General features: G+C 73.2%; 100 protein-coding genes and 1 tRNA gene (2 of these 101 only partly in view). 68 read left to right on the top strand and 33 right to left on the bottom strand.

All coding sequences use genetic code 11. The features are described from left to right. Nucleotides 1–10, top strand: partial view of a 4-hydroxy-3-methylbut-2-enyl diphosphate reductase gene (locus ACY0MR_RS13680; RefSeq protein ID WP_404079180.1) — the 3' end only. It extends 1,052 nt beyond the left edge of the window; the window shows 10 of its 1,062 coding nt (coding positions 1,053–1,062); its start codon lies off the left edge, out of view; its stop codon occupies nt 8–10. 30 nt (nt 11–40) lie between these two features. Continuing rightward, entirely contained in the window at nt 41–781 is a 741-nt protein-coding gene (ppgK, locus tag ACY0MR_RS13675; protein ID WP_361854914.1) for a polyphosphate--glucose phosphotransferase, read from the top strand. A 155-nt stretch (nt 782–936) separates the two neighbouring features. Here the strand turns inward: ppgK and ACY0MR_RS13670 are convergent, their stop codons facing one another. Beyond that, nucleotides 937–1,476 carry a DUF6542 domain-containing protein gene (locus ACY0MR_RS13670; protein ID WP_388794087.1) on the bottom strand — a complete coding sequence of 180 codons (540 nt, stop codon included), beginning with the start codon at nt 1,474–1,476 and terminating at the stop codon, nt 937–939. A gap of 365 nt (nt 1,477–1,841) precedes the next feature. Here ACY0MR_RS13670 and ychF point away from each other — a divergent pair, with 365 nt between their 5' ends. After that, on the top strand, nt 1,842–2,930 hold the full coding sequence (gene ychF, locus ACY0MR_RS13665; protein ID WP_318209007.1) for a redox-regulated ATPase YchF: 1,089 nt from the start codon (nt 1,842–1,844) through the stop codon (nt 2,928–2,930). Between the two features lie 201 nt (nt 2,931–3,131). On the opposite strand, the gene ACY0MR_RS13660 is transcribed toward ychF, so the two are convergent. Then, complete coding sequence (locus ACY0MR_RS13660) at nt 3,132–3,761, bottom strand: DUF6000 family protein (RefSeq protein ID WP_404079176.1); 630 nt, start codon at nt 3,759–3,761, stop codon at nt 3,132–3,134. Between the two features lie 348 nt (nt 3,762–4,109). On the opposite strand from ACY0MR_RS13660, the gene ACY0MR_RS13655 reads away from it, so the two are divergent. Beyond that, complete coding sequence (locus ACY0MR_RS13655) at nt 4,110–6,758, top strand: AfsR/SARP family transcriptional regulator (RefSeq protein ID WP_473560910.1); 2,649 nt, start codon at nt 4,110–4,112, stop codon at nt 6,756–6,758. A gap of 135 nt (nt 6,759–6,893) precedes the next feature. After that, complete coding sequence (locus tag ACY0MR_RS13650) at nt 6,894–7,682, top strand: DUF4232 domain-containing protein (RefSeq protein ID WP_361854924.1); 789 nt, start codon at nt 6,894–6,896, stop codon at nt 7,680–7,682. A 13-nt stretch (nt 7,683–7,695) separates the two neighbouring features. Here the strand turns inward: ACY0MR_RS13650 and ACY0MR_RS13645 are convergent, their stop codons facing one another. Then, complete coding sequence (locus ACY0MR_RS13645) at nt 7,696–8,832, bottom strand: pyridoxal-phosphate dependent enzyme (RefSeq protein ID WP_403312218.1); 1,137 nt, start codon at nt 8,830–8,832, stop codon at nt 7,696–7,698. 175 nt (nt 8,833–9,007) lie between these two features. Between ACY0MR_RS13645 and ACY0MR_RS13640 the strand changes: the two genes are divergently transcribed. Continuing rightward, on the top strand, nt 9,008–10,579 hold the full coding sequence (locus ACY0MR_RS13640) for a S8 family peptidase (protein WP_388793158.1): 1,572 nt from the start codon (nt 9,008–9,010) through the stop codon (nt 10,577–10,579). A gap of 160 nt (nt 10,580–10,739) precedes the next feature. Here the strand turns inward: ACY0MR_RS13640 and ACY0MR_RS13635 are convergent, their stop codons facing one another. Beyond that, a complete protein-coding gene (locus ACY0MR_RS13635) occupies nt 10,740–11,069 on the bottom strand; it encodes a hypothetical protein (RefSeq protein ID WP_473560907.1) in 330 nt (109 codons plus the stop codon). Nucleotides 11,070–11,275: 206 nt separating this feature from the next. Here ACY0MR_RS13635 and ACY0MR_RS13630 point away from each other — a divergent pair, with 206 nt between their 5' ends. Further along, nucleotides 11,276–12,454, top strand: a complete 1,179-nt coding sequence (locus ACY0MR_RS13630) for a DUF4190 domain-containing protein (protein WP_473560905.1) — start codon at nt 11,276–11,278, stop codon at nt 12,452–12,454. Between the two features lie 184 nt (nt 12,455–12,638). On the opposite strand, the gene ACY0MR_RS13625 is transcribed toward ACY0MR_RS13630, so the two are convergent. After that, nucleotides 12,639–13,976: a glycoside hydrolase family 18 protein gene (locus ACY0MR_RS13625; protein ID WP_404079165.1), complete on the bottom strand. Its 1,338-nt coding sequence runs from the start codon at nt 13,974–13,976 to the stop codon at nt 12,639–12,641. A gap of 402 nt (nt 13,977–14,378) precedes the next feature. Here ACY0MR_RS13625 and ACY0MR_RS13620 point away from each other — a divergent pair, with 402 nt between their 5' ends. The 6 genes from ACY0MR_RS13620 to ACY0MR_RS13595 all read left to right on the top strand — a co-directional run bounded on the left by ACY0MR_RS13620 (nt 14,379) and on the right by ACY0MR_RS13595 (nt 21,378). Further along, nucleotides 14,379–15,131 (top strand): GntR family transcriptional regulator, encoded by a 753-nt coding sequence (locus ACY0MR_RS13620; protein ID WP_361855558.1) that lies wholly within the window; start codon nt 14,379–14,381, stop codon nt 15,129–15,131. A gap of 158 nt (nt 15,132–15,289) precedes the next feature. After that, nucleotides 15,290–17,272, top strand: a complete 1,983-nt coding sequence (locus ACY0MR_RS13615; protein WP_473560903.1) for a purine-cytosine permease family protein — start codon at nt 15,290–15,292, stop codon at nt 17,270–17,272. A 154-nt stretch (nt 17,273–17,426) separates the two neighbouring features. After that, nucleotides 17,427–17,606, top strand: coding sequence for an SPOR domain-containing protein (locus ACY0MR_RS13610; protein WP_361855564.1), 180 nt, complete (start codon nt 17,427–17,429; stop codon nt 17,604–17,606). A 40-nt stretch (nt 17,607–17,646) separates the two neighbouring features. Further along, a complete protein-coding gene (locus ACY0MR_RS13605) occupies nt 17,647–18,099 on the top strand; it encodes a (deoxy)nucleoside triphosphate pyrophosphohydrolase (protein WP_473560901.1) in 453 nt (150 codons plus the stop codon). Between the two features lie 144 nt (nt 18,100–18,243). After that, a complete protein-coding gene (locus ACY0MR_RS13600) occupies nt 18,244–18,666 on the top strand; it encodes an ATP-binding protein (RefSeq protein WP_361855570.1) in 423 nt (140 codons plus the stop codon). 144 nt (nt 18,667–18,810) lie between these two features. Beyond that, nucleotides 18,811–21,378 carry a SpoIIE family protein phosphatase gene (locus ACY0MR_RS13595; protein WP_388793170.1) on the top strand — a complete coding sequence of 856 codons (2,568 nt, stop codon included), beginning with the start codon at nt 18,811–18,813 and terminating at the stop codon, nt 21,376–21,378. A gap of 194 nt (nt 21,379–21,572) precedes the next feature. Here ACY0MR_RS13595 and ACY0MR_RS13590 read toward each other — a convergent pair whose 3' ends face one another. Both ACY0MR_RS13590 and ACY0MR_RS13585 read right to left on the bottom strand, forming a co-directional pair. Beyond that, the gene (locus ACY0MR_RS13590) at nt 21,573–22,280 is read right to left on the bottom strand and encodes a PspA/IM30 family protein (protein WP_473560898.1); all 708 of its coding nucleotides are present in this window, start codon (nt 22,278–22,280) and stop codon (nt 21,573–21,575) included. Between the two features lie 53 nt (nt 22,281–22,333). Then, entirely contained in the window at nt 22,334–24,436 is a 2,103-nt protein-coding gene (locus ACY0MR_RS13585) for a TPM domain-containing protein (protein WP_473560896.1), read from the bottom strand. Between the two features lie 122 nt (nt 24,437–24,558). Here ACY0MR_RS13585 and ACY0MR_RS13580 point away from each other — a divergent pair, with 122 nt between their 5' ends. The 14 genes from ACY0MR_RS13580 (at nt 24,559) to ACY0MR_RS13515 (ending at nt 44,356) form a co-directional block, all read left to right on the top strand. Further along, on the top strand, nt 24,559–25,617 hold the full coding sequence (locus tag ACY0MR_RS13580; protein WP_473560894.1) for a glycoside hydrolase family 18 protein: 1,059 nt from the start codon (nt 24,559–24,561) through the stop codon (nt 25,615–25,617). Between the two features lie 661 nt (nt 25,618–26,278). Continuing rightward, complete coding sequence (locus tag ACY0MR_RS13575) at nt 26,279–28,729, top strand: ABC transporter family substrate-binding protein (protein WP_473560892.1); 2,451 nt, start codon at nt 26,279–26,281, stop codon at nt 28,727–28,729. A gap of 280 nt (nt 28,730–29,009) precedes the next feature. Further along, nucleotides 29,010–30,911 (top strand): translational GTPase TypA, encoded by a 1,902-nt coding sequence (typA, locus tag ACY0MR_RS13570; protein WP_383295663.1) that lies wholly within the window; start codon nt 29,010–29,012, stop codon nt 30,909–30,911. A gap of 539 nt (nt 30,912–31,450) precedes the next feature. Further along, complete coding sequence (locus ACY0MR_RS13565) at nt 31,451–33,088, top strand: peptide ABC transporter substrate-binding protein (protein ID WP_361852476.1); 1,638 nt, start codon at nt 31,451–31,453, stop codon at nt 33,086–33,088. Between the two features lie 170 nt (nt 33,089–33,258). Further along, nucleotides 33,259–34,191, top strand: coding sequence for an ABC transporter permease (locus ACY0MR_RS13560; protein ID WP_361852510.1), 933 nt, complete (start codon nt 33,259–33,261; stop codon nt 34,189–34,191). Further along, the gene (locus tag ACY0MR_RS13555) at nt 34,184–35,131 is read left to right on the top strand and encodes an ABC transporter permease (protein WP_388793181.1); all 948 of its coding nucleotides are present in this window, start codon (nt 34,184–34,186) and stop codon (nt 35,129–35,131) included. The genes ACY0MR_RS13560 and ACY0MR_RS13555 overlap by 8 nt, the downstream gene beginning before the upstream one ends. Nucleotides 35,132–35,145: 14 nt before the next feature. Continuing rightward, nucleotides 35,146–36,204: an ABC transporter ATP-binding protein gene (locus ACY0MR_RS13550; RefSeq protein ID WP_361852482.1), complete on the top strand. Its 1,059-nt coding sequence runs from the start codon at nt 35,146–35,148 to the stop codon at nt 36,202–36,204. Then, nucleotides 36,197–37,285: an ABC transporter ATP-binding protein gene (locus tag ACY0MR_RS13545; protein ID WP_361852485.1), complete on the top strand. Its 1,089-nt coding sequence runs from the start codon at nt 36,197–36,199 to the stop codon at nt 37,283–37,285. Before ACY0MR_RS13550 ends, ACY0MR_RS13545 begins: the two co-directional genes overlap by 8 nt. A 176-nt stretch (nt 37,286–37,461) precedes the next feature. After that, the gene (locus ACY0MR_RS13540; protein ID WP_388793183.1) at nt 37,462–39,087 is read left to right on the top strand and encodes a peptide ABC transporter substrate-binding protein; all 1,626 of its coding nucleotides are present in this window, start codon (nt 37,462–37,464) and stop codon (nt 39,085–39,087) included. Between the two features lie 125 nt (nt 39,088–39,212). Continuing rightward, the gene (locus tag ACY0MR_RS13535) at nt 39,213–40,136 is read left to right on the top strand and encodes an ABC transporter permease (protein ID WP_473560888.1); all 924 of its coding nucleotides are present in this window, start codon (nt 39,213–39,215) and stop codon (nt 40,134–40,136) included. Next, nucleotides 40,129–41,124, top strand: a complete 996-nt coding sequence (locus tag ACY0MR_RS13530; protein WP_361861249.1) for an ABC transporter permease — start codon at nt 40,129–40,131, stop codon at nt 41,122–41,124. Before ACY0MR_RS13535 ends, ACY0MR_RS13530 begins: the two co-directional genes overlap by 8 nt. A gap of 6 nt (nt 41,125–41,130) precedes the next feature. Then, nucleotides 41,131–42,114: an ABC transporter ATP-binding protein gene (locus tag ACY0MR_RS13525; RefSeq protein WP_361861252.1), complete on the top strand. Its 984-nt coding sequence runs from the start codon at nt 41,131–41,133 to the stop codon at nt 42,112–42,114. Next, a complete protein-coding gene (locus ACY0MR_RS13520) occupies nt 42,107–43,225 on the top strand; it encodes an ABC transporter ATP-binding protein (protein WP_392862061.1) in 1,119 nt (372 codons plus the stop codon). Before ACY0MR_RS13525 ends, ACY0MR_RS13520 begins: the two co-directional genes overlap by 8 nt. Nucleotides 43,226–43,417: 192 nt before the next feature. Then, on the top strand, nt 43,418–44,356 hold the full coding sequence (locus ACY0MR_RS13515) for a hypothetical protein (protein WP_388793188.1): 939 nt from the start codon (nt 43,418–43,420) through the stop codon (nt 44,354–44,356). 1 nt (nt 44,357) lies between these two features. On the opposite strand, the gene ACY0MR_RS13510 is transcribed toward ACY0MR_RS13515, so the two are convergent. Beyond that, on the bottom strand, nt 44,358–46,520 hold the full coding sequence (locus ACY0MR_RS13510) for a prolyl oligopeptidase family serine peptidase (RefSeq protein WP_392862063.1): 2,163 nt from the start codon (nt 46,518–46,520) through the stop codon (nt 44,358–44,360). Between the two features lie 181 nt (nt 46,521–46,701). On the opposite strand from ACY0MR_RS13510, the gene ACY0MR_RS13505 reads away from it, so the two are divergent. From ACY0MR_RS13505 to ACY0MR_RS13490, 4 genes are all read left to right on the top strand, one after another. Beyond that, nucleotides 46,702–46,896: a hypothetical protein gene (locus ACY0MR_RS13505; RefSeq protein ID WP_030320669.1), complete on the top strand. Its 195-nt coding sequence runs from the start codon at nt 46,702–46,704 to the stop codon at nt 46,894–46,896. A gap of 53 nt (nt 46,897–46,949) precedes the next feature. After that, nucleotides 46,950–47,840 carry an N-acetyl-1-D-myo-inositol-2-amino-2-deoxy-alpha-D-glucopyranoside deacetylase gene (mshB, locus tag ACY0MR_RS13500; RefSeq protein WP_388793193.1) on the top strand — a complete coding sequence of 297 codons (891 nt, stop codon included), beginning with the start codon at nt 46,950–46,952 and terminating at the stop codon, nt 47,838–47,840. Continuing rightward, nucleotides 47,837–48,250: a DUF6113 family protein gene (locus tag ACY0MR_RS13495; RefSeq protein WP_473560884.1), complete on the top strand. Its 414-nt coding sequence runs from the start codon at nt 47,837–47,839 to the stop codon at nt 48,248–48,250. Before mshB ends, ACY0MR_RS13495 begins: the two co-directional genes overlap by 4 nt. Before the next feature lie 175 nt (nt 48,251–48,425). Then, nucleotides 48,426–50,672, top strand: a complete 2,247-nt coding sequence (locus ACY0MR_RS13490) for a hypothetical protein (RefSeq protein ID WP_473560882.1) — start codon at nt 48,426–48,428, stop codon at nt 50,670–50,672. Between the two features lie 117 nt (nt 50,673–50,789). On the opposite strand, the gene ACY0MR_RS13485 is transcribed toward ACY0MR_RS13490, so the two are convergent. Next, the gene (locus tag ACY0MR_RS13485; RefSeq protein WP_388793199.1) at nt 50,790–51,155 is read right to left on the bottom strand and encodes a DUF1304 domain-containing protein; all 366 of its coding nucleotides are present in this window, start codon (nt 51,153–51,155) and stop codon (nt 50,790–50,792) included. A gap of 221 nt (nt 51,156–51,376) precedes the next feature. On the opposite strand from ACY0MR_RS13485, the gene ACY0MR_RS13480 reads away from it, so the two are divergent. Together ACY0MR_RS13480 and ACY0MR_RS13475 are read left to right on the top strand one after the other, a co-directional pair. Next, nucleotides 51,377–51,907, top strand: coding sequence for a hypothetical protein (locus tag ACY0MR_RS13480; protein WP_388793201.1), 531 nt, complete (start codon nt 51,377–51,379; stop codon nt 51,905–51,907). Nucleotides 51,908–52,020: 113 nt separating this feature from the next. Beyond that, nucleotides 52,021–52,095: transfer RNA gene (locus ACY0MR_RS13475), tRNA-Val, on the top strand. Between the two features lie 95 nt (nt 52,096–52,190). Here the strand turns inward: ACY0MR_RS13475 and ACY0MR_RS13470 are convergent. Continuing rightward, a complete protein-coding gene (locus ACY0MR_RS13470) occupies nt 52,191–53,111 on the bottom strand; it encodes a transglutaminase family protein (protein ID WP_392862069.1) in 921 nt (306 codons plus the stop codon). After that, entirely contained in the window at nt 53,108–54,109 is a 1,002-nt protein-coding gene (locus tag ACY0MR_RS13465) for a GNAT family N-acetyltransferase (RefSeq protein WP_392862071.1), read from the bottom strand. The genes ACY0MR_RS13470 and ACY0MR_RS13465 overlap by 4 nt, the downstream gene beginning before the upstream one ends. Nucleotides 54,110–54,221: 112 nt before the next feature. Here ACY0MR_RS13465 and fdxA point away from each other — a divergent pair, with 112 nt between their 5' ends. After that, nucleotides 54,222–54,542 carry a ferredoxin gene (gene fdxA / locus ACY0MR_RS13460; RefSeq protein ID WP_030207635.1) on the top strand — a complete coding sequence of 107 codons (321 nt, stop codon included), beginning with the start codon at nt 54,222–54,224 and terminating at the stop codon, nt 54,540–54,542. 127 nt (nt 54,543–54,669) lie between these two features. Then, nucleotides 54,670–55,764 carry a bifunctional succinyldiaminopimelate transaminase/glutamate-prephenate aminotransferase gene (locus ACY0MR_RS13455; RefSeq protein ID WP_392206052.1) on the top strand — a complete coding sequence of 365 codons (1,095 nt, stop codon included), beginning with the start codon at nt 54,670–54,672 and terminating at the stop codon, nt 55,762–55,764. Nucleotides 55,765–55,949: 185 nt separating this feature from the next. Here ACY0MR_RS13455 and ACY0MR_RS13450 read toward each other — a convergent pair whose 3' ends face one another. Both ACY0MR_RS13450 and ACY0MR_RS13445 read right to left on the bottom strand, forming a co-directional pair. Further along, a complete protein-coding gene (locus tag ACY0MR_RS13450) occupies nt 55,950–56,411 on the bottom strand; it encodes an ATP-binding protein (RefSeq protein ID WP_388793209.1) in 462 nt (153 codons plus the stop codon). A gap of 565 nt (nt 56,412–56,976) precedes the next feature. Continuing rightward, nucleotides 56,977–57,936 carry a VldE C-terminal domain-containing protein gene (locus ACY0MR_RS13445; RefSeq protein WP_388793211.1) on the bottom strand — a complete coding sequence of 320 codons (960 nt, stop codon included), beginning with the start codon at nt 57,934–57,936 and terminating at the stop codon, nt 56,977–56,979. A 29-nt stretch (nt 57,937–57,965) separates the two neighbouring features. On the opposite strand from ACY0MR_RS13445, the gene dapE reads away from it, so the two are divergent. After that, complete coding sequence (dapE, locus tag ACY0MR_RS13440; protein WP_473560878.1) at nt 57,966–59,060, top strand: succinyl-diaminopimelate desuccinylase; 1,095 nt, start codon at nt 57,966–57,968, stop codon at nt 59,058–59,060. A gap of 108 nt (nt 59,061–59,168) precedes the next feature. Next, nucleotides 59,169–59,918, top strand: a complete 750-nt coding sequence (locus ACY0MR_RS13435) for an LOG family protein (RefSeq protein WP_473560875.1) — start codon at nt 59,169–59,171, stop codon at nt 59,916–59,918. A 63-nt stretch (nt 59,919–59,981) separates the two neighbouring features. On the opposite strand, the gene folP is transcribed toward ACY0MR_RS13435, so the two are convergent. After that, the gene (folP, locus tag ACY0MR_RS13430) at nt 59,982–60,842 is read right to left on the bottom strand and encodes a dihydropteroate synthase (RefSeq protein ID WP_388793217.1); all 861 of its coding nucleotides are present in this window, start codon (nt 60,840–60,842) and stop codon (nt 59,982–59,984) included. A 112-nt stretch (nt 60,843–60,954) separates the two neighbouring features. Here folP and ACY0MR_RS13425 point away from each other — a divergent pair, with 112 nt between their 5' ends. Both ACY0MR_RS13425 and ACY0MR_RS13420 read left to right on the top strand, forming a co-directional pair. Next, the gene (locus tag ACY0MR_RS13425) at nt 60,955–61,281 is read left to right on the top strand and encodes a hypothetical protein (protein WP_388793219.1); all 327 of its coding nucleotides are present in this window, start codon (nt 60,955–60,957) and stop codon (nt 61,279–61,281) included. Then, on the top strand, nt 61,278–61,865 hold the full coding sequence (locus tag ACY0MR_RS13420; protein ID WP_473560873.1) for a DNA-3-methyladenine glycosylase I: 588 nt from the start codon (nt 61,278–61,280) through the stop codon (nt 61,863–61,865). The genes ACY0MR_RS13425 and ACY0MR_RS13420 overlap by 4 nt, the downstream gene beginning before the upstream one ends. Before the next feature lie 66 nt (nt 61,866–61,931). Here the strand turns inward: ACY0MR_RS13420 and chcB are convergent, their stop codons facing one another. Continuing rightward, nucleotides 61,932–62,735, bottom strand: coding sequence for a 2-cyclohexenylcarbonyl CoA isomerase (gene chcB, locus ACY0MR_RS13415; RefSeq protein ID WP_361859802.1), 804 nt, complete (start codon nt 62,733–62,735; stop codon nt 61,932–61,934). A 312-nt stretch (nt 62,736–63,047) separates the two neighbouring features. Between chcB and ACY0MR_RS13410 the strand changes: the two genes are divergently transcribed. Continuing rightward, entirely contained in the window at nt 63,048–63,215 is a 168-nt protein-coding gene (locus tag ACY0MR_RS13410) for a DUF3117 domain-containing protein (RefSeq protein ID WP_009997451.1), read from the top strand. A gap of 114 nt (nt 63,216–63,329) precedes the next feature. On the opposite strand, the gene ACY0MR_RS13405 is transcribed toward ACY0MR_RS13410, so the two are convergent. Then, nucleotides 63,330–63,995 carry an O-methyltransferase gene (locus ACY0MR_RS13405; RefSeq protein ID WP_073912004.1) on the bottom strand — a complete coding sequence of 222 codons (666 nt, stop codon included), beginning with the start codon at nt 63,993–63,995 and terminating at the stop codon, nt 63,330–63,332. A 141-nt stretch (nt 63,996–64,136) separates the two neighbouring features. Between ACY0MR_RS13405 and sigE the strand changes: the two genes are divergently transcribed. From sigE to ACY0MR_RS13380, 5 genes are all read left to right on the top strand, one after another. Then, nucleotides 64,137–64,895, top strand: a complete 759-nt coding sequence (sigE, locus tag ACY0MR_RS13400) for an RNA polymerase sigma factor SigE (protein WP_073912007.1) — start codon at nt 64,137–64,139, stop codon at nt 64,893–64,895. Next, a complete protein-coding gene (locus ACY0MR_RS13395; protein WP_404079129.1) occupies nt 64,892–65,827 on the top strand; it encodes an anti-sigma factor family protein in 936 nt (311 codons plus the stop codon). Before sigE ends, ACY0MR_RS13395 begins: the two co-directional genes overlap by 4 nt. 78 nt (nt 65,828–65,905) lie before the next feature. Then, nucleotides 65,906–67,729, top strand: coding sequence for a S1C family serine protease (locus ACY0MR_RS13390; protein ID WP_473560868.1), 1,824 nt, complete (start codon nt 65,906–65,908; stop codon nt 67,727–67,729). 91 nt (nt 67,730–67,820) lie between these two features. Beyond that, the gene (locus ACY0MR_RS13385; protein WP_388793228.1) at nt 67,821–68,285 is read left to right on the top strand and encodes a sec-independent translocase; all 465 of its coding nucleotides are present in this window, start codon (nt 67,821–67,823) and stop codon (nt 68,283–68,285) included. Nucleotides 68,286–68,359: 74 nt separating this feature from the next. Then, a complete protein-coding gene (locus ACY0MR_RS13380) occupies nt 68,360–68,986 on the top strand; it encodes a hypothetical protein (protein WP_473560866.1) in 627 nt (208 codons plus the stop codon). 48 nt (nt 68,987–69,034) lie between these two features. On the opposite strand, the gene ACY0MR_RS13375 is transcribed toward ACY0MR_RS13380, so the two are convergent. The 3 genes from ACY0MR_RS13375 to ACY0MR_RS13365 are packed head-to-tail and all read right to left on the bottom strand — an operon-like array spanning nt 69,035 to nt 72,055. Further along, nucleotides 69,035–70,168, bottom strand: coding sequence for an Mrp/NBP35 family ATP-binding protein (locus tag ACY0MR_RS13375; RefSeq protein WP_361859276.1), 1,134 nt, complete (start codon nt 70,166–70,168; stop codon nt 69,035–69,037). Between the two features lie 44 nt (nt 70,169–70,212). Further along, nucleotides 70,213–70,782, bottom strand: coding sequence for a DUF1003 domain-containing protein (locus ACY0MR_RS13370; protein WP_388793230.1), 570 nt, complete (start codon nt 70,780–70,782; stop codon nt 70,213–70,215). After that, nucleotides 70,772–72,055: a magnesium transporter MgtE N-terminal domain-containing protein gene (locus ACY0MR_RS13365; protein ID WP_388793231.1), complete on the bottom strand. Its 1,284-nt coding sequence runs from the start codon at nt 72,053–72,055 to the stop codon at nt 70,772–70,774. The genes ACY0MR_RS13370 and ACY0MR_RS13365 overlap by 11 nt, the downstream gene beginning before the upstream one ends. Before the next feature lie 271 nt (nt 72,056–72,326). Between ACY0MR_RS13365 and ACY0MR_RS13360 the strand changes: the two genes are divergently transcribed. Beyond that, nucleotides 72,327–73,085 (top strand): hypothetical protein, encoded by a 759-nt coding sequence (locus tag ACY0MR_RS13360; protein ID WP_361859268.1) that lies wholly within the window; start codon nt 72,327–72,329, stop codon nt 73,083–73,085. 34 nt (nt 73,086–73,119) lie between these two features. Here ACY0MR_RS13360 and ACY0MR_RS13355 read toward each other — a convergent pair whose 3' ends face one another. Continuing rightward, nucleotides 73,120–73,629, bottom strand: a complete 510-nt coding sequence (locus ACY0MR_RS13355; RefSeq protein ID WP_473560862.1) for a hypothetical protein — start codon at nt 73,627–73,629, stop codon at nt 73,120–73,122. Nucleotides 73,630–73,708: 79 nt separating this feature from the next. Beyond that, the gene (locus ACY0MR_RS13350) at nt 73,709–74,836 is read right to left on the bottom strand and encodes a magnesium and cobalt transport protein CorA (RefSeq protein WP_361859262.1); all 1,128 of its coding nucleotides are present in this window, start codon (nt 74,834–74,836) and stop codon (nt 73,709–73,711) included. A gap of 429 nt (nt 74,837–75,265) precedes the next feature. Between ACY0MR_RS13350 and ACY0MR_RS13345 the strand changes: the two genes are divergently transcribed. Continuing rightward, entirely contained in the window at nt 75,266–75,850 is a 585-nt protein-coding gene (locus ACY0MR_RS13345; RefSeq protein ID WP_388793232.1) for a suppressor of fused domain protein, read from the top strand. Nucleotides 75,851–75,963: 113 nt separating this feature from the next. On the opposite strand, the gene ACY0MR_RS13340 is transcribed toward ACY0MR_RS13345, so the two are convergent. Continuing rightward, entirely contained in the window at nt 75,964–76,206 is a 243-nt protein-coding gene (locus ACY0MR_RS13340; RefSeq protein ID WP_388793234.1) for a hypothetical protein, read from the bottom strand. Nucleotides 76,207–76,316: 110 nt separating this feature from the next. Continuing rightward, entirely contained in the window at nt 76,317–77,546 is a 1,230-nt protein-coding gene (locus ACY0MR_RS13335; protein WP_403312166.1) for an MFS transporter, read from the bottom strand. 178 nt (nt 77,547–77,724) lie between these two features. Here ACY0MR_RS13335 and ACY0MR_RS13330 point away from each other — a divergent pair, with 178 nt between their 5' ends. The 3 genes from ACY0MR_RS13330 to ACY0MR_RS13320 all read left to right on the top strand — a co-directional run bounded on the left by ACY0MR_RS13330 (nt 77,725) and on the right by ACY0MR_RS13320 (nt 80,251). Then, on the top strand, nt 77,725–78,363 hold the full coding sequence (locus ACY0MR_RS13330; protein ID WP_361850597.1) for a DUF6758 family protein: 639 nt from the start codon (nt 77,725–77,727) through the stop codon (nt 78,361–78,363). 115 nt (nt 78,364–78,478) lie between these two features. After that, nucleotides 78,479–79,363 carry a PHP domain-containing protein gene (locus ACY0MR_RS13325; RefSeq protein WP_388793238.1) on the top strand — a complete coding sequence of 295 codons (885 nt, stop codon included), beginning with the start codon at nt 78,479–78,481 and terminating at the stop codon, nt 79,361–79,363. A gap of 282 nt (nt 79,364–79,645) precedes the next feature. Continuing rightward, complete coding sequence (locus tag ACY0MR_RS13320; protein WP_473560859.1) at nt 79,646–80,251, top strand: MarC family protein; 606 nt, start codon at nt 79,646–79,648, stop codon at nt 80,249–80,251. Between the two features lie 98 nt (nt 80,252–80,349). On the opposite strand, the gene ACY0MR_RS13315 is transcribed toward ACY0MR_RS13320, so the two are convergent. Beyond that, nucleotides 80,350–80,502: a hypothetical protein gene (locus tag ACY0MR_RS13315; protein ID WP_086024648.1), complete on the bottom strand. Its 153-nt coding sequence runs from the start codon at nt 80,500–80,502 to the stop codon at nt 80,350–80,352. Between the two features lie 175 nt (nt 80,503–80,677). Between ACY0MR_RS13315 and ACY0MR_RS13310 the strand changes: the two genes are divergently transcribed. Further along, nucleotides 80,678–81,607, top strand: a complete 930-nt coding sequence (locus ACY0MR_RS13310; RefSeq protein WP_361850591.1) for an NYN domain-containing protein — start codon at nt 80,678–80,680, stop codon at nt 81,605–81,607. Between the two features lie 30 nt (nt 81,608–81,637). On the opposite strand, the gene ACY0MR_RS13305 is transcribed toward ACY0MR_RS13310, so the two are convergent. Next, nucleotides 81,638–82,525 carry an alpha/beta fold hydrolase gene (locus tag ACY0MR_RS13305; protein ID WP_388793241.1) on the bottom strand — a complete coding sequence of 296 codons (888 nt, stop codon included), beginning with the start codon at nt 82,523–82,525 and terminating at the stop codon, nt 81,638–81,640. A gap of 487 nt (nt 82,526–83,012) precedes the next feature. Next, nucleotides 83,013–85,583 carry a DEAD/DEAH box helicase gene (locus ACY0MR_RS13300; RefSeq protein ID WP_473560856.1) on the bottom strand — a complete coding sequence of 857 codons (2,571 nt, stop codon included), beginning with the start codon at nt 85,581–85,583 and terminating at the stop codon, nt 83,013–83,015. A 483-nt stretch (nt 85,584–86,066) separates the two neighbouring features. Between ACY0MR_RS13300 and ACY0MR_RS13295 the strand changes: the two genes are divergently transcribed. After that, nucleotides 86,067–86,789 (top strand): ferritin-like fold-containing protein, encoded by a 723-nt coding sequence (locus tag ACY0MR_RS13295; RefSeq protein ID WP_361861638.1) that lies wholly within the window; start codon nt 86,067–86,069, stop codon nt 86,787–86,789. 73 nt (nt 86,790–86,862) lie between these two features. Here ACY0MR_RS13295 and ACY0MR_RS13290 read toward each other — a convergent pair whose 3' ends face one another. From ACY0MR_RS13290 to ACY0MR_RS13275, 4 genes are all read right to left on the bottom strand, one after another. Continuing rightward, nucleotides 86,863–87,132 (bottom strand): hypothetical protein, encoded by a 270-nt coding sequence (locus ACY0MR_RS13290; RefSeq protein WP_361861635.1) that lies wholly within the window; start codon nt 87,130–87,132, stop codon nt 86,863–86,865. A 203-nt stretch (nt 87,133–87,335) separates the two neighbouring features. Further along, entirely contained in the window at nt 87,336–87,563 is a 228-nt protein-coding gene (locus ACY0MR_RS13285) for a DUF3107 domain-containing protein (protein ID WP_187284102.1), read from the bottom strand. 127 nt (nt 87,564–87,690) lie between these two features. Further along, complete coding sequence (locus tag ACY0MR_RS13280) at nt 87,691–88,350, bottom strand: TetR/AcrR family transcriptional regulator (RefSeq protein WP_030320731.1); 660 nt, start codon at nt 88,348–88,350, stop codon at nt 87,691–87,693. 163 nt (nt 88,351–88,513) lie between these two features. Beyond that, nucleotides 88,514–88,729: a hypothetical protein gene (locus ACY0MR_RS13275; protein WP_388793246.1), complete on the bottom strand. Its 216-nt coding sequence runs from the start codon at nt 88,727–88,729 to the stop codon at nt 88,514–88,516. Between the two features lie 140 nt (nt 88,730–88,869). Between ACY0MR_RS13275 and ACY0MR_RS13270 the strand changes: the two genes are divergently transcribed. From ACY0MR_RS13270 to moeZ, 12 genes are all read left to right on the top strand, one after another. After that, nucleotides 88,870–89,838, top strand: a complete 969-nt coding sequence (locus tag ACY0MR_RS13270) for an alpha/beta fold hydrolase (protein WP_392862090.1) — start codon at nt 88,870–88,872, stop codon at nt 89,836–89,838. An 8-nt stretch (nt 89,839–89,846) separates the two neighbouring features. Next, the gene (locus tag ACY0MR_RS13265; protein ID WP_473560852.1) at nt 89,847–91,157 is read left to right on the top strand and encodes a DUF3152 domain-containing protein; all 1,311 of its coding nucleotides are present in this window, start codon (nt 89,847–89,849) and stop codon (nt 91,155–91,157) included. A gap of 100 nt (nt 91,158–91,257) precedes the next feature. Further along, nucleotides 91,258–91,353: an Ms4533A family Cys-rich leader peptide gene (locus ACY0MR_RS13260; protein ID WP_388793252.1), complete on the top strand. Its 96-nt coding sequence runs from the start codon at nt 91,258–91,260 to the stop codon at nt 91,351–91,353. A gap of 232 nt (nt 91,354–91,585) precedes the next feature. Further along, nucleotides 91,586–93,316, top strand: a complete 1,731-nt coding sequence (locus ACY0MR_RS13255; RefSeq protein WP_473560850.1) for an ABC transporter substrate-binding protein — start codon at nt 91,586–91,588, stop codon at nt 93,314–93,316. Further along, entirely contained in the window at nt 93,313–94,287 is a 975-nt protein-coding gene (locus tag ACY0MR_RS13250; protein WP_473560848.1) for an ABC transporter permease, read from the top strand. The genes ACY0MR_RS13255 and ACY0MR_RS13250 overlap by 4 nt, the downstream gene beginning before the upstream one ends. Continuing rightward, entirely contained in the window at nt 94,287–95,276 is a 990-nt protein-coding gene (locus ACY0MR_RS13245) for an ABC transporter permease (RefSeq protein ID WP_388793256.1), read from the top strand. Before ACY0MR_RS13250 ends, ACY0MR_RS13245 begins: the two co-directional genes overlap by 1 nt. Continuing rightward, entirely contained in the window at nt 95,273–96,922 is a 1,650-nt protein-coding gene (locus tag ACY0MR_RS13240) for a dipeptide ABC transporter ATP-binding protein (protein WP_473560846.1), read from the top strand. Before ACY0MR_RS13245 ends, ACY0MR_RS13240 begins: the two co-directional genes overlap by 4 nt. A gap of 190 nt (nt 96,923–97,112) precedes the next feature. Further along, the gene (locus tag ACY0MR_RS13235) at nt 97,113–98,816 is read left to right on the top strand and encodes a glycosyltransferase (protein ID WP_473560844.1); all 1,704 of its coding nucleotides are present in this window, start codon (nt 97,113–97,115) and stop codon (nt 98,814–98,816) included. A gap of 13 nt (nt 98,817–98,829) precedes the next feature. Further along, nucleotides 98,830–100,137: a hypothetical protein gene (locus ACY0MR_RS13230; protein WP_473560842.1), complete on the top strand. Its 1,308-nt coding sequence runs from the start codon at nt 98,830–98,832 to the stop codon at nt 100,135–100,137. A gap of 225 nt (nt 100,138–100,362) precedes the next feature. Next, nucleotides 100,363–101,334: an NAD-dependent epimerase/dehydratase family protein gene (locus ACY0MR_RS13225; protein WP_388793264.1), complete on the top strand. Its 972-nt coding sequence runs from the start codon at nt 100,363–100,365 to the stop codon at nt 101,332–101,334. Continuing rightward, the gene (locus tag ACY0MR_RS13220; RefSeq protein ID WP_361852494.1) at nt 101,322–102,065 is read left to right on the top strand and encodes a spherulation-specific family 4 protein; all 744 of its coding nucleotides are present in this window, start codon (nt 101,322–101,324) and stop codon (nt 102,063–102,065) included. The genes ACY0MR_RS13225 and ACY0MR_RS13220 overlap by 13 nt, the downstream gene beginning before the upstream one ends. 63 nt (nt 102,066–102,128) lie before the next feature. Then, the gene (moeZ, locus tag ACY0MR_RS13215; RefSeq protein ID WP_361852497.1) at nt 102,129–103,307 is read left to right on the top strand and encodes an adenylyltransferase/sulfurtransferase MoeZ; all 1,179 of its coding nucleotides are present in this window, start codon (nt 102,129–102,131) and stop codon (nt 103,305–103,307) included. Between the two features lie 58 nt (nt 103,308–103,365). Here moeZ and ACY0MR_RS13210 read toward each other — a convergent pair whose 3' ends face one another. The 3 genes from ACY0MR_RS13210 to ACY0MR_RS13200 all read right to left on the bottom strand — a co-directional run bounded on the left by ACY0MR_RS13210 (nt 103,366) and on the right by ACY0MR_RS13200 (nt 109,403). Further along, entirely contained in the window at nt 103,366–104,964 is a 1,599-nt protein-coding gene (locus tag ACY0MR_RS13210; protein ID WP_473560839.1) for an alpha/beta hydrolase, read from the bottom strand. Between the two features lie 80 nt (nt 104,965–105,044). Further along, a complete protein-coding gene (locus ACY0MR_RS13205; protein WP_473560837.1) occupies nt 105,045–106,616 on the bottom strand; it encodes an alpha/beta hydrolase in 1,572 nt (523 codons plus the stop codon). Nucleotides 106,617–106,751: 135 nt separating this feature from the next. Continuing rightward, nucleotides 106,752–109,403 carry a flippase-like domain-containing protein gene (locus ACY0MR_RS13200; protein WP_388793271.1) on the bottom strand — a complete coding sequence of 884 codons (2,652 nt, stop codon included), beginning with the start codon at nt 109,401–109,403 and terminating at the stop codon, nt 106,752–106,754. A 168-nt stretch (nt 109,404–109,571) separates the two neighbouring features. Between ACY0MR_RS13200 and ACY0MR_RS13195 the strand changes: the two genes are divergently transcribed. From ACY0MR_RS13195 to ACY0MR_RS13180, 4 genes are all read left to right on the top strand, one after another. Beyond that, entirely contained in the window at nt 109,572–109,937 is a 366-nt protein-coding gene (locus ACY0MR_RS13195) for an MGMT family protein (protein WP_209496700.1), read from the top strand. 224 nt (nt 109,938–110,161) lie between these two features. Further along, nucleotides 110,162–113,683 (top strand): ATP-dependent helicase, encoded by a 3,522-nt coding sequence (locus ACY0MR_RS13190; protein ID WP_473560836.1) that lies wholly within the window; start codon nt 110,162–110,164, stop codon nt 113,681–113,683. Nucleotides 113,684–113,768: 85 nt separating this feature from the next. Further along, entirely contained in the window at nt 113,769–114,596 is an 828-nt protein-coding gene (locus ACY0MR_RS13185) for a hypothetical protein (RefSeq protein WP_473560834.1), read from the top strand. Nucleotides 114,597–114,675: 79 nt separating this feature from the next. Continuing rightward, nucleotides 114,676–114,819, top strand: the beginning of a protein-coding gene (locus tag ACY0MR_RS13180) for a UvrD-helicase domain-containing protein (protein WP_473560832.1). Its footprint extends 3,321 nt past the window's final position; only the first 144 of its 3,465 coding nucleotides appear in the window; it begins with the start codon at nt 114,676–114,678; its stop codon lies beyond the right edge, outside the window.

Here is a 114,819-nt window from a genome sequence, read left to right as displayed (position 1 = left end):
CAAGGAGTAACCGGGCACCCCAGCCCGTACCGTGGATTCCATGAACGTCTTCGGAGTGGACATCGGCGGTTCGGGCATCAAGGGCGCCCCCGTGGACCTGGAACGGGGCGCGCTCACCGAGGAGCGCCACAAGGTACTGACCCCGCACCCCGCCACACCCGACGGTGTGGCGGGGTGCGTCGCGGAGGTCGTGGAGCACTTCGGCTGGACGGGACCGGTGGGAGTGACCTTCCCGGGCGTGGTCACCGGCTCGACGATCCGCACGGCGGCGAACGTCGACAAGTCGTGGATCGACGTGGACGCGGGCACCCTCCTGAGCGAGCGCCTCGGCGGCCTCCCGGTGACCGTCCTGAACGACGCCGACGCGGCGGGCGTCGCCGAGATGACCTTCGGCGCCGGCCGCGGACGCAAGGGCACCGTCATCATGCTGACCCTCGGCACGGGCATCGGCTCGGCCCTCTTCGTCGACGGCCGCCTCGTGCCGAACACCGAGCTGGGCCACCTGGAGCTCAAGGGCCACGACGCGGAGACGCGGGCGTCGACGAAGGCCAAGGAGGACGAGGACCTCAGCTGGGAGCACTGGGCGAAGCGCGTACGGAAGTACCTGGCGCACGTGGAGATGCTGTTCTCGCCGGAGCTCTTCATCATCGGCGGCGGGGTGAGCCGCAAGGCGGACAGGTTCCTGCCGCTGATCGAGGGCGTCAGGGCGGAGATCGTCCCGGCGGAACTCCAGAACAACGCGGGCATCGTGGGGGCGGGGATGGCGGCGGGCACGGCGTAGGGGACGGGCCCCGTCACCTGTGTACGGCCTGGTGAGGGAGTGCCGAAGAACTCGGCGTACGGGTCTCCCCGTCCTTGGCCCCGGCCCCCGGCTTCTGGCCCCCTGGTCCCTGGTCCCCGACTCCCCGGCCCGCGGGCCGGGCAGGTGGTGTCCCCCTAGGCGACGGGGCGGCGGCGCGGAGTCCGGCCCGAGCCGGGGGTGCGTCCGCCGGGGCCGGGCGCCTCACCGGCACCCGCCGGGGTCCCGGAGCCTCCGGCGGTCGGCCCGGCCGAGGAGCCCGAGGACCGGACCTGGTGCTGGCGGCGGCCCATCTCCCGCACCTTCCGCACGCTGGCGATGAGCCCCGCGACGAGGGTCCCGCCGTACAGCCAGCCGGCGTGGACGGCGAGGGCGGTCACGACGGCCATCGCCTGGCCGCCGAAACCGCCCGTGCCGCCCGCGATGGGGACGACGCCGACGGCGAAGGCGATGGGGACGCAGATGGGGGCGGTGACCAGGTCGGCGGTCCGGACCCAGAGCGCGGTCAGGGCGCTGACCGGCAGGAACAGCAGCCCGTAGACGACGGGGGAGCCGTCGAGGAGCAGGCGGTCGAGGAAGCCGAGCGTCAGCATGACGGCGGAGGCGAAGAGCCCGGCGCCGAGGCCGGTCAGCCGCGGCTGGGGCAGGCGCCGCAGCGCGAGGACGACGGGCGGCACGGGCCGGCCCGAGGGCTGCCCGGCAGCTGCGCCGGGCGCCCCGGCGCGCTGGACGCGGGGACCGTCGGGGCCCCGCCGGGTCCGGCCGGTCACCCGGTACACGGCCGCGCCCTCCACGAGCGCGGCGGGCGGGGCGACGGGCGGCGTGACGGGGGTTTGCGGCCGTCGGCGGCCTTGCGGCTGACTTGTCCTGTGCTGCTCCACTCCACCAACGTAGGTCGGGAAGGGGCGGGAACCGGGTCCGGGACACGCCCTTTGGGTGACCTTGCCCCCGAGAACGACCGAAGGTCGGCGTCACTGGCCGGTTCGGCCCGCCCGTAAACTGGGGGATCGGCCCACCATCCACACTTCAGGAAGTCGCCACCGTGTCGCTCACGATCGGAATCGTCGGTCTGCCGAATGTCGGCAAGTCGACCCTGTTCAACGCCCTGACCAAGAACGACGTGCTGGCGGCCAACTACCCGTTCGCCACGATCGAGCCCAACGTCGGCGTCGTCGGCGTCCCCGACGCCCGGCTCACCAAGCTCGCGGAGATCTTCTCCTCGCAGCGGATCCTCCCGGCCACGGTCGACTTCGTCGACATCGCGGGCATCGTCCGCGGCGCGAGCGAGGGCGAGGGCCTCGGCAACAAGTTCCTCGCGAACATCCGCGAGTCGGACGCGATCTGCCAGGTCATCCGCGCCTTCAAGGACGAGAACGTCGTGCACGTCGACGGCAAGGTCTCGCCGAAGGACGACATCGAGACGATCAACACGGAGCTGATCCTCGCGGACCTCCAGACGATCGAGAAGGTCCTGCCGCGCCTCCAGAAGGAGATGCGGATCAAGAAGGACACGGCGCCCAAGGTCGCCGCGGTCGAGGCCGCGCAGGCGATCCTGGAGAAGGGCGACACGCTCTTCTCGCAGGGCATCGTGCAGGGCTCGGAGAAGGCGGAGCTCCTCCACGACCTGCACCTGCTCACCACCAAGCCGTTCCTCTACGTCTTCAACGTGGACGAGGACGAGCTGACGGACGACGCGTTCAAGGCGGAGCAGAGCGCCCTGGTCGCCCCGGCCGAGGCGATCTTCCTGAACGCGAAGCTGGAGCAGGACCTGGCGGAGCTGGACGAGGAGGACGCCATGGAGCTCCTCCAGTCGGTCGGCGCCGAGGAGCCGGGCCTGGCGACCCTCGCCCGCGTGGGCTTCGCGACCCTGGGCCTCCAGACCTACCTGACGGCCGGCCCCAAGGAATCCCGCGCCTGGACGATCAAGCAGGGCGCGACGGCCCCCGAGGCGGCCGGTGTCATCCACACCGACTTCCAGAAGGGCTTCATCAAGGCCGAGGTCATCTCCTTCGCCGACCTGGTGGAGACCGGCTCGGTAGCCGACGCCCGCTCGGCCGGCAAGGCCCGCATGGAGGGCAAGGAGTACGTCATGCAGGACGGCGACGTGGTGGAGTTCCGCTTCAACGTCTGACCCGCCCGGCGACAGGCCGCCCGCCCCGCTGCGCAGCAGGGCGGGCGGCCTTTTCGCGTCCCTGCGGGGTCCGAAGCGCGCGGGAACCTCCGGTGTGACGCGTGTCCGGCCGCGACCAGGTGCGGTCACGTGTCGTAGACGGTGGACCGGTGTCCCACATGCACGACCCAGACCACCAGCTCTTCGCGGTTCCGGGGGCCGCTACCTCCGCCTCCAGCCGTTCGCGAAGTCGCACTGGAGGTCCGTCCAGCGGTGTGCTTCGGCGGGGGTGTGGCCGGGATGGCCGAGGCGCTGTGCGCCCTTGACCCACTCGTCCCAGAGGCCGTCGGGCTCCGTGAAGCGGTCGGCGTGGTGGGTGCCGAGGTGGGCGTCGAGGCGGAGGAGGGCGCCGAGGGCGGAAGGCTGGTCGTAGGGGAGGTCCGTGCGGGGGAGGTAGTGGTCGAGGTAGGCGGTGAGGATCTCGGCGTCGGCGTGGGTGCCGAAGCGGGCCAGGGCGAAGCAGTAGGCGCCGCCGGAGTAGCAGACCTCGCTCGCCAGGAGCAGGTCGCCGACACGGTCACGGAACCGTTCGCGGCGGTCGACGCCGATCAGCCAGGCCGCGGTGAGCCGCGAGCGCCACTCGTACGCGAGGAGGGCTGCCAGTTCCTCGTCGGTGATCGCGGCGGCGTCGGTCAGCAGGTGCCGGGTGAAGCGGGTGGCGTGCCACCACCGGGGGCTCAGGAACCGCGCGCTGTTCAGTACGAGATAGCGCGGGAGGCCGCCGTACGTCCTCGTCACATAGCCCTCGACCACATGGCCGTGGCCGGTCTCCTCGGGGTGCTGGGACGGCATCGGTATCACCTCTCCGGGGACGGTTCGGGACGGGCGGCCCGCGGTGGCGTCCCGTGACGGCATACTTCCAGCCGGAATCGCCGTGGGGACGATGCGGGGTCGCGAAGCCGGCCGAGACCCCGGTGCTGCGCGCGGACGCCGTTCGGCGGATCGAGCGGCTGCGGGCGCGGGTCGTCGGCGGCGCGGAGGAGCCCGCCGAGGACCCGGTGCGGGAGGAGCCCGCCGAGGACCCGGTGCGGATTCGGACGACGAGGGCGGGATCGGGGATCTCCACGTCACTTCGGGCACCTCCACCCCACGTATCCTCGACTGCTGGGAAATCGGGGGACGTGTCGCGGAGGTGTACTGGTGGAGTTCCGGCTGCTCGGCTCCGTTGCGCTGGTGACGGAGGACGGGGACGTGGCCCTGGGACCCGCCAAGCGGTCCAGCCTGCTCGCGATGCTGCTGCTGCGTCCCAACACCGCGGTGAACGTCGGCCGGCTGATCGACGCGCTCTGGGAGGAGGAGCCGCCCACCCACGCCAAGACCGTGCTCCAGGGGCACGTCTCGCGGCTGCGGGCGCTGCTCGCCGAGCACGGCGCGGAGGCGTACGGCGTCGAACTGGCCACGCAGGGCTCGGCGTACGTGCTGCGGATGCCGGAGTCGCTGGTGGACGCGCACCGCTTCGAGGAGCTCGTCGCGCTCGCCGGGGTGCAGCGGCGGCCCGCCGACACCGTGCGGATGCTGCGTGAGGCCCTGTCGTACTGGCAGGGGCCCGCGCTCACCGGCACCGTGCACAGCCGCCCGCTGGAGGCCGCCGCCGGGGAGCTCGAAGAGCTGCGACTGGCCTCCGTGGAGTCGCTGGCGGAGGCGTACGGGGAACTCGGCGAGCACGCCAGGGCCGCCGCCGTGCTGCGCACCGAGGCCGTCGCCCACCCGCTGCGGGAGTCCCTCGCCGCCGCGCTGATGCTGGCCCTGGGCCGCTCCGGACGGCAGTCGGACGCGATCGACTGGTACCACCGCACCCGGCGGCTGCTCGCCGAGGAACTGGGCGTCGACCCCGGCGAGACGCTGAGCGAGGCGTACGCCACCCTGCTCCGCTCGGCCGCGCCGCCCGTTACCGCGCCCCGGCCCGTCGTGCCCGCCGCCGCCCCGACGCCGGAGGGGCTGCCGCGGGCGCCGCGCGGGTTCACCGGGCGCGGTGCCGAACTCGCCGCGCTCGACCGCGCGGTGCGGGGCGGCGACGGGCCCGTCTGCCTGGTCACCGGGCCCGCCGGCGTCGGCAAGACGGCCTTCGCGGTGCACTGGGCGTACGAGCGCCGGGACGACTTCCCCGACGGGCGGATCTTCGCCGACCTCCGCGGCTTCAGCGACACCCCGGCTCCCGAGACCGCCGCCGTCCTCCGGGAGTTCCTGCTCGCGCTCGGCGTGCAGCCGCAGCGGATCCCGGAGGCCGTCGAGGCCCGCGGCGCCCTGTTCCGCTCGCTGACCGCCGGCCGCCGGCTCCTCGTCCTGCTCGACAACGCCCGCTCCTCGGAGCAGGTCAGACCCCTGCTGCCGGGCGGCGACCACTGCACCACCCTGGTCACCAGCCGCGACCGGCTCGGCGGCCTCATCGCCTCCGACGCGGCCCGGCCGGTACCGCTCGGCCACCTGCCCCCGGCCGACTCCGCCGCCCTGCTCACCACCGTCCTCGGCGAGACGCGGGTCGCCGCCGAACCCGCCGCCGCCGCACGGCTCGCCGGACTCTGCGACGGCCTCCCGCTCGCCCTGCGGGTGACCGCGGCGCGGCTCGCCGAGCGCCCCCGGTGGACGCTGGACGAGATGGTCGGCGAACTCGCCGACGAGCAGGGCCGGCTGATGCTCCTCGACGTCGAGGACCGGGGCGTCTCCGCGGCGCTGCGCCTGACCGTGCAGCAACTGCCCGAGTCCGCGGCCCGGCTGTTCCGGGCGACGGGCCTGCACACCGGCTCCGATCTGGACCGGTTCGCGGCCGGCGCGCTCGTCGGCACGTCCCCGGGCCAGGCCTCCGCGGACCTGGACCGGCTCGCCGCCGCCCATCTGCTGACCGAGTCCGTCCCCGGCCGCTGGACGCCGCACGACCTGGTCCGGCTCTACGCCCGCCACGTCTCCGCGGACGCCGACCCCGAGGGCCTGCGCCGCCTCCTCGACCACTACCTGTACACGGGGCTCGCGGCCGACGCCGCCGCCGAGCCCGGGTCCCAGCCCTGCTACTCGCTGCCCGCCGACGCCCGTCGGCCCGCCGCGACCCGCGAGTTCGAGGACCGTACGGCGGCCCTCGACTGGTACGTGGCCGAGCGCGCCGCCCTGGAGGGCGCCGTCGCCACCGCAGCCGCCCTCGGCCTGCACGACCGGGCCTGGCGGCTCGCCCTGGTGCAGTGGCCGCTGATGCTCCTGCGGATCGGGGACGGCTGGACGCCCCTCCTGGAGGCCGGCCTCGCGTCGGCGGAGCACGTGGGCGACTTCGACGCGCAGTCGCGGACCCGGGCGCTGCTCGGCTGGATCCTGCACGAGGAGGGACGGGACGCCGAGGCGCTCGTCCACCTGGAGAAGGCGCCCGGGCTCGCCGCACGGGCCGGTGACGCGATCAGCGAGGCCATCGCGCACGTCAACCACGCGGCCGTCCTGGACGCGACGGGGGAGCACGAGCGGGCCGGGCTGCTCATGGTGCACGCCGTCTCCCTGGCCGACCGCACCGGCCATCCGTCGACCCAGGTGCTCACGCTCCACCACCTGGCGGGCCACTGCATGAAGGCGGGCGACTACGAGGCGGCGCTCGCGCACACCCTTCGCGCCGCGGAACTCGTCGCCCCCGACGCGGTGGTCGTCCGGGCCCAGCTGCAGATCGTCAAGGGCGAGGCGCTGGCCGCCGTCGGCCGCCTCGACGAGGCCGCCGACCAGCTGGAACGCGCGATCGCGGCATCCGACGCGGCCGGTTTCACCGAGGGTTCGGCGCGCGCTGCGGCGGGTCTCTCGCGCCTGTCAGCGGATCGTTAGCGGCACGCAAGCGGGACGGCAGCGCGGGGCCGGAAGCTGGATGCAGCACCGAGTACACGGAGTACCCGGAGCCGCCGCCGGGGCCCTCGCCCCGGCGTACCGCACCGATCGACCGCTTCACGGGGGAGAACCTTCATGCGCACCCACCGCACGTCCACCATCCTGGCCGCCGCCGCCGTCACCGCCCTCTCGCTCGGCCTGACGGCCTGCGGCGGCGCCGCGGACACCGGCGCGAAGGACGCGGGCAGCGCGAGCTCCTCGCAGACGGCGGGCGCCGCCGACCAGGGGACGGCCGAGGCCGGCGGCACCGCCGACCAGACCGCCGCGCAGAGCGGCTCGGGTTCGGCCGGCACCTCGACGACGGCCGGCGGCACCTCCACGACGGCGGGCGGCACCTCCGGCGGCAGCGGTACGAAGGCGTCCACGGCCGGGTCCACGGGATCCACCGGGTCGTCGAAGGGCACCTCGGCCGGCGGTACGAGCTCCGCCAAGGCGCCCGCCTGCGCCTACGGCGACATCCGGATCACGGCGGCGAAGGCCGACGAGGTCCCGACCGAGCACATCGTCCTCACCGCCACCAACACCTCCGGCAGCGCCTGCACCCTGCTCCAGTACCCGCTGATCGCCTTCGGCCCGATCCAGACGGCCAAGGACGTCCCGGCCGTCGCGAAGAGCAGGCCGGCCGCCCCGGTCGTGCTGCAGCCCGGCGCGCCCGCGTACGCCAACGTGCGCGTCTCGCTCGGCGGCACCCACGAGGACAACAAGGTCGTGCGGAGCTTCAACGTGAACCTGTTCGCCGCCGAGGGCCCGGCCGAGGGCAGCATCGTCGTCAAGGCCCCCGCGGGCGGCCTGGCCGTCGCCGAGGCCGCCGCGAAGACGGGCTACTGGACGCCGCAGCTCCGCAACGGCGCCGACGAGTTCTGAGCCCGGCCGCCGGTCAGTGCGCCAGGCCGGTCTTGGCGCCCGCCCCGCACAGCGGCACCACGGTGAGTCCGGGCCTGCGCGCGGCGGCCCGGACCGCCGCCCAGCAGGCCACGCCGGTGGACTCGACGAAGAGGCCGCGCCCGGCCAGCTCCCGCTGCGCCGAGCGGATCTGGTCCTCCGTCACCGTCAGGAACGTGCCGCCGGTCGCCCGGACCGCCCGCAGGATCTGGTGGGCGCGGGGCGGCGCGGGGATCGCGATGCCCTCGGCGAGGGTGGGGCGCGCGGGGGCCGGCCCGAGGAGTTCGTCGGCGCCCGCGTGGAAGGCCGCGGCCAGCGGGGAGACGGCCTCGGCCTGGACGGCGACGAGGGCCGGGAGGCGGTCGACGAGGCCGTTGCGGTGGAGCTCGTCGAGCGCGAGGGCGGCGCCGAGCAGCAGGGTGCCGTTGCCGACGGGGACGACGACGGTGTCCGGGAGGCGGCCGCCGAGCTCCTCCCACAGCTCGTAGACGTAGGTCTTGGTGCCGTGCAGGAAGTACGGGTTGTGGACGTGCGAGGCGTAGAAGGTGCCGGGCTCGTCGGCGGCCGCCCGCGCGGCCCGGGCCGTGGCCTCGCGGTCGCCGGGCACCTCGACGACCCGGGCGCCGTGCGCCCGGATCTGCTCCAGCTTCTTGGGGGAGGTGCCCTCGGGGACGTACACGAGGGCGTCGAGGCCGGCCCGCGCCGCGTAGGCGGCGATCGCCGTACCGGCGTTCCCGCTGCTGTCGGCGACGATCCGGCGGAGGGTGCCGTTCCGGGCGAGGCGGAGGGCGTGGGCGGCGAGCATCACCGCGCCGCGGTCCTTGAACGACAGGGTCGGCATCAGGAAGTCGAGTTTGGCGGAAACCGATCCCTCCTCCCCTTCGAGGAGGGGGACGAGCGGGGTGCGGCCCTCCCCGAGCGTCACCTCCGGCGCGTACGGCATCGGCGGCAGCGCCTCCTCGTAACGCCACAACGAATTTCGTCGTGACGCGAGTGACGGGAGGGAAACCGGGCCGCCGGTGAACTCCAGGTCCCACGGGCCACGGCACTTCGGACAACACCAGGTGAGGGCGTCGGTGGGCGAGTCGACACGGCAGCGGGGGCAGAGGTAGGAGGTCATGACGATCAGCATGTCAGCCGTGTGGCGCGGGTGTTGCGGGGTGCCGACAGCTCTTGTGGGATTCCTATGGATCAGTCAACCTTTCGCTCGGCAGCCGGATGTACGAGGCGGTGTGGAGCCATATCGCTTTGTCATGTCCCTGCTAATCCCCCACAGCGACGCACCACCAATGAGGAGGACCCCTCACATGTCAGTGATGCGTGAATCACGGCGTCGAATCGCCACCGCCGCGGCCGTCGCCGTCACCGCCCTCACCCTCGGCACCCTCTCCGCCCTCCCGGCCGCCGCCGCGCCGGCCGCCCCCGAGGGCGTCATCGAGAACGCCGGGGCCGAAGGCACGATCGCGGGCAGCTACATCGTCACCCTCGACGAGTCTGCGCCGGCGGAGACGGCCAAGGGCCGTGCCGTGGCCGCCCGGTTCGGCGCGAAGATCGAGCGGACGTACACCTCGGCGATCAACGGCTACGCCGTCGAGCTCTCCGAGGCGCAGGCGCGGAAGCTGGCGGCCGACCCCGCCGTGGCCTCCGTCGTCCAGAACCGCGTCTTCACGGTCGACGGCACGCAGCCGTCCCCGCCGTCCTGGGGCCTGGACCGGATCGACCAGCGGGCCCTGCCGCTGAACCAGAGCTACACCTACCCGGACTCCGCGGGCCAGGGCGTCACCGCGTACATCATCGACACCGGCGTACGCATCACCCACAGCGACTTCGGCGGACGCGCCTCGAACGGCTACGACGCCATCGACAACGACAACACCGCGCAGGACGGCCACGGGCACGGCACCCACGTCGCCGGCACGGTCGCGGGCACCTCGTACGGCGTCGCGAAGAAGGCGAAGATCGTCGGCGTCCGGGTGCTCAACAACCAGGGCTCCGGCACGACCGCGCAGGTCGTCGCGGGCATCGACTGGGTCACCCGGAACGCCGTGAAGCCCGCCGTCGCCAACATGAGCCTCGGCGGCGGCGTCGACAGCGCCCTCGACACGGCCGTCCGCAACTCGATCGCCTCCGGCGTCACGTACGCGGTCGCCGCGGGCAACGACAACGCCAACGCCTCCAACTACTCGCCGGCCCGCGTCGCCGAGGCCATCACCGTCGGCTCGACCACCAACACCGACGCCCGCTCCAGCTTCTCCAACTACGGTTCGGCCCTGGACATCTTCGCCCCGGGCTCCTCCATCACCTCGTCCTGGAACTCCAGCGACTCCGCCACCAACACCATCTCCGGTACGTCGATGGCGACCCCGCACGTCGCGGGCGCCGCGGCCGTCTACCTGGCCGGCAACCCGACGGCCACCCCGGCCCAGGTCTCCACGGCCCTGACGACCGCCGCCACCCCGAACGTCGTCACCAACCCGGGCTCCGGCTCCCCGAACCGCCTGCTCTACGTCGGCGGCGGCACCACCACCCCGCCCGGCCCGAAGTTCGAGAACACCGCCGACTACGCCATCGCCGACAACGCGACCGTCGAGTCCCCGGTCACCGTCAGCGGCGTCAGCGGCAACGCCCCCGCCGCGCTCCAGGTGCCGGTGAACATCGTCCACACCTACATCGGCGACCTCCAGGTCCAGCTGATCGCCCCCGACGGCTCGGCGTACACGCTGAAGGCCTTCGGCACCGGCGGCAGCACGGACAACATCAACACCACCTACACCGTGAACGCCTCCTCGGAGGTCGCCAACGGCACGTGGAAGCTCCGGGTCACGGACAACGCGAACGCCGACACCGGCAAGATCGACGCCTGGGGCCTCCAGTTCTGACCCCGACCCCACCGGAACACCACGCGTGACACGAGGGGGCGGTCGCCCGAGGGCGACCGCCCCTTTCACCCTGCACCGGACGGCCGGCCGCCATGCGCCCGGTCCGCGGCCGGTCCGCACCCGGTCCGCGGCCGGACCCGGGGGCGTCCCCGTCCCGGACTCAGCGGCTCCCGTCGCTCACGTCGCCCACGTCGCCCACGTCGTCCTCGTCGTCCTCGTCGTCGTCCCAGCCCGTGACCTCGTCCTCCTCGAACGGCAGAGGGTCCGCGACCCAGCCCGCCGACAGGACGAGGCGCGAGGTGCGGTGGACGGCCAGGAAGCCGAAGGGACGGTCGAGGTCGACGTCGACCGAGCGGACCCGGTACGACCGTGACGGAGCTCCGCCGGCCACCCCCGAGGCCGCGACGGAGGCCGCCTCGAAGCCCCGCGCGCGGAACCGCGCCACGGCCGCCTGCCGGGCACCCTCGACCGCCAGCGGTCCGTCGCTCACCCCGGGAAGGGGCGCCGGATCGGCGCGGCCCGCCGCCGTGAGCCCGAACAGCCCTGCGCGGGTCGGTGAGGCGGTTGACCGCCCGTACCGTCGCCGCCGGGATCGCCGGAGTCGTCCCCCGCATGCCGTCCCCTCCGTCCGGCCGCGTACGATGCGCGACCGATCATTTGTTCGCGTCGTTCGCCCCGAACAGGAGCACCGTACCCGTGGAGCCGACCCCGCCGACCCCACCGTCGCCGCCCCCGCACGGCGGTCCGCAGCAGGGGAGTTGGCCCGCGCCGGGGCCGTACACCTCGCCGGGGATGCCGTACGGGGCGGGGCCCTACGCGGGGGCGCCCGGGGGAGTGCCGTACGGCATGCCGGCCCGGCGGACCACCAACGGGCTCGCGATCGCCTCCCTGGTCTCCGGCATCGTCTGCTGCCTGCCGCCCCTCGGGTTGGTCCTCGGGCTCGTCGCCCTGCCCCGGATCAGGAAGCGGGACCAGGCCGGCAAGGGGCTCGCGGTCGCGGGCATCGTCCTGTCCGCCCTCAGCTGCCTGCTGCTCGTGACCGGCATCGCCACCGGTGGCCTCGGCGCCTTCTGGGGCGGCTTCAAGGAGGGCGTGGAGGAGGCGTCCCGCTCGAAGTCGCCGTTCTCGCTGCGGACCGGCCAGTGCTTCACGCCGGACGGCGAGCTGGAGGCGTACGCGACGGACGTCACGGTCGTCGACTGCGCCCGCCCGCACATCGGCGAGGTCACCGGCGGCTTCGAGGTGACCGGCTTCGACACCTGGCCCGGCGAGGACGCGATCGACGAGATCGCGCAGAAGCGCTGCGAGACGGTCAACGGCGGCTACGCCCTGGACACCTGGGCCGTCCCCAAGGACGTCTGGCTGTACTACTACCTGCCGAGCGCCCAGAGCTGGCGGCTCGGCGACCGGACGGTGACCTGCGCGTTCGCCGCCGAGAAGAAGCCCTTCAGCGGCTCCGTCCGCTCCGACGCGAGCAGGCTGACCGACCACCAGGCCGCCTTCCTGAAGGCCGTCAACCCGATCGAGACGGTGACCTACCGGGAGCCCGAGGAGGACCCGGACGAGGACTTCACCGCCAACAGGGCATGGGCCTCGGAGCTGCTGGCGGCGATCGAGACGGCGCGCGCGGGGCTGGACCGGCGCACCTGGCCCGCCGCCGCGGCGCCCTCCGTCGCGGCGCTCCGGAAGGACCTGGGAGCGGCGTCGAAGCAGTGGCTGAAACTGGCGACGGCGGCCGACGCGGAGGCCTACTGGGAGGCGTACGACCCGGCGTGGGAGGCGCTGCCCGAGGACCTGGGGGCGGACGCGCGGACGGCGCTCGACCTGACCGGCACGCCCCCCGTGGACGCCGTGGGCGAGGGGCCCTCCGTCTGACGCCGCACACGGGAAACGGGGCCGGACCTCCTTCGGGAGGTCCGGCCCCGTCGTGTGCGGACCGGGCGGTGGTCCGGGGAGCGGCGGCCCGTGACCGACCGCCGCCCCCGGTCCACCGCGAGCGGCGGGGCCGGTCCGCGGCCAGGGGGCCCGGCCGTCGCCGTACGGCGGCCGGGCGGGCGGGTCAGCGCCGGGTCAGGCCACGGTCGATGGCGGTGATCAGCTCCCCGTCGGGGGTGTCCCCGTCGAGCGACCAGATCATGGCGCCGCCGAGCCCGTTCTGCCGTACGTAGGACGCCTTGGTGCGGAGCACCGTCGGGTCGTCGTACGTCCACAGGTTGGTGCCGTCGAAGAGCCAAGCGTGGCCGTTCCGGTAGTCGCGGTGGAGCTTGTACGTGCCCGACGCGGCCAGCTTCTTGAGGTGCTTGTAGTCCTCCGAGCCCGCCACCCAGGTCGCGGGGGCGGGGCCGGTCGCCGGCTGTCCGAGGCCGTCGCCGCCGCCGGTGACGCCCGTCCAGCCCTGGCCGTAGAACGGCATGCCGACGACCAGCTTGTGGGCGGGCGCGCCGCGGCGCAGCCACGCCTTGACCGTCTGGTCGACGCTGAAGTCGTTCTTGGCGAAGAGCGCGGACTGCTGGGCGGTGGTCTTCTCGCCGGAGACGTGGAAGTCGTAGCCCTGGAGGTTCACGAAGTCGAAGTCCCGCATGATCGTGGAGACCTCGAAGCCCGCGTCGATCTTGGCGGGTGCGGTGGGCACGTACGCGCTCAGCTCGTAGTGCTTGCGCTGGGCCTTCGGCAGCGAGCGGCCGTAGGCGTCGAGCTGGGTGCGGAACTCTCGCACGAGCTTGGTGAAGTTGGGCTTGTCCTCGGGGCGGATCACGTTCCCGGGGGCGCCCTCCGAGCCGGGCCACTCCCAGTCGAGGTCCACGCCGTCGAAGACCCCGGCCGCGGCTCCGGCGCCGCCGCGGGCGCCGTCCACGGGCAGGTTGCCCTTGATGTACGTGTCGATGCAGGAGGCGACCAGGGCCTTGCGGCCGGCGTCGGTGCGCACCGCGTCGGAGAAGTGCGCGGAGCCGGTCCAGCCGCCGAGCGAGATCATGACCTTGAGACCGGGGTTCGCGGCCTTGAGCTCGCGCAACTCGTTGAAGTTGCCGGCCAGCCGCTGGTCCGCGGTGTCGCCGACGCCGTCCACCGAGGAGGCCGCGTCGACCGGGCGCACGTAGTCGGCCCACGGGTCGGAGCCGGGGGCGTTGCCCATGAGGCACTTGCCGTCCGCGCCGATGACGCCGAAGGCGTAGTTGATGTGGGTGAGCTTGGCGGCGGTACCGCTCGTCTTCAGGTCCTTGACCTGGAAGTTCCGTCCGTAGATGCCCCATTGGGTGAAGTAGCCGATCCGCTTCAGCTCGGGCTTGTGCCCGGACGGCTGGTGCGCGTCGGCGGTGGGGGCCAGGGTGGCGAGGAGACCGAGGGTGGCCGCGGCGGCCGCACCGAAGGTCAGCTTGGTCATGGCTCTGGGACGCATGGGCTCGTTCCTGTGCGAGGCGGGATGGCGCGTGCGGTGGAGCGTGCGGGACGGCGCGGACGGCAGGGGGCGTGCGCGCCGTGGAGCGTGTGTGCGGGGGTGGAGCGTGTGTGCGGGGGTGGAGCGGGCGTGCGGGGGTGGAGTGGGCGTGCGTGCAGCGCGGAGTGCGCGCCGGATGGCGTGCGTGCGGTGCGGGTGCGTCGTGCGGGTGTGCTGGCAGGAACGTATTGGTCTGTACCAATGCGGGTCAAGAGGGTCGACGCCGTCTATCCGGGGTGACGCTGCGCAGCAAGAGGTGTGAGCTCGGAGTCATCACTTCGGGTGAAACTTTGGCCCATGCTTGCGGATCGCGACCGACGGTTGCCAGGCTGTAGCTGTCAGTCAACCTGAGGGGAGTGTCCAGTGACGTTCGGTGAGCAGCCCGCCTATCTGCGCGTGGCGAGCGATCTGCGGGAGAAGATCGCGAACGGCTCGCTTCCCCCGCATACCCGCCTCCCCTCGCAGGCACGCATCCGCGAGGAGTACGGGGTGTCGGACACCGTCGCGCTGGAGGCCCGCAAGGTGCTCATGGCCGAGGGGCTGGTGGAAGGGCGCTCCGGCTCGGGCACCTACGTCCGCGAGCGCCCGGTGCCGCGCCGGATCGCGCGCTCCGGCTACCGCCCCGCGTCGGGCGCCAGCCCCTTCCGGCAGGAGCAGGCGGCCGAGGGGGCCCGCGGCACCTGGGAGTCCAGCAGTGAACAGGAGCCGGCGAGCGCCGAGGTGGCCGAGCGGCTCGGCATCGAACCGGGGGAGCGCGTGATGCGCACGCGGTACGTGTACCGGGACGGCGGCGAGCCCATGATGGTCGCCACCTCCTGGGAGCCGCTCGCCGTCACGGGCCGGACGCCGGTCATGCTGCCCGAGGAGGGCCCGCTCGGCGGCTGCGGGGTCGTCGAGCGGATGGCCGCGATCGATGTCGTCGTGGACAACGTGGTGGAGGAGGTCGGCGCCCGGCCGGGCCTCGCCGAGGAACTGCTGGCGCTCGGGGGCGTGCCCGGCCATGTCGTGATGGTCGTGGAGCGCACGTACTACGCCTCGGGCCGGGCCGTCGAGACGGCCGACGTCGTCGTCCCCGCCGACCGCTACCGCCTCTCGTACCACCTGCCGGTGCGGTGACCGTTCAGCGGGCCACGCCGTCCGCGCGCCGTGACCCCGAGTTAACGGCCCGTCAAGTCGCGTAACCCCGACGCAACCGCGCGCCGCCGCCGTCCGTCACGCGCGGCTCCTACCTTCCTCGTCCGTACCCGCGAGCCGGTCGGACGACAGGAACCCTCATGACGGACACGGTCACCACGCCCACCCCGGAACCGGGCGGGGCCCTCACCCCCGCCCCCGGGCCCGGCGGAGTCCTTGCGCCCACCCCCGAGCCCGGCGGCGCCGGGCCCACGCCCGAACCGGACGACGGCACCGCCCCCGCGGCGGGCGGGAGCACCACGGCCGCGGCGGACGGGGGCACCGCAGCCGTGACGGACGACGGCACCGCCCCCGCGGCGGGCGGGAGCACCACGGCCGTGACGGGTGGGAGCACCACAGCCGTGGCCGGCGGGGGTGCCGCAGTCGCGGCGGGCGGGGGTGCCGCCCCGCCGGCCGCCGGCCCCCGGCGCAGCTACGCCAAGCTGGCCGCCGACGAGAGCCGCGAGGACTACTCGCTGCGCTACGCCCCGCACTCCTTCCGGCGCTGGTCGCCCGGGACCGTGGCGGGCACCGCGCTCGGCGGCATCGCCTACCTCGCCGACTTCGCGATCGGCGCCTCGATCGTCTTCACCTACGGCTTCGGCAGCGGACTCGCCTCGATCCTCACCGCCGCCACGCTCATCTTCCTCACCGGCATCCCCATCGCCCGGGCCTGCGCCACCTACGGCCTGGACATGGACCTGATCACCCGCGGGGCGGGCTTCGGCTACTTCGGGTCGACGCTCACCTCGCTGATCTACGCCTCCTTCACCTTCATCTTCTTCGCCCTCGAAGGCTCGATCATGGCGCAGGCCATGCACCAGGCCGTGGGCCTGCCGGTCGAGATCGGCTACCTCGTCACCACCCTCATCGTCATCCCGATCGTCTTCCGCGGCATGGGCGCCCTGGCCAAGGTGCAGGCCTGGACCCAGCCGGTCTGGATCGTCGGCATGGTGCTGCCCTTCGTCGTCCTGGCCTTCGAGGCCCCCGACGCCTGGGGCGCCTTCGCCTCCTTCGGGGGCACGGAGGGAGCCGGCGCGGGCTTCTCCTGGATCGGCTTCGGCCTCGGCACGGGCGTCGCGCTCTCCCTGATCGCCCAGATCGGCGAACAGGCCGACTACCTGCGCTTCATGCCGGCCAAGACGAGGGCCACCAGGCGCCGCTGGAACCTCGCCGTGCTCGCCGCGGGTCCCGGCTGGGTCGTCATCGGAGCGGCCAAGCAGCTCGGCGGCGCCTTCCTCGCGTTCGTCGCCCTGGAGGCCGTCGGCAAGACCCACGCCCTGGAGCCGATCGCCCCTCAGATCGAGGCGCTCAAGCCCTGGCTGGGAACCTTCGCCCTGCCCGCGGCCGCGCTCTTCGTGATCGTCTCCCAGGTGAAGATCAACGTCACCAACGCCTACAGCGGCTCGCTGTCCTGGTCGAACTTCTTCTCCCGCGTCACCCACCGGCACCCCGGCCGCGTCTGGTACATCTTCCTCAACCTCGCCATCGCCCTGACGCTGATGGAGATGAACATGTTCGCGGCCCTGAACAAGCTGCTCGGGTTCTACTCCAACGTCGGCATCGCCTGGATCACGGCCGTCGCCGCCGACCTCGTCATCAACAAGCGGGCCGGCTGGAGCCCCCCGTACATCGAGTTCAAGCGCGCCTACCTGTACGCCGTGAACCCGGCCGGCTTCGGTGCCATGGTCATCGCCTCCGCCGTCTCCATCCTCGCCTTCTTCGGTGTCTTCGGTACCTACGCGCAGGCCTTCTCCACCTTCATCGCCGCCGGTCTCGCCCTGGTCCTCTGCCCCCTGATCGCCTGGGCGACCAAGGGCCGCTACTACCTGGCCCGGCCCAACACCGTGAACGGACCGGCCGCCGGGACCGTCGACGAGCGCGCCACCCACACCTGCGCCGAGTGCGAGACCGCCTACGAACTCCCCGACATCGCCGACTGCCCGGTGCGCTCCGGCCCGGTCTGCTCTCTCTGCTGCTCGCTCGACGCCACGTGCGGCGACGCCTGCCGGAAGGAGCCCGAGGCCGCCGGCCCGGTCCTGATGCCCGTGCCGACCGTGCCCGGAGCCGCCCCCGCCGCGTGACTTCGGCCTCCCTCCGTCGGTTCCCGGCCGATCCGTATCTCTTTGTGCAATCCCGTATCCGCTGTGTGAAGGTCAGGCGTAAGCTCCGGCATATGCGGATTGCGGTTTCACGGAGATCCTCAACGGCGCCCGGACCGGCGGAGGGAGAAGCCTGATGACCGAGAGCGGCCCTGTCCTCGCCTGGCTCGTCATTCGGCAGGACGACAACGGCAACCGCTACCGGGTGGGGCGGTACGCGACCGAGGACGAAGCACGGAAGATCGCGGACAGCCTCGACGCCCGCGGCCACAAGCAGCTCTACTGGGTCGAGCGCATCGGCAGCCCCGCGCTCTGAGCCCGACGGACGACGGCGGGGCCGGGCTACGCTCGCGCCCATGACCGAACGCACCACCGACCCCGCCGCGCCCCGCGAACCCGACGTGGTCGTCGTCGCGGGCGCCCTGTTCCACCGGGGGCGGCTGCTCGCCGCGCGCCGCAGCGCCCCCGTCGAACTCGCCGGCCGCTGGGAGCTGCCCGGCGGCAAGCTCGAACCCGGCGAGAGCCACGAGGAGGCCCTCGTCCGCGAACTGCGCGAGGAGCTCGGAGTCGAGATCGAGCCCGGCGAGCGACTCCCCGGAGAGTGGCCCCTCAAGCCCGGATACGTCCTCCGGGTCTGGACCGCCCGACTGCTGGCCGGCGAACCCCGCCCGCTGGAGGACCACGACGCCCTGCGCTGGCTCACCCGCGCCGAGCTGGACACGGTCGACTGGCTCGACCAGGACCGCCCCGCCGTCGCCGAGGCCGCCCGGAGACTCCCGGCGACACCCGTCGCGGGAGCGCGGGACTGAACTTTCTACGCCGTTCGTGCCACCGTGCGCCCGCTGCTGCGCCCAGCGCGATATCACGCCCCATATTCCGGGTATGTCCTGAATGACCCGTTGAATGAGGACGTGGGCCTTCCTGCTGACGCACGGCTGGGGAAGTGATCGGGTGTGATCGACACCGACGGCGACCGCGCCGAGTGGAACTTCCCTGCGGAGGCGAACGCCGTGCGCACGGCACGCCACGCCGTACGCGAGACGCTGCGGTCCTGGGACCTCGACGCGGCCGTCGGGGACCTCACCGTCCTGCTGGTCAGCGAGCTGGTGACCAACTCCCTCCGGTACGCGTCCGGACCGATCGGCGTGCGGCTGGTCCGCCCCCGGCCCGACGGCGCCGACCCCGCCCACCGGCCCGGGCTGCTGGTGGAGGTGTCCGATCCGCTTCCGGATCCGCCCACCGCGCGCGCCCCGGGACCCGAGGACGAAGGGGGCCGCGGACTCGGTCTGGTGGCCTGTTCCGCCCGCCGCTGGGGCACTCGTAAAGGAAGGACCGGCAAAACCGTATGGTTCGAGCTGGCTCTCCCTGGTGAGTAAACAGGGTGGGACAACGATCACCGGCACTCGGCGCGAGGCGAACGAGACCACCCTGTGATCGTGAACGTCGTACCGCCGGAGCCCGCCGTATTGAATACTGCGGGAATGGCCGGTCCGGTGCGGTGAGCTGGAGGGGACGGTCGCGTGAGCGAGATACCTGAGAAGGCGAGTGGCGGCGTGGTGTGGCAGAGCAGCCCGCCCGGCTCCATCTATGACTACATCCGGGTGGCGTCCTTCTCCATCGGGCCCGACGGACTCGTCGAGCAGTGGAGCCGACGCGCCGTGGACCTCTTCGGGGTGACCGCGGAAGAGGCCATGGGCAAGGACCCCGTCGAGGCCTTCATGCCCGCCGACCAGCGCGAGCGCGGTCACCGGAGGGTCCGCGAGATCCTCGACGGCAAGGAGTGGACAGGCCTCGTCCCCTTCCGGATCCCCGGCGACGACCGGCCGCACGGCATCGCCGAGATGTACGTCATGCCCAGCGAGACCCACACCGGGGAACGGGCCGCGCTCTGCATCGTCGTCGACGTCCGCGCCCTCCGCCGCATCGAGACGGACCTCGCCGCCTCCCAGGCGATATTCGGCCAATCGCCCTTCGGCTTCCTCCTCTTCGGCACCGACCTCACCGTGAAGCGGGCCAACCGGCGCTTCGCCACCGTCTTCGGCGGCTCCGCCGACGACCACCGCGGCCGCACGGTCCACGACTACCTCAACCTGCCCGAGGCCGACCGGATGACCGCCGCCCTCCGCAGCGTCCTGGAGACCGGGGAGTCCGTCACCGACTTCGAGATCGTCGGCGCCGCCCCCGGCTCCCGCGACCGGCGCCACTGGTCCATCAACCTCTACCGCGTCCACAGCGGATCCGGCCGCCCGATCGGCGTCGCCGGCCTCGGCATCGACGTCACCCGCCGCCACAACGCCGCCAGGGAAGCCGCCAGCGCCCGCCGCAACCTCGCCCTCCTGAACGAGGCCGGCGCCCGCATCGGCAACTCCCTCGACCTGGAGGCCACCGCCCGCGAGCTCCTCGACGTCGCCGTCCCCGGCTTCTGCGACCTCGCCTCCGTCGACCTCTACCAGGGACTCCTCACCGGCGACGAGGCGCCACCCGGCCGCTGGGGCAGCTCCCACGACGTCGGCTACGGGGCCGGCAGCGCCGAACTCCGCAGGGTCGCCTTCGCCAGCGCCGTCTCCGACACCCCCCTGAGGACCGACGAGGGGCACGGCCCCGGCGGCTGTTGCGGCACGGAACCCATCCAGGTCGGCGCCGTCCACCGCTTCCCCTTCAACTCCCCGTGCGCCGGAGCCCTGCGCACCGGCCGCCTCCGGACCGTGCCCGGCGCCGACGGCGAGCTCGTCCAGAGCACCCTGGTGGTCCCGATGGTCGCCCACGACACCGTCGTCGGACTCGTCCAGTTCTCCCGGGCCAAGGGCAGCGAGTCCTTCGGAGAGCGCGACCGCGCCCTCGCCGTCGAACTCGCCGCCCGCGCCGCCGTCTGCATCGACAACGCCCGCCTCTACCGCCGCGAGCACGAGCGCGCCCTGATCCTCCAGCGCAGCCTCCTCCCGCCCGGCGACCCCGAGGCGGCCGGGCTCGACATCGCCTGCCGCTACCTCCCCGGCACCGCCGCCACCGAGGTCGGTGGCGACTGGTTCGACGTCATCGAACTCCCCGGCCACCGCACCGCCCTCGTCATCGGCGACGTCATGGGCCGGGGACTGCGCGCCGCCGTCGCCATGGGCGAACTGCGCACCGCCGTCCGCACCCTCGCCCAGCTCGACCTGGAACCCGCCGAGGTCCTCTCCCACCTCGACGAGATCGCCCGCGGCCTCGGGGCCCCGATCGGCGCCCAGCAGTCCCGCGGACACAAGTCCCGCGGCCCCGAGCTCTCCGAGGTGTACCTCGCGACCTGCGTCTACGCCGTCTACGACCCGGTCACCCGCCGCTGCACCTTCGCCAACGCCGGACACCTCCCGCCGGTGCTCGTCGAACCCGGCGAGGAGGCCCTGCTGCTCGACGTACCCCCCGGGATGCCGCTCGGAGTCGGCGGCGAACCCTTCGAGGAGGTCGAGGTCGAACTCCCGGAGGGCGCCCTCCTCGCCCTCTACACCGACGGCCTCGTCGAATCCCGCGACCACCCCCTCGACGAGGGCCTGAGCGCCTTCCGACGGGCCCTCACCGACCCCGCCCGCCCCCTGGAGGACGTCTGCGACCGCGTCCTGACCAGCCTGGAGACGGGACACGGCGAGGACGACATCGCCCTGCTCATGGCCAGGATCCAGGGCCTGCCCAGCGAGGCGGTCGGCGACTGGCGGCTGCCCAGGGAGCCCCGCTCCGTCGGCCGGGCCCGCGAACTCGCCCGCACCCAGCTGAAGGCCTGGGACCTCGAAGCGCTCGTCGACACCGTCGAACTCCTCGTCAGCGAGCTCGTCACCAACGCCCTGCGCTACGGCGAGGGGGAGATCCGGCTGCGGCTGCTCCTCGACCGCAGCCTCGTCTGCGAGGTCTGGGACGCCGGCCTGGTGCAGCCCCGGCGGCGCCGTGCCAAGGACACCGACGAGGGCGGCCGCGGCCTCCAGCTGGTCGGACTGCTCAGCTCCTCCTGGGGCTCGCGCCGCACCCCCCGAGGCAAGACCGTCTGGTTCGAACTCCCCCTGCCGGACGGCGAGGGCACGGCGGAACCCACCGTGGAGCAGCTCCTCAGCATGTTCTGACACGCGCCGCGCCCACCCGGCCGCCCGCCCGAGCCGTCGCCCGGCCGCCACCACGCGACCGAGCACGCCCGCGCGGGCGGCGGCGAGCGCGGCGACGACCGGGTGGGCGGCGCCCGGCGCGTGGAGGGAGCCGAGCGGGGCGGCCGCGTGGCCGGCGCCGACCGCGGCGGCCGATCCGGCACCCGGGTGCCGGGTCAGCCCTTGAGCGCCGCCAGCCGGGCCTCGATCTCGGCGCTGTCGCCCAGCGCGTCCAGCTGCTCGAACTGGGCGTCCAGCGAGGACGCCGCCAGCTCCTGCTTGCCCATGGCCCGCGCCTCCTCCCGGCGCACCTTGTCCTCGAACCGGCTCAGCTCGCTCGTCGGGTCGAGCACGTCGATGTTCTTCACGGCGTCCATCATCGTGTTCTGCGCCTGGGCCGACCGGGCGCGGGCCACCAGCTCGTCCCGCTTGGCCTGCAACTCGCCGAGCTTCGCCTTCATCTGGTCGAGGCCCGTCCTGAGCTTCGCGACCACCTCGGTCTGCGCGGCGATCGTCGGCTCCGCCGTCCGCGCCTCCTTCTCCGACTGGAGCTGGCGGCCGAGCGCCACCTTCGCCAGGTTGTCGAAGCGGTCCGCCTCCGCCGTCTGCCCGCCGCCGCGCAGCTCGTCCCCCTTGCGGCTGGCGGCCAGCGCCTTGCCGCCCCACTCCTTCGCCGCCGCCACGTCCTCCTGGTGGTCCTGCTCCATCAGCCGCAGATTGCCGATCGTCGCGGCCACCGCCTCCTCCGCCTCCGCGATGTTGTTCGAGTAGTCGCGGATCAGCTGGTCCAGCAGCTTCTGCGGATCCTCCGCCTGGTCCAGCAGCGCGTTGATGTTGGCCTTCGCCAGCTGGGTGACCCGGCCGAGGATGGTCTGCTTGCTCATGGCTCTTCTCCTTGAGAGGGACAGAAAGGGGGAGGGGGCGCGGCGCGCCGCCCTCAGAAACGGCCTCCGCCGCCCAGCCGGCCGCGCGTGCCGCCGCCGCCGAAGCTGCCGGGCCCGCCGCCGAGACCTCCGCCCCCGAACCCCCCGCCGGAACCTCCACCGAACCCCCCATGTCCGCCTCCCCTTCCCCCGCCGAACAGTCCGCCGAGGATGATGCCGCCGAGCACCGCACCGCCCAGCCCGCCGCCACCTCCCACCCCTGTTACACCGCCCGGGCCGTTCGGGTTCCCATATCTCCGGACGTCCTGCTCGGCGAGGTCCTGAGCGCGCCGGGCGAGGGCGTCCGCCTGCCGGGCCTCCACGAGGGCGTTCTGCGGGTCGTCCGCCTCGGCCAGCACCCGCGCCTTCTCCCAGCGGCGCTGCGCCTCGGCCAGCCGCGTACGGGCCTCGCTGCCCACCGCGCCCCGGTGCGTGGTGACGTAGTCCGCGGCCGCCCCGATCGCCGAGCGGGCCGTCAGCATCGCCTGGTCGAGGAGCGCACGGGCGCGCCGGCTGCCCGACTCGCGCTCCCGCGCGCCCTCCAGCGCCTCGTCGAGCACCGCGTCCGCCTCCTCCACCCGGCGCAGCGCGTCGAGCGGGTCGTACCGTCCGGAGTCCATGACCCGCCGCACCTCGGCGAGCACCGACTCCGCGCGGGCCACCCGGCCCTGCAGATCGGCCGTCGAGACCCCCTCGGCGGTCCCGCGCAGCAGCCCGCGGGCCTCCGCGAGGTCGGCGTCCGTCTCCGACAGGGCGCCGGGCAGCTTGCCGACGGCCTCAGCCAGCTCCTGTGCCCGCCGGTCCACCGCCTCGGCCAGCCGGGCCGCCTGGTCCACCGCTCCCTCGGCCGCCCGGATGTGGACGGCGGCCCCGCCGTTGTCGCCGGCGTCGATCCGGGCGCGGGCCTGCCCGACGTGGTCCGCCGCGAAGACCAGCCGGTCCCTGGCCTGGTCGACGTCGCCGGCGACGGGCGCGGCCGCCGTCTCCGCGTACCGCTCGCGCATCGCCGTCAGCGCCGCCTCGGCCGTGTCCGTCCGCCCGGTCTGCTCCCGGACCGCGGCCTCGACGGTCGCCAGGGCCTCGGGAGCGGTCCGCTCCAGGGCCCGCAGCCGGTCGAAGTCCTCGCTCTCGGCGTCCAGCCGGGCGTTCGCCTCCGCGCAGCGGCGCAGGATCTCCTCCAGCATGCTCCGCCGGGTCGCGTCGTCCTCGGGGAACGCGTCGTCGAGCTTCTGCCGCAGCCGGAACGAGGCCGTCAGCTGCTCCTCGGCGAAGGAGACCGCCTCGGTGAACCGCCGGACGGACTCCTCGCCGAACTGGGCGGTCGCGAAGCCGAGTTCCTCTTGGCTGGTGCGGACGGCGTCGTCCGTGGCCACCAGCGTCTGCCGGGCCTGCCCGTCGAGCTCGTCCAGGGAGGGCGGCGCGGGCGCCTTCGGCGGGCCCCAGCCCTGCCCGCCCTGGGGCGTGGTGCGGGTCTCGGACCGCCGGCGCCGCTTGGTGAACGCGTAGGCGGCCACGGCGCCGGCGCCGCCGACGAGGACCATCGGCAGGACCAGATCGGTCGCCGAGGTGCCGTCGTCGGCCGCGCCGCCCGGATCGGCGGGACCGGGGGTGATCGCCGGAGCGGGGACGGGCTGCCCGGCGAGGACGGCGGCGTAGCCGTCGGCCGCGCCGATCGCGGCGCCCGCCCAGTCGTTCTGCCGGAGGGCCGGTTCGATCGCCGTGCGCGCGACGTCGTCCAGCTGCCCCTGGGTGAGGGGGCCGTCCGGGGCGGCGGAGTAGCCGTACAGACGGTCGTGGGTCGCGACGGCGAGCAGCAGGTCGTCGGTCCCGAGGCCGTTGCGCTCGGCCGTGGCGTCGGCCCAGTCCTGGCCGCCGCGACCGGAGAAGTCCCGTACGTAGACGACGAAGAGCTGGACCCGCCGCTCGTCGTAGAGCCGGTCGAGGGCCTGTGCCACGGATGCGCGGCGGTCGCCCAGCGCGTCCACCCGGTCGGTGATCTGCCCGTCCCGGGACAGGACGACCGGGTCGTCGGCACGGGCACCGTGAACGGCGGGCACGAGGAGCCACCACGCCGCCACCAGTACCGCGAGAAGGGTTCGGGTGGCTGTTCGCGTCACAAAGGGGAGGTTATGTCCGCATATGACCGACCGCGACCGGACGAAGACGCCCTGAGGAGCCGCGGAAACCATTCTCCACAGCCCTGCGTCACTGTCGGTAGCCGCCGCTACGGTGAGAAGCGGTGGAACGACCGGCACGACGGCACGCGGGGGCTCGGGTGAGTGGACGGCTGAGGCGTATGTGGCGACGGGGGCGCTGGTTCGTGCTCGGGCTCGTCCTGGTCCTCGTGGTGCCCCCGTTGTTCGGCGCGCTCGCCCTGCGCGTCAACTACGCGGGGGACCTCAGGGACGACGCGAAGACCCGGGACAAGGACGCCGTGTGGCTCGGCCACGCCTGGGTCGACGGCCGGAAGAAGGACGCCGACCTCGCCGCGTTCGCCGCACGTGTCAAGGACACGGGCATACGCGACCTGTACGTCCACGCGGGGCCCCTGGAGCACGACGGCACGCTGCCCGCCGCCAGGTACCCCCGCGCGAAGTGGTTCGTCGACGCCGTGCACCGGACGATGCCCGGGATACGCGTCCAGGCCTGGCTGGGCGACGTCCTCGCCAACGACGGGCCGGGGCCCGGTCTCCACCTCGACAGGGCCGCGTCACGGGCCGCCGTCGTGAGCTCGGCCCGGCAGGTCCTCGACGTCGGCTTCGACGGGGTCCACTTCGACCTGGAGCCGCTGCTGTCCGACGACGCCGACTACCTCTCCCTGCTTGACGACCTCGGGGAGGTCACCCGGCCGCGGAAGGCGCAGCTCTCCATAGCCGCCCACCAGATCGATCCGCTCCCCGGCCTGCACTCGGCCAACAGCCTGCTCACGGGCAGGGAGAAGTGGTGGTCGCAGAAGTTCTTCGGCCAGGTCGCCCGGCGCGTCGACCAGATCGCCGTCATGTCGTACGACACGTGGATGCCGCTGGAGAGCCTGTACGGCGGATACGTCGCCCAGCAGACCAGCCTCGCCCTCGAAGTGACTCCGGAGTCGACCGACCTCCTGATGGGCCTCCCCTTCTTCCACGAGGACGACCTCGGCCACCACGAGAACGCGGAGACCGTCGAGGCCGCCGTCCGGGGCGTCAGACTCGGCCTCGGACGCACCGACCCCGACCGCGCGCGCTTCGGCGTCGCGCTCTACGTCGACTTCGCCGCGGAGGAGGGCGACTGGGCGGCCTACCGCGCCGGCTGGCACTGAGGTCCGCGCGGGCCGCCGGCCCGGGACCACGGCGGAGACGGGGCCCGACCCCTCCGGGGCAGGCCCTGATCGGGGCCTGCTGGGCCCCTGAGCTTGTGCGGCCCCTGGGTCCGCTGGCCTCTGGGTTCGCTGGGCTCTGGGTCCGCTGGGCTCTGGGTCCGCTGGCCCCTGGGTCTGCTGGGCTCTGGGCCTGTTCGGCCCCCGGGCCCGGTCGGCCCCCGGGCCCCCGCGCCGGGGGTGACCCCCGGGCCCCCGCGCCGGGGGTGGCCCCCGGGCCGGGGGTGACCCCCGCGCCGCTCGGGGCCGGTGGGTCGCAGGAGGATGGGGCCGTCGGCGCGCACCGTCGCCGCGCACCGGGGGAGTCCGCCGCGACCAGCCGTCTCCTGACACCCTTCCGGACCGTCGGCGCGGGCCTCGCGCCCGGCGCGATGACCGCCGACGCGCCCCGACGGCCTCGACGGGAGCGCCGTGTCCCCTTCCGCCGCCCCCGCCCGGCCGCACTCGCGGCTGCCCCGCCCCGCTCACTGTTGGGCCGCACGAGTGGGGTTTCCGGCCGCGCCGTCGTGTCGCCGTGGCCGGATCCTTTCCTTCCTTTTCAGTGGATGAGCAATAGGTGTGATCATCTCCAAATGGAATGAATCTGGACGAAGGGGTACAAGTCATGTCCCAGATCGGCGCCCCTCGCGGGAGGACATGCTCCAGGAGCCCCCGCTCCCGCACGCTCCGCTCCGTCGCCACGCTGACCAGTGCCGCCCTCGCCGTCACCGTCCTCGCCGGATGTTCGTCCGACGACGCGGACGAGTCCCGGGCCGCGGCCCAGGACAACGCGCCCGCCGCCCGTGAGCGGGTCGCCGACGGAGGAACCCTGCGCTGGGCCGTCGACGCGTTCCCCACCACCCTGAACTCCTTCCAGGCGGACGCCGACGGTGCCACCTCCCGGATCGCCGGGGCCGTGCTCCCCGCGCTGTACACGATCGACGAGCGCGGCCGGCCCCAGCGCAACCCCGACTTCCTGGAGTCCGCGCAGGTCGTCGAGACGGAGCCCAAGCAGGTCGTCCTCTACAAGCTCAACCAGCAGGCGGTGTGGAGCGACGGACGCGAGATCGGGGCGCCCGACTTCGTCGCCCAGTGGCGCGCGCTGAGCGGCCGCGACACCGCGTACTGGACCGCCCGGAACTCCGGGTACGAGCGGATCGAGAAGATCGAGCGGGGCAAGAACGACCTGGAGGTGCGGGTCACCTTCGCCAAGCCCTACGCCGACTGGCAGTCCCTGTTCACCCCCCTGTACCCGAAGCAGGTCATGGGCTCCCCGGCCTCCTTCAACGACGGGGCCCGCACCACCCTCAAGGCCACTGCAGGACCGTTCCTGCTGAAGGCGGTCGACCGCAAGAGCGGCGATGTCACCCTCGCCCGGAACCCCCGCTGGTGGGGCCAGCCGGCCAAGCTCGACAGCATCGTCCTCAAGGCGGTCGCCCGCGCGGACCGCGCGGACGCCCTCGCCGAGGGAACCCTCGATCTGGCCGAGATCGACCGGTCCACCGCCGAGCGCATCTCGCTCGCCCTCCGCGACGCCCGGGCCGGCCGCAACGGCGCCCAGGCGGCCCTCGCCCACGGCCCCGGCTCCTCGATCACCCCCTCCAAGGCCCTGAAGTCCTGGGCGCTCGCCCACGGCTCGGACGAGGAGAAGGCGGAGGAGGTCCGGGCCGCCCGCGAGCAGAACCGGAAGGCCGTCGCCGCGTACGCGAACGCCCAGGACGTCCTGGCGAAGTACGCGGTCCGCAAGTCCCTGGAGCCCGCCTACACCCAGCTCTCGCTGAACGGCGAGTCCGGGCCGCTCGCCGACGAGCGGGTGCGGCGGGCGGTGGCCCGTGCGATCAACCGCAGGGAACTGGCCGAATCCGTACTCAAGCCGCTCGGCCTCCCGGCCGATCCGCCCGGGAGCCACCTGGCCCTCGCGGGCCAGTCCGCGTACGCGGACGGCAGCGACGCCCTCGGCAGCCAGGACACCGACGAGGCGCGGGCCCTCCTCGCCGACGCGGGCTGGGTGCCCGGCGGCGCGGCGCGGAAGCCCGCGGACGGCACCAAGGCGGGCAGCGAGGCGGAGAAGGGCGAGAAGAAGGGCGCCGGGGAGAAGACGGGGGAGGAGGGCGCCAAGGAGAAGGGGAAGACGGCGGAGAAGGCCGAGTCGGCGGAGAAGAAGGACACCGCCGGTTCCACCGACGCCAAGAAGCCGAGCTCCGAGGGCGCCTCCGACGCCGCCTCCGACACGGCCTCCGACGAGGGCCTCTACATCGTCGGCGACGACAAGCCGGGCGAGCGCCGGGCCGTCGCCGCCGGCGGTCCCGAGAGCGGCACCCGCATCCTCGCCCCGGCCCCCGCGGCGGCCGTCCAGAGCGCGGCGCTCCTCGCCCGCGCCGAGGCGCTCGACACGGGGACCGGCGCCCAGGCCGCCCAGACGATCCCCCGGTCGGACAAGGGGGTGGCCGGGGCGTACGCCCCGCGCGGCACCGCCGCCCCCGTGAGCGCCGCCGACGCGGCCAAGACCCTCGGCAAGGACGGCAAGGCCCTCAGCCTCCGCTTCGTCCTGCCGTCCGGCCCCGGCTCCGAGGCCCTGCGGGCGGTCGGCGACCGGATCGTCCGGATGCTCGACGCGGTCGGCATCCGCACCGAGGTCACCAAGGTCTCCGACGACAGCTTCTTCAAGGATCACGTGGCCTCGGGCGACTACGACCTGGCCCTCTACTCCTGGCCCGCCACCGCCTTCCCGGCGACCGACGCCCGGCCGATCTTCGCCAAGCCCGAGCCCGCCTCGGACGGCTCCCTCCTGGTCGAGCAGAACTACTCGCGGGTCGGCACCGACCGCATCGACCAGCTCTTCGACCAGGCCGCGGCCACCCTCGACGAGGAGGAGGCCCGGGAGCTGGTGCGCCAGGCCGACGCCCGGATCTGGGCGGCCGCCGGCTCCATCCCCCTCTACCAGCGCCCCCAGCTCGTCGCCGCCAAGGCGGATCTGGTGAACGCCGGAGCCTGGGGCCTGGCCGGCCCGCGCTACCAGGACATCGGCTTCAAGAAGCCCGAAACCTCCAAGGGAGCCGAGCGAAACACCCCCTGAAAACCCCGAAAGCCCTGAAACCGCAGGTCACAACCTCAGAACCAGCTCAATTTCCTTGCCCGCCGGTGATCCCGGCGGGCAGGATCGCGTCGGCCCCTTGACCCGGTCGCACGACCTCCCCCACACCCTTGCCCCTGCACGGCACCACCTCTCGGATCTTGGCCGGGGAAGCCCCTTGCGCGGCAGCCCCGTACCATGGACATAGCCGTGGCGCGTCCGCCCGGCGGGCGTACGAGGAACTGACGCCGCATCCCACGATCCGAGAGAAGCGCAAGCACCCATGCCCACGCGCCACGACATCCGTAACGTCGCCATCGTCGCCCACGTCGACCACGGCAAGACGACCATCGTCGACGCCATGCTCAAGCAGGCCGGTGCCTTCGCCGCCCACCAGCAGCTCGACGACCGCATGATGGACTCGAACGACCTGGAGCGTGAGAAGGGCATCACGATCCTCGCCAAGAACACGGCGGTGAAGTATCACCCCAAGGACGGCGGGGCCCCGATCACGATCAACATCATCGACACCCCCGGCCACGCCGACTTCGGTGGCGAGGTCGAGCGCGGTCTCTCGATGGTGGACGCGGTCGTCCTCCTCGTGGACGCCTCCGAGGGTCCGCTCCCGCAGACCCGCTTCGTGCTGCGCAAGGCTCTCCAGCAGCGCAAGCCCGTCATCCTCTGCATCAACAAGACGGACCGCCCGGACTCCCGGATCGACGAGGTCGTCAACGAGACCTACGACCTCTTCCTCGACCTGGACGCGGACGAGGACCAGATCGAGTTCCCGATCGTCTACGCCTGCGGCCGTGACGGCATCGCCTCGCTGACCAAGCCGGAGAACGGCACCGTCCCCGCGGACAGCGACAACCTGGAGCCGTTCTTCAACGCCATCCTGGAGCACGTCCCCGCCCCGGTGTACGACGAGACGGCGCCGCTCCAGGCCCACGTCACCAACCTGGACGCCGACAACTTCCTCGGCCGCATCGCGCTCCTCCGCGTCGAGCAGGGCGAGCTGCGCAAGGGCCAGACGGTCGCGTGGATCAAGCGGGACGGCACGATCTCGAACGTCCGCATCACCGAGCTGATGATGACCGAGGCGCTCACCCGCAAGCCCGCCGAGGTCGCCGGCCCCGGTGACATCTGCGCCGTCGCCGGTATCCCGGACATCATGATCGGCGAGACCCTGGCCGACCCGGAGAACCCGATCGCGCTGCCGCTGATCACGGTCGACCAGCCGGCCATCTCCATGACCATCGGCACCAACACCTCGCCGCTCGTCGGCCGCGGTGGCACGGGCAAGGGCGCGGACGCCAAGGCCGCGGTCAAGAACCGCAAGGTCACCGCCCGCCAGGTCAAGGACCGCCTCGACCGCGAGCTGATCGGCAACGTCTCGCTCCGCGTGCTCGACACCGAGCGCCCGGACGCCTGGGAGGTCCAGGGCCGCGGTGAGCTCGCGCTCGCCATCCTGGTCGAGCAGATGCGCCGCGAGGGCTTCGAGCTGACCATCGGCAAGCCGCAGGTCGTCACCAAGGAGGTCGACGGCAAGACGCACGAGCCGGTCGAGCGCCTCACGGTCGACGTCCCCGAGGAGCACATGGGCGCGGTCACGCAGCTCATGGGTGTCCGCAAGGGCCGCATGGACAACATGTCGAACCACGGCTCCGGCTGGGTCCGCATGGAGTTCGTCGTTCCGTCCCGCGGCCTCATCGGCTTCCGTACGGAGTTCCTCACCAACACCCGCGGTACGGGCATCGCCCACTCGATCCACGAGGGCCACGAGCCGTGGTTCGGCACGCTGACGACCCGTAACAACGGTTCGCTGGTCGCCGACCGCGCCGGTGCCGTCACCGCCTTCGCGATGACGAACCTCCAGGAGCGCGGTGTCCTGTTCACCGACCCCGGCACCGAGGTGTACGAGGGCATGATCGTCGGCGAGAACTCGCGCTCCGACGACATGGACGTGAACATCACCAAGGAGAAGAAGCTCACCAACATGCGCTCCTCCTCGGCCGACTCCTTCGAGGCGATCGTCCCGCCGCGGAAGCTCTCCCTGGAGCAGTCCCTGGAGTTCTGCCGCGACGACGAGTGCGTCGAGGTCACCCCGGAGGCCGTGCGCATCCGCAAGGTCATCCTCGACCAGAACGCGCGTGGCCGCGCCTCCTCGCGCGCCAAGAACGGCTGAACCACGGCCGTAGCGACCGGAGAAGACCGTAGGTCGAGCAGTCGGCGAGATCGGTCGGCATCGGCCGCATGCGACCGATGACAGTGGGGTAGATCACGTCTCTGTGATCTACCCCGCTTTCGGTTCGACACGACGTCAGCACCGGAGCCCGGACCCCCACAGGCAGTGTGGGAGTCCGGGCTTTTCGTCAACTTCCGTCAACTCCATTTCACCGGCCCGGTGTCCGCATATCGGCCATCGCTCTCCGGTACGTGTGTTAACGGTCCGTTTCGGGGGTGTCTGTCTGTGCTCAGTTTGTCCGGATTTCGGTATCTGGGCATGTGGTGATGTTGTCAAAACGAGACCACTTAAGTGTGGTTTACAGCCCGGACGTACTTAATAGTTGGCTCCATTGAGCTCGGGTCAATGGGTCACGCACTGTGGGGAGTGCCGACTCACGAGCACACTCGGGGCACTTGAGTGCAATGCCGTCAGGGGTGTCGGCAGAACTCGGAGTGCCCCTCTTGTAGTGACAAAAGTGGACTCATGAGGAGGAACCCATGCGCGGTGCCAAGAGCGCCAAGTGGGTAACGGGCGCGATCATCGTCGCCCTTGCTGCGACCGCCTGTGGCGGGGGTAAGAGCGACAGCGGCGACGCCAAGGGCGCTGTTGACCCGAACGGAATCTTCTCCGTCGAGCTGGGCGAGCCTGAGAAGCCCCTGCTCACCGGTGACACGATGGAGTCCAACGGCTCCGCGGTCATGGCCGGCCTGTTCTCGACCCTGGTCGACTACAAGGCCGACGGCTCCCTGGAGATGATCAACGCCGAGTCCGTCACCACGACCGACTCGAAGACGTGGACCGTCAAGCTCAAGCCGGGCTGGACCTTCCACGACGGCACCCCGGTGACCTCCAAGTCCTACGTCGACGCGTGGAACTGGAACGCCAGCCTGAAGAACGCCCAGGGCCTCTCGTCCTGGTTCGCGGACATCAAGGGCTACGACAAGGTCCACCCGGACGCCGAGGGCGCCAAGCAGACCGCGGACAAGCTCGACGGCCTGTCGGTCGTCGACGAGACCACCTTCAAGATCGAGCTCTCGAAGGCCGTCCCGTACTTCGGTCACAAGCTGGCCTACATCGTCTTCGCCCCGCTGCCCGAGTCCTTCTACAAGGACCCGGCCGCCGGCGGCCAGAAGCCGGTCGGCAACGGTCCCTACAAGTTCAAGAGCTGGGACCACAAGAAGAAGATCGAGATCACTCGGTACGACGACTACAAGGGCCCGAACAAGGCGAAGAACGGCGGTGTGGTCTTCAAGAACTACACCACCCTCGAGGCCGCGTACGAGGACCTGAAGTCGGGCAACGTCGACGTCCTGCGTCAGATCGCGCCGAAGGACCTCCCGGTCTACCGCCAGGACCTCGGCGACCGCGCCGTGGACCAGCCGTACTCCGCGATCCAGACCATCGCCGTCGCCTTCTACGCCGACCAGTGGAAGAAGCCGAAGGCGATCGACCCGCGCGTCGTCCAGGGTCTCTCCATGGCGATCGACCGTGCCACCATCACCAAGACGGTGCTGCAGGGTACCCGTGAGCCCGCGACCGGCTGGGTCGCCAAGGGCGTCCTGGGCTTCCAGGAGGACGGTGGCGCCGGCGTCACCAAGTTCGACCCGGCGAAGGCCAAGGAGCTCATCAAGGCCGGCGGCGGCGTCCCCGGCAACAAGATCTCCATCCAGTTCAACGCCGACGGCGGCCACAAGGAGTGGGTGGACGCTGTCTGCAACTCCATCCAGCAGGCCACCGACGTGCAGTGCGTCGGCGACAGCAAGCCGGACTTCCAGGCCGACCTGACCGCTCGCAAGACCAAGCAGGTCAAGTCCCTGTACCGCTCCGGCTGGGTGCTCGACTACCCGGTGAACGCCAACTTCATCTCGGACCTGTTCCGCACGGGTGCGGCGGGCAACCAGGGCGACTTCTCCAACAAGGAGCTGGACGCCGAGATCGCCAAGGCTGACTCCGCGGCGACGCTGGACGAGTCGGTGAAGCAGTTCCAGGCCATCGAGAAGGAACTGAAGAACTACATGCCGTCCATCCCGCTCTGGTACTACAAGGTCAACGCGGGCTACTCCGAGAAGGTTTCGGGCGTGGCTTACGGTCAGGACGGCGACCCGATCCTGACCGGCGTCGAGGTCACGAAGTAATCACCCAAGCGTAGTCCGCACGCCGTCGCGGGGCTGACGGATCGTCAGTCCCGCTCGGTGCCTTATGCAGTGGCTGGGGGGCCCTTCCGCGACACTGTTCTGCCCGTCATCGGGGCAGGGCGTCGCGGGAGGGCCCCCGGCTGCCGCCGTCACATCTCAACGGAGGCATGATGGGGCGCTATGTCGCACGACGACTGCTCCAGATGATCCCGGTCTTTTTCGGGACAACCCTGCTGATCTTCCTCATGGTCTACAGCCTGCCCGGCGACCCCGTGGCCGGTCTGTTCGGTGACAAGGGCGCGTCCCCCGCCACCATCGCCGAGATCAGACACAAGCTCGGTCTCGATCAGCACATCCTGAAGCAGTACTGGGACTACATCAGCGGGATCATCTTCCACCTGGACTTCGGGACGCAGATCCGCAACGACCGTCCCGTCACCGAGGTGCTGGGTGACGCGTTCCCCGTCACGCTGCAGCTCGCAGCGCTCGCCTTCGCCGTCGAGCTGGTCTTCGGCATCGGCCTCGGCGTCATCGCCGGCCTCCGCGCCGGCCGCATGGCCGACAACGCCATCCTGATCTTCACCCTGCTGATCATCTCGATCCCGGTCTTCGTGCTCGGCTTCATCATCAAGATGGTGTTCGCCTTCGAGCTCGGCTGGATCGAACCCAACGTCAGCAACGACCAGTTGCTCTCCGAGATGATCGCCCCGGCCATCGTCCTCGGCGGTCTCTCCCTCGCCTACGTCGCGCGGCTCACCCGTACGTCCATGGCGGAGAACCTCCGCGCGGACTACATGCGCACCGCGGTCGCCAAGGGTCTGCCGCGCAGCCGCGTCATCGGCGTCCACCTCATGCGCAACTCGATGATCCCGGTCGTCACCTTCCTCGGCACCGACATCGGCGCCCTCATGGGCGGTGCGGTCGTCACCGAAGGCATCTTCAACATCAAGGGTGTCGGTGGTCTGATCTACGAGTCGATCAGCCGCCGCGAGGGAACCACCCTCGTCGGCCTCGTCACGATCCTGGTGGTCATCTACCTCATCACCAGCCTGCTCATCGACCTGCTGTACGCGGTCCTGGACCCGAGGATCCGGTATGCCTGACGTGACCAAGACCGCGACCGCTCCCGCGGACGCCGTCGACACCCCCTCGGTGAGCGTCTCCGAGGTCAAGGCGGAGAAGGCGCGCAGCCTCTGGGGCGACGCCTGGCGCGACCTGCGCCGCAACCCGTACTTCCTCGTGTCGTCGGTGCTGATCTTCTTCCTGCTGCTGATCTCGGCCTTCCCGGGCATGTTCACCAGCGCCTCGCCGACCACCGGTGACCTCGTCAAGCACTACGTCGGCAAGCCGGAGCTCGGCAACATCGGCTCCGCCGGCTGGCTCGGCTACGACATCCAGGGCCGCTCCGTCTACGCCCGACTGATCTACGGCACGCGCGCCTCGATCATCGTCGGCGTCGCCGTGACCGCGATCGTCACCGTCCTCGGCGGCATCGTGGGCATGATCGCCGGCTACTTCGGCGGCTGGGTCGACGCGATCCTGTCCCGACTGACCGACATCTTCTTCGGCATCCCGTTCCTGCTCGGCGCCATGGTCGTCCTCCAGGCGTTCGTCGAGCGGACCGTCTGGGTCGTCGTCTTCGCCCTCGCCTTCCTCGGCTGGACGCAGATGGCCCGCGTCATGCGCGGCGCCGTGATCACGGTCAAGCACGCCGACTACGTCCACGCGGCGAAGGCCCTCGGCGCCGGCACGACCCGGATCCTCTTCCGGCACATCCTGCCGAACTCCATGGCTCCCGTGATCGTCGTCGCGACCATCGCGCTCGGCGGCTACATCTCGGCCGAGGCCACCCTGTCCTACCTGGGCCTGGGTCTCGCCTCCCCGACCGTCTCGTGGGGTGTCGACATCTCCGCGGGCGTTCAGGCGATCCGTACGTCGCAGCACATCCTGCTGTACCCGTCGATCATGCTGAGCCTCACCGTTCTGGCGTTCATCATGCTCGGCGAAGCCGTCCGCAACGCCCTCGACCCCAAGCTGCGCTGAGGAGGGCGTAACAGATGAGCATCATCGACAAGACCGCGTCCGTCCCGGCGCCCCGCGACGGCGCCGACCACAACGGTCCGCTGCTCGAAGTCCGCGACCTGCACGTCGAGTTCCACACCCGTGACGGTGTGGCCAAGGCGGTCAACGGAGTCAACTACTCGGTGAACGCCGGCGAGACCCTCGCCGTCCTCGGCGAGTCCGGCTCCGGCAAGTCCGTCACCGCGCAGGCCATCATGGGCATCCTCGACATGCCGCCCGGCAAGATCCCGCAGGGCGAGATCCTCTTCCGCGGCCAGGACATGCTGAAGATGGCCGAGGAGGAGCGCCGGAAGATCCGCGGCCGGAAGATCGCGATGATCTTCCAGGACGCGCTGTCCTCCCTCAACCCGGTCCTCACCGTCGGCTACCAGCTCGGCGAGATGTTCCGGGTGCACCAGGGCCTCTCCAAGAAGGCCGCCACGGTCAAGGCCGTCGAGCTGATGGACAAGGTCAAGATCCCCGCCGCCAAGGCGCGGGTCACCGACTACCCCCACCAGTTCTCCGGCGGTATGCGCCAGCGCATCATGATCGCCATGGCGCTCGCCCTGGAGCCGGACCTGATCATCGCCGACGAGCCCACCACGGCTCTCGACGTGACCGTCCAGGCCCAGGTCATGGACCTCCTCGCGGAGCTCCAGCAGGAATACAACATGGGTCTGATCCTGATCACCCACGACCTCGGCGTCGTCGCCGACGTCGCGGACAAGATCGCCGTGATGTACGCCGGCCGGATCGTCGAGCAGGCGCCGGTGCACGAGCTCTACAAGCGCCCGGCCCACCCCTACACCAAGGGTCTCCTGGAGTCGATCCCGCGCCTGGACCAGAAGGGCCAGGAGCTCTACGCGATCAAGGGCCTCCCGCCCAACCTGCTCAAGGTGCCCTCCGGCTGCGCCTTCAACCCGCGCTGCCCCATGGCCGACGACATCTGCCGCACGGAGGTCCCGGCGCTGGTGCCCGTCACCGAGCAGAACGGTGCGGACCTGCCGGGCCGTACGAGCGCCTGCCACTTCTGGAAGGAGACGATCCATGGCTGACCTCAGCAAGAACGACGAGGCCGTGGAGGCCGCCATCGAGGCCCCCGTGGGCCGCGGCGAGCCGATTCTCCAGGTGCGCAACCTGAAGAAGCACTTCCCGCTGACCCAGGGCATCCTCTTCAAGAAGCAGGTCGGCGCGGTCAAGGCCGTGGACGGGGTCTCCTTCGACCTGTACCAGGGCGAGACCCTCGGCATCGTGGGCGAGTCCGGCTGCGGCAAGTCCACGGTCGCCAAGCTCCTGATGAACCTGGAGCAGGCCACCGCCGGCGAGGTCTTCTACAAGGGCCAGGACATCACCAAGTTGGGCGGCCGCGCGCTGAAGGCCGTGCGCCGCAACATCCAGATGGTGTTCCAGGACCCGTACACCTCGCTGAACCCGCGCATGACGGTCGGCGACATCATCGGCGAGCCCTTCGACATCCACCCCGAGGTGGCCCCGAAGGGCGACCGGCGCCGCAAGGTGCAGGAGCTGCTCGACGTCGTCGGTCTGAACCCGGAGTACATCAACCGGTACCCGCACCAGTTCTCCGGCGGTCAGCGCCAGCGCATCGGCATCGCCCGCGGCCTCGCGCTCAACCCGGAGATCATCATCTGCGACGAGCCGGTCTCGGCCCTGGACGTCTCCGTCCAGGCGCAGGTCATCAACCTGATGGGGAAGCTCCAGGACGAGTTCAACCTGTCCTACCTCTTCATCGCGCACGACCTGTCGATCGTCCGGCACATCTCGGACCGCGTCGGCGTCATGTACCTCGGCAAGATGGCCGAGATCGGTACGGACGAGCAGATCTACGAGCACCCGACGCACCCGTACACCCAGGCGCTGCTCTCCGCGGTGCCGGTGCCGGACCCGGAGGCCCGCGCGCACCGCGAGCGGATCATCCTGACCGGTGACGTCCCCTCGCCGGCCAACCCGCCGTCGGGCTGCAGCTTCCGCACCCGCTGCTGGAAGGCGCAGGAGAAGTGCGCGCAGGAGACGCCGCTCCTGGCGATCCCGCAGCGCTTCGCCGGCCAGGACACCCCGGCCGCCCACTTCTCGGCGTGCCACTTCGCCGAGGAGAAGCAGGTCGTGCCGGTGCACTGACGCACCGAGCGGCAGACACGACGGAGGGCGCTCCGGTCCGTACCCACGGACCGGGGCGCCCTTCGCGCGTCCCGCCGGATCGCCGGGCCACGTCCGGCCGCGGTAAAAGTGCACCCCCGTCAATATCGGGTGATATTGGGGCCTAAGTCATACTTAGGAGATTCGGGAGGCACTCCATGCGCGGAGCCACGCACGCCAAGTGGGCCGCTCTGGCCACCGCCGTCGCCCTCGCGGCGACCGCCTGCGGCGGCGGCGACAGCGGCGGCGGCGGAGGGGCCGACGGCATCGTGAGCTCCTCGTGGGGCGACCCGCAGAACCCGCTGGAGCCCGCCAACACCAACGAGGTCCAGGGCGGCAAGGTCCTCTCCATGATCTTCCGCGGGCTCAAGCAGTACGACCCGAAGACCGGCGAGGCCAAGGACATGCTCGCCGAGAAGATCGAGACGACCGACTCGACCAACTTCACGATCACGGTGAAGGACGGCTGGACCTTCTCCAACGGCGAGAAGGTCACCGCGAAGTCCTTCGTCGACGCCTGGAACTACGGCGCGAACCTGAAGAACAACCAGAAGAACGCCTACTTCTTCGGCCAGATCGAGGGCTACGACCAGGTCCACCCCGAGAAGGGCGAACCGACCGCCGAGACGATGTCCGGCCTCAAGGTCACCGGCCCCCAGACCTTCACGGTCAAGCTCACCCAGAAGTTCTCCACCTGGCCCATCACCCTGGGCTACGCGGCCTTCTCCCCGCTCCCGCAGACCTTCTACACGGACCACGCGGCCTGGCTGTCGAAGCCGGTGGGCAACGGCCCGTACACCGTCGACTCGTACTCCAAGGGCTCCCAGATGGCCCTCAAGCGCTGGGACGCCTACCCGGGCACCGACAAGGCCCAGAACGGCGGCATCACCCTCAAGGTCTACACCGACAACAACACCGCCTACACCGACCTGACGGCCGGAAACCTCGACCTCGTCGACGACGTCCCCGCCTCCCAGCTCAAGAACGTCGAAGCCGACCTCGGCGACCGGTACATCAACGTCCCGGCCGGCATCATCCAGACCCTGTCGTTCCCGTTCTACGACCCGGCCTGGAACAAGCCCGGACAGGAGAAGCTCCGGCAGGGCCTCTCCATGGCGATCGACCGCGACCAGATCACCCAGACGATCTTCCAGAAGACCCGGACCCCCGCCGTCGACTGGACCTCCCCGGTCCTCGGCGAGGACGGCGGCTTCAAGGACGTCTGCGGCGACTTCTGCAAGTACGACGCCGCGGAGGCGAAGAAGCTCGTCGCCGAGGGCGGCGGCATCCCCGGCGGCACCATGAAGATCTCGTACAACGCCGACACCGGCTCCCACAAGGAATGGGTCGACGCGGTCTGCAACTCCATCAACCGCGCCCTCGGCAACAACAAGGCCTGCGTCGGCAACCCGGTCGGCACCTTCGCCGACTTCCGCAACCAGGTCACCCAGTCGAAGATGGACGGTCCCTTCCGGGCCGGCTGGCAGATGGACTACCCGCTCATCCAGAACTTCCTGCAGCCGCTGTACTACACCAACGCCTCGTCCAACGACGGCAAGTACACCGACCCGCAGTTCGACAAGCTGGTGAACGAGGCGAACGCCGAGGCCGACACCGCGAAGGCCATCGGCCTCTTCCAGCAGGCGGAGGAGGTCCTCCGCGACGACATGGGGGCCATTCCGCTCTGGTACCAGAACGGCAGCGCCGGCTACTCGGAGCGGGTCAGCAACGTCTCCCTGAACCCGTTCAGCGTCCCGGTCTACGACCAGATCAAGGTCAACTGACGTCGTAGCAGGTCGGAGGCGTACGGCCCGGCCCGCGGACCCCCGCGCCGCCGGGCCGTACGACTTCCCCGCACCCCGCCACGCCGAGCCACCCCCCTTCCCGGAGCCAACCCCCGGAGCCCCCCATGGGTCGATATGTGATCCGGCGGCTGCTGCAGATGATCCCGGTCTTCTTCGGCGCCACGCTGTTGATCTTCCTGATGGTGAACGTGATGGGCGATCCCATCGCCGGACTGTGCGGCGACCGCCAGTGCGACCCGGCGACCGCCGCCCAGCTGGAGAAGGAGTTCGGCCTCGACAAGCCCGTCTGGCAGCAATACCTCACCTACATGGGCAACGTCTTCACCGGCGACTTCGGCACCGCCTTCAACGGCCAGCCCGTCACCGAACTGATGGCCAGCGCCTTCCCCGTCACCATCCGGCTCACCATCGTCGCGATCTTCTTCGAGATCGTCATCGGCATCAGCCTCGGCGTCGTCACCGGCCTCAAGCGGGGCCGCCCCGTCGACACCACCGTCCTGCTGCTGACCCTGGTCGTCCTCTCGGTCCCGACCTTCGTCACCGGCCTCCTCGTCCAGCTGCTCCTCGGCGTCAAGTGGGGCTGGATCAAACCGGCCGTCTCGCCCGAGGCCACCTTCTCCGAACTCATCGTCCCGGGCCTGGTCCTCGCCTCGGTCTCGCTGGCCTACGTCACCCGGCTCACCCGGACCTCGATCGCCGAGAACAGGCGCGCCGACTACGTCCGCACCGCCGTCGCCAAGGGCCTGCCCCGCCGCCGCGTCATCAGCCGGCACCTGCTGCGCAACAGCCTCATCCCCGTCGTGACGTTCATCGGCGCCGACGTCGGAGCCCTCATGGGCGGAGCCATCGTCACCGAACGGATCTTCAACATCCACGGCGTCGGCTACCAGCTCTACCAGGGCATCGTCCGCCAGAACACCCAGACCGTGGTGGGCTTCGTGACCATCCTCGTGCTGGTGTTCCTGCTGGCCAACCTCCTGGTCGACCTCCTGTACGCCGTCCTTGACCCGAGGATTCGCTATGCCTGAGCAGCCCGAGCCGCTGGAGTCGTACGAAGAGGGCCGCGCCATCGCACCCACCGGCGCCGGAGGCGCGTCCGACCTCGCGACGGCCGAGGGGGAGACCCTGGAGCGGACGCCCGGCGGCCCCCTCGGCACCGGCGCCGACAAGAAGCCCCGCTCCCTGTGGTCCGACGCCTGGCGCGACCTGCGCCGCAACCCCATCTTCATCGTCTCCTCGCTGGTGATCCTCTTCCTCGTCGTCATCTCCATCTGGCCCCAGCTGATCGCCTCCGGAGACCCCCTCGACTGCGACCTCGCCAAGGCGCAGGAGGGCTCCCAGCCCGGCCATCCCTTCGGCTTCAACGGCCAGGGCTGCGACGTGTACACCCGCACCGTCTACGGCGCCCGCACCTCCGTCACCGTCGGCGTCCTCGCCACCCTCGGCGTCGCCGTCCTCGGCAGCATCCTCGGCGGCCTCGCCGGCTTCTTCGGCGGCGCCTGGGACGGCGTCCTCTCCCGGATCACCGACGTCTTCTTCGCCATCCCCGTCGTCCTCGGCGGCCTGGTGCTGCTCTCCGTGGTGACCAGCTCCACCGTCTGGCCCGTCATCGGCTTCATGGTCCTGCTCGGCTGGCCGCAGCTCTCCCGCATCGCGCGCGGCTCCGTCATCACCGCCAAACAGAACGACTACGTGCAGGCCGCCCGGGCCCTCGGAGCCTCCAACTCCCGCATGATGCTCCGGCACATCACGCCCAACGCCATCGCCCCGGTGATCGTCGTCGCGACCATCGCCCTCGGCACGTACATCGCACTGGAGGCGACCCTGTCCTACCTCGGCGTCGGGCTGAAGCCGCCGACCGTGTCCTGGGGCATCGACATCTCCTCGGCCTCCCAGTACATCCGCAACGCGCCCCACATGCTGCTCTGGCCGGCCGGCGCGCTCGCCATCACCGTGCTCGCCTTCATCATGCTCGGCGACGCCGTCCGCGACGCCCTCGACCCGAAGCTGAGGTAGCCACCCATGCTGCTCGAAGTGCGCGACCTCCACGTCGAGTTCCACACCCGCGACGGGGTGGCCAAGGCCGTCAACGGCGTCGACTACTCCGTCGACGCGGGGGAGACCCTCGCCGTCCTCGGCGAGTCCGGCTCCGGCAAGTCCGTCACCGCCCAGGCCGTCATGGGCATCCTCGACGTCCCCCCGGGCCGGATCAGCCAGGGCGAGATCCTCTTCCAGGGCCAGGACCTGCTGAAGCTCAAGGAGGACGAGCGGCGCAAGATCCGCGGCGCCAAGATGGCGATGGTCTTCCAGGACGCGCTGTCCTCCCTCAACCCCGTCCTCAGCGTCGGCGACCAGCTCGGCGAGATGTTCCAGGTCCACCAGGGCATGTCCCGGAAGGACTCCCGGGCCAAGGCCGTCGAACTGATGGACCGGGTCCGCATCCCCGCCGCCAAGGAACGCGTCGGCCAGTACCCGCACCAGTTCTCCGGCGGCATGCGCCAGCGCATCATGATCGCGATGGCGCTCGCCCTCGAACCCGAGCTGATCATCGCCGACGAGCCCACCACGGCCCTCGACGTCACCGTCCAGGCCCAGGTCATGGACCTCCTCGCCGAACTGCAGCGCGAACTCAACATGGGGCTGATCCTCATCACCCACGACCTCGGCGTCGTCGCCGACGTCGCCGACAAGATCGCCGTCATGTACGCCGGCCGGATCGTCGAACAGGCCCCCGTCCACGAGATCTACAAGGCGCCCGCCCATCCGTACACCCGCGGCCTGCTCGACTCCATCCCGCGGCTGGACCAGAAGGGCCAGGAGCTCTACGCGATCAAGGGCCTCCCGCCCAACCTCCTCGCCATCCCGCCCGGCTGCGCCTTCAACCCCCGCTGCCCCATGGCACAGGACGTCTGCCGCACCGACGTGCCCCCGCTCTACGACGTGACCGAGTCCCCGGTACCGCGCTCCAGCGCCTGCCACTTCTGGAAGGAGTGCCTCCATGGCTGAGGCGATTCTCGAAGTCCGGGACCTCCACAAGCACTACCCGCTCACCCAGGGCATCGTCTTCAAGAAGCAGGTCGGCTCGGTCAAGGCCGTCGACGGGGTCGACTTCGACCTGCACGCCGGCGAGACCCTCGGCATCGTCGGCGAGTCCGGCTGCGGAAAGTCGACGGTCGCGAAGATGCTCGTCAACCTGGAGCGGCCGACCTCCGGCTCGATCCGCTACAAGGGCGAGGACATCAGCAGACTGTCCCCGCGCGCGCTCAAGGCGGTCCGCCGGAACATCCAGATGGTGTTCCAGGACCCGTACACCTCGCTCAACCCCCGCATGACCGTCGGCGACATCATCGGCGAGCCGTACGAGATCCACCCCGAGGTCGCCCCCAAGGGCGACCGGCGCCGCAAGGTCCAGGACCTCCTGGACGTGGTCGGACTCAACCCCGAGTACATCAACCGGTACCCGCACCAGTTCTCCGGCGGCCAGCGCCAGCGCATCGGCATCGCCCGAGGCCTCGCCCTCCAGCCCGAGATCATCGTCGCCGACGAACCGGTCTCCGCCCTCGACGTCTCCGTCCAGGCCCAGGTCATCAACCTGATGGGGAACCTCCAGTCCGAGTTCTCCCTGTCCTACGTCTTCATCGCCCACGACCTCTCGATCGTGCGCCACATCTCCGACCGGGTCGGCGTCATGTACCTCGGCAGGATCGTCGAGATCGGCACCGACGCCCAGATCTACGACCACCCCACCCACCCCTACACCCAGGCGCTGCTCTCCGCCGTCCCCGTCCCCGACCCCGAGGCCCGCGCCCACCGCGAACGCATCATCCTCACCGGCGACGTGCCCTCCCCGGCGAACATCCCCTCCGGCTGCCGCTTCCGCACCCGCTGCTGGAAGGCCCAGGAGCGCTGCGCCCTGGAGGTGCCGGAGCTGGCCGTCCCGGCCGTCTTCCGCCTCACGGACAGCCCGGCCAGGCACGACTCGGCCTGCCACTTCGCGGAGGAGAAGCAGGTCGTCCCCCCGGAGTCCGGCGGCACGGGCCCCGACGTACCGCCCGGGTCCACCGACGCGCCGCCGGACGCGGGCACGGATCCGTTCAGGAAGCCCGACGCGCCGTAACCCCACGGCAACTCGACGGAATCGGATCCGATATACGAACACGCCAGGCTGTCCAGCGTACGGCCGTGCGGGTGCCGTGAGCCGGGCCGGGGCGAGCCTTGTCGCCCCGGCCCGGACCCGTGCGTTCCCCCCGTCCCACGGGTTTCGCGGAACCGCTTGTTTCGCTCCGTGGCGACCGTGAGTATCGGGTCCGTGACTGTGACACGACCGGCACGTCTCACGGGCGCCGCGCTCTGCGCCGTGCTCGCCCTCACCTGCGCCGGATGGATCCTCAAGGACCTCGCCGCGCTCGGCTCGCCCGTCGACCTCGCCTGGCACTGGGCCGGCGACTCGCACCTGCCCGTCCGGGGGCGGCCCGCCACCTCCCTGGTCGACGCCGTGCTGCTCGTCGCCTCCGCGGCCGCCGCGGTCGCCGCCCTCCGGTCCCGGCACGCGGCCTCCGCGCTCGCCGCCACCGGCACCGTCACGCTCGCCCTGCGGCTCCCCGGACTCTGGGAGCCCGACAGCGGCGCCCTGCTCACCGCCCTGGTCGAACTCGCCCTGGCCGCCGCCCTGGTCGTCACCGCCGCCGTCGGCCGCGGCCCGGCGGCCGCCACGCGCGAGCCGCTCCCCGGCCGCCCGCGCACCGGCCCCGCCGTCGCCGCGGGCGCCCTCCTCGCGACCGGCGCGCTCGTCCTGACCCTGTGGGAGCTGTACTGGGCCGCCGAACTCCCCTTGGAGGCCACCGTCGACCGCTTCACCGGCGGCCGCTCGATCATGAAGGCGGCCCTCGCGCCGCCGCCCGCCTGGCTGTCGCTGACCCTCGTCGCCCTGTACGGGACCGGCGCCGTCTCCGCCTTCTTACGGGCCCGCCACAGCCGGGCCGTCGGACTGCTCGCCGGGGCCTTCCTGGCGGCCGGCGGACTCGCCGCGGTGGCCAGGACCACTCGCTACGAACTGGTCGGCCACTTCGCCGACCTGCCGGCCTACGGCCGGCTGACCGTCCTCACCGCCTTCTTCGGACTCCTCGGCGGTCTCGCCGTCCTCGTCCTCCTCGCCGGGCGCGGCGCCCCCGCCGGCGCCCCCGGCCCCCGCCCACCGGCCGGGATGCCGGCCCCGGCCCCGCCCTACCCGCCGCCGCCCGGCTGGTGACTCAGTCCCGCGGCGAGCCCAGGGACCGCTTCAGGAAGTCGACCTGGAGCAGCAGCAGGTTCTCCGCCACCTGCTCCTGCGGTGTCATGTGGGTGACCCCGGACAGCGGCAGCACCTCGTGCGGCCGGCCCGCCGCGAGCAGGGCCGAGGAGAGCCGCAGCGCGTGCGCGACGACCACGTTGTCGTCCGCGAGACCGTGCACGATCATCATCGGGCGGGCGGGCTCCTCCGGTGCGGACAGCCCGTCGTCGGTGAGCAGCGACTGCGCCGCGTACACCCCGGGATCGTCCTGCGGAGTGCCGAGGTACCGCTCGGTGTAGTGCGTGTCGTACAGCCGCCAGTCCGTCACCGGTGCCCCCACCACCGCCGCGTGGAACACGTCCGGCCGCCGCAGCACCGCCCGCGCGGCCAGGTATCCGCCGTACGACCAGCCCCGGACCGCCACCCGCCCCAGGTCCAGCGGGAAGCGCCCCGCCAGGCCGTGGAGGGCGTCCACCTGGTCGTCGAGGGTCGGCCCGAAGTCCCGGGCGACCGCCTTCTCCCAGGCGGGGGAGCGGCCCGGGGTGCCCCGGCCGTCCGCCACGACCACCGCGAAGCCCTGGTCGGCGAACCACTGGGACGTCAGGTGCGCGTTGTGCGCGGCGAGCACCCGCGGCCCGTGCGGCCCCCCGTACGGATCCATCAGGACCGGCAGCGGCCCGTCCCCCTCCGCGTATCCCGAGGGCAGCAGCACCGCGCAGGGGATCCGCCGCCCGCCGGCCTCCGTGAGCCGCACGCGCGCGCGGAGCACCGGATCCTGGGCGTACGAGGCCACCACCGCGACCTGCTCGCCGTCCCGCAGCACCCGCGCCACCGCACCCGGCTCGTCCGGCCGTGCCGACACCAGGACGGTCACCGCCCCCGACCGCACCGCGCCGTGCACCCCGGGGCCCTCGGACAGCCGCTCCGCGCCCCGGCCGGTCACCCGGTACACATGGACCTCGCCGGTCTCCGGGAGCGCCGCGTCCTCGCCCGCGGACGCCGACACCAGCACGTCCTCCTCGCCGACGTCGAGCACCGCCCGGACGTGCAGCGCGGCGTCGGTCAGCACCCGGTCGCCCACGGCCAGGGCCCGCGCCCCGGTCTCGTCCGTGAGCCGCACCAGCGCACCGTCCGGGGACCAGGCCGGCACCCCGGGCAGCACTTCCAGCCACACCGGGTCCCGCTCCTCCCGCACGGCCGCGGTCTCCCCGGACTCCGTGTCCACCGCCAGGAACACCTGCTCCCGCTGGTCCCGGGCCTGGACGAGCAGCAGCGGCGCCCCGCCGCCCGACCAGTGCACGCGCGCGAGGTAGGGGTACCGCTCGCGGTCCCACCGCACCTCCGTGCGGGACCCGTCGAGGCCCAGGACGAACAGCCGCACGTCGGCGTTGGCCGTACCCGCCGCCGGGTACGCCACCGGCTGCGGCTCCCGGTCCGGACGCGCCGGGTCCGCGATCCACCAGCGCCGCACCGCCCGGTCGTCGACGCGCGCCACGAGCAGCCGGTCCGAGGCCGGGGACCACCAGAAGCCCCGGTCGCGGCTCATCTCCTCGGAGGCGATGAATTCGGCCAATCCGTAGGTCACCTCCGGCTCCTCCGGAACGGCCACCCCGCGGTCGTCCGAACCGTCCGCCCCCACCACCCGCAGCGCGCCCTCCGCCACGTACGCGACGAGGCGGCCGTCCGGCGAGGGCCGGGGGTCGATCACCGGCCCCGGCACCGGCAGCTCCCGCGCCGTGCCCGCCCGCAGCTCCGCCGCGAACAGCCGCCCCGACAGGGCGAAGGCCGCCAACTCCACGGCCCCGTCCACCGCGTACGCCACCACGCCGGCCGAGCCCTCCCGGCTCCGCTCCCGGCGCGCCCGCTCCTGTGCCGACAACTCCTCCTCGCCGCCCGCCAGGAGCACCTCCGGGTCGGCCGCGATCCGCTCGGCGGGCGCGCCGCCGCGGGGAAGGTCGAGGACCCAGAGCCGGTGCGTGCGGTCCGCGCCGGACGCGGCCCGGACGAAGACGACGCGCTCCCCGTCCGGGGAGACCGAGAAGGCGCGCGGGACCCCCAGGGTGAACCGCTGGGTCCGGGCGTGGCGGCGGGGGAAGGAGAGCGCGGCGGTGGGTGGGGCCGGCTGCTGTCGAGACGAGGTCATGCGGCTGAAACTAGCGCTGTGCGCCCCCCTCGTGCCTCCGTCCGCCGATCGATGCGGCCGCACGGATAGTTATGATCCGTAGCGCTAGGTGGGTATGCATCCGACGGGCCTGTCCCCTGGCACATGCTGATCGACCGAACCACTCGAATATCCGACCGAAGAAGTGTGGAGGTGAACCGCCGTGGCACTCTCGATCTCCGTGGTGGTGCTGCTGGCGATCGTCGTCTTCCTTCTGATCCGGAAATCCGGGTTGAAGGCGGGACACGCGGCGATCAGCGCGCTCCTGGGCTTCTACCTGGCCAGCTCGTCCATCGCCCCGTCCATCAGCACCCTCACCACGAACGTGGCGAACATGGTCGGCGGCCTCAAGTTCTGACGGTGCACCCCGCGCGCCGACCCCGCGGGGTGCCGACCTCGTAGGGTGGGGACATGTCCGATCTCCCCGCCCGCCGTCTGCTGCTCGTGCACGCGCACCCGGACGACGAGTCGATCAACAACGGCGCCACCATGGCCAGGTACGCGGCCGAGGGCGCCCTCGTCACCCTGGTCACCTGCACGCTCGGGGAGGAGGGCGAGGTCATCCCGCCCGAGCTCGCCCACCTGGCCCCCGACCGGGAGGACCGGCTCGGCCCGCACCGGGTCGGCGAACTCGCCGCCGCGATGGCCGAGCTCGGCGTCACCGACCACCGGTTCCTCGGCGGCCCCGGGCGCTTCCGCGACTCCGGAATGATGGGCGTCGAGCAGAACGAGCGCGCCAACGCCTTCTGGAACACCGACGTCGACACGGCGGCCCCCGCTCTCGTCGAGGTGATCCGGGAGACCCGCCCGCAGGTCCTCGTCACCTACGACCCCGACGGCGGCTACGGCCACCCGGACCACATCCAGGCCCACCGGGTCGCCATGCGCGCCGCGGACCTCGCCGCCGACCCCGCCTACCGCCCCGACCTCGGAGCGGCCCACACGATCGCCAAGATCTACTGGAACCGGGTCCCGCGGCCGGTCGTGGAGGCCGGCTTCGCCCGGCTCCGCGCCGAGGGCTCCGTCTTCCCGGCCGTCGCCGCCGTGGACGACGTCCCCGGCGTCGTCGGCGAGGACCGGATCACCGCCGAGATCGACGCCGGACCGGAGCACGTCGCGGCCAAGAGCGCGGCGATGGCCGCGCACGCCACCCAAGTCGCGGTCGACGGCCCGTTCTTCGCCCTCTCGAACGACCTCGGCCAGCCGATCCTCACCACCGAGTACTACGAGTTGGTCCGAGGCGTCCCCGGCGCCCCCGCGGGCACCCGCGAGACGGACCTCTTCGCCGGAGTGACCCCATGAGCCCCACGCCGTCCGCGAAGCCCGCCCCCGGCAGGCCCGCCGTGCCCCGTACGTCCGCCGTCTCCCGCAACGTCCGATTCGCCTGGTACGCGGGCCTCGGCGTCCTCGGACTCCTCGTCGGGACCGCGGGCTCCCTCGTCCAAGCCGCCTGGCTCCCCCTGGGCTTGATCCTCGCCCTCCTCGCCACGGCCGCCCTCTTCTACGGGGGACTCCGGGCCACCGAGACCCAGGTCGGCGTCGTCGCGGGCGGTGTCGGCTGGCTCCTCGCCGTCATCCTCCTCAGCCTCGGACGCCCGGAGGGCGACGGGGCGTTCGCCGGCGGCGTCGGCGAGCTGCTCTACCTCTTCGGGGGCATGGCGATCGCTGTGATGTGCACCACGCTGGCCCGGCTGCCCCGACCGATCCCGTGAACAGGACGAGTTGAGTCCGCGGACGCCCTGACTTCGGCCGGATTGACCGTCGTCAGCCACCCACGGGTCAGCTATGCGAGGGCGGCGCCCAGTATGGTGGTGCGCGCCGCCGAACCGCCCGGGTCATACGAGCATCAGCAAGAGCGGGCGGTGGAGCCAACCGGGAGATCCTGCTTTGAGTCGTGAAACTGGTCGAGAGACTGACAGTTCGTCCTCCGGCGCCCAGGGGCGCGGTGGAGCCGCGTACCCCTCGGGTACACCGCCGTACGGATCCCGCCAGTATCCGTCGCTCCACCCCACGCAGGACGCGCCGGAGGAGAGTGCCGCCGCGTCCGCGCCCGAGGAGCCCAAGACCGAGACGACGCTGACGACCCGGATCCGGATCAACATCCCGGGTTCGCGTCCGATCCCGCCCGTCGTGGTCCGCACCACGGTCAACGAGTCGTCCACGGCCTCCCCGGCCGCCGCGCCGGAGCCCGCGCCGGAGCCGGAGCCGGAGCCGACGGCGGCCCCCGAGCCGCCGCAGGCCGAGGAGGCCCCGAAGGCGAAGGAGACGAGCGACTGGTTCGCGCCGCGCAAGTCGGCGCCCCCGAGCCCGGCCCCCGAGCCCGCGCTGCCCCCGGCCCCCGCGCCGGCCCCCCGGCCCCACCCGGCCGCCGGCGGACCGGACGACCGCGGCACCGGCTTCGCCGGCTCCGCCACCTCGGGCGTCCCGACGGTCGGCACCGCCCCGTCGAGCCGTCCGGTCGCCCAGGGCAGGCCCACCGGCGGCAACCCGCTCTACGACGGCGGCACGCCCGCCGCCGGCACCCCGACGTACCAGGGCACGCCCGCCGCCGGCACCCCGGTGCACCCGGGCACGCCGCCGGGCGCCCCGGTCCACGACGGGACCCCGGCCGGCGGCACCCCGATGTACGACGGGACCCCGGCCGGCGGCTCCCCGCTGTACGACGGCCCCGCGGGCGGCGCCCACCCGGGCGCCGGGAACCCGCTCTACGACGGCACGCCGGCCGCCGGCACCCCGATGTACACGGGCACCCCGGCCGGCGGCACGCCCGCGTACCGCGGCCCCGACGCCCCGACCGGCCCCACGACCGGCCCGGTCACCGGCACCGCGGCGCTGGGCGGCCGCCCGGCCGCCCGGCCCGGCCCGGCGGGCCCCGGCCAGGGCGCGGCCTCGCCGTTCCCCGGCGGCGGCGTCCCCGGCGGCGCTCCCCGCATGTCCGATGACACGGCGATCCTCACCCCGCAGGCACCCGCGCCGACCGGCCCCGGCCGGGGCGGACCCGGCGGACCGGGACGGCCCGCCGAGGGCGGAGGCGGCCACGTCTCCGGCGACACCCTCACCAGCGGCATCCCGGTCGTCCCGCCGAAGGCGGCCCGCCCGAACCTCACGCCCCGCATCGAGGAGCCGGCGGCCCCGGCCCCCGCGCCGCGACCGGCTCCCGCGCCCGACCGCGGCGCCCCGGCGAAGAAGGGCCGCTCCAAGCTGGTCCTCGCCGCCGTCGGCGTCGTCGGCCTGGCCGGCGTCGCCTACGGCGCCGGGCTGCTCCTCAACCACTCCGACGTCCCGAAGGGGACCACGGTCCTCGGCGTGGACATCGGCGGCGGTACGCGGGAGGAGGCCGTCAACAAGCTGGACGCGGCCCTCGGCAAGCGCGCCGGGGCCCCCATCCGGCTCGGCATCGACGGCAAGCAGGTGCAGCTCGCCCCGGACCGGGCGGGCCTGGCCCTCGACAGCGTGGAGACCGTCCGCGCCGCCGCGGGCAGCGACTACAACCCCGTCTCGGTCATCGGCTCCCTCTTCGGCGGCGAGCGCGTGGCCAAGCCGGTCTTCCCGGTCGACGAGGAGAAGCTCGCCGTCACCCTCACCGACCTCGCGGGAGCGTCCGGTTCGGCGACCGAGGGCACCATCCTGTTCGCGCCGAACAAGGTGACGCCCGTCGAGGGCAAGCCCGGCAAGGGCCTCGACGTCCAGCGCTCGATGATCTCCGTCCGGGACGCCTTCCGCGCCCAGGTGGAGACCGGCCTGGGCAAGCTGGTCGAGCTGCCGGTCACCACCCGGCAGCCGAGCGTCGGCAAGGCGGAACTGGACCGGGCGATGAAGGAGTTCGCGACGCCCGCCATGTCCGACCGCATCACCGTCCGGGCGGGCGGCAAGGAGATCCAGTTCGGTCCCGCGCGCTCGCTGCCGCAGATCATCTCCATGAAGGCCAGTGAGGGCCGCCTGGTCGCGGTCTACGACACCAAGGCCATCGACCGCCTCCTCGACGGCGCCTTCAAGGGCATCATGATCACCGCCGCCGACGGCACCAAGCGGGAGGTCTCGGCCGACGACGTGGCGTCCGTGATGGACGAGGCGCTCCTCGGCAGGACCAAGGCCGAACGCACCAGGACGATCGAGCTGAACCCGAAGGGCTGACGGCCCCGACCGCGCACCCCGAGCCCCCGGCCCGAAGACCTCGGCCGGGGGCTCGGCGCGTGGCGCGGCGGGGGAGGGCCGCCGCGCCCGCGGCGCGGCCTCGCGGCCCCGTCCGCCTCAGTAGTGGGCGACGAGGACGGCGGAGAGCGTGAGCGCGCCGGGCAGGGCCTGGGCGAAGAGGATGCGCCGGTTGGCGGTGGCGGCGCCGTACAGGCCGGCGACGACCACGCAGACGAGGAAGAAGACCCGGACGGGGAAGGCGATCGGGTCGTCCGCGACGAGACCCCAGACGAGGCCGGCCGCGAGGAAGCCGTTGTAGAGCCCCTGGTTCGCGGCCATGGCGGCGGTGGTGCGTGCCGTCTTCGCGTCGAACCCGGAGAAGCGGCGGCCGATGTCCTTCTCCCACAGGAACATCTCCATCACCAGGATGTAGGCGTGCAGCAGGGCGACGAGGGCGACGAGGATGTCTGCGGTCAGCGGCATGGCCGCATTCTGCCGCCGGACCTCCGGCGGCCGGTGGGAGGCGCGCACCGGCGCGCCCGGGACGCTTCGCGGGAATGAACGGCAAATTCCGGATCTGAAACGGAAAACCAGAAAATAGTCTCAAAAGCTCGACGGAGCGACCCCCGGGCCGGGAAACTGTCGTCAACAGGCCTGCACACAGGCCTCGTTGGACACAGTCCACATCACATCCGGGGGAGAACATGGCAGGAAACACACGCCGTCGGGCTGCGCGCGCAGCGGGCCTGGGGGCCGCGACGGCGCTGGTCTTCGGACTGACGACGGGCACCTCGTTCGCTATCGAGAACCCGCCCACGGTCACCATCAGCGTGAACTTCGGGGTGGTCGCGACCACGCACCCGGACACCGTCGGCTGCAACGGCTACCAGGTGACCGGTGCGGGGACCGCGGGCGGGGCGCCGGTCAACGGAGCCGTCTGGGCCCAGGACGAGACGGCCTGTACCGCCACCGTCCCCGGGAAGTACGACATCAAGGGGACGGCGACGCTCACCGAGAGCGACGGCGACAAGCTCTACATCAGCTACGAGCTGTCCGCGCCGCTGACGTCGGACACGATGGTGTACCCGTCGGGCACGTTCAAGATCCTCAAGGGTGAGGGCAACTTCGAGGACTCGACCGGCGGCGGTCAGATGAGCGCGAAGGTCAACCTGCTCGACCACGACCACGCGAGCGCCACGCTGACGGGTTACATCCGCAAGTACTGGCAGGTCTGATCCACCCCGCCGCACCGCCCGCACCGGGGACGCCCGGCGGGCGGCGCGGCACCCCGGGCGGGCGGAAACCCCGTCGCCGCACGGCGGCTTCAGCCGTTACGATCACCGCAAGGGCGGGGTCGTAGCACAGAGGTAATGCGCCGCGATGACATCTCGGAGGACGCCGGTTCGAATCCGGTCGCCCCGCCCCCTCCACACCTCTCGGGCCCCGGTGCACCGCACCGGGGCCCGACCCTCGTGACGCCCGCCGCAGGCCCCTTCGGCGCGGACGGACGGCGCATGCCTAGTTCAGCCGCGCCCGGGCCGCCTGGGCCCGGCGGCGGACCGTCGTCGCCGACTCCGGGTCCACCGCGTCCATGACCTGCGCGTACGCCTCCATCTCCGCCGCCCCGGTCAGGAAGTCCCCGCGCTGGACCAGCAGCTCGGCGCGCGCGTAGCGGAGCCTCGCCGGGTGCGAGGGGAGCAGCAGCGAGAGTTCCACCGCCCACAGGGCCACGTCGGAGCGCTCCGGGCGGGAGGCCGCCCACGCGCGGATGTTGTTGAGCACCCGCAGCACGATCGCCCCGGGCTCCGCCGGACGGAGCATGGAGCGGTCGAGGGCCTCGCCGGTCGTGCTCGTCACCAGCAGCTCGGCGTCCGGGCCCGTCATGGCACGGCCGCCGGCGAAGGGGTCGGCGAGGTTCAGGTCGGCGGGGTCACCGAAGCCCACGACGAAGTGGCCCGGCAGCCCGAGCCCGTACACCGGGGCGCCGGCGCGGCGGGCGACCTCCATCCAGACGACGGAGAGCAGGATCGGCAGGCCCCGGCGGCGCCTGAGCACCTCGTGGAGGAGGGAGGACTCCAGGCGCTGGTAGTCGGCGGGCACGCCCTCGAAGCCCTCACGGCCGCCGAGGAGGGCGGCGAGGGCGGTGGCCCAGTCGCCGACGACCCGGGTGGCGTACGGGACGAGCCCGGCGAGGCGGTCCAGCTCGATCTCGGCCTCGTTCAGGACGTGCCGGGTGACGGCGGGGTCGGCCACCGCGCCGATCAGCAGGCAGAGCCGGGCGAGGTCGGGCCGCTCCGACCGCGCCTCCTCCGCGAACTCGCGCCGCCAGTCGGGCGGGTCCGGGCTCTCGCCGGCGTCCCCGCCCTGCCGGGGCGGTCCGTCCTCCGGGCCCTCCGGTCCGTCCGCCGGTCCGTCCGGTGGTGGTACGTCCTCCGTCACGCCTCCGCCCATCGGTAGTGGTGGTAGTGGTGGTGCGGCGCGAAGCCCATCCCGTCGTACAGCGCCCGCGCGCCGTCGTTGTCCGCCTCCACCTGGAGCCAGGCCGCCGACGCACCCTCGTCGAGGGCCTGCCGGGCGAGCGCCGTCATGACGGAGGTCGCCAGGCCCCGGCGCCGCTGCTCCGGGTCCACCTCGACGGCCATGAAGCCGGCCCAGCGGCCGTCGGCCACGCACCGCCCGATCGCCGCCGGTACCCCTCCCGTGCCCGCCACGGACGCGAACCACACACTCGGCCCGGACCGGAGCACCGGCCGCACCGCCGGGCCCGGCTCGCCGAAGCGCTGGTACCGGTGGAGCCACGACTCGTCGACGGTGCGGGAGAGGCGTACGGCGGAGACGTCGGCGTCCAGGTCGCCGAGGGGGGCCAGGGCCGCGATCCGCACCTCGGCGGAGACCTCGCGGCGCCAGCCGTGCCGTTCGAGCTCCGCGCAGAGCAGCTCCTGGGTGCCCTCGGCGCCGGTGGCGGCCTGGACGTACGCCGGGAGCCCCCGGGACGCGTACCACGCGCGCACGTGCGCGAGGGCGTCGGCGGTCGGCAGCCCCGGATCACCGAGCGGGAGCACCGAGTTGGCCCGCCGGGTGAATCCGTCGGCGGCCCGCAGGGTCCAGTCGCCGAGCGCCTCGGTCTCGACCGGCTGCCACGCGCGCGCGGTGGCCCGGGCCAGTTCCGGGAAGGTGGCGGAGGGCCCGCGGCGCCGCGCCGGGGCGGGCGGCACGACCTTGCCGGCGGCCAGCGCGGATCCCGCGATCCGGACGCTCCGGCCGTCCTTTCGTGTGATCAGCAGCACATCGTTGTCCCATGATGTGAGAACTCCGACCGCGTCGGTGAACTTCCCACCCGCCGTCGCCGAGTCCGTCACGTACCGAACGGAGACACGTTTTCCCACGTCAGCGCTGGTAATTCGGACCTCAAGGCGTGCTCCGCCGGTGAATTCCACAGCTTCTCCGCCCCTCCTGTTCGGATCGCCCCCAAGAACGGAGATACTAGGTGCGGGCATCGACGACGCCGCGCTCCCGCGCAGACCAGCCCTATCGAGGAGGAACGACAGCGTGACCTACGTCATCGCGCAGCCTTGTGTCGACGTGAAGGACAAGGCGTGCATCGAGGAGTGCCCCGTCGACTGCATCTACGAGGGCAAGCGGTCCTTGTACATCCACCCGGACGAATGCGTCGACTGCGGGGCCTGTGAGCCGGTCTGCCCGGTCGAGGCGATCTTCTACGAGGACGACACCCCGGAGGAGTGGAAGGACTACTACAAGGCGAACGTCGAGTTCTTCGACGACCTCGGTTCGCCCGGTGGTGCCTCCAAGCTCGGCGAGATCGAGCGCGACCACCCCTTCATCGCCGCCCTGCCCCCGCAGAACGGCTGATCGACCGCACCACGATCGCGGCCGGCCCCGTCCGGCGGCATCCGGTCCCGTACGGCGTCGGCCGCCGTACGGGACCGCGGCGTTCCCCGACGCCGACCCGCGCACGCACAGGAAGTGAGAGCCAACCGTGAGCGCAGTCTCCTCGCGCCTGCCCGTCTTTCCCTGGGACAAGCTGGAGCCGTACAAGAAGACGGCCGTGGCGCACCCCGACGGAATCGTGGACCTCTCGGTCGGCACGCCCGTCGACCCGGTCCCCGCGCTGATCCAGGAGGCCCTGGTCGCGGCGGCGGACTCGCCGGGCTATCCCACGGTGTGGGGGACGACGGAGCTGCGCGACGCGCTGACCGGCTGGTGCGAGCGGCGGCTGGGCGCGGTGGGCTTCGCCCACGAGAACGTGCTGCCGGTGGTCGGCTCCAAGGAACTGGTGGCCTGGCTGCCGACCCAGCTGGGTCTCGGGGCGGGCGACACGGTGGCGTACCCCCGGCTCGCCTACCCGACGTACGAGGTCGGCGCGCGGCTCTGCGGCGCGACGCCCGTCGTCTACGACGACCCGACGGAGCTCGACCCGGCCGGGCTCAGGCTCCTCTGGCTCAACTCCCCGTCCAACCCGACCGGGAAGGTCCTCGCCAAGGAGGAGCTGACCCGGATCGTCGCCTGGGCGCGCGAGCACGGTGTCCTCGTCTTCTCCGACGAGTGCTACCTGGAGCTGGGCTGGGAGGCCGACCCGGTCTCCGTGCTGCACCCCGACGTCTGCGGCGGCTCCTACGAGGGCATCGTCGCCGTGCACTCGCTGTCCAAGCGCTCCAACCTGGCCGGCTACCGCGCCGCGTTCGTCGCGGGCGACGCGGCCGTGCTCGGCGAGCTGCTCCAGATCCGCAAGCACGGCGGCATGATGACCGCGGCGCCGGTGCAGGCGGCGACGGTCGCGGCGCTCGGCGACGACGCGCACGTGGCCGAGCAGCGGGAGCGGTACGCGGCCCGCCGCGAGGCCCTGCGGGCCGCCCTGGAGGCGCACGGCTTCCGGATCGAGCACAGCGAGGCGAGCCTGTACCTGTGGGCGACCCGGGACGAGCCCTGCTGGGACACCGTGGCCTACCTGGCGGAGAAGGGCGTCCTCGTGGCGCCGGGCGACTTCTACGGCGAGGCGGGGGAGCGGTTCGTGCGGGTCGCGTTCACGGCGACGGACGAGCGGGTCGCGGCGGCGGTCAAGCGGCTCGGCTGACGGCCGGGGGCGGGAGCCCCGCGACGAGAGCCCCGTGGCGGCGCCCGTGACGGGCGCCCGGGGGTGTGGACCGTACGGGAGAAGGGCCCGGGGAGCAGATGCTCCCCGGGCCCTTCGCCGTGTGTGCCGCGCGGCCTTCGCGGGCGCCTGCCGGGCGGCGGCGGTGGTGCGTGCGGTTCCTCCGGTCAGCCGCCGATGGGCAGGCCGCCGAGCGTCTGACCGGTGGGCAGGCCGCCGAGGCCGCCGCCCAGGGCGCCGCCGGTCGGGCCCTCGGCGCTCTCGGTGGCGGCGCCGGCGGTCTTGCCGACGACCTCGCCCGCGCTGCCGGCGGTGTCGCCGGCGACCTGCTGGGCGGCCGGGGTGGCGGTACGGCCCGCCGCGCCGACGGTCTTGCCGGCCGCGGGGACGGCCGTGCCGACGGCCTCGCTGCCGGCGGCGCCGACGACGCCGGTGGCGGTCTGCGAGGCGCTGTCGACGGCGGTGCCCGCACCGGCGGCGTCCAGGGCGGTGACGCCGCCGAGGGCGCCGGTCGGCGCGAGGTTGTGGTCCATGGCGCTCGCGGAGCCGGCCGCACCGACCACGGGGGCTGCTCCGGCCGCGATGAGGAGGGCGGCGCGGGCGATCCGACGGGTCAGGGGGAGGGACATGGTGCTCCTTCGACGAGGTGCGAGGTGTTGTTCGGACGCAGTGACAACCGGCCCTGGGGCGGGGGAGGTTGCGGAGGCCAGAGGTAAAGAATTGGCAATGCGTCGTATTGTCAGAGGGGGAGGAAAACGGACGAACGTGTCATTGCGGGGGTTGCTGGCGAACCGTCACTTCCCTTGTCCTGCAAGGGAATTGAGGGGTCGGGACGCGGGGCGGGGAACCGGGCGCGGAAAGGTCGTGAATTCCTCGGGGCGCGCACCGGCGGCATGCCACGGGCGAGTGAATCGCCGCACGGGTGATCGCCCACCGATCGGCGGCCGATTCGTCGGTCGACCGGCTGCCGACCGGTCCGGATCATCGGCTGACCGGTTCCGTGGCGCCGGCTGATCCCTTCCGGATCGATCGGCCGGCCGAACCCCGATCGTCGGACTGTCTGCCCCGGACCATCCGCAGACCGGTCCCGGACCGTCGCCCGACCGGACCCCGGATCATCGGCCGATCCGTTCCGGAGCACCGGCAGATCGGTTCCGGGTCGTCGCCCGGCCGGGCGTGGAGGGGTACCGGCCGCTACGGGGCGAGCCGCATGCGGACGGACTCCGCGCCCGAGGCCGGCGCGCCCGAGGTCTCGGCCGGCTTCGCGCCGCCCGGGAGCTCCGCCCAGCCCCCGCGGGCCTCACCCGCGCGCCACACCCGGTCCCCGTACACGACCTCCGTGATGCGCAGCGTCTCCGCCCGCGCCACCGCCCACTGCGCCAGCTCCCAGCCGCGCCGGCCGTCCGGCGCCGCGCCCCCGGCCGCCGACGCGACCGGCACCACCAGCACCGGCGGCTCGGCCGCCGAACGGCCCGCGCTCGGGCCGCCCGTCACGGACGTGGGGGCCGCCTTCTCGCCGAAGGAGCGGACCAGCTCCGCGCGCACCTTCGCGGGATCCCCCGGACGGCCCTCGACATCGCTCGCCGTGCAGACGAGCGCGGCGGGGGAACGGCCCGTCAGCGCGGCCGAGAGCAGGGTCGCGTCCGGCTCGTGCTTCGCGTACGCCTGCGGGAAACCGCTCTTCTGCACCTTCTGCGCCGCCACCGTCAGCGGCAGCCGCGAGTACCCCGGGACCTTCTCCAGGCCGTCGTAGAACTTCCCCGACGCGTACACCGGGTCCATGATCTGCGCCGGCGTGCCCCAGCCCATCGAGGGCCGCTGCTGGAAGAGGCCGAGCGAGTCCCGGTCGCCGTGCTCGATGTTCCGCAGGGCGGACTCCTGGAGCGCCGTCGCGAGCGCGATGGTCACCGCCCGCTCCGGCAGGCCCCGGCTGGTGCCCACGGCCGAGATCATGGCGGCGTTCGACGCCTGCTCCGGAGTGAACTCGTACCGGTTGTCCCCGCTGCCCACACTGCACCGGGGCGTGCCGGTACTCCCCGTCATCTGGTGGAAGGCCACGTACGAGGCGAGGCCGAGGAGCGCGGCGAGGGCGGCCGCGGAACGGGCGAGGCGACCGCGACGGCGGGGGCGGGTGGGCTCGGACACGGGGCCCACCGTACTGGAGGCCGCGTTAGGGTCGGCACATGGCTGACATCACCCCGCTCGACACGCCCCTCGACCTGTCCCAGGACGGGGCCGCGCTCACCGCCGCCCTCGTCGACTTCCCGTCCGTCAGCGGGACCGAGCAGCCGCTCGCGGACGCCATCGAGCAGGCCCTGCGCGGCCTGCCGCACCTCACCGTCGACCGGTACGGGAACAACGTCGTCGCCCGCACCCGCCTCGGCCGCGGCGAGCGGGTCGTCCTCGCCGGTCACATCGACACCGTGCCGATCGCCGACAACGTGCCCTCGCGGCTCGACGAGAACGGCGTCCTGTGGGGCTGCGGCACCTCCGACATGAAGTCCGGCGTCGCCGTCCAGCTGCGGATCGCCGCCACCGTCCCCGAGCCCAACCGCGACCTCACGTTCGTCTTCTACGACAACGAGGAGGTCGCCGCCGACCTCAACGGCCTCGGCAAGATCGCCGCCGCGCACCCCGACTGGCTGGAGGGCGACTTCGCCGTCCTCCTGGAGCCCTCCGACGCCCAGGTCGAGGGCGGCTGCCAGGGCACCCTGCGCGTGATCCTGCACACCGCGGGCGAGCGGGCCCACTCCGCGCGCTCCTGGATGGGCTCCAACGCCATCCACTCCGCGGCCCCGATCCTCGCCCGCCTCGCCGCGTACGAGCCGCGCAAGCCGGTCATCGACGGCCTGCAGTACCACGAGGGCCTCAACGCGGTCGCGATCCAGGGCGGCGTCGCCACCAACGTCATCCCCGACGCCTGCACGGTCACGGTCAACTTCCGCTACGCCCCCGACCGCTCCCCGGCCGAGGCCCTGGCGTACGTCCGCGAGTTCTTCGCCGACTGCGACATCACCGAGCTCGTGGTCGACGACGAGAGCCCCGGCGCCCTGCCCGGCCTCTCCCACCCGGCGGCGGAGGCCTTCATGAAGGCCGTCGGCGGCAGCGCCCAGCCCAAGTTCGGCTGGACCGACGTGGCCCGTTTCAGCGCCCTCGGGGTGCCCGCGGTCAACTACGGCCCGGGCGATCCGATCTACGCGCACAAGCGGGACGAGCACGTGCCCGTGGACCGGATCCACCACTGCGAGGCACGGCTCCGCGACTGGCTGACCGCCTGAACCTCCGGACTTCCCACGTCCCGACTTCCGTAATTTCGCGTTTCGTCACCTCTGTGGTCCTACTCTGACCGGACCAGAAGATCGTTGGATCGACGGAGGGAGCAGGCCATGGGGATCCCCGACGGGGAGACGAAGCCGGAGGAGCAGCGGCTCGGGCCGGTGCTCAGGCGGAGGGACCAGGTCCAGCCGGGCACCACGGACCAGCGGCTGCTCGACACCGAGGGCGACTCGGAATGGGTGCACACCGACCCCTGGCGCGTCATGCGCATCCAGTCCGAGTTCGTCGAGGGCTTCGGCGCCCTCGCCGAACTGCCGAGCGCGATCAGCGTCTTCGGCTCGGCCCGCACGAAGCCGGACTCGCCGGAGTACGAGGCGGGCGTCCGTCTCGGCAGGGCGCTCGTGGAGGCCGGGTTCGCGGTCATCACGGGCGGCGGCCCCGGCGCCATGGAGGCGGCCAACAAGGGGGCCCGGGAGGCCAAGGGCGTCTCGGTGGGCCTGGGCATCGAGCTCCCCTTCGAGCAGGGACTCAACCCGCACGTCGACATCGGCGTGAACTTCCGCTACTTCTTCGTGCGGAAGACGATGTTCGTGAAGTACGCCCAGGGGTTCGTCGTCCTGCCCGGCGGACTCGGCACCCTCGACGAGCTCTTCGAGGCGCTGACCCTGGTCCAGACCCGCAAGGTCACCCGCTTCCCGATCGTCCTGTTCGGCACGGAGTACTGGAAGGGCCTCGTGGACTGGCTCCGCGACTCGGTCGTCGCGGGCGGCAAGGCCTCGGAGCGGGACCTGCTCCTCGTCCACGTCACGGACGACGTGGACGAGGCGGTGGCGCTGGTCACGAAGGAGACGGGCAAGTAGCGGTCCGCGGGGCGGGGGGCGACGGCCGCCTCCGTCACCACCCCGCCCCGCGCGGACCGAGCCCTACGCCAGCCCCCGGCGGGCCACCGCCGGTGCCCGGTGCCCGGCGATGGACGCCACCATGTCGAGCACCTGCCGCGTCTCGGCGACCTCGTGCACGCGGTACACCTGCGCCCCCAGCCAGGCGGACACGGCGGTGGTCGCCAGGGTCCCGAGGACCCGCTCCTTCACCGGCCGGTCGAGCGTCTCGCCCACGAAGTCCTTGTTGGACAGGGAGACGAGGACCGGCCACCCGGTCTCCGCCATCTCGCCGAGGCGCCGGGTCGCCTCCAGGCTGTGCCGGGTGTTCTTCCCGAAGTCGTGCCCCGGGTCGATCATGATCCCGTCCCGCCGGACCCCGAGCGCGACCGCCCGCTCCGCCAGGCCCACGGTCACGCGCAGGATGTCGGCCATGACGTCCTCGTACACGACGCGGTGCGGCCGCGTCCGCGGCTCCGCGCCGCCCGCGTGCGTGCAGACGAGGCCCGCGCCGTACTTCGCGGCGACCGCGGCGAGTTCCGGGTCGACCCCGCCCCACGCGTCGTTCAGGACGTCCGCGCCGGCCTCGCAGACCGCGGCGCCGACGTCCGCCCGCCAGGTGTCCACGCTGATGACGACCTCGGGATGGCGCCTGCGGACCTCCGCGACGAAGCCGACCGTGCGGCGCGCCTCCTCCTCGGCCGTGACCTCCTCACCGGGGCCCGCCTTCACCCCGCCGATGTCGATGATCGCGGCCCCGTCGGCCACGGCCTGCTCGACGCGGGCGAGCGCCGGCTCGTCCCGGAAGGTGGCGCCCTGGTCGTAGAACGAGTCCGGGGTCCGGTTCACGATCGCCATGATCACCGGCTCGTGCGGCCCGAATTCACGCCGTCCCAAGCGCAGCATCCCTTTTGTCCTCCCTCGCGGCCCGTCGCCCGCCTCGTCTGCGACCCTAGCCGCCGGTGGCGCATGGCACGATCGGCACGGGACGTTTTCCACTCCGGGGAGAGGCACGCAGGTGTTCTGGTTTCTGCTCATCACGATGGTCGTGGTCGTGGCCGCGGTGACCCTGGCCGTGGTCGGCGGCGGCGACAGCGAGGTGCTGCCCGACGTGGCGCCCGAGGAGCTCGTCGATCCCCTCCCGGCGGCCCGCCCGGTCGACCGCGCGGACGTCGAGGCGCTCCGCCTCCCCGTCGCGGTCCGCGGCTACCGGATGGCCGACGTGGACGACGTGCTGGTCCGCCTCGGCGCCGAGCTGGCCGAGCGGGACGCCCGGATCTCGGAGCTGGAGGAGGCGCTCGCGGGAGCGGCCGCCGCCGGCGACGGCGAGGATGGTCGGGCGTGACGGCCGGCGGGCCGGTGGCGGGACCGGACGGACGGCTGCGCTGTCCCTGGGGCCTGTCGACCGAGGACTACGTGGCGTACCACGACGAGGAGTGGGGCCGCCCGGTCCACGGCGACGACGCGCTGTTCGAGCGGCTCTGCCTGGAGGCCTTCCAGTCGGGCCTGTCGTGGATCACGATCCTGCGCCGCCGCGAGGGCTTCCGGGCGGCGTTCGCCGGATTCCGGATCGCCTCGGTGGCCGGCTTCGGCGAGGCCGACCGCGAACGGCTCCTGCTGGACGAGGGCATCATCCGGAACCGGGCCAAGATCGACGCGACCCTCGCCAACGCGAGGCTGCTGGCCGACTGGCCGCCCGGCGCACTCGACGAGCTGATCTGGTCCCACGCCCCCGACCCGGCGACCCGCCCCGCGCCGCGGGTGTTCGCGGACGTCCCGGCGGTGACCGACGAGTCCACGGCCCTCTCGAAGGCCCTCAAGAAGCGCGGCCTCCGCTTCATCGGCCCGACCACGGCCTACGCGCTGATGCAGGCGTGCGGCCTGGTCGACGACCACCTGGAGGGCTGCCTGGCCCGGGGCGGCCGCTAGGGCGCGAGCGGTGGGCGGGTCCCGCGGACACGCCCACCCGCCCGTACGAACGGGATTCCGGTCCCGTCACCGGCCCAGGTAGGTCGGCTTCTCCTTGGCGATGAAGGCGCGGACCGCGATCGTGTGGTCCTCGGAGGCGCCCGCGAGGCTCTGGAGCTCCTCCTCCTTGTCCAGTGCCTCGGACAGGGAGTGGTCGGCGCCGTAGGCGAGGGACTCCTTCAGGGCCGCGTACGCCACCGTCGGACCCTCGGCCAGCCGACGGGCCACCTTCTCCGCCTCGGCGGCGAGGTCGGCCGCCGGCACCAGCCGGTTCACGATGCCGAGGTCGTACGCCTCCTGCGCGGTGATCGACCGCGGGAAGAGCAGCAGGTCGGCGGCGCGGCTCGGGCCGATCAGGCGGGGGAGCGTCCAGGACATGCCCGAGTCGGCGGTCAGGGCGACCCCCGCGAAGGACGTGTTGAAGGAGGCGGTGTCGGCCACCACCCGGTAGTCCGCCGCCAGCGCGAAGCCGAAGCCGGCCCCGGCCGCCACGCCGTTCACGGCCGCCACGACCGGCTTCCGCATGCCCGCGAGGGCCCGGGTGATGGGGTTGTAGTGGTCGCGGACCGTGGTCATGGTCTCGCGGGTGCCGTTCTCGTGGTCCGCCATCAGCAGGCCCACGTGCTCCTTGAGGTCCTGGCCGACGCAGAACGCCCGCTCGCCCGCCGCGGTGAGCAGCACCGCCCGGACGGCGGGGTCCGACGCGGCCGTCTCGGCGGCGTCCCGGAGGGCCACTTTCGCCGCCACGTTCATCGCGTTCATGGCCTCGGGCCGGTTGAGCGTGATGGTGGCGAGCCCGTCGCTCACCTCGTAGAGCACCGTGTCGGCCATGGGGTTCCCTTCGCCTCTTCGCGTGGTTGACCTGCACAGCATGGCGGACATCACCCGCCCCGCCCATGTGAGCTGCGTCAAAGAATCAACGGGCCGGGCCGGACTCCGAGCGGCGCAGTATCGCAGGCCGATCGCCGAAATGTGGGGTTTTGAGAGAGCGCGTTGCGCAAGCGATGCCATTCGATGTTGGTCATCGGGTCCTGCCATGCGGGATAATGACCTGGAAGCAATGTGTTCGAAGCCGGTGACGCGTGCTCCAGGTCATGGAGCTGCCCGGCTGACAAAGAGCTGGTTTCAGGAAGGGGAACAAGCATGGCGGCCATGAAGCCGCGGACGGGTGACGGCCCGCTCGAGGTGACCAAGGAGGGGCGGGGCATCGTCATGCGCGTTCCGCTCGAAGGCGGCGGTCGGCTGGTCGTCGAACTGACCCCCGACGAGGCCGAGGCGCTGGGCGACGCACTGAAGAAGGTCGTCGGCTGACTCTCCCTCGCATCCTGACCACCGCCCCGGTACGGCTCCGCCCGTACCGGGGCGGTGGTGTGTACGGGGCGGTCCGCGGCCGGCCCGGGACCGCGTCCCCGCCGGGCGGGCGGCTCAGCCGCGGCGGACCGCACAGAGCAGGCCGTCGCCCACCGGCAGCAGCGAGGGGATGAGCTCCTGGCTCTCCCGGACCGTGCGCAGCAGCTCGCGGACCCGCTGGACCTCGGCCGGCTGGGCCCCGGAATCGACCGTGCGGCCGTCCGCGAAGACGCCCTCGAAGCAGACGAGCCCGCCAGGTCGCAGCAGGCGCAACGATTCAGCGAGGTAGTCCAGGTACTCGAGCCGGTCGCCGTCGCAGAACACCAGGTCGTACCCGCCGTCCGCCAGGCGCGGCAGGACGTCCAGGGCCCGGCCGGGGATGAAGCGGGCCCGGTTCCCCGCGAAGCCCGCCGCGCGGAACGCCGTCTTGGCGAGCTGCTGCCGCTCCGGCTGGAGGTCCACCGTGGTCAGGACGCCGTCCGGCCGCATCCCCAGCAGCAGGTAGATGCCCGACACACCGGTCCCCGTGCCGATCTCCGCCACCGCCTTCGCGTCCGCCGTGGCGGCGAGCAGGCGGAGCGCCCCGCCGGTGCCCGGGGACACCGACGGCAGCCCTGCCTCCCGGGCCCGCTCGCGGGCCCAGCGCAGAGCTTCGTCCTCGGCGACGAAGGCGTCGGCGAACGACCAGCTCGTCTGCCGGTTGGCGGTAATGGCCCTCTCCTGTCCCCGTAGTTGACGCAACGGTGACTGTATCCGCTGTCAGCGGGAACCCGCAGATGGGACCGGGCGTTCACCAGGGGAAGGACGCGCAGGAGGAAGCCGGGGGACCCGGCTCCAAATTCGCGTAAAGATTCTTATCCGGAGCTAACGGGCGAGGTGGCTATGGTAGGGGCTCCACTGGACACCACCAGAGCCGACAGGGGAGGTGCGGCTGCGCCTGTGGATCGGGGAGGAGTGCTTCGGCGTCTTCTCAGGTCGGCGGGTGAGCCGAAATCCGTGACCGACACCGCTGACCGAATCCGCACCGCCGACTCCGCTCCCACCACCGCGACCTTCGCATCGGATGCGGAATCGCAGGCGTGGACTCCGCCCACCTGGGAGGAGATCGTCAGCACGCACAGCGGCCGCGTGTACCGCCTCGCCTACCGGCTGACCGGCAACCAGCACGACGCCGAGGACCTGACGCAGGAGGTCTTCGTCCGCGTCTTCCGCTCGCTGTCGACGTACACGCCGGGCACCTTCGAGGGCTGGCTCCACCGCATCACCACCAACCTCTTCCTCGACATGGTGCGCCGCAAGCAGCGCATCCGCTTCGACGCGCTCGCCGACGACGCCGCCGAGCGGCTGCCCAGCCGCGAGCCCTCCCCGCAGCAGGTGTTCAACGACACCCACTTCGACGCCGACGTGCAGCAGGCCCTCGACACCCTCGCGCCCGAGTTCCGCGCCGCGGTCGTCCTCTGCGACATCGAAGGACTGTCGTACGAGGAGATCGCCGCGACCCTCGGCGTCAAGCTCGGCACCGTCCGCAGCCGCATCCACCGCGGCCGCTCCCACCTGCGCAAGGCCCTCAAGCACCGCTCGCCCGAAGCACGGGCGGAGCGTGCCCTGGCCTCCGTCGGATGGGAGGCGGGCACAGCGTGAGCGGCACAGCTCCCTCCTCTCCCACCCCCGCGGAACACCACCTCGGGGACCGGCTGGCCGCGCTCGTCGACGGCGAACTCGGCCACGACGCCCGCGAGCGGGTCCTCGCCCACCTCGCGACCTGCGCCCGCTGCAAGTCGGAGGCCGACGCGCAGCGCACCCTCAAGAGCGTCTTCGCCTCGGCGGCCCCGCCGCCGCCCTCGGAAGGGTTCCTCGCCCGGCTCCAGGGACTGCCCGGGGGCCCCGGTGAGCCCGGCGGACCGCGCGGCCCCCTCGAAGAGCTCCTCGGCGCGGGCGGCGTGCGCTCCGACGGCTTCGCCACGGCCGCCGTCGTCACCCCGCACCCCGCACACCCCGGCCCGCAGACCGGCTTCCGCATCCACGAGGTCGGCGACCGCGCCGGATCCTCCTGGCGCGGCCGGCGCTTCGCCTTCGCGGCGGCCAGCGCCGTCTCCTTCGCGGCCATCGCCCTCGGCGGCACCCTGCCGCTGGAGGCCTCGGTGAACGCGAGCGCGCGCGGCGGCCAGGGCACCGGCACGGCGGTCACCCCGCTGCGCACCACCGCCACCGGCCCCGGCGGCGGCACCGCCCTCGGACGGGGCAACCGCTCCGGCGAGCGCGGCGCCCAGTCCGTCGACGGGCACGTGCTTCCCGGCGCTCCGCTGACCCCCGGCATCCCGGCCGCCCTCCCGCACGGACCGGTGTCGCCGCTCGGTCCCGGCACGGTGCCGGCCGGCGCCGTCCCGCCGGACGCGGTGCGCTCCCCGGCGATGCCCCTGGTGGCGGTACGGTTCCGGGAGCCGGGCACGCCGTCGCTGCTGGCCCTCTCGCCGTTCGTACGACCGACGGCTCCGGCACTCCGGCTGGCCCTCGGCCCCGCGCCCGCTCCGGCGCCCGGTCCGACGACCGCGCCGCTCGGCTCCCACCGCTGACCCGCGACCTGGTTGAATCCAGGGACAGGGACGCCCGCCCAAGGGGGCGCGGACGGGTCAGCGGGTTGCGGGGAGAGCATGGAGAACGGGAAGCCGAACTGGTGGAGCCGGCCGTCGAGCGCACCGGAGGCGGCACGGATACCCACGCCGCCTCCGACGGGCGACCGCGCGGAGGACGCCACCGGCACGCAGGACACCGACGGCGACTTTCCGCTGCCCGCGCCGCAGCCGCCGACCGAGGCGCCCGCGGCCACCGGCACCGCGGCGGCCGACGTGACGGATCCGGCGGCCCGCACCGGGGCCCCGGACCTGCCGGAGACCGCCGACGCGCCGGCCGGGGCGGCGCCGGGGGAGAGCGCCGCCGACGCGCCGGCCGTCCGGATGACCAAGGGCGAGACCCCCGCGGACGCGGCCCCGACCGAGACCCTTCCGGTCGCCGGGACCCCCGCGGACGCGGCCCCCACCGAGACGCTCCCGGTCGCCGCGGCCCCCGCGGACGACGCACCGCGGTCCGCCCGGCCCGCGCCGGCGCCCCTCCACGCGCCCGACGAGTACCGGACGCCGCCCTACGGCGAGCCCGGACCCTGGGCGCCCGCGCCGCCCGTACAGCGCCACCCGGCGCCCGTACCGCCGTCGCAGGGCCACGTACCCCCCGCGCCGCCGCACCACGGACCCCCGCACCCCGCGCCGGGCGCCGCCGTGCCGCCGCCGGCCGGTGCGCCCTGGGGGCAGTACGACCCCTGGACGGCCGGCGGCGCCGGGCTCCCGCCGCTGCCCCCGAGGAAGTCCCGCAAGGGGCTCGCCCTGGCCGGCGCCCTCGTCCTCGCGCTCGTCACCGGAGTCATCGGCGGCGGCATCGGCGCGTACGTCGAGCGGAACGGCGGGATCACCACCGTCGAGCTGCCGCAGGCGGCGGGAGGCGACACCGACCGCGCCCCGGACAGCGTGGCCGGGATCGCGGCCGGCGCCCTGCCCGGCGTCGTCACCCTGCACGTGAAGGGCGGCGGTTCGTCCGGCACCGGCACCGGCTTCGTGCTCGACACCAAGGGCCACATCCTCACCAACAACCACGTCGTGGACGGCGCCGAGTCCTCCCGGGACATCTCGGTGACCTTCTCCAGCGGCGAGACCGCCCGTGCCAGGGTCGTCGGCAAGGACACCGGCTACGACCTCGCGGTCGTCCAGGTCACCGGGGTCTCCGGCCTCAAGCCGCTGCCCCTGGGGAACTCCGAGGACGTCCGCGTCGGCGACCCCGTCGTCGCCATCGGCGCCCCGTTCGACCTCTCCAACACGGTCACCTCCGGCATCATCAGCGCCAAGGAGCGCCCGATCACCGCCGGCGGCGAGAAGGGCGACGGCAGCGACATCAGCTACGTCGACGCCCTGCAGACCGATGCCCCCATCAACCCCGGCAACTCCGGCGGCCCCCTCCTGGACTCCAAGGGTCGGGTCATCGGCATCAACAGCGCCATCCGCGCCGCCGGCGGCTCGGGCGACGGGGAGGGCGACGGCGCCTCCCAGCCGGGCTCCATCGGCCTCGGGTTCGCCATCCCGATCAACCAGGGCAAGCGGGTCGCCGAGGAACTCATCAACACCGGCAAGGCCACCCACCCCGTCATCGGTGTGAGCCTCGACATGCAGTTCAACGGCGACGGCGCCCGGGTCGGCGAGAAGGGCAAGGACGGCTCCGCCTCCGTCACGCCCGGCGGGCCCGCCGCGACCGCCGGGCTCCGCCCAGGCGACGTCATCACCAAGGTCGACGGCCAGCGCGTGCACAACGGCGAGGAGCTGATCGTGAAGATCCGCGCCCACCGCCCCGGCGACCGGCTGGAGCTCACCCTGACCCGCGGTGGCAAAGAGCTGACAAAGACGTTGACCCTCGGCTCGTCCCAGGGCACGTGAGCGCCATGTGGCGGACACCGGGAGGTACCCGTCCGGCAGTTTGGGCGGGTACCGTGGACCGGGCCCTTGACCGGCATGAAGGAGCTACCAGGTGTTCAGCGACATAGGCGCACTCGAGCTGGTGACGCTCGTCGTCCTCGCCGTGCTCGTCTTCGGGCCGGACAAGCTCCCGAAGGTCATCCAGGACGTCTCGCGCTTCATCAAGAAGGTCCGGGACTTCTCGGACAGCGCGAAGGAGGACATCCGGAGCGAGCTGGGGCCGGACTTCAAGGACTTCGAGTTCGAGGACCTCAACCCGAAGACGTTCCTCCGCAAGCAGATGGACCAGAACGAGGACCTCCGGGAGCTCAAGGAGCTGCGCGGCAGCTTCGACCTCAAGAAGGAGATGAACGACGTCGCCGACGCGGTCCACGGCCGCGAGCCGCAGACCTCGGCCGTCAACGGCTCGGCCGCGGCCGGCGCCGTGACCTCCGCCAACGGCACCCCGGACCTGCTGAAGAAGCAGGACAAGCCGGGCACCGACGAGCGTCCTCCGTACGACTCCGACGCGACCTGACGACGGGCTGTCACCGACCCGACGCGTCCTGGTGGCTATCCTCCCTCTGTTGACGGAACGAGGAGGCGGCCGAAATGGAGACCACGAGTCGGGTGGAGGGCGTGCCCCTGGCCCGGCGGACCGCCGAGGGGTATCTGCGGGCACCCTTCCCCTGGTACGGCCTCGACGAGGCGTTCACCGGGCCGCGCTGGCTGATGCAGGTGGGGACGGCGGCGGACGGCAGCGTGCAGCACGGCTCGACCGGGCACGGGGAGACGCCGTCGATAAAGACCGACGCGAGCGCAGCGGAGAAGGAGCGGTTCGCCGTCGTCGTGACGGTGGCCGCGAGCCCGGTCCGGCGGACCGGTGACGGCACGGGCGTCCTCGACGCCACCACCGTGTCCTCGGCGGCCTGGCTGGCCGGCTCGGGCCTGCTGGTGCACACCTGGCCCCCCTCGCTGGACCACGCGACGCGGGACAACTGGCTGGACCAGCAGACCGAGACGGCCTTCGAGCTGGCCGACGACCTCGGCGGGGCGGAGTGGACGACGCTCTCGCTCCCGGTGGACGGGGTGCCGGTGCCGTTCCACTACCGCGAGTCGGAGTTCGGCTGGGTCCTCGCGGGCTCCGCGGGCGAGGTGCACATCGGCGCCTACGGGCGCGGGATGAGCGCGTACGGGCTGGGCTTCGCCCAGATCAAGGACCTCGACGCGTACGCCTGACGGCACGACGAAGGGCGCCCTCCCCGGGAGGGCGCCCTTCGTCGCGTCTCAGAACTTGTTGCGCGGCGTGATGCCGAGGCTCATGCCGGAGAGGCCGCGCTGGCGGCCGCCGAGCTTGCCGGCGATCGCGCGGAGCGCCGCGCCGGCCGGCGAGTCCGGGTCGGACAGGACCACGGGCCTGCCCTCGTCGCCGCCCTCGCGGAGCCGTACGTCGATCGGGATCGAGCCGAGCACCGGGACCGTCGCCCCCGTGGTCTGCGTCAGACCGTCGGCGACCCGCTGGCCGCCGCCCGTGCCGAACACGTCGACCATCTCGTCGCAGTGCGGACACGGCAGGCCCGCCATGTTCTCGACCACGCCGACGATCTTCTGGTGGGTCTGGACGGCGATGGAGCCGGCCCGCTCGGCGACCTCGGCCGCCGCCTGCTGCGGGGTCGTGACGACCAGGATCTCCGCGTTCGGGACCAGCTGCGCGACCGAGATCGCGATGTCGCCGGTGCCCGGGGGCAGGTCGAGCAGGAGGACGTCCAGGTCGCCCCAGTACACGTCCGCGAGGAACTGCTGGAGCGCGCGGTGCAGCATCGGGCCGCGCCACACCACCGGCGCGTTGCCCGGGGTGAACATGCCGATGGAGATGACCTTCACGCCGTTCGCCGACGGCGGCATGATCATGTTCTCGACCTGGGTCGGACGGCCGTCCGCGCCCAGCATGCGCGGCACGCTGTGGCCGTAGATGTCGGCGTCGACGACGCCGACCTTCAGCCCGTCGGCGGCCATCGCCGCGGCCAGGTTCACGGTGACGGAGGACTTGCCGACGCCGCCCTTGCCGGAGGCGACCGCGTACACCCGGGTCAGCGAGCCGGGCTTCGCGAACGGCACCTCGCGCTCGGCGCCCGTGCCGCGCAGCGCCGCGGCCAGCTCCTTGCGCTGCTCGTCGCTCATCACGTCCAGCGCGACGTCGACCGCGGTGACGCCCTCGACGCCGGCGACGGCGTCGGTCACCCGCTGGGTGATGGTCTCGCGCATCGGGCAGCCGGAGACGGTCAGGTAGACCGTGACGGCGACCTTGCCGTCCGGTTCGATCTCCACCGACTTGACCATGCCGAGCTCAGTGATCGGTTTGTTGATCTCGGGGTCGTTCACCGTCGCCAGTGCTTCGAGCACCGCGTCTTCCATAGCCATACCGACGATGGTACGGCGCCGACCACCGGCCCATGAAAGGCCTGTCAACGGTCGGGTACGTCACTTCCCCGGGGATCCGCCGGCGGGAATAGATCCCGGCGCTCCTCCAGCTCCCTGATCAGGTCCTGGAGTTCCGAGCGGATCCAGTCGCGGGTGGCCACCTCGCCGAGGCCCATCCGCAGCGCCGCGATCTCCCGGGTGAGGTACTCGGTGTCCGCGATCGACCGCTCGTTCTGCTTCCGGTCCTGTTCGAGGTTGACCCGGTCGCGGTCGTCCTGCCGGTTCTGGGCGAGCAGGATCAGCGGCGCCGCGTACGAGGCCTGGAGCGACAGCGCCAGCGTCAGGAAGATGAAGGGGTACTCGTCGAACTTGAGCGCCCCCGGCGCGAAGATGTTCCAGACGACCCAGACGATGATCGTCAGGGTCATCCAGACGAGGAACCGCCCGGTCCCCAGGAAGCGGGCGATCCGCTCCGAGAGCCGCCCGAACGCCTCGGGGTCGTACTCCGGCAGCAGCTTGGCCCGCCGCTCGCGCGGCAGGTCGAGCCGGATGCGGGGACCCGGCCGCTCGCGCTCCCGGTCCCGCTCGCGGTCCTGCGTGCGCTCAGCCGCCATGCCCGGCCCCCTCCTGGTGGAACTCGGTCTCGCGCCAGTCGTCCGGCAGCAGGTGGTCGAGCACGTCGTCGACGGTGACCGCCCCGAGCAGCGACCCGCTCTCGTCGACCACGGGCGCCGCGACCATGTTGTACGCGGCGAGGTAGCTGGTGACGGCCGGCAGCGGGGTGTCCGGGCCGAGCGGCGGCAGGTCGCTGTCCACGATCGAGCTGACCAGGGTGAACGGCGGATCGCGCAGCAGCCGCTGGAAGTGCACCGTGCCCAGGTACTTCCCCGTCGGCGTCTCGTCCGGCGGCCGGCACACGTACACCTGCGCGGCGAGCGCCGGCGACAGGTCCTGCTGCCGCACCCGGGCCAGCGCGTCCGCGACCGTGGCGTCCGGCCGCAGCACGATCGGCTCGGTCGTCATCAGACCGCCGGCCGTGCGCTCCTCGTACGCCAAGAGGCGGCGCACGTCGGCCGCGTCGTCGGGCCGCATCAGGGTGAGCAGCCGCTCCTTGTCCTCCTCGGGCAGCTCGGACAGCAGGTCGGCCGCGTCGTCCGGGTCCATCGCCTCCAGGACGTCGGCCGCCCGCTCCTCCTTCAGCTTGCCGAGGATCTCGATCTGGTCGTCCTCCGGCAGCTCCTCCAGGACGTCGGCCAGCCGGTCGTCGTCGAGGGCGGCGGCGACCTCCGCGCGCCGCTTGGGCGGGAGGTGGTGCAGGGCGTTGGCGAGGTCGGCGGGCCGCAGTTTCTCGAAGGTGGCGACCAGGTTCTCGGCGCCCTGCCCGTGCTCCTCCAGGGAGAAGCCGGTGACGCCCGACCACTCGACGGTCAGTGTCTCGCCCCGGCGGCTCAGCACCCCGCCCTTGCCCTTGCGGACGAAGACCTTGTCGATCTCCCAGTCGCGGCGGGCGGGCAGCTGCTGGATGGCGACGTCGAGGACGGTGACCTCCTCGCCCTCCTGCCCGCCGGGCCCCACGAGCCGGACGCGCCGGTCGAGGAGCTCGCCGAGGACGAGGCGCTCGGTGGGGCGCGGTTCGAAGCGTCGCATGTTGACCACACCGGTCGTGATGACCTGGCCGGACTCCACGCCCGTGATCCGGGTCATCGGCACGAACACCCGGCGCCGGCTGAGGACCTCCACGACCATGCCGAGCAGTCGCGGCGGCCTGCGGCCGACGCGCAGCATCGCCACCAGGTCGCTGACCCGGCCGACCTGGTCGCCGACGGGGTCGAAGACCGGGACCCCGGCGAGATGGGAGACGAAGATCCGGGGGGCGCCTGCCGCCATGCCACGCGCCTCCTCGGTGTCGCACGATTCGAGTCATTGCAGAGCTTTGCCGGGTTCAGGCTAGCCCGTGCCGTTCCGCACCGCCCCGGCAGCGCCTCCGTACGGCTGCTGCGGGGCGCGTCGCCCGGCCCGGGTACGCTGCGGTCTGCCGTCCCCACCGGCACGCCGGCCGTCCGCCCGGCGACAACTGGCAGCACAGAGGGCCGCCGCCCCGGGTCTCCCCGCAGGGGGCCGCGGCCCGTGTCCCCCCACGACATGAGAGGCAGCGCCGATGGCTGTTCGTGCCGCGTCGTCGCGTATCCACCGGGCCGTCGTGCCGCTCGCGCTCTGCGCCGGCCTGACCGTGGGGCTCACGGCCTGCGCCGCGGATCCGGACGAGGGGACCAACGGGGTCGGGAAGCTGTCGGCGGCCGAGATCGAGGGGAAGGCGCGGTCCGCCGCGGACGGCGCCGACGCGGTGCGGCTCTCCGGCACCCTGGTCAGCAAGGGCGACACCTTCAAGCTGAACATGCGCCTGCGGCAGGACGGCGCCACCGGCTCGGTGACGACGAAGAACAGCACCTTCGAGCTGCTGCGGGTCGGCGAGGCGCTCTACCTGAAGGCGGACGCGGACTTCTGGTCGCACGGCGCGGAGGGCGGCGAGGAGCCGACGGAGGCGGACGCCGAGGCCGCCGACAAGCTCGACGACAAGTACGTGAAGGTGCCGCAGGGCGACCCCGCGTACAAGCAGCTGCGCGGGTTCACCGACATGGACCTGCTGCTCGACGGTCTCACCGGGCTGCACGGCGAGAAGGTCAAGGGCGACCGGGACCAGATCGGCGGGGTCCGCACGATCAAGGTCAAGGGCGGCGCGGACGGGGAGGGCGGCACGCTCGACGTGGCCCTGCAGGGCGACCCGTACCCGCTGCAGTTCGCGCGGGGCGGGGGAGCGGGCCTCGTCGTGCTCTCCGAGTGGAACAAGGACTTCCTGCTGTCCGAGCCGTCGAAGGAGGAGATCCTCGACTACGGCAAGCAGCTGCCCAGGACCTGATCCGGGGGGCTGCCGCCGGAGGTCCGCGGCCGGGTCAGCGGCGCCGGCGGCGCTTGACCAGCAGCCGGGGGAGCCCGGCGGGCACCGGGTCGCGGGTCGTGGCCGGCGAGGGCAGCGGCACGGCCGCCAGGGAGCCGTCCGGCAGCTCCGTGGTCGAGGAGCGGGGGTCGAGCCGCAGGACGCGGCATTCGCGGCCCCAGCGGTCCGTCATGGCCTCGCCGTCGGGTGCGTTGAGCCGCTTGCCCTTCAGCTCGGCGACCGCCGCGTCCCACTCCTCGGTGCCGTGCGCGATCTCCCGTACGGCCGCCGTCCAGGCGACCAGCCGGCCGCCCTTGTCCTTGCTGCGGACCGTGACCTCGGCCGTGCCGCCGTCCACCAGTCCGGACAGCGGCTGCTCGCCGGGGCCGTCGCCGACGACGAACGCGGCGCCGTCCGACCAGACGTGCCAGAGCGCGCGGGCCGGGCCGGTGCCGCGGACCCACACCAGGCCGGACTTCTTCGTGGCCTCCTCGACGAGGGCGGACCCGAGCAGCTCTTCAGTCATGGCCCGAAGCCTAGGGGATGTCCCCCGTCCGGGCGGGGCCGGCGGTGTTCCCCGGCCCCGCCCGGACGTGCCCCGGCGGTCAGAGCCAGCCGTTGCGCTTCAGCGTGCGGTGGATGGTGAAGCAGATCGCGACGATGCCGGTCAGCACCATCGGGTAGCCGTACTTCCAGTGCAGCTCGGGCATGTGGTCGAAGTTCATGCCGTACACGCCGCAGACCGCCGTGGGGACGGCGACGATCGCCGCCCACGAGGTGATCTTGCGCATGTCCTCGTTCTGCGCGACGGTCGCCTGCGCCAGGTTGGCCTGGAGGATCGAGTTCAGCAGTTCGTCGAAGCCGACGACCTGCTCCTGGACGCGTGCGAGGTGGTCGGCGACGTCCCGGAAGTACTTCTGGATGTCGGGGTCGACCAGCCGCATCGGCCGCTCCGAGAGCAGCTGCATCGGCCGGAGCAGCGGGGTCACGGCCCGCTTGAACTCCAGTACCTCGCGCTTCAGCTGGTAGATCCGGCCGGTGTCCGTGCCGCGCGTCGAGCCCTTCGCGGCCGGCGAGAAGACGTCGATCTCCAGCTGGTCGATGTCGAGTTCGACGGCGTCGGCGACCGCGATGTAGCCGTCGACGACGTGGTCGGAGAGGGCGTGCAGCACCGCCGAGGGCCCTTTGGCGAGGAGTTCGGGCTCGCCCTGGAGGCGGTGCCGGAGGTTGCGCAGGGAGCCCTGGCCGCCGTGCCGGACGGTGATGACGAAGTCGGGGCCGGTGAAGCACATCACCTCACCGGTCTCGACGACCTCGCTGGTCGCGGTGAGTTCGGTGTGCTCGACGTAGTGGATCGTCTTGAAGACGGTGAAGAGGGTGTCGTCGTACCGCTCCAGCTTGGGCCGCTGGTGGGCGTGGACGGCGTCCTCGACGGCGAGCGGGTGCAGCCCGAACTCGGCCGCGATGCCCGCGAATTCGGCCTCGGTCGGCTCGTGCAGGCCGATCCAGGCGAAGCCGCCGTTCTCCCGCACCCGGCTCATGGCGCCGCGCGGGGTGAGGCACTCGCGGTCGTCGACGCGGCGCCCGTCGCGGTAGACGGCGCAGTCGACCACGGCGCTGGAGGCCGTGTGGTCGCGGGTGGGGTCGTACGAGGTGTACGTGGTGGGGGTCTTGCGCAGGGGGTGCCGCAGGCTCGGACGGACGGCGGCGCGCAGGTCACGGATCATCGACATGGGCATGCTCCTTCACGGAGAAGCCGTCGGCGAGCGTGGAACTGCCCGGAATGGGGACGTGGAGCTACGTCGTCCACAAAGCGGGCGGCACCGAGGGATCGCGGTGACGGCGTTCGCTACAGACAGGCAAAGGCGAGATGCTCTTCCGTCGTGCGAGATGCCGGAGAGGGCGGACCCCGTGGGAGACACGGGCCGGGATCACCGGAAGTGCGTACGCACCGGGCTCGGGTGCGGGGCGGAAGAGCGGCTGGTACTGCCCGATCGACTTCGGTCCATCGCAGCCCCACCTCCTCCGGCCGGTCCCTCGTGAGGGATGACATGTGACGAGTAGTCGGGAGTTCGGGACTCCCGACCAGCGGCCAAGACTATCAGCCGACTGAGGGTCAATCCCTTCCTTTGCCCGTTCCATACGCGCTTTATGCTCAAGACATGGGAGAAGTTCTTGCTCTGGTCGAAGCCCGGTTGCGCACGGCGCTCGGGGAACCGGACGCGCGGGCCGCGGTGACGTTCCTCGGGACGGACCGGATCGAGGTGCTCCGCTTCGTCGAGGGCGACCTCGTGCGGTACGCGACCCTCGGCATGTCCGCGCAGCCGATGGCCGATCCGACCGCCGCGCTCGCCGACCCCGTCAAGGGCCCGCGCGCCGAGCTCGTCCTGACCGTACGGGCCGGGCTCGCCGACACCGACAAGGTGCTGCGCCCGCTCGCTGTCCTCGCCGCGACCCCGCAGGTCGAGGGCGTCGTCGTGGCCGCGGGCGCCTCGCTCGACGTCGGCGACCCGCTCTGGCCGGGCGCCGCGTTCAGCTCGGTCCTGGTCGCCGGGTCGGGCGGCCTGGTCGAGGACCTGGAGCTCGACGAGCCGATGGACCCGGTCCGCTTCCTGCCGCTGCTGCCGATGACCCCCAACGAGGCGGCGTGGAAGCGGGTCCACGGGGCCCAGGCGCTGGAGGAGCGCTGGCTGGCGCAGGGCACGGACCTGCGCGATCCGCTGCGCGGATCCGTGCGGCTCGACTGAGGAGCCGGCGGACGGACGGGTCTCCCCGCGGTCCGGCCGCGGGGCCGGACGCGACGGATCGCCCGGGGCGGCTGCGCGCGGCCCGTCCGGGTGCTCCGTCCGCCGGGGCGCGGTCACGCCCGGGCGACGGCCCTGCTGGCGACGAGATTGGCGATCACCACGTAGACCACCGCGGGGATGCCGTAGTCGAGCAGCACCTGGAAGGTGTGGTTGGCGACGTCGAACAGTCCGATCGACCAGCCCGCGAGCCAGTCCGCGGCGCTGTGGAACCAGCCCACGACGGTGTTCGCCCGGTTGGCGTCGAGCAGGTCCAGGGCGATCCAGACGACCAGGATGCCCGCGAGGACGTGGGCCACGGTTCTTATGACGGAGTCGATGCCTCTCATGGATTCCGTGTTGCCCGGGCCGTGCGCCCCAAACCGGCCGCCGCGGGTCCGTCCCCTGCGGCGGCCGGTGTCCGGCGGGCTCAGCCCGCGAGGACCTCGGCGCCCTGCGGCGCGGCGCGCTCCGGAGCGCGCTCCCCGGCCGCGGGGACCAGGGAGCCGCGGCGGACCCGGACGACCACGGCGCCGAGCACCGCGGCCACGCCGGCGACCACGAAGGGCATGTGGACGTCGCTCCACTCCTCGATCTTCGGCGCGAAGTACGGGGCCGCCGCCGCGGCGAACCAGCGGACGAAGTTGTAGCCGGCGCTGGCCACCGGGCGCGGGGCGTCCGAGACGCCCAGGGCGAGCTCGGTGAAGACGGTGTTGTTGACGCCGATGAACACGCCCGACAGGACCGTGCAGACGACCGCGGTCGTGTGGCTGCCGTAGCCGAGCACCACCACGTCGGCCGCGAGGAGCACGAGCGAGCCGCCGAGCACCGTGAGCGAGCCGAAGCGCCGCTGGAGCCGCGGGGCCACCAGGACCGAGGAGACGGCGAGCAGCACGCCCCAGGCGAAGAACACCGCGCCGGACCGGTACGGGGACATGTCCAGGACGAACGGGGTGAAGGCGAGCACCGTGAAGAACGCGTAGTTGTAGAAGAACGCGGCGGCCGCGGCCGAGGCGAGCCCGCCGTGGCTCAGGGCCCGGATCGGGTCGAGCAGCGAGGTCTTGCGGGCCGGCTTCGGCTGCTCCTTGAGGAAGACCGTGATGCAGAGGAAGCCGACGGCCATCAGCGCGGCCGTGCCGAAGAAGGGATAGCGCCAGCTCGCGTCGCCGAGCACGGCGCCGACCAGCGGCCCGCAGGCCATGCCGAGGCCGAGCGCCGACTCGTAGAGCAGGATCGCGGCCGCGCTGCCGCCGGCCGCGGCGCCGACGATCACGGCGAGCGAGGTCGAGACGAAGAGGGCGTTGCCGAGTCCCCAGCCGGCCCGGAAGCCGACGAGCTCGCCGACGGAGTCCGAGGTGCCGGCGAGGGCCGCGAAGACGACGACCAGCGCGAGTCCGGCGAGCAGCGTCCGGCGGCCCCCGATCCGGCTGGAGACGAAGCCGGTCACCAGCATCGCGACGGCGGTGATGAGGAAGTACGAGGTGAAGAGGAGCGACACCTGGCTGGGTGTCGCGTCCAGGCCCCGGGCGATCGACGGCAGGATCGGATCGACCAGGCCGATGCCCATGAAGGCGACGACGGACGCCCCGGCCGTGGCCCAGACGGCCGGGGGCTGGCGCAGGATGCCGCCCCCGCCGAAGCCTTCCTCTGCTCTCTCCATGGGTGCCGCTCCTCCGCGTAGAGATCGTTGCGATATACACAGAATAAGTTAGGGAGGCTAATGGATGCAAGTTACATCTATATGGGCGGGTGGCGTGGGGTGAACGCCACGGGCCGGACGGGTGATCGTCGGTGACCGTCCTTGACGCGGGGCTCCGGTGGTAGGACCGTTGAGCCCTATGAGGGGCGAACCCAGTTGTCCGAAGTGCGGTGGCCGGGTCAGGGCGCCCGGACTCTTCGCCGACTCCTGGCAGTGTGACGTGCACGGCTCGGTGCACCCGCTCCAGCCCGTGATCCCGCCCAGCGTCGAGGCCCTCGGCGTCGTGGTGCACCGGTCCCACGTCCCGGTGTGGATGCCGTGGCCCCTGCCCGTCGGCTGGCTCTTCACCGGAGTCGCGTACGCGGGCGACGACCGCAGCGGAGGACGCGCGACCGCCGTCGCCTGCTCGGGACCCGGCCCCCTCGGGGGCATCGGCGAGCTCCTCCTCGTCGCCGAGGAGCTCGGCGTCGGCCTCGGCGCGCGGTACGCCGGCATCGACGGCCCCGATCCCGGCGCGGGCATGGCCATCGACAAGCCCCCGCAGACGAAGGTCCTCGCCGCCGGACGCCCGACACCGCTCTGGCACGTCAACGGCGCCCCGCAGGACCGAGCGGTGTTCGCGGGCGAGGCCCGCGGCCTCTGGCTGTGGGCGATCGTCTGGCCCGAGCAGTCCGGCCTCCTGATGTACGACGAGCTCGTCCTGACGGACCTGCGGGACGCCGGCGCCGAGGTCGAGCTCCTGCCGTGCGGAGCCCTGACGCCGCGTCTGCTGGGCTGAGGGGTCCCGCGGCCCGGAGGCCCGGTCCGGCCGCCTCCCGCCGTACGGGCGTGTTCGATTCGCCCGTTATGCTGGAGCGTCCCCCGTCCGTGCCGAAGCCCTGGAGTACCGCGTCGTGCGCATCGACCTGCACACCCACTCCACGGCCTCCGACGGGACCGACTCCCCGGCCGAGCTCGTCCGCAATGCGGCCGCCGCCGGACTCGACGTCGTCGCGCTGACCGACCACGACACCACCCGGGGCCACGCCCAGGCGATCGCCGCGCTGCCCGAGGGGCTGACCCTCGTCACCGGGGCCGAGCTCTCCTGCCGGATCGACGGCGTCGGCCTGCACATGCTCGCGTACCTCTTCGACCCCGAGGAGCCCGCCCTCCTCGCCGAGCGCGAACTCGTCCGCGACGACCGGGTCCCCCGCGCGCGTGCCATGGTCGGCAAGCTCCAGGACCTGGGCGTCCCCGTCACCTGGGACCAGGTCGCCCGGATCGCGGGTGACGGCTCCGTGGGCCGCCCGCACGTCGCCGAGGCCCTCGTCGAGCTCGGGGTCGTCCGGGACGTGTCCGGCGCCTTCACGCCCGAGTGGCTCGCCGACGGCGGGCGGGCGTACGTCGGGAAGCACGAACTCGACCCGATCGACGCCATCCGCCTGGTCAAGGCGGCCGGCGGCGTCACCGTCTTCGCGCACCCGCTCGCCGTCAAGCGCGGACAGGTGCTGCCCGAGGCCTCGATAGCCCGGCTCGCCGAGGCCGGACTCGACGGCATCGAGGTCGACCACATGGACCACGACGAGGCGACGCGGGCGCGGCTGCGCGGGCTCGCGAGGGAGCTGGGTCTGCTGACCACCGGCTCCAGCGACTACCACGGCAGCCGCAAGACCTGCCGCCTCGGCGAGTACACGACCGACCCCGAGATCTACGGCGAGATCACCCGCCGGGCCGCCGGGGCCTTCCCCGTCCCCGGCGCGGGCGGACCCGCCGCCCAGGGCCCGACCGGCCCCGAGTAGCCGGGCCGTCCGGGCTCCGCGGAGCCCGGATCCTCACCGCGGTACCCGTTCCCCCGGTCTGTCGGCCGGGAGGTCCGCCGCGCCGTGTCCCGCCCCCGAGGATGCGGGCCGCGCGGTCCGTGTCGCGTCCGCCCGGCGCTCCGCTTCCTTCCCGGTCCGCCCCCTCACGGCTCCGTGCCGTGAAGCGGGGGGCGGCCTTCCCTCCTGCCCCGCCGTCGGAATCCCGCATTCCGCGGGCCGGGCCGCACCCACCGTTCGACCTCTCCCGCAAGGCACCCCACCGTGTTCGACGCCGCCGTCTTCGGCTCGCTGTTCCTGACCCTCTTCGTGATCATGGATCCCCCCGGGATCACCCCGATCTTCCTGGCCCTCACCTCCGGCCGCGCCGCCAAGGTCCAGCGCCGGATGGCCTGGCAGGCCGTCGCCGTGGCCTTCGGGGTCATCTCCGTCTTCGGTCTGCTCGGCCAGCAGATCCTGGACTACCTGCACGTCTCGGTCCCCGCGCTGATGATCGCGGGCGGCCTCCTGCTGCTGCTCATCGCGCTCGACCTGCTCACCGGCAAGACCGACGAGCCCAAGCAGACCAAGGACGTCAACGTCGCCCTGGTCCCGCTCGGCATGCCGCTGCTCGCCGGGCCCGGCGCCATCGTCTCGGTGATCCTCGCCGTCCAGAACGCCGACGGAGCGGCCGCGCAGGTCTCCGTCTGGGCCGCCATCGTCGCCATGCACGTCGTGCTCTGGCTGACCATGCGCTACTCGCTGGTGATCATCCGGGTCATCAAGGACGGCGGTGTCGTCCTCGTCACCCGCCTCGCCGGCATGATGCTCTCCGCCATCGCGGTGCAGCAGATCATCAACGGCGTGACGCAGGTCGTCCGGAACGCCTGACGCGCCGGGGGAGCCCCCGGACACCACTGCGCCCCCGTACGGATTCCGCTCTGGCGAAGTCCGTGCGGGGGCGCGGTGCGTGGGATGGACCCGACCTGTTACGAGGCCGAGGTCTCGGCGGGGCGGATCCAGATGCGCTGGCCGATCGAGGCGGCCTGCTGCACGATCCGGTTGACGGAGGCGGCGTCCACGACGGTCCGGTCGACGGGCGTGCCGTCGATGTCGTCGAGTCGCAGGATTTCGAAGCGCACAGGCTTCTCCCTTCGTCTGAGTTGATCCTCCTGGTGGAGAACTGCGTTACGTATGGGTCCAACGACATGCATCCTGCAAACATTCCTTACGCTAAGGAAAATTTTCGGATGTCTAACTACTGACGGGTAGGAGGGTGTGGCGGCCGGACCCGGAGCGGCGGACAATGAGCCCCGTATGAACGACGCAGACACCACTCAGGTGACCGAGACCGACGCCCGCCTGCGCGCCCTCGACGGGCGCCTGGAGCGCACCAATGAGCTCCTCCAGCGGATGCTGGCCGAGGTCGCCAAGACCCCTTCCACCCATGCCATCTTCGTCGACGCAGGTTACGTCCATGCTGCGGCCGGGTTGCTGGTGACGGGAACCGAGGACCGGCGCTCCTTCGACCTCGACGCGGAGGGCCTCATCGAGGCCTTCATCGACAAGGCCCGCACGATCTTCGCCGACAGCAGACTGCTCCGCGTCTACTGGTACGACGGGGCCAGACGCCGCATCCACACCCCCGAGCAGCAGGCCATCGCCGAGCTTCCCGACGTCAAGGTGCGCCTCGGCAACCTCAACGCCAACAACCAGCAGAAGGGCGTCGACTCCCTCATCCGCACCGACCTGGAGTCGCTCGCCCGCCACCGCGCCATCAGCGACGCCGCCCTGGTCGGCGGCGACGAGGACCTCGTCTCGGCCGTCGAGGCGGCCCAGGGCTACGGCGCCCGCGTCCACCTCTGGGGCATCGAGGCCGCCGAGGGCCGCAACCAGGCCGAGGCGCTCCTCTGGGAGGTCGACAGCCAGCGCACCTTCGAGCTCGACTTCTGCCGCCCGTACGTCACCCGCCGTCCCGTCACCACGTACGAGAACGAGGGCGAGCCGCCGCCGTCCCGCGAGGAGGTGCGGTTCGTCGGCGCCCAGATCGCCGCGACCTGGCTCGGCGAACGCGGCCGGGACCGGCTCGCCGAGCTGCTGCCGGGCGCGCCCTATCTGCCGGGTCCCGTCGACCAGGACCTGCTCGTCGAGGCGGAGCGGCTGCTCAGCCGGTCCCTGCGCGGCCACGCGGGACTCCGGCGGGCCCTGCGGGACGGCTTCTGGCAGCACCTCAAGGCGCAGTTCTGAACCCCGCCCGCGGGCGCCGGCGACCCGGGGTCAGCGGGCGGAGCCGACTCCGGCGGGGGCCGCCGTCCGCTCCCAGAAGCCGGTGAGGCGGTCCGTCAGCTCCCGCGGGTGCGACACGTTGGGGGAGTGGCCGGCGCCCGCCACGACCGTGTGGTGCGCGCCCGTGCGGGCCGCCGTCTCCGCGAGCGCCGCCGTGGGCCAGACCATCTCGTCCGCCCCGTACGCGATGTGCAGCGGCATCCGCAGCGCGGCGAGCTCCGCCGTGCCGTCCTGACGGCTGAGCAGCAGCCTCCCCGCGCCCGCCAGTTGCGCGATCCGGGTCCGCATCCAGCGCCGCCGCAGGAAGCCCGCGAGCTCCGGCGCGTCGTCCGTGTCCGGCTCCTCGCCCCGGCTGTCCAGCCAGCACATCGCCTGCCACACCCGCTCCTTCGGCAGGAACGCGAGGGCGACGCGCAGCGCGCGCACCCGGACCCGCTGCGGCCGGGCGACCCGGCCGGGGCCCGAGGAGAGCAGGGTGAGCGAGCGGAAGGCGGCGGGGGCGAGCGCGGCGGCCGCGCGGGCGACCAGGCCGCCGAAGGAGTGGCCGAGCAGATGGACCGGGCCGTCGCCGAGCGCCGACGCCTGCGCCACCGCGTCGAGCGCCAGCGCCCGGCGGCGGTAGCCGGCCCGGCCGCGGGACCCCGGGGACTGGTACTGGCCGCGCCCGTCCACCGCCACCGCCCGGTACCCGGCCTCGCTCAGCGGACCGAGCAGCGCCAGGAAGTCCTCCTTGCTGCCGGTGTACCCGGGCAGCAGCAGCACCGTCCCGCGTCGCTCGCCCCGGGGCCCGGCGTCGAGGACGGCGAAGTCCCCCCGGGCCGTCACGAGGTGGTGGGCACGGGTGCCGGCGGGCAGGACGAGGGACCGGGGCTTGCTCATGTCTGGACTGTAACCGCGCCCGCCGACCCCGGCCCGGGGGGCCTCACCCGGCCGCGGTCCGACGCCCGGGACCCCGAGCGGGCGCACCGGACGCCCCGGGCCGGGGCACCCCGCGCACGGGACGACCGAGGCCCGCCCCCGGCGCTGGACGACCGGGCCGCGTGCCGGGTGCGGGATCGTCGAGGCGGGGTGCCGGGGGGCCGGGGCTCGGCCCCGGTAGGGGGCGACCGGGCCGCGTGCTCGGTGCGGGACCGTCGAGGCCGGGCTGCCCGGGGTCGGGCGACCCGGGCCGGGCGCCGGTTCTCGGGGACTGCATGGGCTCCGCCCCCCCGCCTCCGGATGCCTGCCCGTGGCCCAGCCCCGGGTACGGGACGACCCGGGCCGCGCGCTCGGTGCCCGGCGACCCGGTCCGGGCGTCCGCCTCCGGACGGACCGAGGCCCGGCCCCCGAAGAGGGGCCGGGCCTCGGTCGTGGAGGGCGGGCGGGATCAGCTCTCGGGCTGAGCGGCCGCCGCCTTCTTCGTGGTGCGGCGGCGCGGGGCCTTGGGGGCCTCCTCGGCCGGGGCCTCGGCGACCGGCTCCGCGACGGCCTTCTTCGTCGTACGGCGACGGGTCGGCGCCTTCGGCTCCGAGGCGTCGGGCGCCTCGGCCGCGACGGCCTTCTTGGCGGCCCGGCGGCGCGGGGCCTTGGGGGCCTCCTCGGCGGCCGGGGCCTCGGCGACCGGCTCCGCGACGGCCTTCTTCGTCGTACGGCGGCGGGGGGCCTTCTTCGGCTCCTCGACCGGGGCGTCGGCGACCGGGGCGGCCTCGACCACCACGGGAGCCGGGGCGGTCTCGACGACGATCGCCGGGGCCTTGGCGACCGGGTTCGTGACGATCACGGTCGCGGCCGCGGTCGACGAGGCCGGCGAACCGGCGGCCTTGCGGACCACACGGCGGCGGACCGGCGCCTTCGGCTCCTCGACGACCGGCGCGGGCGCCGGCTCGACGACGGGCTCGACGACCGGGGCGGAGGTCACCGGCGAACCGGCGGCCTTCCGCACCACACGACGGCGGCGCGGCGCGGGCACCTCGGCCGTGACCACGGCCGCGGCCTCGACGACCGGCGCCACGGGCTCGGCCTCCACCGGAGCGGCGACGACCGCCGCGACCGGCTCGGCCACCGCGGGAGCGGCGACGACGGCGGCGGCCACCGGCTCCGCCACGGCCTTCTTCGCGGTGCGGCGACGGGGGGCCTTCTTCGGCTCCTCGGCGACCGCGACCTCGACGACCGGGGCGGCGACGGGCGCCTCGACGGCCTTCGCGGCGCGCAGGGCGGCCGCGGCCGTCTCGACCGTCTGGAACGACACGGTGTCCTCGACCGGGAGGACGCGGGGCCGGCGACGGCGCGGGGCCGGAGCCGACTCCTTGACGGCGGCGGCCGGGGCGGCGGGCGCGGTGCGCACGGCCTCCGGACGGGCCGCGGTACGGCTGCGGCGGCGCGGGGCCTTCGGCTCGGCCGGGGCCTCGGCGGCGGGGGCCTCGGCCACCGGCGCCGGAGCGGCCGTCTCGACCACGGTCCGGGCGGCCGGAGCCTTCCGCTCGGTCTCGGCGGCCGGCGCGGCCGGAGCCGACACGGCGTCCTGCGCCTGGGCCTGGGCCTGCGGCGCGGAGCCGGGGGCGCCGACGCGGGTGCGGCGGCGGCGACGCGGGGTGCGCGGGCCGGACTCGGTCTTCGCCTCGTCCGTCACCGGCGCGGCCTCGGCGGCCGGGGCCGCCGCGTCGCCAAGCTCGCCGCCACGGGTGCGCCGGCGCTGACGCGGGGTCCGCGTCCGCTCCGGGCGCTCCTCGGTCCGGTCGTTCTTCGGGCCGCGGCCACGGCGCCCGCCGGGCTCGCCCAGGTCCTCCAGCTCCTCCGCGCCCAGACCCGCGCGGGTCCGCTCGGCGCGGGGCAGGATGCCCTTGGTGCCCGCCGGGATGTCCAGCTCCTCGTAGAGGTGCGGGGACGAGGAGTACGTCTCCACCGGCTCGTGGAAGTCCAGCTCGAGGGCCTTGTTGATGAGCTGCCAGCGCGGGATGTCGTCCCAGTCGACCAGGGTCACCGCGGTGCCCTTGGCGCCCGCGCGACCGGTGCGGCCCACGCGGTGGAGGAAGGTCTTCTCGTCCTCGGGCGACTGGTAGTTGATGACGTGGGTGACGCCCTCGACGTCGATGCCGCGGGCCGCGACGTCGGTGCAGACGAGCACGTCGACCTTGCCGTTGCGGAAGGCGCGCAGCGCCTGCTCGCGGGCGCCCTGGCCGAGGTCGCCGTGGACGGCCCCGGAGGCGAAGCCGCGGCGCTCCAGCTGCTCGGCGATGTCGGCCGCCGTGCGCTTGGTGCGGCAGAAGATCATCGCGAGCCCGCGGCCGTTGGCCTGCAGGATGCGGGCGACCATCTCCGGCTTGTCCATGTTGTGCGCGCGGTAGACGTGCTGCTTGATGTTGGCGACGGTCGCGCCCTCGCCGTCGGGCGAGGTGGCGCGGATGTGCGTCGGCTGCGACATGTAGCGGCGGGCCAGGCCGATGACCGCGCCCGGCATGGTCGCCGAGAAGAGCATGGTCTGGCGCTTCGCCGGAAGCATGTTGATGATCTTCTCGACGTCGGGCAGGAAGCCCAGGTCGAGCATCTCGTCGGCCTCGTCCAGGACGAGGACCTTGACGTGGGACAGGTCGAGCTTGCGCTGGCCGGCCAGGTCGAGCAGGCGGCCGGGGGTGCCGACGACGACGTCGACGCCCTTCTTCAGCGCCTCGACCTGGGGCTCGTACGCCCGGCCGCCGTAGATGGCGAGCACGCGGACGTTCCGCACCTTGCCGGCGGTGAGCAGGTCGTTGGTGACCTGCTGGCACAGCTCGCGGGTGGGGACGACGACGAGCGCCTGCGGGGCGTCGGTCAGCTGCTCGGGCTTCGCCCGGCCTGCCTCGACGTCCAGCGGGACGGTGACGCGCTCCAGGATGGGCAGACCGAAGCCGAGGGTCTTGCCCGTGCCGGTCTTGGCCTGGCCGATGACGTCGGTGCCGGTGAGGGCGACCGGGAGGGTCATCTCCTGGATGGGGAAGGGGTTGACGATGCCGACGGCCTCAAGCGATTCGGCCGTCTCGGGAAGGATTCCGAGGTCTCGGAAAGTCGTAGTCAGGGTGCTGCCTCTTCTGTGGACGCGGTGCGAGGCGAACGAAGGGGGTCGTACCGTGCCGGGAACTGCCGGCGCGATCCGGGGGATCGCTGCCGGGTGGCACGGGACCACTGCCGTCGCTCGAGCGTCGTACCGCTGAGGTGACCCTTCCGCGGGTCCGCCGGAAGGGCTGTCGGGCCGGAGCCGATCGGGCCACCGACCGGGCATCCTCATTCATGAGTCGGCCCACCGCATACGTCCGAACGTGCGAAAGCATGTCCGCATACTCGGCGGGCGCCTTATCACTGTACCCCGGATTCGCGCATGTGTGTTGGGAGAAATGGTGATGAGGGCACGGTCACACTGACTGACCAGCGCCTTACGGGGGGGTCCGAGCGGGCTATTGTGCGCTCCATGGAGACGCCTGACAACGCCACACCGACCGGGATCGCAGCCAAGGACTGGGCGACGGCTTCCGCCGAGCCGCAGTACCGCGCCGCCGTGATCGACCTCCTCGGCGCCCTCGCCTACGGAGAGCTCGCGGCCTTCGAACGGCTCGCCGAGGACGCCAAGCTGGCGCCGACCCTCGCGGACAAGGCGGAGCTGGCGAAGATGGCCTCCGCCGAGTTCCACCACTTCGAGCGGCTGCGCGACCGCCTCGCCGCCGTCGACGCCGAGCCCACCGAGGCCATGGAGCCCTTCGCCAAGGCGCTCGACGACTTCCACCGCCAGACCGCGCCGTCGGACTGGCTGGAGGGCCTGGTCAAGGCGTACGTCGGCGACTCGATCGCCAGCGACTTCTACCGCGAGGTCGCGGCCCGCCTGGACTCCGACACCCGCGGGCTCGTCGTCTCCGTGCTCGACGACACCGGCCACGGGAACTTCGCCGTGGAGAAGGTCCGTGCCGCGATCGACGCCGACCCGCGCGTCGGCGGCCGGCTCGCGCTCTGGGCGCGCCGCCTGATGGGCGAGGCGCTCTCGCAGGCGCAGCGGGTGGTCGCCGAGCGCGACGCGCTGTCGACGATGCTGGTCGGGGGTGTCGCGGACGGGTTCGACCTGGCCGAGGTCGGCCGGATGTTCTCCCGGATCACCGAGGCCCACACCAAGCGCATGGCCGCGCTCGGCCTGGCCGCCTGAGTCCTACCGTACGGACGCGCTCCCGTACGCCGGCGCGGAGCCGCGCGTACGGGGGAGGGGTGTGCGGCGCTGTTCACGCCGCCGCTGATCGCCGCAGCCTGCGCGAGGCGGGCCGGATCAGCAGGGAGAGCAGCACCGCCGCCACCGCCACCGCTCCGACGAGCGTGGCGAGGAAGTGGCCGGGGCCGAGTGCCCCGTGCGTGACGAGCGCGCCGAAGACGGCGCCGAGCGTGCCGGTGATCAGGACCCTCGCCCGGACGGGGAGGCGGTCGGGCAGCCGGTGCACGGCGGCCCAGGCCAGGGCGAAGCCGAGGAGGGCGGAGCCGAGGGCTTCCAGGAGCACAGCGAATCACCTCGCGGGGGGTGCGGGGCGGGTGTTGCGGTCGTACGCGTACCTACCCAAGTGCCCCGGAACGCAATCATCCCGTACCCCCTGACGTGGTCGTTCGGGCAGCCGCGGGCGCGGCGCGACCCCGGGCGGACCCGTACGGCGAAGGGCCCGGCGGACCGAACGGTCCACCGGGCCCCTCCCGTCAGATCCCGGGCTCAGAGAGCGCCGAAGCCCACGCGACGCACGGCGGGCTCGCCGAGCTCCACGTACGCGATCTTCTCGGCCGGCACGAGGATCTTGCGGCCCTTCTCGTCCGAGAGGCTGAGCAGCTGCGCCTTGCCGGCCAGCGCGTCGGCCACGGCGCGCTCGACCTCCTCGGCGGACTGCCCGCTCTCCAGAACGATCTCCCGGGGTGCGTGCTGCACGCCGATCTTGACCTCCACGGCTATGTCCCTCCGAACGGTCAGCGTTGCGCGGACTACCGCGCCGTACGCTGCACACATTAGCCCGGTGAGGGGACGGGTACGGCTCAGTCGCCGCACGCCAGGAGCGAACAGAGGGCGGGAACGGTCAGTGGCCCTCGGCGCTGAGCTGGCCGTCCACCGCGTGCAGCGGGAAGCCGGCGATGCCCCGCCAGGCCAGCGAGGTCAGCAGTCCCACCGCCTTGTCGCGCGGGATGGCGGACCCGCTCGACAGCCAGTAGCGGGCGACGACCTGCGAGACGCCGCCGAGGCCCACGGCGAGCAGCATCGACTCGTCCTTGGAGAGGCCGGTGTCCTCGGCGATGACGTCCGAGATGGCCTCGGCGCACTGCAGGCTGACCCGGTCCACGCGCTCGCGCACGGCGGGCTCGTTGGTCAGGTCGGACTCGAAGACCAGCCGGAAGGCGCCGCCCTCGTCCTCGACGTACGCGAAGTAGGCGTCCATCGTGGCCGCGACGCGGAGCTTGTTGTCGGTGGTGGAGGCGAGGGCCGTGCGCACCGCCAGGAGGAGGGACTCGCAGTGCTGGTCGAGCAGGGCGAGGTACAGCTCCAGCTTCCCGGGGAAGTGCTGGTAGAGGACCGGCTTGCTGACGCCCGCGCGCTCGGCGATGTCGTCCATCGCGGCCGAGTGGTACCCCTGGGCGACGAAGACCTCCTGGGCGGCTCCGAGGAGCTGGTTCCGTCGGGCACGTCGCGGCAGGCGCGTGCCCCGAGGGCGTGCTGCCTCTGTCTGCTCGATGGCGCTCACGCGGCCTCCCAAGAATCGATCCATGCACGCTGTCGCGCGCGCCGCCATCGTACTTTTGGGTAACCCGGCTGTGCGCGGTGCGGACGCAGAATTTCACGGACCGGACGTTCGGGTCGACAGTCGATTCAAGATTAAACCGAACAAATCAGCGGGAGTCGTCCGCTCAGCGGTAGTCGTCCTCGTCCACGGCGACGACCCGAGCCTGCTCCGACGAGTCCGCCTCGTTCGCCGTGTCGCGCTCCACGTGGGTGAGCCGCTCGTCCTCCCGCTGCTGCAGTTCCGTGTGCTGCTCGGCGGCGTCGGCCTCCGGGGTCTCCTCGTCCAGCACGACGTCCTCTTCCTCGGCGAATGTGTCCGGATCGGTCGGATCGACAGTCATGCGGTTCCCTCCGCCACGGGGGTCGCGGTCCTCTCCGATGGCCCTCCCTTCGAGCCTAGGAGCAGACGCGCCTCGCCGCACACGCACCTGTGACGGCACCCACACGCCCGCGTGCGTGATCGTCTCGTAATATTGCGGCCATGTCGTCGACCGAGCTGCCGGAAACCCGGACCGCCGCCGCGCCCTCCTCGCCGCGCCCCGTGCGCGCCGTCCGGGTCGCCGACGGCGAGGAGCTCCGCTCCGTCTCGCTGCCCGGACTCACCCTCACCGTGCGCGCCCGGCCCGGCGCCGAACCCGGCCTGCCGCCCGCCCTGTACGTGCACGGCCTCGGCGGTTCCTCGCAGAACTGGTCCGCGCTGATGCCGCTGCTCGCGGACGTCGTCGACGGCGAGGCGGTCGACCTGCCGGGCTTCGGCGACTCGCCGCCGCCCGACGACGGCAGCTACTCCGTGACCGCGCACGCGCGCGCCGTCATCCGGCTGCTCGACTCCCGCGGGCGCGGCCCGGTCCACCTCTTCGGCAACTCGCTGGGCGGCGCCGTCGCCACCCGCGTCGCCGCGGCCCGGCCCGACCTGGTCCGCACCCTCACCCTCGTCTCGCCCGCGCTGCCCGAGCTGCGCGCCCAGCGCTCGGCCTGGCCCACGGCGCTGCTCGCGGTGCCCGGAGTCGCCTCCGCCTTCGCGCGGCTCACGAGGAACTGGACGCCCGAGCAGCGCGTCCGCGGTGTCCTCTCCCTCTGTTACGGCGACCCCGGCCGGGTCACCGACGAGGGTCTGCGGTACGCGGTGGAGGAGATGGAGCGGCGCCTGGAGCTCCCCTACTTCTGGGAGGTCATGGCCCGCTCCGCGCGCGGGATCGTCGACGCGTACACGCTCGGCGGCCAGCACGGCCTGTGGCGTCAGGCCGAACGGGTTCTCGCGCCGACGCTCCTCGTCTACGGTGGGCGCGACCAGCTCGTCTCGTACCGGATGGCCCGCAAGGCGGCCGCGGCGTTCCGCGGCTCCCGCCTGCTGACCCTGCCCGAGGCGGGGCACGTGGCGATGATGGAGTACCCCGAGACGGTCGCGCAGGCCGCCCGGGACCTGATCGCCGATCACGGCGGGAGCTGATCCGGGGCGTGGGACGACACAGTCGCAAGGGCGCCGCGCCCTCGGTGGCCGACACCGGGCAGCAACCGGCGGTCGCGCGTGCCGCGGCCCCGGCCCCGCAGGCCGCCCGCCCACCGCAGGGCGGCACCGGACGCCGCCGCAGGCCCGCGGGCCAGGACCCGACGGGGACGCCCGCGCACGGCACGCCGATGTACGGGACCCCCGCGCACGGCACCCCCGTGTACGGCACGCCCGCGCACGGCACCCCCTCCTACGGCGGAGGGGTCCACGACACCGGCTCGCACGCGGCCCTCGGTACCCCCGCGCACGGCGTCCCCGTCTACGGGGGATCCGTCCGCGGCGGGCACCCGCAGCACGAGGAGGGCACCGCCCCCCGGCCGTACGCCCCGCGGACCGGCGCCCCCCGCCCCGCCGAGGCCGAAGAGGACGCCGCCAAGGCGCCGATCGTCCCGGGTCCCCGTCACGAGACCGGGACCGAGGCCGACGAGCAGGCCGCCCGGGGCGGCCTCGGCCGCACCCTCACCGGTGTCGCGGCCGCCGCCGTCGCCACCGTCCTCGCCGTCGTCGTCACCGGACAGGTCGCCGAGCAGGACGAGGCGCCGGGCACCGCCCACGCCGTCGAGCAGCCGGGCGAGCGGCCCTCGGACGACTCCGCGTCCCGCTCCGACCAGCGGGCCGTCCCGTCGAACGCGCCCTCCGCGGCCGCCAAGCCGCCGCCCACGTACGAGCAGCTCATCGCCCGCCAGTTCCCGATCGACCCGAAGCTCAAGGGGAACGGCACGTTCAAGGCCGTGCCCGGCTTCCAGAAGGCCCCCGGCAAGGGGAACCTGGTCCGCTACCGGATCGACGTCGAGGAGGGGCTCGGCCTCGACCAGAACCTCTTCGCCACGACGGTCTTCAAGACCCTCAACGACCGTCGCAGCTGGGCCGGCAAGGGCGAGATGACCTTCGAGCGCGTCTCCAGCGGAGAGCCCCAGTTCGTCATCACGCTGGCCAGTCCCGGCACCACCGGCGTCTGGTGCGCCAAGTCCGGACTCGACACCCTGGCCGAGAACGTGTCCTGCGACTCGGCCCAGACGGACCGGGTGATGATCAACGCGTACCGGTGGGCGCAGGGTTCGGAGACCTTCGGCCCCAAGGCGATGTTCGCCTACCGCCAGATGCTCATCAACCACGAGGTCGGGCACCGGCTCGGGCACGGCCATGTGAACTGCGGCACCGAGGGCGCCCTCGCCCCCGTGATGCAGCAGCAGACGAAGTCGCTGGACATCGGCGGAATCAAGTGCCGCCCCAACCCCTGGGTCTATCCCGGAAGTTGAGGCGGCCCCTCATCCTCCGGTGATCACATGCCGAGACGGGCGTCTCAGGAATGATCGCATCGCGTTGACATCGTTCGCGCGTTCGTTCATATTTCTCGGCATGTCGCCCCGTCACGTCGTCTCCGATCGCGCCGCCTTCGAGCTGGCGCTCATCGGCGTGGCCGGGCACTGCGTCGCCGACGTTCTCTGTAGCTGACACCCCCCCCGGGTCCGACGGCCCGGGCGGTACCCCCGGCCCGAGCGCCCCGTCAGCCGCCTCTCTCCCGCGATTCCGACGGTTTCCCGCGCCCGGGTCCCCCTTTCCCGCAGGCGCGGCTCCCCTCGTTGCATCTCCCTTGCCCGGCCATTCCTCCCGAATGCCGCCGCTCGCCGCTGACTGCGGGGAACTCCCTTCTCCCCGACCGCAGTTCTCCGAGAGGCTTTCTCCGATGCGTCACTCGTCCGTCGTCCCCCGCCGCGTGGCGGCGACCGCCGCCGGTCTCGTCCTGACCCTGGGCGTCACCGCCTGCACCGGACCCGAGGACACCGGCGCCGCGGGCGGCACCTCCGGCAAGGCCGCGAGCGCCCCGCAGAAGGGCGGCACCCTCACCGTCCTCAACTCCGAGGCCCAGACCGACTTCGACCCCGCCCGCCTCTACACCTCCGGCGGCGGCAACGTCCCCTCGCTCGTCTTCCGCACGCTCACCACCCGCAACCGCGAGGCGGGCGCCGCCGGCACCCAGGTCGTCCCCGACCTCGCCACCGACACCGGCCGCCCCAACAAGGACGCCACCGAGTGGACGTACACGCTGAAGGAGGGCCTGAAGTTCGAGGACGGCACGCCCATCACCAGCGCCGACGTCAAGTACGGCATCGAGCGCTCCTTCGCCGCCGAGCTCTCCGGCGGCGCCCCCTACCTGCGCGACTGGCTCGTCGGCGGGGACACGTACCAGGGCCCCTACAAGGACAAGAAGGGCCTCGCGTCCATCGTCACCCCCGACGCCCGCACCCTCGTCTTCAAGCTGAGGAAGCCCGAGGGCGAGTTCCCCTTCGTCGCCACCCAGACCCAGTTCACCCCGGTCCCGAAGGCCAAGGACACCGGCGCCACGTACGAGGAGCACCCCGTCTCCTCCGGCCCGTACAAGGTCGTCAGGAACGAGAACGACGGCGAGCGCCTCACCCTGGAGCGCAACGAGCACTGGGACCCCGCCACCGACCAGGAGCGCAAGGCCTACCCGGACAGGATCGACGTCCGGTCCGGTCTCGACGAGGCCGTCATCAACCAGCGCCTCGCCACCTCCTCCGGCCCCGACGCCTCCGCGATCACCACCGACACCAACCTCGGCCCGGCCGAGCTCGCCCAGGTGGGCTCCGACAAGGCCCTCGCCGCCCGCGTCGGCACCGGCCACTTCGGCTTCACCAACTACATCGCCTTCAACCCCAAGGTGAAGCCCTTCGACAACCCCAAGGTCCGCCAGGCGATCTCGTACGCGATCAACCGCACCAGCGTCGTCAACGCGGCCGGCGGCTCCGCGCTCGCCGAGCCCGCCACCACCTTCCTGCCCGAGCAGAAGGCCTTCGGCCACACGCCGTACGACCACTTCCCGGCCGGGAAGACCGGCGACCCGGCGAAGGCCAGGCAGCTCCTGAAGGAGGCCGGCCACCCCGACGGGCTCACCGTCACCCTGCTGCACTCCACCGCCCAGAACCGCACCACGAGCCCCGAGATCGCCACCGCCGTCCAGGAGGCCCTCGGCAAGGCCGGCATCACGGTCGAGCTCGACGGCCAGGAGCCCAACTCCTTCAACGAGAAGCGCTGGAGCGTCAAGGACGCCCCCGGCTTCTTCCTCTCCCGCTGGGGCGCCGACTGGCCCGCCGGCGGACCCTTCCTCGCGCCGATCTTCGACGGACGGCAGATCGTCGCCAACGGCTCCAACTACAACCACGCCCAGCTGAACGACCCGGCGGTCAACCGGGAGATCGACGAGATCAACAAGCTGACCGACCTCAAGGCCGCCGCCGCCCGCTGGGGCGCGCTCGACAAGAAGATCGGCGAGCAGGCGCTCGACGTGCCGCTCTTCCACCCCGTCTACAAGCGGCTGGTCGGCAAGAACGTCAAGAACGTCGTCATCAGCGACTGGACCGGCGTCCTCGACGTCTCGCAGGTCGCGGTCAAGTGACCGCTCCGACCGACACGACGGCGCCCGCGGCGGGCCTCCCCGCCGCGGGCGCCGCCCGGCAGGTGTGGCGACGGCTCCGCACCCGCCCCGCCGCCCTCGTCTCCGCGGCCGTCCTCCTCCTGCTCGTCGTCCTCGCCGTCGGCGCGCCGCTGTTCGCCGCCCTGGAGGGCCAGGACCCCCACACGTACCACGACGACCTCGTCGACTCGGCCCGCGGCGGCGTCCCGTTCGGGGCCCTCGGCGGGGCGAGCGCCGACCACTGGCTCGGCGTCGAGCCCGGCACCGGCCGCGACCTCTTCGTCCGCCTCCTGTACGGAGCCCGGATCTCGCTGCTCGTCGCCGTCGGCGCGACCGTCGTCCAGGTCCTCGTCGGCGTCCTCGTCGGTCTCGCCGCCGGGCTCGGCGGCCGCTGGGCCGACGGCGTCCTCGGCCGGCTCACCGACGTCCTCGTCGCCCTCCCGATGCTCGTCCTCGCCGTCGCCCTGACCGCCGTCGTGCCACGCGGCTTCCCCCGGCCCCTGCTGCTGGTCCTCGTCATCGGCCTCCTCGGCTGGGCCGGGACCTCGCGGATCGTCCGCGCCCAGACCCTCACCCTGCGCAGCCTCGACTTCGTCGCCGCCTCGCGGCTCGCCGGCTCCGGACCGTGGCGGACCGCCCGCCGCGAACTCCTGCCCTCCCTCGCCGCCCCCGTCATCACCTACGCGGCGATCCTCGTCCCCACCAACATCGTCGTCGAGGCCTCCCTGTCCTTCCTCGGCGTGGGCGTCACCCCGCCCACCCCGTCCTGGGGGCAGATGCTGTCGACCGCCCAGACCTGGTTCCGCGCCGACCCGGCGTACGTCCTGCTGCCCGCGGGACTGCTCTTCGTCACCGTGCTCGCCTTCACCGTCCTCGGCGACGCCGTGCGCACGGCCCTCGACCCCCGCGAGGCCGCCCGGCTGCGGGTCGGCACCCGCAAGGAGACCTCCTGATGACCCGCTTCGTCCTCAAGCGGCTCGCGGGTGCCGCGCTCGTCCTGCTGGCGCTGTCGGTCCTCGTCTACGCGCTGTTCTACCTGGCGCCCGGCGACCCCGCGCGGCTCGCCTGCGGCGAACGCTGCAACCCGCAGCAGATCGCCCAGGTCCGCGAGCAACTCGGCCTGGACGACAGCATGCCCGTCCAGTACCTGCACTTCCTCCAGGGCGTCCTCACCGGCCGCGACTACTCCACCGGCACCTCCGTCGTGCACTGCGACGCGCCCTGCCTCGGCCTCTCCTACCAGAGCGACCAGCAGGTCACCGCACTCGTCCTGGAGCGGCTCCCCGCCACCGCGTCCCTCACCCTCGGCGCCATGGCCGTCTGGCTCGTCATCGGCGTCGGCACCGGACTGCTCTCCGCGCTGCGCCGGGGCGGCACCACCGAGCGTCTGCTGACCCTGCTCACCCTCGCCGGGACCGGCACCCCCGTCTTCATCCTCGGCCTGCTCCTCCTCATGGCCGTCTGCGCCTACCTCCAGTGGCTGCCCTTCCCCAGCTACGTGCCGCTCGGCGAGGACCCCGAGCAGTGGGCCTGGAACATGCTGCTGCCCTGGCTCACCCTCGGCCTCTTCGAATCCGCCAAGTACGCCCGGCTCACCCGGAGCGCCACACTGGAGACGCTCGCCGAGGACCACATCCGCACCTTCCGCGCCTACGGGGTCGCGGAGCGGTCCGTCGTCACCCGCCACGCGCTGCGCGGCGCCGTCCCGCCCGTCGTCGCGGTCAGCGCCGTCGACCTCGGCTCCATGTTCGGCGGGGCGGTGCTCACCGAGTCCCTCTTCGGCATCCCCGGACTCGGCAAGACCCTCATCGACGGGGTGCGCGCGATCGACCTGCCCGTGGTGGTGGGCGTGGTCATGGTGACGGGCACGTTCGTCGTCCTCGCCAACGTCCTCGCGGACCTGCTCTACGCGGCCGCCGACCGAAGGGTGGTCCTCACATGACCCCGCCGCTCGTCGAAGTGCAGGACCTCACGGTCGAGTTCGCACGGAACGGCGCCCCCGTCCGAGCCGTCGACGGGCTCTCCCTCACCCTCGGCGAAGGGCGCGCCCTCGCCCTCGTCGGCGAGTCCGGCAGCGGCAAGTCCACGGTCGCCGGAGCCCTCCTCGGTCTCCACCGCGGGACCGGGGCACGGGTCGGGGGGACCGTGCGGGTCGGCGGCATCGACGTGGCCACGGCGGGGCCGGGCGAACTGCGGCGGCTGCGCGGCGGAGTCGCCGCCATGGTCTTCCAGGACCCGCTGTCCGCCCTCGACCCCTACTACGCCGTCGGCGACCAGATCGCCGAGGTGTACCGCGTCCACGCCGGCGGCACGCGCCGGGCCGCCCGCGCCCGCGCCGTCCAGGTCCTCGACCGGGTCGGCATCCCCGACGCGGCCCGCCGCTCCCGGTCCCGCCCGCACGAGTTCAGCGGCGGCATGCGTCAGCGGGCCCTGCTCGCGACGGCCCTCGCCTGCGAGCCCCGCCTCCTCGTCGCCGACGAACCGACCACCGCCCTCGACGTCACCGTGCAGGCCCAGATCCTCGACCTGCTGCACGAACTGCGGCGCGAGACGGGAACGGCGCTGCTGCTCGTCACCCACGACGTGGGCGTCGCCGCCGAGAGCGTCGACGAGGTGCTCGTCATGCGGGACGGCCGCGAGGTCGAACGCGGCCCCGTGGGACGGGTGCTGGGCGCCCCGGCGGAGCCGTACACCCGGAGGCTGCTCGCGGCGGTGCCTCGGCTGGACGGGCCCGTGCGGGAGCCCGCCTCGACGCGGGGACGGCCGCTCCTCGACGTGCAGGACCTGCGGAAGGTGTTCGGGCGGGGGCCCCGGGCGGTGACCGCCGTGGAGGGCGCCTCGCTCACCCTCCACGCGGGCGAGACCCTCGGCGTCGTCGGGGAGTCCGGCAGCGGCAAGACCACCCTCGGACGCATGCTGGTGCGGCTCCTCGACCCCACCGCCGGCCGGCTCCGCTACGACGGGACGGACATCGGCGCCCTGTCCGAGCGGGAACTGCGCCCCTACCGCCGCGAGCTCCAGATGGTCTTCCAGGACCCGGTCGCCTCCCTCAACCCGCGCCGCTCCGTCGGCGAGTCGATCGCCGACCCGCTGCGGGTGGCGGGGGAGCGGGACGAGACCCGGATCCGGGGCCGCGTCCGGGAACTGCTCGACCGGGTGGGGCTCGACCCCGACCGGTACGAGGCCTACCCGCACGAGTTCAGCGGCGGCCAGCGCCAGCGCGTCGGCATCGCCCGCGCCCTCGCCGCCGAACCCCGGATCGTCGTCTGCGACGAACCGGTCTCCGCCCTCGACGTCACCACCCAGGCCCAGGTGACCGCCCTGCTCGCCGAACTCCAGGCGGAGCTCGGCCTGGGGCTGGTCTTCATCGCCCACGACCTCGCCGTCGTCCGCCAAGTCAGCGACCGGGTCGCCGTCATGCGGGCGGGCCGGATCGTCGAACAGGGCACGGTCGCCGAGGTGTACGGCGCACCCCGGGACCCGTACACCCGGGAACTGCTCGCCGCCGTCCCCTCGCTCGACCCGGCGCGCGCCGCGGACGCCCGCGAACGGCGCCGCGCGGGACGGCGGGAAATGGCCGCCGCCTGACCCTCCGTGACCGTTCTGACGCCTAGCGCGACAGAACGCTACCGGGGAGGGAAAGTTACGTGCATTCACCCCTTCCGGTGGTGCGACGGACAACCGTCCGTCGCACCCCCGGTGTCTCCGCTTACGTTCTTCCCGCTGCCAGTCGCCGGACCAACGGTGGCCGTCGTCAAGGGAGATCGGGGGTGCACGCGTGCGGATCGGACTGCTCACGGAGGGTGGCTACCCGTACGCCGCCGGTGAGTCCGGACTCTGGTGCGAGCGGCTCGTACGCGGACTCGGACAGCACCAGTTCGACCTCTACGCCCTCGGCGGGACCGGCACCGCCCGGCCGCTCCCCCCGAACGCCCGCGTCGCACGCACCGCCCCGCCGAGCGGCCCCGACACGGGGTCGGCGTCCGGCGGCCCCCGCGAACGCGCCGCCCTGAGCGGGCCCCGCGCCGCCCGCCGCGCCTACGGACGGCGCGAACGGCGCCGCTTCACCGAGGCCTACCACCAGCTGGCGCTGGGCGTCTGCGCCGACGCCGCCGAGACCGGTCGGGGCCCGGCAGGCGGGACCGCGCCCGGACCGGACGGAACCCCGCCCGGCACCGCCTTCGCCGAGGGCCTCTACGCACTCGCCGAACTCGCCCGCGAACGTGGCGGCCTCTCCGGCGCGCTCCGCTCCGACGACGCCGTCCGCGCCCTCGAAGCCGCCTGCCGGGCACCCGGCGCCCGCCGCGGCGCCGCCGCCGCGGGACTCCCCGACCACCTCGCCTTCGCCGAACACCTCGCACGCACCCTGCGCCCCCTCTCCCTCGACTGGTACCAGGAGGACGCGCTCGGCGCGGCCGACCTCTGCCATGCCGCCGCCGGCGGCACCACCGCCCTCCCCGGCCTGCTGGCCAAACGCTTCTTCGGCACCCCGCTGCTCGTCACCGAGTACGGCGTCCAGCTCCGCTCCCACTACCTGTCGCCCGCCGGCGCCGACCGCACCGCGCCCCTGCGCACCCTGCTCGCCGCCCTCCACGGCAGGCTCGCCGCCGAGGTCTACGGCCAGGCCGCCCTCCTCACCCCCGGCAACGCCCACACCCGCCGCTGGCAGGAGAGATGCGGCGCCGACCGCGCCCGGATCCGCACCGTCCACCCCGGCATGGCGGCCGACCGTTTCGCCGAGGTCGGCGAGGACGAGGAGAGCGGCGACCCCGCCACCCTCGTCTGGGTCGGCCGGGTCGAACCCGTCAAGGACCTCATCGCCCTCCTGCACGCCTTCGCCGAGATCCGGGCGCGGCAGCCCGACGCCCGGCTGAGGATCGTCGCCGTACCCGCCCGCGACCCGGGCTCCGGCGCCTACCTCGCCCACATCAGGGCACTCGCCGCCCAGCTCTTCCCCGACGAGGCGGCCGGCGCGCACGCCGTCGGCGAGAACCCCGTCGCCTTCGAGGAACTCGGCGGCCCCGAGGCGCCCACCCTGGAGGACACCTACGCCTCCGGCGCGGTCGTCGTGCTGTCCAGCGTCGTCGAGGGCTTCCCCGCGAGCCTCGTCGAGGCCATGTTCTGCGGCCGGGCCACGGTCTCGACCGACGTCGGCGCCGTCGTCGAGATCATCGGCGGCACCGGCCTCGTCGTCCCGCCGCGCAACCCCCGGGCACTCGCCGACGCCTGCCTCGCGCTGCTCCGCGAACCCGAGCGCCGCCACCGGCTCGGCGCCGCCGCCCGCGCCCGCGCCCTCGAACTCTTCACCGTCGAACAGAACCTCGCCGCGTTCCGCGGCATCTACCTCGAACTCCTCTCCCACGCGCCGGTGCGCCACCGCCCCGGGGACGGCGTGCTCTTCGCCCATCCCGCGGAGGCACACGTACCGGGCAGCTGGGCGCACAAGGGCGTGGCCGCCGGGACGGGAGCCCCCGATGCCTGAAGGAGACACCCCCATGCGCGGCTCCGCCGCCCCGACGAGCCCCGGAGCCTGGGACGCCCGCTCCGAAGCCCTCCTCGGAACCCCCGCACTCACCCCCCGGCCCGGTGGCGTCCTCGACGCGCCCGCCCCCGAGGAGACCGTGGAGGGACCGCCGTCCGGGATAGCCCCGGAGGAGACGACCGACGCCGCGCCCGCCGCCGATGCCCCCGGCCCGGCCGGATCCGCCGCGCCGCCCGCCGCGGCGGGCGACCCGCCGGTCACCCCGGCCGCGCACCCGGCCGCCCGCCCCCGGCGCGGCACCGCCGACCCCGTCAAGGTCCTCATGCACCGGCACCGGGAGCTCTGCGCCCGCGCCGTCGACCCGCTGGAGATCGCCGCCGGACTGGAGGCCCAGGGCTTCACCGACCGGACCGCCGCCCGCTTCCGGCACCGCGACGTGTTCTCGCTGGCCGAGGAGCTCTACGCGCGCGTGCCCCGGGACGGTGAGCCCGCCGCACCCTCCGCAGCCCCGCGCGCGGACACCGACGGCCGGCTGCTCCCCGCCCTCGCCCCCGGCGCGGCCGCCGCGCTCACCGGCATCGGACTCGCCACCACCCACGGCCCGCTGCGCCTCGCCGTCGGCGCCACCGGCGCCCTGCTGCTCACCGCCGCACTCCTCCTCGCCGTCCGGCGCGGACCGCTCCGCGCCCCCGACGGCGGCGGCGTGCCCGCCGCGGGGCTCTGGACCGGCTGGCTCGCGGCCTACGCGGTCTGCGGCGACGGACTCCTCACCCAGGTGCTCAGCGGCGGCCCCGACGGCCCCTGGGACCTGACCCCCGGACCCGTCCTCGCCCTCGCCGTCGCCGTCGCGCCCGCCGCCTGGTCCGCCCGGCTCTTCGCCGCCCGGGCCCGCCGCCGCATCGGCGACAGCCGGGGCCTCGCCGACTTCGCCGCCGGGATCCGCCCGCTGCTCCTCGGCACCGTCGCCCTCCCGCTCCTCGCCCTCACCCTGCTCCTGGCGCTCACCGGGTTCAGCTCCGGGGCCCTCGCCCTCGGCGCGCTCCTGCTGCTCGCCCGACTCCTCACCGTCCACGGCTTCCCCGAGAAGGCCTCGGCCGCCCTCGCCGCCGCCGGTGCCGCCGAGGCGCTCGCCCTCACGAGCGTCCTCGCCGCCCGCGTCCCCGTCCCCGGCTTCGACGCGCTCGCCGCCCCCGTGCGGGCCGCCGTCGACACCTGGGGCCCCGGGGTCGTCCCCACCCTCGTCTGCGGCGCCGCCGCGCTCGGCCTGCTGGCCCACGCGACCGGCTCCCTCTCCCGGGCCTCGGCCCACGCCACCCCGTGAGGACCCCGCGAGAACCGCCGTGAGAACCCACCGCACCCCGGGGCGGAGGCCGGGCGACCCCAGCAACCGCCACCCCGCCGAGCCTCCCTCCGAGAAACCCCGTCGCACCCGCGGAGCCGACGCCGCGGGCGCGTCCCGTCACCCCTCTCATCACCCCGCAAGGAGACCGAAGACCATGATCCCGCAAGCCCAAGCAACGGCCGGTCGGCACGAAGGGGCCGCACGATGAGGGTGCTACTGCTCGGAGCCAACGGCTTCATCGGCCGCTTCGTCGCCGACCGGCTCCTCGCCGACCCGGCGGTCCACCTCACCGCCCTCGGCCGGGGCGACGACGCCGACGTGCGCTTCGACCTGGCCTCCGGCAGCCCGGGCGCGCTGACCCGGTTCCTCGACGCCGTCCACCCCGGGGTCGTCGTCAACTGCGCCGGAGCCACCCGGGGCGGGGCCCGCGACCTCACCCGGCACAACACCGTCGCCGTCGCCACCGTCTGCGAGGCCCTCCGCCGCAGCGGCTGCGGAGCCCGCCTCGTCCAGGTCGGCTGCGCCTCGGAGTACGGGCCCAGCCAGCCCGGCTCCTCCACCGCCGAGGACGCCGTGCCCCGCCCCGGAGGCCCGTACGGCGTGTCGAAGCTCGCCGCGACCGAACTCGTGCTCGGCTCCGGCCTCGACGCCGTCGTCCTCCGCGTCTTCTCACCGGTCGGCCCCGGCACCCCCGCCGGCTCCCCGCTCGGCCGGCTCGCCGAGGCCATGCGCCGGGCCATGCAGGCCGGCGACGGCGAGCTCAAGCTCAGCGGCCTCGGCGTGCAGCGGGACTTCGTCGACGTCCGGGACGTGGCGCGGGCCGTGCACGCCGCCTCGCTCTCCGCCGCCCAGGGCGTCGTCAACATCGGCACCGGCCGCGCGGTCCGCCTCCGGGACGCCGCCGCCGTCCTCGCCCGGGTCGCCGGGTACGCCGGCAACCTGAACGAACTGGACGCCCCGCACGGCATGCCGCAGCGCCCGATGATCGGCGCCCCCCGCACCGAGGGGACCATCGCCGACCAGCTGGCCGCCACGCCCTACCCGTACCCCGACGGCTGCGGCCCCTGGCAGCAGGCCGACGTGCGGACCGCCCGCGACCGGCTCGGCTGGCGGCCCCGGATCAACCTGGAGGAGTCGCTCGCCGACATCTGGATGGAGGCGGCGTGTCGCATCTGACGGCGACCACCGGGGCCGTGAAGGAGGCCCTCGGGGTGGGCGTGCCCGGCTACGCCCACCCGCTCCTCGCCCCGGTCGAATGGGGCGAACTGACCCGCCCCGGCACCCCGGTGCACTGGGCCGTGCTCAACGTCGCGGACGGTCCGGGCAGCCGCCCGGACCCGCACTGCCTGGAGGCGGCGGGCCGCCTCCGCAACGCCGGCGTCCGGGTCCTCGGACACCTGGACGCCGCCCACGGCTCCCGTCCGTTCGGCGAGCTGGTCTCGGACGCGCACCGCTTCGTCGACTGGTACAAGGTGGACGGCTACTACCTGGACCGCTGTCCGGCGGACCGGGCGGACCTGGCCGGCGTGCGCCGGGTCACCGCGACCCTGGAGGCGATCCTCGGCGGCGAGGCCCACCTGGTCCTCGGCCTCGGCACCCACCCCCACCCCGGCTACGCCGAGGCCGCCGACCAGCTGGTGACCTTCTCGGGTGCCTGGGCGGACTACCGCTGGTCGCAGGTGGCGGAGTGGACGGCCGAGTACACGGAGGCGAAGTTCGTCCACCTGGTGCACGGCGTGCCCCGCACCCACCTGGAGGAGGCCCTGCGGATCGCCCGCTGGCAGGGGGCCGGGACGATCTTCTTCACCGACCGCCCGGGGGGCCCGGGACAAAGCACGCCATTCCACTCGCTGCCCGGCTACTGGGACGAAATCGTCTCGCGGATCGGACCGGGTGTCTCGGAATGAGAAGAGGCGTGGCAGTGTTACGGGGAGAACAACCGTACTGACATACCGACAACCGGAGTCCCCGTGTCGCTGCCACCCCTGGTCGAGCCGGCTGCCGAGCTCACCGTAGACGAGGTCCGCAGGTACTCCCGCCACCTGATCATCCCGGACGTCGGGATGGACGGGCAGAAGCGGCTGAAGAACGCCAAGGTGCTGTGCGTCGGCGCCGGCGGTCTCGGCTCGCCGGCGCTGATGTACCTGGCCGCCGCCGGCGTGGGCACGCTCGGCATCGTGGAGTTCGACGAGGTCGACGAGTCGAACCTCCAGCGCCAGATCATCCACAGCCAGGCCGACATCGGTCGTTCCAAGGCCGCGTCGGCGCGCGACAGCGTGCTCGGCATCAACCCGTACGTGAACGTGATCCTCCACGAAGAGCGGCTCGAGGCCGAGAACGTGATGGACATCTTCAGCCAGTACGACCTGATCGTCGACGGCACCGACAACTTCGCCACCCGCTACCTGGTGAACGACGCCTGCGTGCTGCTGAACAAGCCGTACGTCTGGGGTTCGATCTACCGCTTCGACGGCCAGGCGTCCGTGTTCTGGTCCGAGTACGGCCCCTGCTACCGATGCCTCTACCCGGAGCCCCCGCCGCCGGGCATGGTCCCGTCCTGCGCCGAGGGCGGCGTCCTGGGCGTGCTGTGCGCGTCCATCGGCTCCATCCAGGTCACCGAGGCCATCAAGGTCCTGGCCGGCGTGGGCGACCCGCTGGTCGGCCGCCTGATGATCTACGACGCCCTGGAGATGCAGTACCGCCAGGTGAAGGTCCGCAAGGACCCGAACTGCGCGGTCTGCGGCGAGAACCCGACCGTCACCGAGCTCATCGACTACGAGGCCTTCTGCGGCGTCGTGTCCGAGGAGGCCCAGGAGGCGGCCCTCGGCTCCACGATCACTCCGAAGCAGCTCAAGGAGTGGATCGACGACGGCGAGAACATCGACATCATCGACGTCCGCGAGCCGAACGAGTACGAGATCGTCTCGATCCCGGGCGCGCGCCTGATCCCGAAGAACGAGTTCCTGATGGGCACCGCCCTCCAGGACCTCCCGCAGGACAAGCGGATCGTCCTGCACTGCAAGACGGGTGTCCGCAGTGCGGAGGTCCTCGCGGTGCTGAAGTCCGCGGGCTTCTCCGACGCCGTGCACGTCGGCGGCGGCGTGATCGGCTGGGTCCACCAGATCGAGCCCGAGAAGCCGGTCTACTAGTCGGCCGCGGCAAGGGCCCGGATCCCGTCGGGGATCCGGGCCCTTCCCGTGCTCCGGGTCATGCCCCGCTGCGCGCCGTCCCGCCGGAGCAGGTCGTGCCGTACGCGGGGACCTTCCCGTCCAGCAGGTACCGGTCGATCGTCGAGGTCGCGCAGGACGAGGTGCCGTACGCTCCGTGGCCCTCGCCCTCGTTGGTGACGAGGACCCCGACGCCGTCGCCGAGCTCCTTCGCCATCCTCTCCGCGCCCTCGTACGGGGTCGCCGGGTCTCCCGTCGTGCCGACCACGAGCACCGGGGCGGAGCCCGGAGCACCGGCCTCCGGGGTCGCCCGCTCGCCCTCCACCGGCCACTCGGCGCACCAGCCGGCCGTGTCCCAGGCGAGGAACGCGCCGAACACGGGGGAGAGGCGCCGGAATTCGGGGAGCAGGGCCTTCGCCTCCGCCGCGGTCGGCCGGGAGCTGGAGTCGGCGCAGGAGATCGCCCGCTGCGCGTGGGACTGGGTGGCGTAGTGGCCGTCCGCGTCCCGGTCGTTGTAGTAGTCGGCGAGTTCGAGCAGGGAGCCGCCGCGTCCCTGCTCGGCGTCCGCGAGGGCCGACGTCAGCAGGGGCCAGTTGGACTGCCCGTAGAGCGTCACCGCGATGCCGGTGAGCGCGAGTCCCTCGGTGAGCTTCCGGTCGCCGACCTTCAGCGGCGCGCGGTCGAGCCTGCGCAGCAGCCGCGCGATCCGCTCGGTCCCCTCCCCGGCGTCCTGGCCGGTGCTCTTCAGGTAGTTGCCCAGCGCCCGCTGGAAGCCGATCGTCTGGTGGCGGGCGTGGCCGACGGCGTCGGCGGTCGGGTCGACGACCGCGTCGAGGACCAGCCGGCCCACGTTCCGCGGGTAGAGGTGCGCGTACGTGCCGCCGAGCTGCGTGCCGTACGAGATGCCGAAGTAGTGCAGCTTCTCGTCCCCGAGGACCTGCCGGACCAGGTCCAGGTCCCGGGCGGTCGCGGTGGTCGTGGTGTGCGGGATGACCGTGCCGGAGCGGCGGGCGCAGCCGGCGCCGAAGGCGGCGTTGTCGGCGAGGAACGCGGCCTCCTCGGCGGCCGAGTCCGGGGTGAGGTCGACGGAGGCCTCGGCGGCGGCCTGCTCGGCGTCGGTGCGGCAGACCACGCCGGAGCTGCGGCCGACCCCGCGCGGGTCGAAGCCGACCAGGTCGTAGCGCTCGGCGAGCTTCGCGTAGTCCTCCTCCAGCCGCGGCAGGATGTCGACGCCGGAGGCGCCGGGACCGCCGAAGTTGAAGAGCAGCGAGCCGATGCGCGCGTCCTCCCGGTCGGCCTTCCGGCGGATCAGGGCGACCGGGATCGTGGGGCCCTCGGGCTTCGCGTGGTCGAGCGGCACCTTCACGGTGGCGCACCGCCACCGGGCGCCGGGCTTCTCCCCGCCGGTGCCGGGAGCCGGGCAGGAGGTCCAGTCCGGGCGCTGGCCGGTGAGGGAGGCGGGGAGCGGGGGGACGACGGTGGCGGAGGGCGTGGGGCCGGTGGCCGAGGGCCCGCCGCCGGGCGCGGTGGTCCGCGCCTCCGGTGCGGCGGGCCGCGCGGCCGGTGGACCGCCGCCCGTGCAGCCCGTGACCAGCAGCCCGGTGACGGCCAGCGCCGCCACCCGTATGCGTATGGACATGTGTTCCCCCCATGAGCCGGCAAGGCGGCCATCCTAGGGGGGCCGGCCGGCCGGGTTCCCGGAGGGCGGGAGCCCGGGCGCTACTTGCAGACGGTGCCGGAGGCGGGGACCCTGCCGTCCAGGAGGTAGCCGTCGACCGCCTTCTTCACGCACGCGTTGCCGCTGTTGTAGGCGCCGTGGCCCTCGCCCTCGTACGTCAGCTCCACCCCGACGCCGTCGCCGAGCGCCTTCACCATCGAGCGGGCGCCCTCGTACGGCGTGGCCGGGTCGCCGGTGTTGCCGACGACCAGGATCGGGGCCGCCCCCGGCGCGGAGACGTCCGGGTGCTCCCAGCTTCCGGGGACCGGCCACTGCGAGCAGCTGGAGAGTCCCCAGCCCATGAAGTCGCCGAAGACGGGGGAGGCCTCGCGGAACTGGCCGAGCCGCTCCTTCGCCTGGCCGAGGGTGTACCGCTGCTTGAAGTCGACGCAGTTGATGGCGGCGTTGGCTGCCTGGATGTTGCTGTAGGAGCCGTTCTGGCCGCGCCCGTTCATCGAGTCGGACAGGGTGAGGAGCAGCGCCCCGTCGCCCCCCTCCGCGTCGGAGAGGCCCTGCTCCAGATAGGTCCAGAACTCCTTGGAGTAGAGGGCTTGCGCGATGCCGTTGGTGGCCTGCGTCTGGGTCAGCTTGCGGTCGCCGATGCCCGCGATCGGCTCCTTGTCGAGGGAGGCGAGGAGGTCCGTCACGAAGGTCTCGATCTCGGCGACGGTGGAGCCGGGCAGGGTGCACTCCGCGCCGCGGTCCACGCAGTCCTGGGCGAAGTTGTCCAGGGCGAGCTGGAAGCCCCTCGCCTGGCCGAGCGCGCCCTCCTCGACGCCCGCCTCCGGGTCGACGACGGCGTCGAAGAGGGCCCGTCCGACGTTCTTCGGGAAGAGGTGGGCGTACACGCCGCCGAGTTCGGTGCCGTACGAGATGCCGAAGTAGTGGAGCTTGTCGTCGCCGAGGACCTGGCGCATCAGGTCCATGTCCCGGGCCGCGTTCTCGGTGCCGACGTACGGCAGGGCGGGCCCCGCGTCCCGCTCGCAACCGGCCGCGTACTTCTTCTGCGCCTCGGAGAGCGTCCGTTCCTCGGCCTCGTCGTCGGGCGTGAAGTCGAGGGCGTAGTAGGCGTCCAGCTCCTTGTCGGTGAGGCATTCGACCGGGTCGCTGCGGCCCACGCCGCGCGGGTCGAAGGAGACGAGGTCGTAGCGGCCGCGCAGGGTCTCGTAGTCGGTGGCGAAGCCGGGCAGCGCGGTGACGCCGGAGCCGCCCGGCCCGCCGAAGTTGAAGACGAGCGAACCGATCCGCCGCTCCTGGTCGCGGGCCCGGGCCCGGATCAGCGCGAGCTCGATGGTCTCGCCGTCCGGCACCGACCAGTCGAGCGGGGTCTGGAGGAAGGAGCACTCCCAGGCGGCGCCGCCCGGCAGCGGGGAGGGGGCCGGTCCGCCGCCCTCGGCCGCGGACGGCGCCGGGCAGGGGGACCAGGACAGCTTCTGCGAGGTCAGCGCCGAGATCCCGGCCGTGCCGCTCGGCTTCGTCGCGTCCGCCTCGTCGCCCCCGTCCGAGCACCCGGCGGCGAGCAGCACGGTGGTGGCGGTCAGCAGAGCGGCGCGCTGGGCGGCGGAGATCGGCATAGGCCCATGGTGGGGGGCCGCCCCCGCCGCCGCGCGGGACGGGGGTCCATGCGGGTGGCGGGGGCCGGGACCCGGAGCCCCGGGCTTCGCCGGGGGTGTCCTGCCGGTCGGGCCGGGCTCGCGGGCAGAACCCCCCTAGAGCGCCTCGCGCTTCGTCAGCCAGTTGAAGCAGAGCCAGCCCGGCAGGACCGGGAGCCACAGGGTCAGCAGGCGGTAGAGCAGGACGGCCGGGGTCGCGACCTCGGCGGGCAGGCCGACCGCGATCAGACCCAGGGTGAGCGCGGTCTCGACGGCTCCCACGCCGCCCGGGGTCGGCGCCGCCGAGCCGAGCGCGTTGCCCGCGAGGAAGACGACGGCCACGCTCGCGTAGCTGATCGACACGCCCTCGTGGTCGAAGGCCTGGATCGAGGCGTGCAGGCAGAGCACGAAGGTGAGGGTGAGCAGCAGCATCCCGCCGATGCCGGTGACCAGTTTCATCGGCCGCTGGAGCACGTCCAGCATGCGCGGCACCACGCCGGCGAACAGCGAGCGCAGCCGCGTCGAGACGAACTTCCGCATGAACGGGATCGCCGTCACGACGAGCACGAGCACCGCCACCGTGAGGAGGCCGGCGATGACCGTCCTCGACGGGGTGAAGGACTGCGAGCGTTCCGTTCCCGTGAGATAGCCGAAGGAGAGCAGCAGCAGGATGTGGGCGCCGAGCCCGAAGAGCTGCGAGGCGCCGACGCTCGCCACCGCGAGCCCCGGGCGCACGCCCGAGCGCTGGAGGAAGCGGGTGTTCAGGGCGACGCCGCCGACCGCCGCCGGGGCGACGATCTTCACGAAGGAGCCGGCGACCTGGGCCACCACCGTCCGCCAGAAGCCGACCCGCTCCGGCACGAAGCCGAGCAGGCTCATCGCCGCCGCCACATAGCTGAGCGCGGAGAACAGCACGGCTGCCGCGACCCACCGCCAGTCGGCCTGGCCGATCGTCGACAGCGGCGTCTGGGAGATCTGCGACAGCAGGAAGTACGCGGCGACGGCGCCCGCGATCAGGCTGACCAGGGTGCGCGGCTTGATGCGCTCCAGGCGGACCGGCTCCGCCGGCGCCTGCGGGCGGATCAGCAGCACCTGCTGCCGGATCTGGGCCAGCAGGTCCTCCTCGCGGGCCTCGTCGAGCGCCGTGTCCAGGGCCCGCTTCTCGGCCTTCTTGTCCGCCTTCTTCTCGGCCTTCGTCTCCGCCCGTACGACGGTCGGGTCGGCGGCGGCCTCCGCGGCCTGGGCCTTCGCCAGCTCCCGTTCGTGCTTGGCCGCCTCCGAGGCGGCGAGCACGGCCTCGCGCTCGCGCGCCGACCGCTCCCGGGCCTGCCTCCGCAGCGTCGCGCGCGTGGAGCGGCTCAGCGCGATCGGCTGGAGCAGCGGCAGGCAGTCGGCGACGGCGTCCGGGCCGAGCACCTCGACGGCCGCGGCGACCGTGCGCTCGGCACCGACGCGCAGGCCGAGCGTGGTGAGGAGCTGGGCGATGTCCATCCGAAGGATCAGGTCGCCGGCCGCGATCTCGCCGCCGCGGAGGTCGGTGAGGATCACCCTGCCGGAACGATCCACCAGAATCGCGTCACCCGTGAGCCGGCGGTGCGCGATGCGGCGCGACTGGAGGGCCCGCACCTGTCGCCAGGCGCTGCGGACCAGGTCGTCGGTGATGTCGTCGTCGTCGAGCGAGTCGAGGGTGCGGCCGCCCGTGTGCTCGTAGACGAGCATCACGGCGTCCGGGCCGAGCTCGGAGGTGGCGATGAGTTTGGGCGCGTTGGCCCCGGCGGCGATCGCCGCGTACGCGAGGAGCGCCTCCTGCTCCAGGGCCTGGCGCAGCGAGACGATCGACCGGCGGGTGGTGATCGTCCGCAGGGTGATCCGGCGCCACGCGCGGTAGAAGAAGCCGTGGGCCTGCTGCTCGCGGTCGACGACGGTGACGTCGAGCGGCGGCCCGTCCTCCAGGGTCACGATGTACCGGCGGCCCCGGTCCCCGCTGTCCGAGGAGTCGGGGACGCCCTCGGCGCGCAGCGCGGTGACCGGCCGGAAGCCGACGCGTCTCAGGCCCGCGAGGAGGGTCTGGCCGGTGGGCCGGACGTTCGGGGAGCCGACCGCGTAGAGCGTGCCGTACGCGACCGTCCAGCCGATGAGGACGGTCAGGATGATCGAGAGGGCCGTGGTGTAGCCGGCCACCAGCATGGTGAACGCGTCGAGCAGCAGCACCACCCAGAGCGACACCCGCCAGCGCGGCCTGCGCGCCATGCCCACGGCGGTCATGTAGGCGATCACCGGCGCGAGGTAGTTGTGCACCGGGTCGGTGAGCCCGCCGCCGGAGGCCGGCTGGGTCAGCGCGTCCTGGATGGTCCCGGGCGCGGCCTCGGCGACCCAGAGGTCGGTGGCGAGGGTGAGGCCGTGCGCGAGCACGGCGGCGAGGACGCCGTCCGCGATGCGCAGCCCGTCCCGCTTGATCAGGCGCTCGATGGCGAAGGCGACCGGGACGAGCAGGACGGCGATGGAGGAGACCAGACCGGCGATCTTGACGAAGACGTCGGGCGCGCCGACGGCACCCTTGTTGATGTCCTCCTCGAGGCCCGACGTCGTCGCGTGGGCGAAGGCGGCGACGGCGATGACGAGACCGATGGCGAGCACACCCGCGAGCAGCCGCATCAGGTCCGAGGGCCGGTGCACGCGCGCGGCGAGCAGCGGCTCGTCGCCGGAGACCCGCTCGGGCACGTCGGCCTGGCCCCCCTCGGGGGGCTGGGTGTCCGGGGCCATCACCATGTCCGTCTCTGCATGCGCGTCGTGTCGTTCTCGGTCTCGCTGCTGTTCGTCTGCTTGTTCTTGTACTTGTCGCTCTTGATCTCGTATCACCAGTCACCGCCCGCACGATGGTGGCACGAAGAGCCGCCGCGCGGAGGCATCAGGGCCATGTCGGTGGGGTGAGGCAGGATGGGGCGGATGAGCATGGAGGTACCCGTGGGGGAGACCGGAGAACTGCCCGAGTACGCGGAACGGGTGCTCGACGTCGCCGACGGGATCCCGCCCGGCCGGGTGATGACCTACGGCGACGTCGCCGAATGGCTCGGCGAGGGCGGACCCCGCCAGGTGGGCCGGGTCATGGCACTGTACGGCGGGACGGCCCCCTGGTGGCGGGTGGTCCGCTCGGACGGGACGCTGCTTCCCGGGCACGAGCTGAGGGCCCTCGACCACTACCGCGAGGAGGGCACGCCGCTGCGCGAGCGGGGCCCGGCGGCCGAGGGGCACCTGCCGAGGATCGACATGCGGCGGGCGCGCTGGGACGGAACTCACACCTGAGGGCGCCGACCGGGGACGGACGTGCGGGACACCGCGCGCGGGGGGCCGGACCGGACGGAAGCGGTACGGAACGGGACGCGGAGTACGGCTCGGCGACGGGCCGTTTCGCGTAACGTCGACGTTCGCGTCCCCCGGGGCGGCGGCGGACCGACGAGGCCGACGGCCGCCCGCGGCGGACGGCCGCCTCACCCGCACCACCACTCCCACCAGGACCGGCGACCCACGTGAGTACCTCCTCGACCACCCGGCGCACGGCGCCGTACCAGGGACAGCCGTACCCGGGTCCGGGACGGCAGCGGAACCCGGGCGCGTACCGACTGGTGCGCACCACGCCGGCCCCGATGGACTCCCCTCAGCTGGACGCAACCCAGCGCGAGGTGGTTGACCACGCCGGCGGACCTCTTCTCGTCCTCGCCGGCCCCGGCACCGGCAAGACCACGACCCTCGTCGAGTCCGTCGCCACCCGCATGGAGAAGGGCGCCGACCCCGAGCGGATCCTCGTCCTCACCTTCAGCCGCAAGGCCGCCGTCGAACTCCGCGACCGCATGGCCGCCCGGCTCGGCGGCCGCCGGCCCCCGCAGGCCACCACCTTCCACTCCTACTGCTACGCCCTGATCCGCGCCCACCAGGACGCCGACCTGTTCGCCGAACCGCTGCGCCTGCTCTCCGGCCCCGAGCAGGACCTCGCCGTACGGGAACTGCTCGCCGGCCACATCGACCTGGGCAGGGAAGGGCTGGGCAGCATCCGCTGGCCCGACGAGCTCCGCGCCTGCCTCACCACCCGCGGCTTCGCCGACGAGGTGCGCGCCGTCCTCGCCCGCTCCCGCGAACTGGGCCTCGGACCCGACGCCCTCGCGCGGTTCGCCGAGCGGGTCGGCCGGCCCGACTGGAAGGCCGCGGCCGGCTTCCTCGCCGAGTACCTCGACGTCCTCGACCTCCAGGGCGTCCTCGACTACACGGAGCTGGTGCACCGGGCCGTCCTCCTCGCCGAGGAGATCAGCCTGCCCGCGTACGACGCGATCTACGTCGACGAGTACCAGGACACCGACCCGGCACAGGTCCGGCTGCTGCGGGCGCTCGCGGGCGGCGGCGGGCGCACGGTCGTCGCCTTCGGCGACCCCGACCAGTCCATCTACGCCTTCCGGGGCGCCGACGTGAACGGCATCCTCGACTTCCCCGCCTCCTTCGGCGGCGCCGGCGTCCGGGTGCTGCGCACCGCGCGCCGCTCCGGCGAGCGCCTCCTCGCGGCCACCCGGCTCCTCGCCCAGCGGATGCCGATGCCCCGGCTCCCCGCCGACAAGGTCCGCGCCCACCGGGACCTCACGGCGGCGCGGACCGGGGGCGGCGCCGAGGCGTACACCTACCCGACGGCCTCGGCGGAGGCCGAGAACATCGCGGACCTGCTGCGCCGGGCCCACCTGGAGGACGGCGTCCCCTGGCAGCACATGGCCGTCCTCACCCGCGCCGCCGCCCACCTCCCGTCCCTGCGCCGCGCCCTGACCTCGGCGGGCGTCCCGGTGGAGACGGACGCGGCGGACACCCCGCTGAGGCACGAACCGGCGGTGGCGCCCCTGCTGCTCGCCCTCCGCGCGGTGGCGACGGCGGCCCCCCACCCGGGGGGCGGCGAGACCGGGTCGCCCGCGGGGCCGGGTGCGACCGCCGAGGCGGGTGCGGCGGCCGGCGCCGAGCCCGCCGAGGCAGTCGCCGAGCCCGGTGCGACCGCCGAGGCCGAGCCTGCCGAATCCGGTGCTGCGAGCGGCGCCGAGCCCCTCGGGGCGGAGACCGAGCCCGGTACGGCCACCGGCGCCGAGCCCGCCGAGCCCCGGACCGCCCCCGCCGCGTCCCGGACCCCCGCGCCCGACCTGGTCGCCGGGTGGCTCGGCGTCGAGACCGCGCTCGAACTCCTCGCCTCCCCGCTCGCCGGCGTCGACCCCGCCGACCTGCGCCGGCTCGGGCGGGCCCTGCGCGACGAGGCGCGGGCCGCGGGCGAGAAGGTCCCGCCGCCCTCCGACGTCCTGCTCGCCCTCGCCCTCGCCGAACCCGAGCGCCTCGCCGCCCACGACCCCGCCTACGCGCGCGGCGCCAAGCGGCTCGGCGACCTCCTCCGCGACGCCCGTACCCTCCTCGCCGGCGGCGGCACCGCCGAGGAGGCCCTCTGGGTGCTCTGGAACGGCACCCCCTGGCCCGGCCGGCTGGAGCGCGCCGCCCTCCGCGGCGGACCCGCCGGACGCAACGCGGACCGCGACCTCGACGCCGTCTGCGCCCTCTTCGAGACCGCCGCCCGCGCCGAGGAGCGCGTCGGCGGCCGCGGCGTCCTCAACTTCCTCGAAGAACTCGACGCGCAGGACATCGCCGCCGACACCCTCACCCGCCGCCACACCCGCCCCGACGCGGTCCGCCTCATGACCGCCCACCGCTCCAAGGGCCTGGAATGGAGCCTCGTCGTCGTCGCCGGGGTCCAGGAGGGCCTCTGGCCCGACCTGCGCCGCCGCGGCTCCCTCCTGGAGGCCGACCGCATCGGCCGCGACGGCCTCGCCGAACCCCTGAGCCCCGGCGCCCTCCTCGCCGAGGAGCGCCGCCTCTTCTACGTGGCCGCCACCCGCGCGCGTGACCGGCTCGTCGTCACCGCGGTCAAGGCCGCGGCGGAGGACGGCGACCAGCCCTCCCGCTTCCTCACCGAACTCGGCGAGGAGCCGAAGGACGTGCCCGGCCGCCCTCGCCGCCCCCTCGCCGTCTCCGCCCTGGTCGCCGAGCTGCGCGCCACCACCGTCGACCCGGACGCCGCCCCCGCGCTCCGCGCCGCCGCCGCCGACCGCCTCGCCGACCTCGCCGCGCTCACCGACGAGGACGGACAGCCGCTGGTCCCCGCCGCCCACCCGGACCGCTGGTGGGGACTGTTCGAGCCGACCCGCAGCCCGGAGCCGCTGCGCGACCGCGACCGGCCCGTCGCCCTCTCGCCCAGCTCCCTGGACAACCTGGTGAGCACCTGCTCCCTCCAGTGGTTCCTGGGCCGCGAGGTCAAGGCCGCGGCCCCCGCCACCGCGGCCCAGGGCTTCGGCAACGTCGTCCACGTCCTCGCCGACGAGGTCGCCTCCGGCCGTACCCCCGCCGACCTCGACGTCCTCATGGCCCGGCTGGACTCAGTGTGGGACGCCCTCGCCTTCGACGCCCCCTGGAAGTCGGCCCAGGAGAAGCGGAACGCGCGCGCGGCGCTCGAACGCTTCCTGAGCTGGCACGTCATGGACCGGGGCGGCCGCACCCCGGCCGCCTCCGAGCACGACTTCGACGTGACCCTCGAGGCGGGCGCGTACGAGGTCCGCATCCGCGGGTCCATGGACCGCGTCGAGACCGACGAGCACGGCCGCGCGTACGTCGTCGACTTCAAGACCGGGAAGTCCGCCCCCACCCGCGACGAGGTGGCCCACCACCCGCAGCTCGCCGTCTACCAGCTCGCGGTCCGGGAGGGTGCCCTCGACGAGGTCCTCGACGGGCGCCGCCCGGAGCCGGGCGGCGCCGAACTCGTCCAGCTGCGCCAGGGCGCCCCGCAGAAGGAGGGCGGCGACGCCCTCCCCAAGGTGCAGGCCCAGGAACCGGTCGCCGGGGAGTGGGTCGGCGAGCTGCTCGCCCACGCCGCCGGCCGGGTCCTCGACGAGCGCTTCACCCCCACCACCGGCCAGCACTGCGCGACCTGCTCGTTCCGCGCCTCGTGCAGCGCGCAGCCGGAGGGCCGCCAGGTCGTCGACTGACGGCGGCCCCGGCGCGGAGTCGCGGGCGCACGCGCGCGGGGAGACCCTGGGGGACAGGGCTCGGGACAACCGCGAGGAGGCCCCCATGGCGTCCCACCGAAAGCGCCGCGCCGCGGCCGTCGTCTGCGCCGTCGCCGTCGCCGCGGGCCCCGTCCCCGCCGCCGCGGCCACCGCCTCCTTCGCCGCCCCGGCCGCGAGCGGCCGCCCCGCGACCGCCCCCGCCCCGCTGTCCGCGCCGACGCCCGATCCCTTCGCCGGCCTCGGCGCGGACGAGATCGCCGACCGGGCGGTCACCGCGACCCGCTCGGCCACCTCGCTCCGGATGACCGGCCGGGTCGTCACCGAGGGACAGCCCCTCGACATCGACTTCGCCGTGAACGACCGCGACGAGTGCACCGGCGTCATGAAGATCGAGGGCGGCACCGCCGAACTCCGCAGGATCGACCGGATCACCTACATCAAGGGCGACCAGGCCTTCTGGCGGCTCTCCATGGCCTCCCAGGGCATGCCCGACGCCCAGATCGACGCCACGGTCGAGCTGGTCAAGGGCCGCTGGCTGAAGATCGCCCCCGGACAGGCCGGCAGCGCCGACCTCAGCGGCGTCTGCGACCTGAAGACGCTCCTCGCCGACCTCGGCAAGGACGAGAAGGAGCGCGGACCGACCAGGGGCCCCGACTCCGAGGTCGACGGCACCCCGGTGGCGAACCTCGTCGAGAAGAGGCCCGACGGCGAGACCACCACCGTGTCCGTCGCGCGGGAGGGCAAGCCGTACATCCTCAGGATGGTCCGGGCGGGCGGCGCGGAACCCGGCGCCGTCCGGCTCTCCGACTACGACAAGCCCGTACGGGTCGTCGTCCCGCCCGCCGCCGAGACCGTCGACCTGTCGAAGCTGGCGCCCGGCACGCCCGCGTGAGCAGGGTCTCGCCGACGGCCCGCTCCGGAGCCCGCCGGACCGGACCGGACTGTCGGTCCGCCGCGTTAGCCTCTTTGGGGTGACCGCACGAATCACCGACCCCGAGCAGCTCAAGGAGCTCCTCGGGATCCCCTTCACCCCGGAGCAGACGGCCTGCATCACCGCGCCGCTCGCCCCGCAGGTCGTCGTGGCCGGAGCGGGTTCCGGCAAGACGACGGTGATG

It is taken from the genome of Streptomyces sp. JN8 (assembly GCF_055808075.1).
Note: the sequence above shows the minus strand (reverse complement) of the source record. Positions and strands in the feature narration are given on the sequence as shown.

What these genes read in the sequence shown, in the direction of transcription:
- ACY0MR_RS13195 (WP_209496700.1), top strand. Translation starts at nt 109,572, where the DNA reads ATGGGGCGGATGAGCATGGAGGTACCCGTGGGGGAGACCGGAGAACTG.
- ACY0MR_RS13645 (WP_403312218.1), bottom strand. Translation starts at nt 8,832, where the DNA reads ATGCTGATCGTCATGACCTCCTACCTCTGCCCCCGCTGCCGTGTCGAC.
- ACY0MR_RS13305 (WP_388793241.1), bottom strand. Translation starts at nt 82,525, where the DNA reads ATGAGCAAGCCCCGGTCCCTCGTCCTGCCCGCCGGCACCCGTGCCCAC.
- ACY0MR_RS13225 (WP_388793264.1), top strand. Translation starts at nt 100,363, where the DNA reads ATGAGGGTGCTACTGCTCGGAGCCAACGGCTTCATCGGCCGCTTCGTC.
- ACY0MR_RS13590 (WP_473560898.1), bottom strand. Translation starts at nt 22,280, where the DNA reads ATGAGCAAGCAGACCATCCTCGGCCGGGTCACCCAGCTGGCGAAGGCC.
- chcB (WP_361859802.1), bottom strand. Translation starts at nt 62,735, where the DNA reads ATGGCCGACACGGTGCTCTACGAGGTGAGCGACGGGCTCGCCACCATC.
- ACY0MR_RS13350 (WP_361859262.1), bottom strand. Translation starts at nt 74,836, where the DNA reads ATGTCGATGATCCGTGACCTGCGCGCCGCCGTCCGTCCGAGCCTGCGG.
- ACY0MR_RS13230 (WP_473560842.1), top strand. Translation starts at nt 98,830, where the DNA reads ATGCGCGGCTCCGCCGCCCCGACGAGCCCCGGAGCCTGGGACGCCCGC.
- ACY0MR_RS13485 (WP_388793199.1), bottom strand. Translation starts at nt 51,155, where the DNA reads ATGCCGCTGACCGCAGACATCCTCGTCGCCCTCGTCGCCCTGCTGCAC.
- ACY0MR_RS13200 (WP_388793271.1), bottom strand. Translation starts at nt 109,403, where the DNA reads ATGGTGATGGCCCCGGACACCCAGCCCCCCGAGGGGGGCCAGGCCGAC.
- sigE (WP_073912007.1), top strand. Translation starts at nt 64,137, where the DNA reads ATGGTAGGGGCTCCACTGGACACCACCAGAGCCGACAGGGGAGGTGCG.
- ACY0MR_RS13575 (WP_473560892.1), top strand. Translation starts at nt 26,279, where the DNA reads ATGTCCCAGATCGGCGCCCCTCGCGGGAGGACATGCTCCAGGAGCCCC.
- dapE (WP_473560878.1), top strand. Translation starts at nt 57,966, where the DNA reads ATGGCTGACATCACCCCGCTCGACACGCCCCTCGACCTGTCCCAGGAC.
- ACY0MR_RS13205 (WP_473560837.1), bottom strand. Translation starts at nt 106,616, where the DNA reads ATGCCGATCTCCGCCGCCCAGCGCGCCGCTCTGCTGACCGCCACCACC.
- ACY0MR_RS13650 (WP_361854924.1), top strand. Translation starts at nt 6,894, where the DNA reads ATGCGCACCCACCGCACGTCCACCATCCTGGCCGCCGCCGCCGTCACC.
- ACY0MR_RS13640 (WP_388793158.1), top strand. Translation starts at nt 9,008, where the DNA reads ATGTCAGTGATGCGTGAATCACGGCGTCGAATCGCCACCGCCGCGGCC.
- ACY0MR_RS13550 (WP_361852482.1), top strand. Translation starts at nt 35,146, where the DNA reads ATGAGCATCATCGACAAGACCGCGTCCGTCCCGGCGCCCCGCGACGGC.
- ACY0MR_RS13345 (WP_388793232.1), top strand. Translation starts at nt 75,266, where the DNA reads ATGGGAGAAGTTCTTGCTCTGGTCGAAGCCCGGTTGCGCACGGCGCTC.
- ACY0MR_RS13310 (WP_361850591.1), top strand. Translation starts at nt 80,678, where the DNA reads ATGAACGACGCAGACACCACTCAGGTGACCGAGACCGACGCCCGCCTG.
- ACY0MR_RS13255 (WP_473560850.1), top strand. Translation starts at nt 91,586, where the DNA reads ATGCGTCACTCGTCCGTCGTCCCCCGCCGCGTGGCGGCGACCGCCGCC.
- ACY0MR_RS13355 (WP_473560862.1), bottom strand. Translation starts at nt 73,629, where the DNA reads ATGACTGAAGAGCTGCTCGGGTCCGCCCTCGTCGAGGAGGCCACGAAG.
- ACY0MR_RS13245 (WP_388793256.1), top strand. Translation starts at nt 94,287, where the DNA reads ATGACCCGCTTCGTCCTCAAGCGGCTCGCGGGTGCCGCGCTCGTCCTG.
- ACY0MR_RS13615 (WP_473560903.1), top strand. Translation starts at nt 15,290, where the DNA reads ATGACGGACACGGTCACCACGCCCACCCCGGAACCGGGCGGGGCCCTC.
- folP (WP_388793217.1), bottom strand. Translation starts at nt 60,842, where the DNA reads ATGCTGCGCTTGGGACGGCGTGAATTCGGGCCGCACGAGCCGGTGATC.
- ACY0MR_RS13260 (WP_388793252.1), top strand. Translation starts at nt 91,258, where the DNA reads ATGTCGCCCCGTCACGTCGTCTCCGATCGCGCCGCCTTCGAGCTGGCG.
- ACY0MR_RS13660 (WP_404079176.1), bottom strand. Translation starts at nt 3,761, where the DNA reads ATGCCGTCCCAGCACCCCGAGGAGACCGGCCACGGCCATGTGGTCGAG.
- ACY0MR_RS13360 (WP_361859268.1), top strand. Translation starts at nt 72,327, where the DNA reads ATGGCTGTTCGTGCCGCGTCGTCGCGTATCCACCGGGCCGTCGTGCCG.
- ACY0MR_RS13185 (WP_473560834.1), top strand. Translation starts at nt 113,769, where the DNA reads ATGGCGTCCCACCGAAAGCGCCGCGCCGCGGCCGTCGTCTGCGCCGTC.
- ACY0MR_RS13495 (WP_473560884.1), top strand. Translation starts at nt 47,837, where the DNA reads ATGAGCCCCACGCCGTCCGCGAAGCCCGCCCCCGGCAGGCCCGCCGTG.
- ACY0MR_RS13520 (WP_392862061.1), top strand. Translation starts at nt 42,107, where the DNA reads ATGGCTGAGGCGATTCTCGAAGTCCGGGACCTCCACAAGCACTACCCG.
- ppgK (WP_361854914.1), top strand. Translation starts at nt 41, where the DNA reads ATGAACGTCTTCGGAGTGGACATCGGCGGTTCGGGCATCAAGGGCGCC.
- ACY0MR_RS13510 (WP_392862063.1), bottom strand. Translation starts at nt 46,520, where the DNA reads ATGACCTCGTCTCGACAGCAGCCGGCCCCACCCACCGCCGCGCTCTCC.
- ACY0MR_RS13560 (WP_361852510.1), top strand. Translation starts at nt 33,259, where the DNA reads ATGGGGCGCTATGTCGCACGACGACTGCTCCAGATGATCCCGGTCTTT.
- ACY0MR_RS13625 (WP_404079165.1), bottom strand. Translation starts at nt 13,976, where the DNA reads ATGCGTCCCAGAGCCATGACCAAGCTGACCTTCGGTGCGGCCGCCGCG.
- ACY0MR_RS13435 (WP_473560875.1), top strand. Translation starts at nt 59,169, where the DNA reads ATGGGGATCCCCGACGGGGAGACGAAGCCGGAGGAGCAGCGGCTCGGG.
- ACY0MR_RS13380 (WP_473560866.1), top strand. Translation starts at nt 68,360, where the DNA reads ATGGAGACCACGAGTCGGGTGGAGGGCGTGCCCCTGGCCCGGCGGACC.
- ACY0MR_RS13480 (WP_388793201.1), top strand. Translation starts at nt 51,377, where the DNA reads ATGGCAGGAAACACACGCCGTCGGGCTGCGCGCGCAGCGGGCCTGGGG.
- ACY0MR_RS13535 (WP_473560888.1), top strand. Translation starts at nt 39,213, where the DNA reads ATGGGTCGATATGTGATCCGGCGGCTGCTGCAGATGATCCCGGTCTTC.
- ACY0MR_RS13330 (WP_361850597.1), top strand. Translation starts at nt 77,725, where the DNA reads ATGAGGGGCGAACCCAGTTGTCCGAAGTGCGGTGGCCGGGTCAGGGCG.
- ACY0MR_RS13450 (WP_388793209.1), bottom strand. Translation starts at nt 56,411, where the DNA reads ATGTCCCTCCCCCTGACCCGTCGGATCGCCCGCGCCGCCCTCCTCATC.
- ACY0MR_RS13335 (WP_403312166.1), bottom strand. Translation starts at nt 77,546, where the DNA reads ATGGAGAGAGCAGAGGAAGGCTTCGGCGGGGGCGGCATCCTGCGCCAG.
- ACY0MR_RS13545 (WP_361852485.1), top strand. Translation starts at nt 36,197, where the DNA reads ATGGCTGACCTCAGCAAGAACGACGAGGCCGTGGAGGCCGCCATCGAG.
- ACY0MR_RS13605 (WP_473560901.1), top strand. Translation starts at nt 17,647, where the DNA reads ATGACCGAACGCACCACCGACCCCGCCGCGCCCCGCGAACCCGACGTG.
- typA (WP_383295663.1), top strand. Translation starts at nt 29,010, where the DNA reads ATGCCCACGCGCCACGACATCCGTAACGTCGCCATCGTCGCCCACGTC.
- ACY0MR_RS13210 (WP_473560839.1), bottom strand. Translation starts at nt 104,964, where the DNA reads ATGTCCATACGCATACGGGTGGCGGCGCTGGCCGTCACCGGGCTGCTG.
- ACY0MR_RS13390 (WP_473560868.1), top strand. Translation starts at nt 65,906, where the DNA reads ATGGAGAACGGGAAGCCGAACTGGTGGAGCCGGCCGTCGAGCGCACCG.
- ACY0MR_RS13270 (WP_392862090.1), top strand. Translation starts at nt 88,870, where the DNA reads ATGTCGTCGACCGAGCTGCCGGAAACCCGGACCGCCGCCGCGCCCTCC.
- mshB (WP_388793193.1), top strand. Translation starts at nt 46,950, where the DNA reads ATGTCCGATCTCCCCGCCCGCCGTCTGCTGCTCGTGCACGCGCACCCG.
- ACY0MR_RS13410 (WP_009997451.1), top strand. Translation starts at nt 63,048, where the DNA reads ATGGCGGCCATGAAGCCGCGGACGGGTGACGGCCCGCTCGAGGTGACC.
- ACY0MR_RS13275 (WP_388793246.1), bottom strand. Translation starts at nt 88,729, where the DNA reads ATGACTGTCGATCCGACCGATCCGGACACATTCGCCGAGGAAGAGGAC.
- ACY0MR_RS13540 (WP_388793183.1), top strand. Translation starts at nt 37,462, where the DNA reads ATGCGCGGAGCCACGCACGCCAAGTGGGCCGCTCTGGCCACCGCCGTC.
- ACY0MR_RS13295 (WP_361861638.1), top strand. Translation starts at nt 86,067, where the DNA reads ATGGAGACGCCTGACAACGCCACACCGACCGGGATCGCAGCCAAGGAC.
- ACY0MR_RS13375 (WP_361859276.1), bottom strand. Translation starts at nt 70,168, where the DNA reads ATGGCTATGGAAGACGCGGTGCTCGAAGCACTGGCGACGGTGAACGAC.
- ACY0MR_RS13610 (WP_361855564.1), top strand. Translation starts at nt 17,427, where the DNA reads ATGACCGAGAGCGGCCCTGTCCTCGCCTGGCTCGTCATTCGGCAGGAC.
- ACY0MR_RS13555 (WP_388793181.1), top strand. Translation starts at nt 34,184, where the DNA reads ATGCCTGACGTGACCAAGACCGCGACCGCTCCCGCGGACGCCGTCGAC.
- ACY0MR_RS13365 (WP_388793231.1), bottom strand. Translation starts at nt 72,055, where the DNA reads ATGGCGGCAGGCGCCCCCCGGATCTTCGTCTCCCATCTCGCCGGGGTC.
- ACY0MR_RS13530 (WP_361861249.1), top strand. Translation starts at nt 40,129, where the DNA reads ATGCCTGAGCAGCCCGAGCCGCTGGAGTCGTACGAAGAGGGCCGCGCC.
- ACY0MR_RS13240 (WP_473560846.1), top strand. Translation starts at nt 95,273, where the DNA reads ATGACCCCGCCGCTCGTCGAAGTGCAGGACCTCACGGTCGAGTTCGCA.
- ACY0MR_RS13565 (WP_361852476.1), top strand. Translation starts at nt 31,451, where the DNA reads ATGCGCGGTGCCAAGAGCGCCAAGTGGGTAACGGGCGCGATCATCGTC.
- ACY0MR_RS13525 (WP_361861252.1), top strand. Translation starts at nt 41,131, where the DNA reads ATGCTGCTCGAAGTGCGCGACCTCCACGTCGAGTTCCACACCCGCGAC.
- ACY0MR_RS13370 (WP_388793230.1), bottom strand. Translation starts at nt 70,782, where the DNA reads ATGGCGGCTGAGCGCACGCAGGACCGCGAGCGGGACCGGGAGCGCGAG.
- ACY0MR_RS13300 (WP_473560856.1), bottom strand. Translation starts at nt 85,583, where the DNA reads ATGACCCTCCCGGTCGCCCTCACCGGCACCGACGTCATCGGCCAGGCC.